Annotated in this window: 113 protein-coding genes and 1 tRNA gene (2 of these 114 running past the window's edge); 76 read left to right on the forward strand and 38 right to left on the reverse strand. The window is 38.8% G+C overall.

Annotated elements, in window-relative coordinates; all coding sequences use genetic code 11:
- The 10 genes from asnB to EWU23_RS04950 form a co-directional block, all read left to right on the forward strand.
- A protein-coding gene (gene asnB, locus EWU23_RS04905; protein ID WP_166229445.1) for an asparagine synthase (glutamine-hydrolyzing) crosses the window boundary here: on the forward strand, positions 1 to 1,597 show its 3' portion. The gene continues 290 nt to the left of window position 1, outside the view; only the last 1,597 of its 1,887 coding nucleotides appear in the window; the start codon falls outside the window, past its left edge; the stop codon is at positions 1,595 to 1,597.
- A gap of 10 nt (positions 1,598 to 1,607) precedes the next feature.
- Positions 1,608 to 2,747: an N-acetyl sugar amidotransferase gene (locus EWU23_RS04910; RefSeq protein ID WP_166229447.1), complete on the forward strand. Its 1,140-nt coding sequence runs from the start codon at positions 1,608 to 1,610 to the stop codon at positions 2,745 to 2,747.
- A 1-nt stretch (position 2,748) separates the two neighbouring features.
- The gene (gene hisH / locus EWU23_RS04915) at positions 2,749 to 3,384 is read left to right on the forward strand and encodes an imidazole glycerol phosphate synthase subunit HisH (RefSeq protein WP_166229449.1); all 636 of its coding nucleotides are present in this window, start codon (positions 2,749 to 2,751) and stop codon (positions 3,382 to 3,384) included.
- 2 nt (positions 3,385 to 3,386) lie between these two features.
- A complete protein-coding gene (locus EWU23_RS04920) occupies positions 3,387 to 4,163 on the forward strand; it encodes an AglZ/HisF2 family acetamidino modification protein (protein WP_166229451.1) in 777 nt (258 codons plus the stop codon).
- An 8-nt stretch (positions 4,164 to 4,171) separates the two neighbouring features.
- On the forward strand, positions 4,172 to 5,251 hold the full coding sequence (locus EWU23_RS04925; protein ID WP_166229453.1) for an acyltransferase family protein: 1,080 nt from the start codon (positions 4,172 to 4,174) through the stop codon (positions 5,249 to 5,251).
- A gap of 16 nt (positions 5,252 to 5,267) precedes the next feature.
- Positions 5,268 to 7,388 carry a bi-domain-containing oxidoreductase gene (locus tag EWU23_RS04930; protein WP_166229455.1) on the forward strand — a complete coding sequence of 707 codons (2,121 nt, stop codon included), beginning with the start codon at positions 5,268 to 5,270 and terminating at the stop codon, positions 7,386 to 7,388.
- 1 nt (position 7,389) lies between these two features.
- Positions 7,390 to 8,478, forward strand: coding sequence for a non-hydrolyzing UDP-N-acetylglucosamine 2-epimerase (gene wecB / locus EWU23_RS04935; protein WP_166229457.1), 1,089 nt, complete (start codon positions 7,390 to 7,392; stop codon positions 8,476 to 8,478).
- Positions 8,479 to 8,563: 85 nt separating this feature from the next.
- A complete protein-coding gene (locus tag EWU23_RS04940; protein ID WP_166229459.1) occupies positions 8,564 to 10,123 on the forward strand; it encodes a heparinase II/III family protein in 1,560 nt (519 codons plus the stop codon).
- A 4-nt stretch (positions 10,124 to 10,127) separates the two neighbouring features.
- Positions 10,128 to 11,309: a glycosyltransferase family 4 protein gene (locus EWU23_RS04945; RefSeq protein ID WP_166229461.1), complete on the forward strand. Its 1,182-nt coding sequence runs from the start codon at positions 10,128 to 10,130 to the stop codon at positions 11,307 to 11,309.
- Complete coding sequence (locus tag EWU23_RS04950; RefSeq protein ID WP_166229463.1) at positions 11,306 to 12,193, forward strand: NAD-dependent epimerase/dehydratase family protein; 888 nt, start codon at positions 11,306 to 11,308, stop codon at positions 12,191 to 12,193. Before EWU23_RS04945 ends, EWU23_RS04950 begins: the two co-directional genes overlap by 4 nt.
- Positions 12,194 to 12,329: 136 nt before the next feature.
- Here EWU23_RS04950 and EWU23_RS04955 read toward each other — a convergent pair whose 3' ends face one another.
- From EWU23_RS04955 to EWU23_RS04970, 4 genes are all read right to left on the reverse strand, one after another.
- Entirely contained in the window at positions 12,330 to 13,256 is a 927-nt protein-coding gene (locus EWU23_RS04955) for a HipA domain-containing protein (protein ID WP_317164293.1), read from the reverse strand.
- Positions 13,257 to 13,282: 26 nt separating this feature from the next.
- Positions 13,283 to 13,615 (reverse strand): HipA N-terminal domain-containing protein, encoded by a 333-nt coding sequence (locus EWU23_RS04960; RefSeq protein WP_166229467.1) that lies wholly within the window; start codon positions 13,613 to 13,615, stop codon positions 13,283 to 13,285.
- 1 nt (position 13,616) lies between these two features.
- Positions 13,617 to 13,829 carry a helix-turn-helix transcriptional regulator gene (locus tag EWU23_RS04965; RefSeq protein ID WP_166229469.1) on the reverse strand — a complete coding sequence of 71 codons (213 nt, stop codon included), beginning with the start codon at positions 13,827 to 13,829 and terminating at the stop codon, positions 13,617 to 13,619.
- Positions 13,830 to 14,588: 759 nt separating this feature from the next.
- Positions 14,589 to 15,968, reverse strand: coding sequence for a capsule assembly Wzi family protein (locus EWU23_RS04970; protein ID WP_166229471.1), 1,380 nt, complete (start codon positions 15,966 to 15,968; stop codon positions 14,589 to 14,591).
- 321 nt (positions 15,969 to 16,289) lie between these two features.
- On the opposite strand from EWU23_RS04970, the gene EWU23_RS04975 reads away from it, so the two are divergent.
- Genes EWU23_RS04975 through EWU23_RS04990 form a run of 4 tightly spaced genes read left to right on the forward strand, consistent with a single transcriptional unit; the run spans position 16,290 to position 20,001 of the window.
- Positions 16,290 to 16,520, forward strand: coding sequence for an acyl carrier protein (locus EWU23_RS04975; RefSeq protein ID WP_166229473.1), 231 nt, complete (start codon positions 16,290 to 16,292; stop codon positions 16,518 to 16,520).
- The gene (locus EWU23_RS04980; protein ID WP_166229475.1) at positions 16,499 to 17,686 is read left to right on the forward strand and encodes a cytochrome P450; all 1,188 of its coding nucleotides are present in this window, start codon (positions 16,499 to 16,501) and stop codon (positions 17,684 to 17,686) included. The genes EWU23_RS04975 and EWU23_RS04980 overlap by 22 nt, the downstream gene beginning before the upstream one ends.
- Before the next feature lies 1 nt (position 17,687).
- Positions 17,688 to 19,058: an MBOAT family O-acyltransferase gene (locus EWU23_RS04985; protein ID WP_166229477.1), complete on the forward strand. Its 1,371-nt coding sequence runs from the start codon at positions 17,688 to 17,690 to the stop codon at positions 19,056 to 19,058.
- A 1-nt stretch (position 19,059) separates the two neighbouring features.
- Positions 19,060 to 20,001, forward strand: a complete 942-nt coding sequence (locus EWU23_RS04990; RefSeq protein WP_166229479.1) for a hypothetical protein — start codon at positions 19,060 to 19,062, stop codon at positions 19,999 to 20,001.
- A gap of 6 nt (positions 20,002 to 20,007) precedes the next feature.
- Here the strand turns inward: EWU23_RS04990 and EWU23_RS04995 are convergent, their stop codons facing one another.
- The 3 genes from EWU23_RS04995 to lptB form a co-directional block, all read right to left on the reverse strand.
- The gene (locus EWU23_RS04995) at positions 20,008 to 21,417 is read right to left on the reverse strand and encodes a capsule assembly Wzi family protein (protein WP_166229481.1); all 1,410 of its coding nucleotides are present in this window, start codon (positions 21,415 to 21,417) and stop codon (positions 20,008 to 20,010) included.
- Positions 21,418 to 21,503: 86 nt separating this feature from the next.
- Positions 21,504 to 22,631, reverse strand: a complete 1,128-nt coding sequence (locus tag EWU23_RS05000; RefSeq protein WP_166229483.1) for a trans-sulfuration enzyme family protein — start codon at positions 22,629 to 22,631, stop codon at positions 21,504 to 21,506.
- 51 nt (positions 22,632 to 22,682) lie between these two features.
- Complete coding sequence (lptB, locus tag EWU23_RS05005; protein ID WP_166229485.1) at positions 22,683 to 23,414, reverse strand: LPS export ABC transporter ATP-binding protein; 732 nt, start codon at positions 23,412 to 23,414, stop codon at positions 22,683 to 22,685.
- Between the two features lie 139 nt (positions 23,415 to 23,553).
- On the opposite strand from lptB, the gene EWU23_RS05010 reads away from it, so the two are divergent.
- The 4 genes from EWU23_RS05010 (at position 23,554) to EWU23_RS05025 (ending at position 27,503) form a co-directional block, all read left to right on the forward strand.
- A tRNA-Phe gene (locus tag EWU23_RS05010) sits at positions 23,554 to 23,626 on the forward strand.
- 229 nt (positions 23,627 to 23,855) lie between these two features.
- The gene (locus tag EWU23_RS05015; RefSeq protein WP_235942150.1) at positions 23,856 to 24,803 is read left to right on the forward strand and encodes a TIM barrel protein; all 948 of its coding nucleotides are present in this window, start codon (positions 23,856 to 23,858) and stop codon (positions 24,801 to 24,803) included.
- Positions 24,804 to 24,810: 7 nt separating this feature from the next.
- Entirely contained in the window at positions 24,811 to 27,228 is a 2,418-nt protein-coding gene (locus EWU23_RS05020) for a glycoside hydrolase family 95 protein (protein ID WP_166229487.1), read from the forward strand.
- A gap of 83 nt (positions 27,229 to 27,311) precedes the next feature.
- Positions 27,312 to 27,503 carry a hypothetical protein gene (locus tag EWU23_RS05025; RefSeq protein WP_166229489.1) on the forward strand — a complete coding sequence of 64 codons (192 nt, stop codon included), beginning with the start codon at positions 27,312 to 27,314 and terminating at the stop codon, positions 27,501 to 27,503.
- Between the two features lie 449 nt (positions 27,504 to 27,952).
- Here the strand turns inward: EWU23_RS05025 and EWU23_RS05030 are convergent, their stop codons facing one another.
- Both EWU23_RS05030 and EWU23_RS05035 read right to left on the reverse strand, forming a co-directional pair.
- Positions 27,953 to 29,932 (reverse strand): TonB-dependent receptor plug domain-containing protein, encoded by a 1,980-nt coding sequence (locus EWU23_RS05030; RefSeq protein WP_205753083.1) that lies wholly within the window; start codon positions 29,930 to 29,932, stop codon positions 27,953 to 27,955.
- Positions 29,933 to 29,960: 28 nt separating this feature from the next.
- The gene (locus EWU23_RS05035) at positions 29,961 to 32,426 is read right to left on the reverse strand and encodes a bifunctional YncE family protein/alkaline phosphatase family protein (protein WP_166229493.1); all 2,466 of its coding nucleotides are present in this window, start codon (positions 32,424 to 32,426) and stop codon (positions 29,961 to 29,963) included.
- A gap of 130 nt (positions 32,427 to 32,556) precedes the next feature.
- On the opposite strand from EWU23_RS05035, the gene EWU23_RS05040 reads away from it, so the two are divergent.
- Complete coding sequence (locus EWU23_RS05040) at positions 32,557 to 32,967, forward strand: GNAT family N-acetyltransferase (protein ID WP_166229495.1); 411 nt, start codon at positions 32,557 to 32,559, stop codon at positions 32,965 to 32,967.
- A gap of 3 nt (positions 32,968 to 32,970) precedes the next feature.
- Here EWU23_RS05040 and EWU23_RS05045 read toward each other — a convergent pair whose 3' ends face one another.
- Positions 32,971 to 34,710 (reverse strand): T9SS type A sorting domain-containing protein, encoded by a 1,740-nt coding sequence (locus tag EWU23_RS05045; protein WP_166229497.1) that lies wholly within the window; start codon positions 34,708 to 34,710, stop codon positions 32,971 to 32,973.
- A gap of 244 nt (positions 34,711 to 34,954) precedes the next feature.
- Between EWU23_RS05045 and EWU23_RS05050 the strand changes: the two genes are divergently transcribed.
- The 5 genes from EWU23_RS05050 (at position 34,955) to EWU23_RS05070 (ending at position 41,810) form a co-directional block, all read left to right on the forward strand.
- Positions 34,955 to 36,343: a DUF6056 family protein gene (locus EWU23_RS05050; RefSeq protein WP_166229499.1), complete on the forward strand. Its 1,389-nt coding sequence runs from the start codon at positions 34,955 to 34,957 to the stop codon at positions 36,341 to 36,343.
- A gap of 64 nt (positions 36,344 to 36,407) precedes the next feature.
- Positions 36,408 to 39,413: an amidohydrolase family protein gene (locus EWU23_RS05055; RefSeq protein ID WP_166229501.1), complete on the forward strand. Its 3,006-nt coding sequence runs from the start codon at positions 36,408 to 36,410 to the stop codon at positions 39,411 to 39,413.
- A gap of 11 nt (positions 39,414 to 39,424) precedes the next feature.
- Entirely contained in the window at positions 39,425 to 40,723 is a 1,299-nt protein-coding gene (locus EWU23_RS05060) for an amidohydrolase family protein (protein WP_166229503.1), read from the forward strand.
- A gap of 204 nt (positions 40,724 to 40,927) precedes the next feature.
- Complete coding sequence (locus EWU23_RS05065; protein ID WP_109324460.1) at positions 40,928 to 41,134, forward strand: helix-turn-helix transcriptional regulator; 207 nt, start codon at positions 40,928 to 40,930, stop codon at positions 41,132 to 41,134.
- Positions 41,135 to 41,234: 100 nt separating this feature from the next.
- Complete coding sequence (locus EWU23_RS05070; RefSeq protein ID WP_166229506.1) at positions 41,235 to 41,810, forward strand: hypothetical protein; 576 nt, start codon at positions 41,235 to 41,237, stop codon at positions 41,808 to 41,810.
- On the opposite strand, the gene cysM is transcribed toward EWU23_RS05070, so the two are convergent.
- The 4 genes from cysM to bshC are packed head-to-tail and all read right to left on the reverse strand — an operon-like array spanning position 41,796 to position 46,074.
- Positions 41,796 to 42,671, reverse strand: a complete 876-nt coding sequence (cysM, locus tag EWU23_RS05075; protein WP_166229508.1) for a cysteine synthase CysM — start codon at positions 42,669 to 42,671, stop codon at positions 41,796 to 41,798. The genes EWU23_RS05070 and cysM overlap by 15 nt on opposite strands.
- 1 nt (position 42,672) lies before the next feature.
- Positions 42,673 to 43,479 (reverse strand): serine O-acetyltransferase, encoded by an 807-nt coding sequence (locus EWU23_RS05080; RefSeq protein WP_166229510.1) that lies wholly within the window; start codon positions 43,477 to 43,479, stop codon positions 42,673 to 42,675.
- 14 nt (positions 43,480 to 43,493) lie between these two features.
- Positions 43,494 to 44,519, reverse strand: coding sequence for a tRNA 2-selenouridine(34) synthase MnmH (gene mnmH / locus EWU23_RS05085; protein WP_166229512.1), 1,026 nt, complete (start codon positions 44,517 to 44,519; stop codon positions 43,494 to 43,496).
- Entirely contained in the window at positions 44,512 to 46,074 is a 1,563-nt protein-coding gene (bshC, locus tag EWU23_RS05090; RefSeq protein ID WP_166229514.1) for a bacillithiol biosynthesis cysteine-adding enzyme BshC, read from the reverse strand. The genes mnmH and bshC overlap by 8 nt, the downstream gene beginning before the upstream one ends.
- A gap of 107 nt (positions 46,075 to 46,181) precedes the next feature.
- Here bshC and EWU23_RS05095 point away from each other — a divergent pair, with 107 nt between their 5' ends.
- The gene (locus EWU23_RS05095; protein WP_166229516.1) at positions 46,182 to 47,318 is read left to right on the forward strand and encodes a PorP/SprF family type IX secretion system membrane protein; all 1,137 of its coding nucleotides are present in this window, start codon (positions 46,182 to 46,184) and stop codon (positions 47,316 to 47,318) included.
- 2 nt (positions 47,319 to 47,320) lie between these two features.
- Here EWU23_RS05095 and EWU23_RS05100 read toward each other — a convergent pair whose 3' ends face one another.
- Positions 47,321 to 47,785 (reverse strand): NADH-quinone oxidoreductase subunit A, encoded by a 465-nt coding sequence (locus tag EWU23_RS05100; protein WP_166229518.1) that lies wholly within the window; start codon positions 47,783 to 47,785, stop codon positions 47,321 to 47,323.
- Positions 47,785 to 48,402: a DedA family protein gene (locus EWU23_RS05105; protein ID WP_166229520.1), complete on the reverse strand. Its 618-nt coding sequence runs from the start codon at positions 48,400 to 48,402 to the stop codon at positions 47,785 to 47,787. The genes EWU23_RS05100 and EWU23_RS05105 overlap by 1 nt, the downstream gene beginning before the upstream one ends.
- A gap of 114 nt (positions 48,403 to 48,516) precedes the next feature.
- Between EWU23_RS05105 and EWU23_RS05110 the strand changes: the two genes are divergently transcribed.
- From EWU23_RS05110 to EWU23_RS05120, 3 genes are read left to right on the forward strand one after another with little or no spacing between them, the layout of a single operon-like run.
- Positions 48,517 to 48,900: a hypothetical protein gene (locus EWU23_RS05110; protein ID WP_166229522.1), complete on the forward strand. Its 384-nt coding sequence runs from the start codon at positions 48,517 to 48,519 to the stop codon at positions 48,898 to 48,900.
- Between the two features lie 44 nt (positions 48,901 to 48,944).
- Positions 48,945 to 53,273 carry a CusA/CzcA family heavy metal efflux RND transporter gene (locus EWU23_RS05115; protein WP_166229524.1) on the forward strand — a complete coding sequence of 1,443 codons (4,329 nt, stop codon included), beginning with the start codon at positions 48,945 to 48,947 and terminating at the stop codon, positions 53,271 to 53,273.
- Positions 53,266 to 54,396, forward strand: coding sequence for an efflux RND transporter periplasmic adaptor subunit (locus EWU23_RS05120; RefSeq protein ID WP_166229527.1), 1,131 nt, complete (start codon positions 53,266 to 53,268; stop codon positions 54,394 to 54,396). The genes EWU23_RS05115 and EWU23_RS05120 overlap by 8 nt, the downstream gene beginning before the upstream one ends.
- Here EWU23_RS05120 and ispE read toward each other — a convergent pair.
- The 4 genes from ispE to EWU23_RS05140 are packed head-to-tail and all read right to left on the reverse strand — an operon-like array spanning position 54,393 to position 57,925.
- Complete coding sequence (ispE, locus tag EWU23_RS05125) at positions 54,393 to 55,202, reverse strand: 4-(cytidine 5'-diphospho)-2-C-methyl-D-erythritol kinase (protein ID WP_166229529.1); 810 nt, start codon at positions 55,200 to 55,202, stop codon at positions 54,393 to 54,395. The genes EWU23_RS05120 and ispE overlap by 4 nt on opposite strands.
- A 1-nt stretch (position 55,203) precedes the next feature.
- Positions 55,204 to 56,196 carry a VWA domain-containing protein gene (locus EWU23_RS05130; protein WP_166229531.1) on the reverse strand — a complete coding sequence of 331 codons (993 nt, stop codon included), beginning with the start codon at positions 56,194 to 56,196 and terminating at the stop codon, positions 55,204 to 55,206.
- A complete protein-coding gene (locus tag EWU23_RS05135; RefSeq protein WP_166229533.1) occupies positions 56,193 to 57,053 on the reverse strand; it encodes a hypothetical protein in 861 nt (286 codons plus the stop codon). Before EWU23_RS05135 ends, EWU23_RS05130 begins: the two co-directional genes overlap by 4 nt.
- Positions 57,053 to 57,925, reverse strand: coding sequence for a DUF58 domain-containing protein (locus EWU23_RS05140; protein ID WP_205753084.1), 873 nt, complete (start codon positions 57,923 to 57,925; stop codon positions 57,053 to 57,055). The genes EWU23_RS05135 and EWU23_RS05140 overlap by 1 nt, the downstream gene beginning before the upstream one ends.
- Before the next feature lie 100 nt (positions 57,926 to 58,025).
- Between EWU23_RS05140 and EWU23_RS05145 the strand changes: the two genes are divergently transcribed.
- The 7 genes from EWU23_RS05145 to EWU23_RS05175 all read left to right on the forward strand — a co-directional run bounded on the left by EWU23_RS05145 (position 58,026) and on the right by EWU23_RS05175 (position 63,733).
- Positions 58,026 to 58,367, forward strand: coding sequence for a DUF4296 domain-containing protein (locus EWU23_RS05145; protein ID WP_166229535.1), 342 nt, complete (start codon positions 58,026 to 58,028; stop codon positions 58,365 to 58,367).
- 38 nt (positions 58,368 to 58,405) lie between these two features.
- Complete coding sequence (locus tag EWU23_RS05150) at positions 58,406 to 59,263, forward strand: glycerophosphodiester phosphodiesterase family protein (RefSeq protein ID WP_166229537.1); 858 nt, start codon at positions 58,406 to 58,408, stop codon at positions 59,261 to 59,263.
- Complete coding sequence (locus EWU23_RS05155) at positions 59,263 to 60,795, forward strand: GH3 auxin-responsive promoter family protein (protein WP_235942151.1); 1,533 nt, start codon at positions 59,263 to 59,265, stop codon at positions 60,793 to 60,795. The genes EWU23_RS05150 and EWU23_RS05155 overlap by 1 nt, the downstream gene beginning before the upstream one ends.
- Positions 60,796 to 60,799: 4 nt before the next feature.
- Positions 60,800 to 61,252, forward strand: a complete 453-nt coding sequence (locus EWU23_RS05160) for a GatB/YqeY domain-containing protein (RefSeq protein ID WP_166229539.1) — start codon at positions 60,800 to 60,802, stop codon at positions 61,250 to 61,252.
- 1 nt (position 61,253) lies between these two features.
- Entirely contained in the window at positions 61,254 to 62,315 is a 1,062-nt protein-coding gene (gene rlmN, locus EWU23_RS05165) for a 23S rRNA (adenine(2503)-C(2))-methyltransferase RlmN (protein ID WP_166229541.1), read from the forward strand.
- Between the two features lie 9 nt (positions 62,316 to 62,324).
- The gene (locus tag EWU23_RS05170) at positions 62,325 to 62,909 is read left to right on the forward strand and encodes a precorrin-2 dehydrogenase/sirohydrochlorin ferrochelatase family protein (RefSeq protein ID WP_166229543.1); all 585 of its coding nucleotides are present in this window, start codon (positions 62,325 to 62,327) and stop codon (positions 62,907 to 62,909) included.
- Between the two features lie 212 nt (positions 62,910 to 63,121).
- Entirely contained in the window at positions 63,122 to 63,733 is a 612-nt protein-coding gene (locus EWU23_RS05175; protein WP_166229545.1) for a hypothetical protein, read from the forward strand.
- Positions 63,734 to 63,937: 204 nt separating this feature from the next.
- Here EWU23_RS05175 and fbaA read toward each other — a convergent pair whose 3' ends face one another.
- Complete coding sequence (fbaA, locus tag EWU23_RS05180; protein WP_166229547.1) at positions 63,938 to 65,020, reverse strand: class II fructose-bisphosphate aldolase; 1,083 nt, start codon at positions 65,018 to 65,020, stop codon at positions 63,938 to 63,940.
- 530 nt (positions 65,021 to 65,550) lie between these two features.
- Between fbaA and rplC the strand changes: the two genes are divergently transcribed.
- From rplC to carA, 30 genes are all read left to right on the forward strand, one after another.
- Positions 65,551 to 66,168 carry a 50S ribosomal protein L3 gene (gene rplC, locus EWU23_RS05185; protein WP_166229549.1) on the forward strand — a complete coding sequence of 206 codons (618 nt, stop codon included), beginning with the start codon at positions 65,551 to 65,553 and terminating at the stop codon, positions 66,166 to 66,168.
- Positions 66,169 to 66,210: 42 nt separating this feature from the next.
- The gene (gene rplD, locus EWU23_RS05190) at positions 66,211 to 66,840 is read left to right on the forward strand and encodes a 50S ribosomal protein L4 (protein WP_109324431.1); all 630 of its coding nucleotides are present in this window, start codon (positions 66,211 to 66,213) and stop codon (positions 66,838 to 66,840) included.
- Between the two features lie 37 nt (positions 66,841 to 66,877).
- Positions 66,878 to 67,165, forward strand: a complete 288-nt coding sequence (gene rplW, locus EWU23_RS05195) for a 50S ribosomal protein L23 (protein ID WP_109324430.1) — start codon at positions 66,878 to 66,880, stop codon at positions 67,163 to 67,165.
- Between the two features lie 47 nt (positions 67,166 to 67,212).
- Positions 67,213 to 68,040, forward strand: a complete 828-nt coding sequence (gene rplB / locus EWU23_RS05200; RefSeq protein ID WP_166229551.1) for a 50S ribosomal protein L2 — start codon at positions 67,213 to 67,215, stop codon at positions 68,038 to 68,040.
- Positions 68,041 to 68,043: 3 nt separating this feature from the next.
- On the forward strand, positions 68,044 to 68,322 hold the full coding sequence (gene rpsS / locus EWU23_RS05205; protein WP_109324428.1) for a 30S ribosomal protein S19: 279 nt from the start codon (positions 68,044 to 68,046) through the stop codon (positions 68,320 to 68,322).
- 39 nt (positions 68,323 to 68,361) lie between these two features.
- Positions 68,362 to 68,739, forward strand: a complete 378-nt coding sequence (gene rplV / locus EWU23_RS05210) for a 50S ribosomal protein L22 (protein WP_109324427.1) — start codon at positions 68,362 to 68,364, stop codon at positions 68,737 to 68,739.
- Between the two features lie 23 nt (positions 68,740 to 68,762).
- The gene (gene rpsC / locus EWU23_RS05215; RefSeq protein ID WP_109324414.1) at positions 68,763 to 69,590 is read left to right on the forward strand and encodes a 30S ribosomal protein S3; all 828 of its coding nucleotides are present in this window, start codon (positions 68,763 to 68,765) and stop codon (positions 69,588 to 69,590) included.
- Positions 69,591 to 69,633: 43 nt separating this feature from the next.
- Positions 69,634 to 70,053 (forward strand): 50S ribosomal protein L16, encoded by a 420-nt coding sequence (rplP, locus tag EWU23_RS05220; protein WP_109324413.1) that lies wholly within the window; start codon positions 69,634 to 69,636, stop codon positions 70,051 to 70,053.
- Between the two features lie 39 nt (positions 70,054 to 70,092).
- Entirely contained in the window at positions 70,093 to 70,284 is a 192-nt protein-coding gene (gene rpmC / locus EWU23_RS05225) for a 50S ribosomal protein L29 (protein ID WP_109324412.1), read from the forward strand.
- A 69-nt stretch (positions 70,285 to 70,353) separates the two neighbouring features.
- Positions 70,354 to 70,611 carry a 30S ribosomal protein S17 gene (rpsQ, locus tag EWU23_RS05230; RefSeq protein ID WP_109325446.1) on the forward strand — a complete coding sequence of 86 codons (258 nt, stop codon included), beginning with the start codon at positions 70,354 to 70,356 and terminating at the stop codon, positions 70,609 to 70,611.
- Positions 70,612 to 70,657: 46 nt separating this feature from the next.
- The gene (gene rplN, locus EWU23_RS05235; RefSeq protein ID WP_109324411.1) at positions 70,658 to 71,026 is read left to right on the forward strand and encodes a 50S ribosomal protein L14; all 369 of its coding nucleotides are present in this window, start codon (positions 70,658 to 70,660) and stop codon (positions 71,024 to 71,026) included.
- A gap of 41 nt (positions 71,027 to 71,067) precedes the next feature.
- Positions 71,068 to 71,403, forward strand: a complete 336-nt coding sequence (gene rplX, locus EWU23_RS05240) for a 50S ribosomal protein L24 (RefSeq protein ID WP_166229553.1) — start codon at positions 71,068 to 71,070, stop codon at positions 71,401 to 71,403.
- Positions 71,404 to 71,447: 44 nt separating this feature from the next.
- Positions 71,448 to 72,002, forward strand: a complete 555-nt coding sequence (gene rplE / locus EWU23_RS05245) for a 50S ribosomal protein L5 (protein ID WP_166229555.1) — start codon at positions 71,448 to 71,450, stop codon at positions 72,000 to 72,002.
- Positions 72,003 to 72,041: 39 nt separating this feature from the next.
- Positions 72,042 to 72,311 carry a 30S ribosomal protein S14 gene (gene rpsN / locus EWU23_RS05250; protein ID WP_109324408.1) on the forward strand — a complete coding sequence of 90 codons (270 nt, stop codon included), beginning with the start codon at positions 72,042 to 72,044 and terminating at the stop codon, positions 72,309 to 72,311.
- Positions 72,312 to 72,387: 76 nt separating this feature from the next.
- On the forward strand, positions 72,388 to 72,783 hold the full coding sequence (rpsH, locus tag EWU23_RS05255) for a 30S ribosomal protein S8 (protein WP_109324407.1): 396 nt from the start codon (positions 72,388 to 72,390) through the stop codon (positions 72,781 to 72,783).
- 61 nt (positions 72,784 to 72,844) lie between these two features.
- A complete protein-coding gene (gene rplF, locus EWU23_RS05260; RefSeq protein ID WP_166229558.1) occupies positions 72,845 to 73,402 on the forward strand; it encodes a 50S ribosomal protein L6 in 558 nt (185 codons plus the stop codon).
- A 45-nt stretch (positions 73,403 to 73,447) separates the two neighbouring features.
- The gene (gene rplR, locus EWU23_RS05265; protein ID WP_109324405.1) at positions 73,448 to 73,795 is read left to right on the forward strand and encodes a 50S ribosomal protein L18; all 348 of its coding nucleotides are present in this window, start codon (positions 73,448 to 73,450) and stop codon (positions 73,793 to 73,795) included.
- Between the two features lie 8 nt (positions 73,796 to 73,803).
- Positions 73,804 to 74,322 (forward strand): 30S ribosomal protein S5, encoded by a 519-nt coding sequence (gene rpsE / locus EWU23_RS05270; protein ID WP_166229560.1) that lies wholly within the window; start codon positions 73,804 to 73,806, stop codon positions 74,320 to 74,322.
- Positions 74,323 to 74,357: 35 nt separating this feature from the next.
- Positions 74,358 to 74,537 carry a 50S ribosomal protein L30 gene (gene rpmD / locus EWU23_RS05275; RefSeq protein WP_205753085.1) on the forward strand — a complete coding sequence of 60 codons (180 nt, stop codon included), beginning with the start codon at positions 74,358 to 74,360 and terminating at the stop codon, positions 74,535 to 74,537.
- A gap of 45 nt (positions 74,538 to 74,582) precedes the next feature.
- Positions 74,583 to 75,029: a 50S ribosomal protein L15 gene (gene rplO / locus EWU23_RS05280; RefSeq protein WP_109324402.1), complete on the forward strand. Its 447-nt coding sequence runs from the start codon at positions 74,583 to 74,585 to the stop codon at positions 75,027 to 75,029.
- 17 nt (positions 75,030 to 75,046) lie between these two features.
- Complete coding sequence (gene secY / locus EWU23_RS05285; protein WP_166229562.1) at positions 75,047 to 76,366, forward strand: preprotein translocase subunit SecY; 1,320 nt, start codon at positions 75,047 to 75,049, stop codon at positions 76,364 to 76,366.
- Between the two features lies 1 nt (position 76,367).
- Positions 76,368 to 77,174 (forward strand): type I methionyl aminopeptidase, encoded by an 807-nt coding sequence (gene map, locus EWU23_RS05290; protein WP_166229564.1) that lies wholly within the window; start codon positions 76,368 to 76,370, stop codon positions 77,172 to 77,174.
- Positions 77,175 to 77,183: 9 nt separating this feature from the next.
- Positions 77,184 to 77,402: a translation initiation factor IF-1 gene (gene infA / locus EWU23_RS05295; protein ID WP_092013982.1), complete on the forward strand. Its 219-nt coding sequence runs from the start codon at positions 77,184 to 77,186 to the stop codon at positions 77,400 to 77,402.
- 28 nt (positions 77,403 to 77,430) lie between these two features.
- The gene (gene rpmJ, locus EWU23_RS05300; RefSeq protein ID WP_109324399.1) at positions 77,431 to 77,547 is read left to right on the forward strand and encodes a 50S ribosomal protein L36; all 117 of its coding nucleotides are present in this window, start codon (positions 77,431 to 77,433) and stop codon (positions 77,545 to 77,547) included.
- Positions 77,548 to 77,590: 43 nt separating this feature from the next.
- Complete coding sequence (rpsM, locus tag EWU23_RS05305) at positions 77,591 to 77,968, forward strand: 30S ribosomal protein S13 (protein ID WP_109324398.1); 378 nt, start codon at positions 77,591 to 77,593, stop codon at positions 77,966 to 77,968.
- Positions 77,969 to 78,013: 45 nt separating this feature from the next.
- Positions 78,014 to 78,409 carry a 30S ribosomal protein S11 gene (gene rpsK / locus EWU23_RS05310; protein WP_166229566.1) on the forward strand — a complete coding sequence of 132 codons (396 nt, stop codon included), beginning with the start codon at positions 78,014 to 78,016 and terminating at the stop codon, positions 78,407 to 78,409.
- A 103-nt stretch (positions 78,410 to 78,512) separates the two neighbouring features.
- Complete coding sequence (gene rpsD / locus EWU23_RS05315; protein WP_166229569.1) at positions 78,513 to 79,118, forward strand: 30S ribosomal protein S4; 606 nt, start codon at positions 78,513 to 78,515, stop codon at positions 79,116 to 79,118.
- A gap of 71 nt (positions 79,119 to 79,189) precedes the next feature.
- On the forward strand, positions 79,190 to 80,179 hold the full coding sequence (locus EWU23_RS05320; protein WP_166229571.1) for a DNA-directed RNA polymerase subunit alpha: 990 nt from the start codon (positions 79,190 to 79,192) through the stop codon (positions 80,177 to 80,179).
- A gap of 90 nt (positions 80,180 to 80,269) precedes the next feature.
- The gene (gene rplQ, locus EWU23_RS05325; RefSeq protein ID WP_166229573.1) at positions 80,270 to 80,875 is read left to right on the forward strand and encodes a 50S ribosomal protein L17; all 606 of its coding nucleotides are present in this window, start codon (positions 80,270 to 80,272) and stop codon (positions 80,873 to 80,875) included.
- Positions 80,876 to 80,964: 89 nt separating this feature from the next.
- Positions 80,965 to 82,065, forward strand: coding sequence for a glutamine-hydrolyzing carbamoyl-phosphate synthase small subunit (gene carA, locus EWU23_RS05330; protein ID WP_166229575.1), 1,101 nt, complete (start codon positions 80,965 to 80,967; stop codon positions 82,063 to 82,065).
- 56 nt (positions 82,066 to 82,121) lie between these two features.
- Here carA and EWU23_RS05335 read toward each other — a convergent pair whose 3' ends face one another.
- From EWU23_RS05335 to EWU23_RS05345, 3 genes are all read right to left on the reverse strand, one after another.
- Positions 82,122 to 83,543, reverse strand: coding sequence for a TonB-dependent receptor (locus EWU23_RS05335; protein ID WP_166229577.1), 1,422 nt, complete (start codon positions 83,541 to 83,543; stop codon positions 82,122 to 82,124).
- Between the two features lie 93 nt (positions 83,544 to 83,636).
- Positions 83,637 to 84,497 carry an N-acetylglucosamine kinase gene (locus tag EWU23_RS05340; RefSeq protein WP_166229579.1) on the reverse strand — a complete coding sequence of 287 codons (861 nt, stop codon included), beginning with the start codon at positions 84,495 to 84,497 and terminating at the stop codon, positions 83,637 to 83,639.
- Between the two features lie 4 nt (positions 84,498 to 84,501).
- A complete protein-coding gene (locus EWU23_RS05345) occupies positions 84,502 to 84,705 on the reverse strand; it encodes a cytochrome b5 domain-containing protein (RefSeq protein WP_394367301.1) in 204 nt (67 codons plus the stop codon).
- 134 nt (positions 84,706 to 84,839) lie between these two features.
- On the opposite strand from EWU23_RS05345, the gene EWU23_RS05350 reads away from it, so the two are divergent.
- The 4 genes from EWU23_RS05350 to EWU23_RS05365 all read left to right on the forward strand — a co-directional run bounded on the left by EWU23_RS05350 (position 84,840) and on the right by EWU23_RS05365 (position 89,130).
- The gene (locus tag EWU23_RS05350; protein ID WP_166229583.1) at positions 84,840 to 85,322 is read left to right on the forward strand and encodes a hypothetical protein; all 483 of its coding nucleotides are present in this window, start codon (positions 84,840 to 84,842) and stop codon (positions 85,320 to 85,322) included.
- 47 nt (positions 85,323 to 85,369) lie between these two features.
- Entirely contained in the window at positions 85,370 to 86,395 is a 1,026-nt protein-coding gene (thiL, locus tag EWU23_RS05355; RefSeq protein ID WP_166229585.1) for a thiamine-phosphate kinase, read from the forward strand.
- Between the two features lies 1 nt (position 86,396).
- Entirely contained in the window at positions 86,397 to 87,098 is a 702-nt protein-coding gene (locus EWU23_RS05360) for a WbqC family protein (protein ID WP_166229587.1), read from the forward strand.
- A 103-nt stretch (positions 87,099 to 87,201) separates the two neighbouring features.
- The gene (locus EWU23_RS05365; protein WP_166229589.1) at positions 87,202 to 89,130 is read left to right on the forward strand and encodes a polysaccharide biosynthesis protein; all 1,929 of its coding nucleotides are present in this window, start codon (positions 87,202 to 87,204) and stop codon (positions 89,128 to 89,130) included.
- On the opposite strand, the gene EWU23_RS05370 is transcribed toward EWU23_RS05365, so the two are convergent.
- The gene (locus EWU23_RS05370; RefSeq protein ID WP_166229591.1) at positions 89,127 to 89,765 is read right to left on the reverse strand and encodes a phosphatase PAP2-related protein; all 639 of its coding nucleotides are present in this window, start codon (positions 89,763 to 89,765) and stop codon (positions 89,127 to 89,129) included. The two genes, EWU23_RS05365 and EWU23_RS05370, sit on opposite strands and share 4 nt — an antisense overlap.
- A gap of 161 nt (positions 89,766 to 89,926) precedes the next feature.
- Between EWU23_RS05370 and msrA the strand changes: the two genes are divergently transcribed.
- Positions 89,927 to 90,484, forward strand: coding sequence for a peptide-methionine (S)-S-oxide reductase MsrA (msrA, locus tag EWU23_RS05375; RefSeq protein WP_235942152.1), 558 nt, complete (start codon positions 89,927 to 89,929; stop codon positions 90,482 to 90,484).
- Here msrA and EWU23_RS05380 read toward each other — a convergent pair.
- Positions 90,481 to 93,198, reverse strand: a complete 2,718-nt coding sequence (locus EWU23_RS05380) for a putative LPS assembly protein LptD (RefSeq protein ID WP_166229593.1) — start codon at positions 93,196 to 93,198, stop codon at positions 90,481 to 90,483. The genes msrA and EWU23_RS05380 overlap by 4 nt on opposite strands.
- A 162-nt stretch (positions 93,199 to 93,360) precedes the next feature.
- Between EWU23_RS05380 and EWU23_RS05385 the strand changes: the two genes are divergently transcribed.
- The 4 genes from EWU23_RS05385 to EWU23_RS05400 all read left to right on the forward strand — a co-directional run bounded on the left by EWU23_RS05385 (position 93,361) and on the right by EWU23_RS05400 (position 99,001).
- A complete protein-coding gene (locus tag EWU23_RS05385) occupies positions 93,361 to 94,161 on the forward strand; it encodes an N-acetylmuramoyl-L-alanine amidase family protein (protein WP_166229595.1) in 801 nt (266 codons plus the stop codon).
- A gap of 8 nt (positions 94,162 to 94,169) precedes the next feature.
- Positions 94,170 to 95,117 (forward strand): MlaD family protein, encoded by a 948-nt coding sequence (locus EWU23_RS05390; RefSeq protein WP_166229597.1) that lies wholly within the window; start codon positions 94,170 to 94,172, stop codon positions 95,115 to 95,117.
- Positions 95,118 to 95,124: 7 nt separating this feature from the next.
- Positions 95,125 to 95,952 (forward strand): 50S ribosomal protein L11 methyltransferase, encoded by an 828-nt coding sequence (gene prmA, locus EWU23_RS05395; RefSeq protein WP_166229599.1) that lies wholly within the window; start codon positions 95,125 to 95,127, stop codon positions 95,950 to 95,952.
- A 109-nt stretch (positions 95,953 to 96,061) separates the two neighbouring features.
- Positions 96,062 to 99,001 carry a DEAD/DEAH box helicase gene (locus tag EWU23_RS05400; protein WP_166229601.1) on the forward strand — a complete coding sequence of 980 codons (2,940 nt, stop codon included), beginning with the start codon at positions 96,062 to 96,064 and terminating at the stop codon, positions 98,999 to 99,001.
- 18 nt (positions 99,002 to 99,019) lie between these two features.
- Here the strand turns inward: EWU23_RS05400 and EWU23_RS05405 are convergent, their stop codons facing one another.
- Positions 99,020 to 99,682: a metal-dependent transcriptional regulator gene (locus EWU23_RS05405; RefSeq protein WP_166229603.1), complete on the reverse strand. Its 663-nt coding sequence runs from the start codon at positions 99,680 to 99,682 to the stop codon at positions 99,020 to 99,022.
- A 130-nt stretch (positions 99,683 to 99,812) separates the two neighbouring features.
- On the opposite strand from EWU23_RS05405, the gene EWU23_RS05410 reads away from it, so the two are divergent.
- Positions 99,813 to 101,135: an Nramp family divalent metal transporter gene (locus EWU23_RS05410; RefSeq protein WP_166229605.1), complete on the forward strand. Its 1,323-nt coding sequence runs from the start codon at positions 99,813 to 99,815 to the stop codon at positions 101,133 to 101,135.
- On the opposite strand, the gene ribD is transcribed toward EWU23_RS05410, so the two are convergent.
- The 9 genes from ribD to EWU23_RS05455 all read right to left on the reverse strand — a co-directional run bounded on the left by ribD (position 101,109) and on the right by EWU23_RS05455 (position 113,474).
- Positions 101,109 to 102,155, reverse strand: a complete 1,047-nt coding sequence (ribD, locus tag EWU23_RS05415; RefSeq protein WP_166229607.1) for a bifunctional diaminohydroxyphosphoribosylaminopyrimidine deaminase/5-amino-6-(5-phosphoribosylamino)uracil reductase RibD — start codon at positions 102,153 to 102,155, stop codon at positions 101,109 to 101,111. The two genes, EWU23_RS05410 and ribD, sit on opposite strands and share 27 nt — an antisense overlap.
- A complete protein-coding gene (locus EWU23_RS05420; protein ID WP_166229609.1) occupies positions 102,148 to 105,249 on the reverse strand; it encodes an efflux RND transporter permease subunit in 3,102 nt (1,033 codons plus the stop codon). Before EWU23_RS05420 ends, ribD begins: the two co-directional genes overlap by 8 nt.
- A gap of 8 nt (positions 105,250 to 105,257) precedes the next feature.
- Positions 105,258 to 106,304 (reverse strand): glycosyltransferase family 9 protein, encoded by a 1,047-nt coding sequence (locus EWU23_RS05425; protein WP_166229611.1) that lies wholly within the window; start codon positions 106,302 to 106,304, stop codon positions 105,258 to 105,260.
- A gap of 8 nt (positions 106,305 to 106,312) precedes the next feature.
- Complete coding sequence (locus EWU23_RS05430) at positions 106,313 to 107,410, reverse strand: efflux RND transporter periplasmic adaptor subunit (protein WP_166229614.1); 1,098 nt, start codon at positions 107,408 to 107,410, stop codon at positions 106,313 to 106,315.
- A 72-nt stretch (positions 107,411 to 107,482) separates the two neighbouring features.
- Positions 107,483 to 107,965 carry an Lrp/AsnC family transcriptional regulator gene (locus tag EWU23_RS05435; RefSeq protein WP_166229616.1) on the reverse strand — a complete coding sequence of 161 codons (483 nt, stop codon included), beginning with the start codon at positions 107,963 to 107,965 and terminating at the stop codon, positions 107,483 to 107,485.
- 4 nt (positions 107,966 to 107,969) lie between these two features.
- A complete protein-coding gene (locus EWU23_RS05440; RefSeq protein ID WP_166229618.1) occupies positions 107,970 to 108,455 on the reverse strand; it encodes a gliding motility lipoprotein GldH in 486 nt (161 codons plus the stop codon).
- The gene (locus EWU23_RS05445; protein WP_166229620.1) at positions 108,430 to 109,833 is read right to left on the reverse strand and encodes a PSP1 domain-containing protein; all 1,404 of its coding nucleotides are present in this window, start codon (positions 109,831 to 109,833) and stop codon (positions 108,430 to 108,432) included. The genes EWU23_RS05440 and EWU23_RS05445 overlap by 26 nt, the downstream gene beginning before the upstream one ends.
- A 24-nt stretch (positions 109,834 to 109,857) precedes the next feature.
- Positions 109,858 to 111,144: a phosphoribosylamine--glycine ligase gene (gene purD, locus EWU23_RS05450; RefSeq protein ID WP_166229622.1), complete on the reverse strand. Its 1,287-nt coding sequence runs from the start codon at positions 111,142 to 111,144 to the stop codon at positions 109,858 to 109,860.
- Positions 111,145 to 111,152: 8 nt separating this feature from the next.
- Positions 111,153 to 113,474, reverse strand: coding sequence for a RecQ family ATP-dependent DNA helicase (locus EWU23_RS05455; protein WP_166229624.1), 2,322 nt, complete (start codon positions 113,472 to 113,474; stop codon positions 111,153 to 111,155).
- Positions 113,475 to 113,562: 88 nt separating this feature from the next.
- On the opposite strand from EWU23_RS05455, the gene EWU23_RS05460 reads away from it, so the two are divergent.
- Entirely contained in the window at positions 113,563 to 114,531 is a 969-nt protein-coding gene (locus tag EWU23_RS05460) for a KpsF/GutQ family sugar-phosphate isomerase (RefSeq protein ID WP_166229626.1), read from the forward strand.
- Positions 114,532 to 114,533: 2 nt separating this feature from the next.
- Here EWU23_RS05460 and EWU23_RS05465 read toward each other — a convergent pair whose 3' ends face one another.
- Together EWU23_RS05465 and crtD are read right to left on the reverse strand one after the other, a co-directional pair.
- Positions 114,534 to 115,007 carry a DUF4293 domain-containing protein gene (locus EWU23_RS05465; protein WP_166229628.1) on the reverse strand — a complete coding sequence of 158 codons (474 nt, stop codon included), beginning with the start codon at positions 115,005 to 115,007 and terminating at the stop codon, positions 114,534 to 114,536.
- Positions 115,008 to 115,030: 23 nt separating this feature from the next.
- Positions 115,031 to 115,343: the 3' end of a 1-hydroxycarotenoid 3,4-desaturase CrtD gene (crtD, locus tag EWU23_RS05470; RefSeq protein WP_166229813.1), read on the reverse strand. Its footprint extends 1,157 nt past the window's final position; 313 of the gene's 1,470 nt are visible here — the last part of the coding sequence; its start codon lies beyond the right edge, outside the window; its stop codon occupies positions 115,031 to 115,033.

The following is a 115,343-nucleotide window of genomic DNA, read 5'->3' on the forward strand; positions in this document are numbered from 1 at the left end:
ATCAAGTTCTGATACCGAAGTGATTTTAGAGGGATTTGTTAGAGAGGGCTATTCCTTTTTATCTAAATTGAATGGGATTTTCGCTTTAGCCATTTATGATCAAGAAGCAAGAGAATTACACGTATTGCGTGATCCCATAGGGATTAAACCCTTGTATTTTTCTGTCCAAGGAGATGCTGTATTTTTTTCCTCTGAAGTGAAAGGCCTGCTCGCCTTTCAACATCTAAAAAGGACTGTCAGAAAGCAATCTTTGGTAGAACAACTGGCCTTTATGTATGTTCCTGAACCCTATACCATGTATGAGGAGTTTAAGAAAGTACCACCTGGAATATATCAACGGTATCAAGAGGGCAAATTAGTAGATTCTAAGTCACTTTTTGAGCATTTACATACCCCTATCAGTACAAAATCCGAAGAAGTTCTAACGGAGCAATTACATGCAACTTTAGAAAAAGCTGTAAGAAGACAGTTGATAGCTGATGTCCCGATTTCGCTATTTTTAAGTGGTGGGTTGGATTCTTCATCAATAGCTGTTGAATCCGTGAAGGCAAAAGCCAATATACATTCCGCTTATACGATTTCATTTTCCAAGGAAGACAATTCTTTAGACGGTCAAAGCTCAGATTTACATTATGCGTCCTTAATGGCCAAGAAATTGGGTTTAAATTTACATATCATTCAAGCAGAATCAGAGTTTTTAAGCTTGCTGCCAACCCTACTGGATTTTATGGAAGATGGTATTTCTGACCCTGCAGCCATCAACACATTTTTGATTTGCCAGAGTGCTAGAAAAGATGGAGTGAAAGTCATGCTAAGCGGACAAGGGGCAGATGAATATCTAGCAGGCTATCGTCGCTATCAGGCTGAAAAAATGATTTTAGGAATGTCAACTCTGACCAAGAGTACATTAGCTTCTTTGGGTCGTGTTTTGCCTTCAACAATTTCAGGGAGATTTAGTACTACTTACAGAAGGTTTAAAAAAATAGCCAAAGCAGCAGGTCAACATTCAAATGAGCGGATAGCCAGTTATTTCATGTGGGGAGAAGGCGAGCAGATTAAGTCCTTGTTTGTGGATCAGCAAATGAATCAACCAGGATTGGATTTAGTGGATTTTTTAGATCAACATACCCATTTGGATACCTTCTCATCCATGTTGCTGGCAGATCAACAATTTGATTTACGCTCATTAAATTTATCTTATACCGATAAAATGAGTATGGCGGTGGGGCTGGAGGTTCGCGTACCATTTTTAGATTTTGAAATGGTGCAATTGATGAACTCGGTTCCACGGGAACTCATGTTGAAAAATGGGCAGCAGAAGTATATTTTGAAGAAAGCGATGGAGCCCTATTTACCTAAAGAGGTAATTTATCGCGAAAAAGCTGGATTTGCATTGCCCATTCGATCATGGTTTTCCAAGAGAAGTGCTATCATCGATCATTATTTTGATCAACCTAGATTGGAGAGTCAAGGAATTTTTCGTCCACAGCTTATTCAACAACTGTTAGACGAACAATTTTCTGGGAAGGAAGATCATTCGTATTTATTATTTTCAATGCTTTGTCAGCAAATTTGGCTGGACAAGCAAGCCATTTAAACTTCATTTTATGAGTAATATGCATTATCAGATTTGTACGAATTGTGTCATGGATACCACTGACTCTCAAATCGTCTTTGATGAAAAAGGAGTTTGCGATCATTGTAACACCTATTATTCGCATACCTTGCCCCATTGGGATACAGGAGAAAAGGGAATGAAGGAACTACAAAAAGTAGTAGAAAAAATCAAAAAAGAAGGGGAGGGGAAAGACTTTGATTGTATCATTGGAATGAGTGGAGGGATAGATAGTTCTTATTTGGTCTATGTTGCCAAAGAGGTGTTGGGATTAAGACCACTGGTATTTCATGTGGATGCAGGTTGGAATTCACAAATTGCAGTTAATAATATTGAACGCATTGTGGATCATCTAAAGCTGGATTTATACACAGAAGTGATTGATTGGGAAGAAATGAAGGATCTGCAATTATCGTACTTTAAGGCAGGTGTTCCTCATATTGATACTCCCCAAGACCATGCTTTTTTTGCTACCATGTATAATTTTGCTTCCAAGTATAAGGTGAAATATATATTGACAGGAGCTAATTTTTCTACGGAGTGCATTCGTAATCCTATTGAATGGATGTATTATCAATCAGATGTTATCCAGTTAAATGATATTCATCAAAAATTTGGTAGAAAGCCTTTAAAAAAGTATCCATTGACAAGCATTCTATGGCATAAATTGTATTTACCTTATTTACGGGGAATTAAAGTGATTAAGCCTTTGAATTTTGTTCCTTATATTAAAACGGAAGCCATGCAATTATTGCAGGACAAGTTTGGTTGGCAACCTTATCCTCAAAAGCATTTTGAATCTAGGTTTACGAAATTTTATGAGAGCTATTGGTTACCGAAGAAGTTTGGATATGATGTTAGAAGGGTCCAATATTCTAGTTTGATCGTTACCGGGCAAATGAAAAGAGAAGATGCCCTTGAAAAATTGAAAGAAAGTCCATTTGATCCAGCTGTGATACAACATGATTTTGAATATATCGCGAATAAGCTAGGGGTAACTACGGAGGAACTACAAGGATACTTTGATGCACCGAATAAGACCTATAAAGATTATAAATCACAGGAAAGTATTTATAAAATAGGTGCCAAATTGTTTAAAATGATAGGGATAGAAAAAGCAGGGAAAAGATAAGATGGAGGGTATTAAAAAAGCGAGGATCGGTATTGTGAATTATGGATCTGGAAATATTTTTTCCATTTCTAATATTTATAAAAAGGGCAATATTGACTTTTTTATTTCTTCCGAACCCAAGGAATTGGCGAAAGCTAGTCATTTAATATTACCTGGTGTAGGGGCTTTTGATGAAACAATGAAGACATTGAATGATTCAGGCTTAAAGACATTTTTGGATGAAATGGTTTTAGGGGAGAAAAAACCAATCCTGGGGATATGTGTAGGGATGCAATTGTTAGCGGAAAATAGTGAGGAAGGGAATCTTCAAGGATTTGGTTGGATTAAAGGGAAAGTGAGGAAATTTGACGAAAGGGTATTTAAGCAAAAGCCCTATTTACCTCATTTAGGATGGAATACCGTCAATATTCAACAGGAGCATCCGATATTTAATCTGGTGGACCCTGAGGAGGGATTTTATTTTTTACATAGCTACTATTTTGATTGTCAGGACTCCCAAGATATCTTAAGCACGACCGATTACGGAATTTCATTTGCGTCTGCTGTGCACCATGAAAATGTGTATGGGATGCAATTTCATCCCGAAAAGAGTCACCAAAACGGCATCAATATTTTTTATAATTTTTCTCAAGTATAAATATGCTAAGACCTCGGATCATACCTTGTCTTTTAATTCGGAATAAAGGCTTAGTAAAAACGGAAAAGTTCAAAGATGGAAAATATGTAGGTGACCCATTAAATGCGGTTAAAATATTCAATGAGAAGGAGGTAGACGAACTCATGGTATTGGATATCGATGCCTCTGCTGAGCAAAGAGAGCCAGATTTTGAGTTGATTCGTATGTTGGCCATTGAGAGCAGGATGCCATTATGTTATGGAGGAGGCGTGAGGACCATCGAACAAGTAAAAAAGATCATTTCTTTAGGGATAGAAAAAGTAGCCATAAGTTCGGCTGCGGTTGAAAATCCTGAGATTATTCGATCAATGGCCGATGCGGTTGGTTCGCAGAGTATCGTTGTTGTTATTGATGTAAAGGCAAAGGGTCTGTTTGGCAAACAAGAGGTGGTAACATTAAATGGGAAAAAATCACATGGTCTTTCCCCGGTCGAATTTGCCAAAAAATGTCAAGATTTTGGAGCTGGTGAAATTGTGATCAATTCGGTGGATCGTGATGGGATGATGTCGGGGTATGATATCAAACTAATTAGAGAAATGCGGAAGCAATTGACCTTGCCTATGACGGTCATAGGGGGAGCTGCTACTTTAGAGGATTTATCTAATTTAATGAAAGAGTTTGGCGTAATAGGGGCAGCTGCTGGGAGTTTGTTTGTTTTTAAAGGAAAATACAAGGCGGTATTAATCAATTATCCGAATAAGTTAGAGAAGAGAGAAGTTTTAAAAACTGGGTTATTTTAAAAATTAACATGATAGATCAGAAAGAGACGACTTTCAGTTTAACAAATAACTTTAATTTGATCAGAATTTTTGCTGCATTCCAAGTAGCGTTGGCTCATTCAGGGTCACATTTAGGCATTAAATTTCCAGCAGGCTTTGAGATTATGTCATTATTCCCTGGTGTACCTATTTTTTTCACGGTATCGGGTTTCTTAATAGCTAATTCATTTTATCGTAACCCTCATTGGAAGGAATATTTCATAAACAGGATCGTTCGAATTTTTCCAGGACTTTGGTTTTGTTTCATTGTATTGCTCTTGGGTTTATTTGCTACCAGGGTTTTAACTGTTGAAACATTATTTTCAAGTTACTTTTGGCGTTGGGTGATTTGCCAAGTCAGTTTTTTTCAATTTTATACGCCAGATTTTTTAAGAACCTGGGGCGTTGGGACACCAAATGGTAGTTTGTGGACAATTCCTGTGGAAATTCAATTCTATGCCTTTTTACCAGGTATTTACTTTGTCCATAAAAGTTTATCTAAATGGAATTGGCAGATATTTTGTACATTTTTGATCGTAGCAGTTATTGGGCTGAATTATTTTTATCAGACATTAGATCCCAACCTGATTTTTGCCAAATTATATCATATTACACTTGCTCCATTTTTAGCCTACTTTTTATTTGGATATTTTAGCTTTATTTTTTGGGAGCATATTCGTTTATGGGTTGAAGGAAAATTTTTGATTTGGGCTGTCATTTATGGCGTTTATATAGGGATCGTTTATTTTAAATTGGACTTATATGACGGGTCTTATTATCCGAATGTTTTTGGTTGGATTTCCAGTATAATTTTATCCATGTTGGTTTTGTCAGCAGCCTTTTCAAATAGGGCTTTATCAGATAAAATTCTTAAAGGGAATGATCTCTCCTATGGGATTTATTTATATCACATGGTGGTAGTAAATTTTATTATTGACCTAAAAGTGACAAGCAATAGGTTATTTTTAGCCTTATCCATTACCTTTATTCTTGCCTTTATTTCATGGAAATTGGTGGAGAAGCCTTGCTTACGTTTAAAGTCAACATGGAAAAAAGTTTATCTCACTTAGTCGGGTAAAATACACTATGCTTCAAATAATTCAAGATTTAAAAAAGGGAGATACCCTATTAGAAGAGGTGCCTGCGCCGTTGGTCAGGAAAGGAACAGTTTTGATAAAAACGAGACGTTCATTAGTTTCCTTAGGAACGGAAAAGATGCTTGTGGAGTTTGGAAAAGGAAATCTCATTTCAAAAGCGAGACAACAGCCCGAGAAAGTCAAACAAGTGTTGGATAAGATTAAAACAGAAGGTTTAATCCCCACCATGGAAGCTGTTTTTAATAAGTTAGATGAACCTCTACCATTGGGTTATTGCCATGTTGGGGAAGTCGTAGCTGTTGGGGAAGGTGTACATGATTTTGCCATTGGAGATCGAGTAGCTAGTAATGGACATCATGCAGAGGTGGTTTGTATTCCACAAAATTTAGTGGCCAAAATCCCGGATAATGTCAGTGACGAAGAAGCTACGTTTACGGTAATAGGGTCAATTGGTTTACAAGGAATTCGATTAATCAATCCAGGCTTTGGAGAAACGGTAGTGGTTATTGGTCTGGGTTTAATAGGTCTTATTACTGCAGAATTACTGTTGGCTAATGGATGCCAAGTCATTGGTTTTGATTTTGACGCACAGAAAGTAGAATTAGCCCAAAAGAAAGGGGTTCATGCCTTTCAATCCAATCATACGGATGTGGTGAAAACGGTAGAATCTCTTACCAACCAAGTAGGAGCGGATGCGGTTATTATCACCGCTTCTACTAAAAGTGATGAAGTCATCAGCCAAGCAGCTCAAATGAGCCGAAAGCGAGGTAGAATAGTCCTAGTGGGCGTTATTGGATTGGATATACAACGTGCCGACTTTTTCAAGAAAGAACTAAGCTTTCAAGTTTCTTGCTCTTACGGACCAGGAAGATATGATGAAGATTATGAACAAAAGGGTGTAGACTATCCTATTGGCTATGTTAGATGGACAGAAAAAAGAAATTTTGAAGCCATATTGACCGCTTTATCCACGAAAAGATTACAAGTAGCTGATTTAATTACGGAAAGAGTCCCTTTAGCGGATTACTTACAGATTTATAATAAAATGGGTGGAGGCTCCATTGCTTCCATCTTAGAATATCCTGATACGACTGAATGGAATAAGACAGTTGTTGCAGGGAAAGCCTATTCTTCCCCAAAAACTTCAGGAACCATAGGTATTATAGGGGCAGGTAACTTTACTAAAATGACCATGATGCCCGCGTTGAAAAATAGTGGAGCACAATATAAATACATTTCAAGTGCGGGTGGCCTGACGGCTAAATCATTGGCCAATAAATATGGATTTGAATATAGTACCACAGACTATCGACAAATTTTACAGGATGAAGAAGTAGACTTGGTTTTAATTACGACTCGACATGATGCCCATGCCAACATGGTGATAGAATCACTGGAAGCTGGGAAACATGTTTTTGTTGAAAAGCCTTTGGCAATCAATGAAACGCAATTGGAGGAGATTAAGCGAGTATATCAGTCCAGAGAGGAGTCTCAAACCTTAACGGTCGGTTTTAATCGAAGGTTTTCCCCATTTATTACTCAAGCAAAAACGTTATTAGGAGGAAGCACGGATTCGCTTAATATGATTGCCACCATGAATGCAGGATTTATTCCTGCGGATGTATGGGTACAAGATTTACAAGTTGGAGGAGGAAGGATTGTGGGGGAGGCCTGCCATTTCATCGATTTGATGGTGTATTTAACGGGAAGTAAGGTCGCAGAAGTGACCATGAGTGCTTTAGGAAAGAATCCTTCAGAACAGACAGACAATGCAATTATTACCTTGAAATTTGAGAATGGCTCCCAAGGGGTCATCAATTATTTTGCCAATGGTAGTAAGGCATATTCAAAAGAAAGAATCGAAATTTACTCCCAGGGTAGAACACTTATTTTGGATAACTTCAGAAAATTAAGTGCCTATGGTTTTAAAGGATTTAGTTCCATGGGTGGTACTTTAGACAAAGGACATAAAGAACAATTCAAATTATTGATTGAGAGGGTAAAGCAGGGCAAAGGCCCCCTCATTCCGTTCGACGAAATTTATAACACCACCAAAGCTTCATTGGCAGCCTTACAGAGTTTGAGAGAAGGGACTTGGATCTCCATTTAATATGAAAATAGATTTAATAGCTGGGGCAAGGCCCAATTTCATTAAGATTGCGTCGATTATCAATGCCATCAAACAGGCGCAAGTCGATCAAAAGAATATTCAATTTCGATTGATTCATACCGGTCAGCATTTTGATCGGAATATGAGTGATTCATTTTTTGAGCAATTAAATTTGCCCGAACCAGATATTAATTTAGGAGCAGGTGGTGGAACTCAAGCAGAGCAAACCGCCAAAATTATGATGGGCTACGAAAAGCTTTTGCTGGAGGAAACCACGGATTTATGTTTGGTGGTAGGGGATGTGACTTCTTCCATGGCCTGTACTATAGTGGCCAAAAAACTTCAAATAAAGGTAGCTCATGTAGAAGCGGGAATTAGGTCCCATGATATGAGTATGCCCGAAGAGGTCAATCGTTTATTGACGGATAGTATCAGCGACTATTTTTTTACCACTTCTGAGGTAGCGAATGAAAACCTTCGCAATTCTGGGATTTCCGATGATCGGATCTTTTTTGTAGGTAATACGATGATTGACACTTTGCTATTGAACCAAGCTAGGTTTATAAAACCAGAAGTTTGGGATCAGTGCCAGTTAGAGAAAGGACAATACATGGTGATGACGTTACATCGCCCTGCTAATGTGGATGAAGAAGGTAAATTAAAAGAACTCATTCATGAAATAGTGCTTCATTCGCATCATTATCCTTTGATTTTTCCGGTTCATCCGCGGACTAAACAGATATTGAATAAGCTGGAAGTAAACTATGATACATTAATTCAGATAGATCCATTATCCTATTTAGAGTTTAATTTTTTAGTCAAACATGCCAAAGCGGTCATAACGGATTCTGGTGGTATCACCGAGGAGACGACCATGATGGGCATTCCTTGTATGACATTGAGGAATAATACAGAAAGACCAGAAACGATTAGCCTAGGAACGAATGAGCTGCTAGGTGTAAATCCAAAGGCGATTGCTCCTGCCTTAGAAAAGCTATTTAAGGGAGATTGGAAAAAGGGAGGAATACCTCCTCTATGGGATGGAAAAACAGGAGAGAGAATCATAGATATTTTAATCCATTTGAAGTAGGACAATGTGGCGTAAAATCGCGTTAATATTTCATACAATTAAATATTTAAAACCGACCCAACTGATAGGTCGGTTTATTCATTTTTTGCCTCGTAGTATTCGAGAAATTTCTGCTTATCCCAATATCCATAATGAAACGTCCTATCAAGGATTTATTGATAAAAAATCAAGTACAGAAGATTTAGATCGTTTTATCTTTTTATCGGAGACAAACTGTTTGTCTTCCATTGGCTGGGATCATCCTCAGGTGTCTAAATTATGGCGTTATAACCTGCATTATTTTGATTTTATCAATAGTTCTCTTCCGGCAGGTGCAGCTAGGGAGTTACAAGAACTTGATTTGATTCACAGATGGATTGATGAAAACCCTTTTGGGAAAGGTACAGCTTGGGAGCCCTATCCAACTTCCTTGAGAATCATCAATTGGATTAAATGGCATTGGCGAACAAAATCGTTGACAGATAAAGCGATTATCAGTCTTTGGAATCAAGTACGGTATTTAGGAGATAGACCCGAGTATCATCTTTTAGGAAATCACTTATTCATCAATGCCAAGGCATTGATATTTTCTGGGGTATTTTTTGAAGGCTCTGAGGCGCAGCAATATTTGAAACAAGGTTTAGGAATTATTAAAGATGAATTGAATGAGCAGTTTTTAGAAGACGGAGCCCATTTTGAATTAAGCCCCATGTATCATGCTCTGGGAATCGAGGATTTATTAGATCTTTATAAAATTTGTCAATCACACATTCCAACCTTCCCTAAGGAAGAGGTAGCTCAAAAAATCCAATTAGGTTTAGCTTGGTTAAAGCACATGTCCTATTCCAATGGAGAATTAGCCCATTTTAATGATTGTGCCAATGAAATAGCCCCAAGTTTACATCTACTAGATGAACTTGCCTTTGGTTTGGGATTGAGTAGCAGTGAAAATGGTCCCCACTCCAGTTCTGTGCTATTGAAGGATTCTGGCTTTTTTGTTTCAGAGCAAGATGGCTTCAAATTAATTGCCGACGTAGGAGAAATTGGGCCGAGTTATTTACCTGGACATGCACATGCCGATACTCTTTCTTTTGAATTAGCCCTTCAGGGGGAACGAGTTATTGTGAATTCTGGCACGTCTATGTACGGATTGAGTGCGGAAAGGCTAAGGCAAAGAAGTACCAGCGCTCATTCAACCGTAGAAATTAATGGAGAAAATTCCTCGGAAGTTTGGTCTGGCTTTCGAGTGGCAAGAAGAGCTCAACCTTTTGATTTGAGCTGGAGTCAAGAAGGAGCTGATTTTACCTTGTCTTGTTCACATACGGGATATCAAAGGCTTTCTGCTGATATCATTCATCGAAGAACTTGGACTAAGCAAAAACAAAGTTTGACGATTAAAGATCAGGTTTTTGGGGAAATTAAACGTGCGAAATCTAGGTATTTCCTTCATCCCGAAATTACGGTTAAGGAAGAAGGAGAAGTCCTTTATTTAGATAAACATGGAAAAATTTTGGCCACCTTATTTGCTTCAGATGGTCAAAAAGGAATACCCATCAAGCAGGTAAAATCAACATATCATCCTACATTTGGAATGTCTATTCCTAGCATTTGTCTTGAAATGGAAATGACAGAGACACAAGTATTAATTTTGAATATAGCCTTTTAAGCCCTTGAAAAGAATAATTTATTTAACGTTTTATTTTGAACCGGATCTATGTGCGGGCTCATTCAGGAATAGTCCTTTGGCAAAGGTATTGGCAGAAAAGGTAAAGGGTGATTGTATTGTGGAGGTTTATACCACGATGCCCAACCGATATGATACCTACCATGCAGAAGCCAGTGCTTATGAAGAGCGAGGTAATTTAATCATCCATCGAATAGCTTTACCAGCCCATGAAAGTGGCATGATGGATCAAATAAAATCATTTTATACCTATTTTAGGGAAGTTATCCGCTTGAATAAGGGGAAAAAGGCAGATTTGGTTTTTGCCTCCTCAAGTAGACTTTTTACGGCATTTTTAGGCTACATCTTATCTGTAAAATATAAAAAACCACTTTATCTGGATATTAGGGACATATTTGTGGACACGATTAGTGATGTCATCAAATCTCCCTTCATTAAATTTTTCATGTTACCTGTATTAAAGTTGATAGAACATCAAACCTTTTCGAAAGCGGTGCATATCAATTTAATTAGTGGAGGTTTTAAGTCTTATTTTCATCCATTTAAAGGCGTTCAATTTTCTGAATTCACCAATGGAATTGACGATGAATTTTTACAAGTGGTATCAAAACCCCAAAGGCTTCGTCATGAGACTAACACCGTGAAAACCATTGTTTATGCGGGGAATATAGGAGAAGGGCAAGGTTTGCATAAAATTATACCGCAAGCAGCTGAGAAATTGGGGATTGGGTATCAATTTATCCTCATTGGAGATGGAGGTGCAAAGGGCAAATTATTGTTGGAATTGGAAAAAAGGCAAGTGACCAATGTAGAAATAAGAAAGCCCATTCAAAGGAATCTATTAATTGAAGAATACCAAAAGGCTGATTATTTATTCCTTCATTTGAATGATTTAGAGGCCTTTAAAAAAGTATTACCTAGTAAAATATTTGAGTTGGCCACTTTCCCTAGTCCTATGATTGCAGGAGTTTCTGGATATGCTAAAGAGTTCATAGAGAGGGAAATAAGTCATTCATTTGTTTTCTCCCCCTGTGATGCTGAAGAAATGGTACAAGGGATTAAAGAATATCCTGTTGGGCAAGAAATTGACCGGAAGGAATTTTTCAATAAGTTTAAAAGAGATCATATCAATCACGCCATGGCGGATTCCATCATTCAATATTTGTGAGAATATTTATTACAGGCGCATTCGGATTTGTCGGAAAGAATGTCATGGAAAGCTTTAAGCTTACCTATGAGTTCAACATTTTTGACCGGGAGAATTTAGCTATTGAATCTGATGTTGTCCTTCATTTGGCAGGAAAGGCACATGATCTTAAAAATGTCAGTGACCCCAGTGAATACTATGCTATCAATACGGAATTGACGAAGCAGGTTTTTGATGCATTTTTAAAGTCAAGAGCATCAACTTTTATCTTCATAAGTTCGGTTAAAGCGTCTGCTGATCAAGTAAAGGGAAAATTAAAAGAAGATGATTTTCCGAATCCAATGACGCACTATGGAAAAAGTAAGCTTTTGGCGGAAGAATACATCCAAAGCCAGTCTATTCCTCTAGGGAAGAGAGTTTACATTTTACGACCATGTATGATACATGGGCCAGGTAATAAGGGTAATTTGAATTTGTTATATGAGGTAGTTCGTCGTGGAATTCCTTGGCCTTTAGGGGCATTTAGTAATCTCCGTTCTTTTTGCAGTATAGACAATCTATTATTTGTCATGAAAGAATTAATTAGCAGAACTGATATTCCATCAGGCGTATATCAAGTGGCAGATGATGAGGTACTTTCTACGAATGAATTGATACAATTAATGGCTCAATCTGTAGGGAAGAAGGCATCTATTTGGAATGTACCGAAGGGATTTATTATAGGAATTGCCCGTTTGGGAGATTGGGCTCATTTGCCTTTAAATACAGAAAGGTTGAGTAAATTAACGGAGAGTTATGTGGTGAGTAACGATAAAATAACCCAGGTGATGGGAAAAAAAATGCCACTGGGTTCTCGTGAGGGGATCTTAAAAACCCTATCCTCTTTTTTACAATCATCAAAGTAGCTTAGAATCAATGCCAATTCGACATGGTTAGGAAAAATGTTTGGCTGGAATATAGTTAATGGGATCGTGTCAGTATCCCCGAAACCAACATTGTTTTTCTCCTTATACACTTTTCTAGATGTGGCCTTAAATATTTTTAAGATGGTGCCAATTGTTTAAACCGATCTATTCTGTCACTAATTATTGCTTTGTATTGTTCTTTAAATTCATCACTTAAAAAGCTTTTATCAATCAGCTCAACCCATTTCGGCAATGCTTTAATCATTTTATTGAAAATGTTATGTTGTTGTTTTTCGTCTAAATATTGGGTTTTCATTGCAGCTACAAAATCTTGCTTCTTTATTTTCGTCTTTTTACCGTTGAGATTCAAAGCTAATTCTTCATTATCTGCAGGATTTACTAAAGTGGTATTTACCAAATCGTAGGCAGGGGAAAGTGTTATCCCCAAGCCTGCTTGTTCCAACAATGAGAAATTCTTTAAATGCATATCAGCATTACCCGTGATAAACGAAAAGAGGACCAATTCAAAAAAATTGACAACATCTAACCCTGGTGTACTAGAATATTTCAAAATTGTTTTAGCAATTTGCTCGTAACTACCATGGTATTTGTCTTCGGTCATTCGTTCTGTTAACTGACACAGATCTTCCATAGCTAGCTTTCTTTTATCTATTCGATCTATTCGCTTGGTTATATATGCTAAGTTGCCAGATTGTAATCGAATTAGGCTATGAGGAGCTGTTTTGATTTTAACAATACTGGCTAAGTGCATGGTTAAATCTTCTACTTCGGGAAGTTGTGGATATAAAGAAGTGGGAGGTTTTAATATATAACCTCCCCATAAACCGACTATGGTAAATCGCCTTTCTGTGCCTTCTTTTGAATTTCCAGTTATGTGTAAGGACAGTTTTGCTTGCACTCCAGTGATTGCTGTTTGACTTTGAATGACCTCTTCTGCTAGACGTTCTACATCGTCCTCCGAATATGCTAATATTGGTGGTGTTGTCTGTCCAAATATCTTTTTAGAACAAACTGCGTGAAAATCTTGTTCGTTGCTAGTCAAACTTTGGTAACAAAATAGACATTTTCTCATGACTTATTTTCCTCTTTAAATTCTTCTATACTAACCGATCCAATACAATCTTTACAGCATACTAGGAGTAAGCCCATTCTGTCTCTTGGATTTAACTTCCAGTTTTTTTTAGCAATATCCAGAAGCCAGCCTTCTGGTATTAGGCCATCAAAAAATGGGAACAAAACATTTGAGGTATATGTGCTTTCACTTAAAGGCAATGTTAAACTTACAGGTCGAGCATTAGGCTTTTTTGCATATGTTGAATCGTATGCAAAATGATATCCATTGTCGTCTTGTGTAAGCCAGCCAGCTACCTGATTCTCTATTTTTATGGTTGCTTTTCGCATTCTATTTAGTATTTTGTTTTAAAGTCCTAGGTACTGGACCTACCTCATAGCCAAAGAGTTGTAACACTTGGTTGACCTTGTCTAATCGTAAACTTTGTTTTCCTTGTTCTAACTCACGTACAAAGCGAAGTCCTACACCTGCCTTTTCTGCTAACTCTGGTTGGGTCAAGTTTGCCGATTTTCTCTTTTCTTTTACAAAACGTATTAAGTTCATTTTTTATACCCTTTATGGTGTAAATGTAATCATATTTTATTTATTATACCCTTTAGGGTGCATTCTATGTTTTATATTAATAATATACCCTAAAGGGTGTAATTGTAATTGTAATTTTAAATGTAATTATTATACCTGATAAGGTATAATAAATCAAGACAATAGTGTATTAATTATTTCTAAAAGATATAGAATACGTGTAAGAGAAGCCAGTTTGAAATTCAGTGACAAGAAAAATAGAAGTTATTGTATGAAACTGCATAAAATTACTAATTGTGTCGGGGAGGAAATAAATAAAGAGAATGGCTACACTTCAAAAATCAATTTATAATAAACAATATTCCAGAAGACTGTTGCAGAGGATGGTTATGGTTATTTGCGTTCAGCAATTAAGTTTTTTGTTGAGCACGAATTATTTTAGGGTACCGTTAAGTGGTATTAAAAGAATGTTGTATTAAGGAGTTTTATAAAAGCTGACGGTTCGTTTCTTGATACTCACACGGATAAATTAAAAGTAGTTTTTGAAAGGTGCTGCTCATTTATCAGAGGTCATAATAATCAAACTAAAATTCATAATGCACCAAACTTGAAGGCTTAAAATTGGACTTCTTAGAATTCAAAAATAGTACAAATCTATTTTAATCATAAATGGTGATTTTACTTCATTACTAGATATAAATTTGGAGCGAAATTTCGTGTGCATTCAACATTAACCACTTGATTACCATCACAAATATGCTGATATATTAGTGAGGTCTACTAGAATAGCCAATATTTTAGCCCTAAGCTTCCACCGAGTGTATTCTTCACTCGACTACCTTCATCATATCCGAATTGAAGGCTTAAACTACATTGTTCATTCACTATTTTTTGGAAGGAAATCATACCTGAAAATTGAGATATAAAATCGCTATCAATTAATCGTGGTGCTAGATGGTTTCTAGGACTTGCGTAGAAAGTTTGGGAAATTCTAGTTTTCCAGAAAAATGTATCACTTATTCGGCCTGAGATACCACAGTAATAAGATTTAACAGCATTTAAGGTAAATTCCAATCCTCCAGCACTTTGACTTTCTTTATCTATGATAATTAATGGAGTTCCGATTCCCTTACCCCCATATTGCCAAGCGCCTCTTCCATTATTAAAATAAGATTCAATTTCTGATTGATGAGGATCTTTGATTTTGAAAAATGTAGCCAATCCGGAGACATAATTGCCTTGGTTGGCTGTATACAGATATTCAAAGGTGATATTATCGATGATACCTCCCGTTTTGTTTTTAATAGAAAGGCCTGTTAATCCGTCATTAATTTGGGTTAGGGCAAAGCCCCTACCTGTTTCATAAGCGGATTGTTTATACAGCAATATTTCTCCCCATTCGGGTTGAATTTTGATGGCTAGATCGAATGAGCCTAAATGATTACCAAATTGATTACCTAAATCATCGTAAGTGGCAGTAGAATCAGTGGTCACTAGTTCACGATCTTTTAAAACAGTGACGACATAAAAATAGGTATTTAATTTGCTTGGGTAATAATCAGACTCCCCACCTGTTTTTACTTTTGCTTCTCCTCCCCACATGACTTGATGGTTGATACCTGCAAATACATTGATGAAGCTATCAGGTTTTCCAAATCGACCATAGAGGCTTTTTTGATGTAAAAACCCCTGTATGGTTGGGCCTTGATTATCCATCCATGCATGCGAAAATGTCATGTGCAAACCCAGCCAGCCTTTGGCAAGATTCATATAATCCCTAGTTCCAATTTGTATTTTAGGAATGGGAACAGCATTCCCAGACCAAGCATAGAAGCCCCCCGTTAAGGAGGAATCACCTAGTCCATACATTTCCTTTCTTCTACCAGCCCAAAGCTCCCATTTCCCTCTTCTTCCACTGACAAAGGCTTGTGTTAACCAAAAATCATTGAATTTGCCTCCCCAGCCTGTAGCTTCTACTTCATACTTCCAATCGTATTTCTTTTTTATTTGGTAGTTTTTCCCAGTCCAAGCTTTTAAAATGGCACCTGGATTTTCAATAGGCACTTGACCGTATTGTAAACTGCGCATCCAAAAAGGAGTTGTTCCAGAATCAGAAGTTAAAAATTGAACTTCGACTTTAGCATGTAAAGACGTATCCATTTGACCTATTATATGGGAATTGAGGAACAGCTGAATTCCAATAAACAGTAAAATGCTAACTAGAGAAAATGTTTTGTTTCTTGATTGGAACATGAGGTATTTTGTCCAAATTTGAGTTAAATTAAATCAATAATACCTTGAAAGACAAAGTTTAAAAGTTCTTCTTATTAAATGGTATAAATTATATAATGAAAAGCAAAAAGAATCAATTTTACATTAAATGAAGTATTGGTTTATAAATGAGATAACAGAATTATAGGCAACATGAATTTATTGCCTAGTATAACGTAAATTTGTCATTCATTTTCATGGGATATATTAATGAATTATAAGCATTGGTTGATTGCACAAATAGCCTCAGAGGCATCTATTTCGGAAAAGGAGGTTGATTGCGATGTCTCATTTGAGCATTTTAATCTAGATTCTTTAGCCATTGTATCTATTTCTTTTGAAATGGAAAGTGAATTCCAATTGGAAAATGTCGATCCTTCCTTATTTTCGGAGTATAATACAATAAACAAGCTCTGTGTATGGTTGGAGAGTCAACAGTAAAATGGAATCCATTTGCTCCTGATTATTTTCATGACCCTTATCCTATTTATGCTAAAAGTAGAGAGCATAATCCTATTCAAAGGGATAGTTATGGGAACATAATTATATTTAAATACCGAGATGTTGCTCCATTATTAGAGTCTGGGGACTTTGAAGTAAGTAATTTGGAGGCATATTTTGAGTCAAAGGAAAATTATATATTTAAAAATAGTCCCCAATGTCCATTTCTAGCTAAGACTACCAGTAAATGGCTCATGTATTTAAATGGCGACATTCATCGAAAGCTGAGGATTGCTTTGGGCAAGGTATTATTTAGCTATGATTTTGATCGTTTAATTCAAGAGGCAGTACAAGATAGTATAGCGCATTTTCAAGATTATCAGGAATTAGATTTAGTGGATTTTTCTAAATACTTCATCTTTCATATTCTCAAGCAATTTATTGGATTAAAGGATTTTGCTAGTTTTGAAAAGGTCGTTGAATTCTCCAATCTAGCAGCAAGAAGTCAGGATATATTTGTATCCAAACAAATGTATTTGAAAATCAATGACTGTTTTACATGGGGGAAAGGGCTTTTTGCTGAGACTGGTTTTAAAGACAGGTTGGTTAAAGAATTAGATGGATTCGAATTTGAAGAAGAGGATTACTACTCCATTTTAGCTGTGACTCTGATGGCATTTTTTGAGACTTCCAAGGATAATTTGTCATTTTCATTACATCATATTTTGTTAAAACGGAGCTTGATAGAATATATATTGGAAGCTGATGCCAAACAAATCAAGTGGATAACGGAGGAGCTTATACGTTATAATTCACCACTTCAATTTACCGTTAGAATTAGTAAAAAAGAAGTTGAGATTGATGGTCATCATTTTCCAACAGGTACTCGATTTGTCTTAGGAATTGCCAGTGCCAATCGAGATGAGGAAATATTTGAATCGCCGGAAGAAATTATTCCTAATAGACAGATTAATCCGCATTTGGCCTTCGGATCTGGCCCACATACTTGTCTTGGAGCCTTAATTGCTAGGAAAGAAATGGAATTTGGTCTTAAACCCATGATCCAGTTTCTTCAAAAATTCTCAATAATGACTGAGATCCCACTGGTTTGGGGCAACCAAATTTTTATGAGGACATTAGATAAAGCCATGGTTAATATTGACTAATATGGCTCAAATTGGACTATTTTCTAGTATTGCCTTCATACTAGTAACCATTAGCTTCAGTTTCATTTTTAGGAAACAGGCATGGAAAGCCCTTTTAATAGGCTCTGTTCTAACGCTTGGTTTTTTCATGCCGCTAACCTTGGTTCTTTTCTTGATAGGAAGTGGCATCACCTACTTAATTGGCAATAAAATTCAATCCTCTTTTCCTTGGATAGGTATGGGTATAGGCTTTTTAATCGGGGCTTTGATTGCGTATAAACTAAGAGAATCTTGGATTAACCACATCAGTTTACCCTTGGAGAATTTTTGGGAGAAGCCTGATATTTGGCAAGTAATGGGCCTAAGTTTTTTTGTTTTCAATGCCATAAGTTATTTGATGGATATTAAACGGGGGTTTGTGTCGCCTGCTGAATCATTTTTAAAATTGACCTTGTATTTAATCTATTTTCCCACCTTACATGCTGGCCCTTTACATCGATTTAAATATTTGAATAGCCAGTTTGAGCAAGCCAAAATCACAGAAAAATCATTTAATCATGGGATGAGGCTGATATTATGGGGTTTGTTCAAAAATTTTGTTTTGGCTCAGCGATTAAATCAACTTTTAATCTCTTTAAAAGGAAGTGAAATAGCAGGGTGGTGGACCTTGTTAATAGGGTTCGTATTCTTCTTCTACATTTACTTTAGTTTTAGTTCATTTATAGATTTTTTTCAAGGGGTATCTGAAATTTTCAATATTCGACTAAAAGATAATTTCCAGAAGAGAATTTATTTTTCCACGAATCGACATGAGTTCTGGAAAGGTTGGCATATCACCTTAAATGAATGGTTTCGAGACTATTTTTTTTATTGGCAAATCAAGTTCAAGTTCTGGCGAAATAAACCTTATCTTCTTTTATTATTGACCTATATGTTGATTGGCTTATGGCATGGAATTAGTTGGCAATACCTTTTATGGGGATTATTAAATGGAGCTTGGATTCTCTTGGAGAAAGTTTGGAGTGTACATAAAATTAGACAGGATGGGATATTGAAGCAATGCTTGGGCATATTTTATCAGATCTTTGGATGCTCATTCATAGCACTTGTATTTATTTATCCTTCTCTTGGGGATTTATGGGATAAAATTCATGTAACATCTTACTTTCCACATGAAATATGGTTAATTCAACGACGGAATATATTCGTTGTTTTTATGATGTTCTTACTGGTTGATTTTTATCATCTCTGGTCTAAAGAAGAACGAATCGATGTATTTTTAGAAAGAATTTCTCCTTGGAAAAGACGCTTAATTTATGTTCAACTAGTGCTAAGTCTTTTTATTTTTGGGGACTTTAGTGGGGGTCTTAATAATTATTATTTAGCCTTTTGAGATGAGATTAGCACTGAAACTTCTTTTTTGGTTAATCTTATTGAGTGCTTTTGTGACCGCCGTTGATTGGCATGAAAAGGTATCTGGAACGAATAAATGGGAAGACTTGAAATCTCAATTGGCCGCTCAAAAAGATACATCTAATTCCATGTTCTTTTTAGGGTCTAGTAGGATTCAAAGAAGCGTTAATCCACAAGTGTTAGCGCAAGCTTTACCCAATTGGAGGATGTATAATTTAGGTTTAATTGGAAACAGTTTAGCCCAGAATCTTTTTATAGCAGAGTATTTAAAAACTTTGCCGGGTAACAAGGTGGTTTTTATTGAGTTGACTTCTTTTATTCCAAATTTTCCAGACTCATTTAAGCAAGCGGGAGAACAGTTAAAAATCCCCCATTTCCCTAGTGCATATTTTTCATTTGTAGGGAAGGAAGAACATCAGAATAAGGATATTACTTATTTAGAGAATATGGAGGTCCAATTCTGGGAAAGATTAATTCAATGTCAAAATTTATTAAAGAGCGTTATTTATCAAAATGATTTTAATGGATATGAGGAAATAGGTTTTTCATCCACGAATAGACATGATGTGTTTTCTACCAATTCTTTTTTAACAACAGAGGATTTACATTATTTAGCCCACGGTCCTGTGGATAAAATCATGCATGATAGGGTAAATCAAGCCTTGAAAAAACAAGTGCCCCAAGCTTTCAAAATAGTATTTTTACTTCCGGTAACTTCCCCAGAAAAACTTGATTTCAAACGAAAAATTCCAACCTTCAATAAGATTGCTGGAGATTCAAAGTGGGTATACGATGAGCAATTTTTGCGAGAAATGGCTAATTCAGCTAATTTGGAAAATAGAAATCACATGAACAGTCGAGGTGCTTATATTTATTCTCAAGGTTTAATAAAATACATTAAAGCCAACGAAAAGAACTGGTAATAGACTTTATTGTAAACGATACTTCATTCCTATCATTCCTCCCACTGTATTTTTGATTCGATCGCCTTGGTCTACCGCAATTTGAACACTAAGTCCTAGTTTTTTATTGACTTGTTTTTGTAGATTCAGCGAAGCCGAAAATTGCTTTAAATAATTTTCAGGATTATTGGCTGGGATCACGGGATAATCATACAAGGTGGAAGAGAGCCTAGCCATCCAATGAATTTGCTGGGGCATTGTACCTCGAATACCCAAATACATGGACCTTACCGCGTTATAGGCAAAGGATAGACCACCGCCTTGTTGGCTTTCCTTGTCCATGATAATCATAGGAGTTCCTAATCCTCGACCTTGGTAAATCCAACCATCACGCCCACGCACATTCAAATAATTCACGATATTGGGATAATCATGGTCCTGTTTATTCAATAAGCTACCTAAAAATGTTTGGTTTGTTCCTTGGTTTCCCGTGTACAGGTATTCCAAACTTATTCCTTCTATGATGTTAGTCTCTTTAAAAGTAAAGGAAAGGCCCGTCAATCCATCATTTATAGTGTTTAGAGACCAAATACGATCAGATTCATAGGGGTTTTGTCGGTAAAGAAGGATAGCCACTTGGTCGTTTTGGTAACGAAGACCCATGTCCAAACTCCCCAAGTGATTGCCGTATTTATTATTCTCGTCGTCATCGGGTAAGATACCTTCTCCGGCTCCTAGGAGAACTTTAGTAAAGGCGTTGAAATCAGAGGGGTACACATCATAATAACCTCCTTTAGAGTCTCGTCTGCTTCCTCCCCACTGTACTTGGTGGTTAAATCCTAAGAATAGATTGAAGCTCGAAATAGGTTGACCTAAACGGAGATAGAGGGATTTTTGGTGTAAATAGGAGTTTGCGATGGCGCCTTGATTATCGAACCAGCCATGGGCCAATTGGAAATTAATCCCTAGCCAATCATGTAGTACATTCACATAATTCCGAGTACCTACATGAACTTTAGGCAAGGGTAGGGCATTTCCTGACCAAATAAAAAATCCTGCCGTCATGGTGGTGTCTCCTAAGCCAATGACCTCTCTTTTGGCACCTCCCCATATTTCAAAGGCCCCCTTTTTTAGTCCAAGGTACACTTCTGATAATAAAAATTTGGAATCTTTCCCTAGCCATCCTGTTCCTTCAACCTGGTACGTCCAATCAACATCTTTTTTAGGATTGTACCATTTACCTGTTTTTACACGGATTATTCCCGTTGGATTTTCTACGGGAACAGTACCATATTGTAAACTTCTGGTCCAGAAGGGATTGGTGCCATTGGAAGAGCCAACTGCCATGACATCCACTGATGTATGCCTTAAGGTATCTTTGGCTAAAGGAGGACTAGAAAGGCCAATAAAAGAACTAAGTAGTAAAGAAAGAAGCATGTATAGAACTGATTTGTATAGATTGAAATTAGGAGAATCTATACGGTTAATTTACTAATATGCTCGAATAAACGAACATCTTCCTTTTATAATTTATTTAACGCAGCGTTTAAGTCGTCCCATAAATCGTCGACATGCTCTAGTCCAACGGACAGGCGCAATAAATTTCCAGGAGTATTACTTTGGGGGCCTTCGATGGATTTACGGTGTTCAATTAAACTTTCCACCCCACCTAAACTAGTGGCCTGTTGGAATAAAGTTAAGGTAGAAGCGAACTTTTGGGTGGCATTTTCTGAAGCTTTTAGTTGAATGGCAATCATGCCACTTTGTCCGAATGGCATTTGCTTCAAGGCTAAGTCGTGTTGAGGGTGACTGGGAAGTCCCGGGTAATGAACTTTTTCCACAGCAGGATGACTCTCTAGTTTTTCTGCCAAAATGGCGGCATTCTTGCTATGTTCTTTCATCCTCAAAGGTAGTGTTTTTAGACCACGAGCAAGCAGGTAACAATCCAGTGGATTGGGCGTAGCACCCATTAAAATCTGAACTCGCTGGATTCTTTGTGCCCATTCATCATTTTCTTTGAGAATGACTGCACCACCTAATATGTCAGAATGTCCGCCAATGTACTTGGTGGTCGCATGCATTACGATATCGGCTCCAAGGGCAATTGGGTTCTGTAAAATGGGGCTAGCCAAGGTATTGTCAACTCCTACTTTAATACCTGAATTTCGGGCAATTTGGCAGATTCCGGCTATATCGCTTACACTTAGCATCGGATTCGCAGGAGACTCTATCCAAATCAATTTAGTGTTGGGTTGAATAGCGTTTTTTACCGCATCTACATCCGTCATATCCACTTGGGACACTTGTAAACCCCAAGGACCTAATATTTCTTCAGCTAATTTATAACTAGCATAGTATCCAACAGAGGGCATGAGTAGATGATCTCCTGATTTTAGGCATTGAAAAACAGCATTGACTGCAGCTAAACCAGATCCCAAGGCAAATGCCTTAGCACCACCTTCTAAAGCGGCCAGAGCTTTTTCTAATACATCTCTATTGGGGCTTGAATTTCTAGCATACATGTGCCCTTTAGGGTAGGAGCCGTCTTCTGAACGCTCAAAAGTGGTACTTAGAAAGATGGGAGCAGCAATAGACGCTGCAGTTTCATCTTTTAGGTTCGTACTATGTATGGCTAGTGTTTCTTTTTTCATGTCAAGACAACTGAAATTCTACATTCTTCATTCAAAATCCCTACTAACTACTTAGTGTTTCTTTCTTAATTCGAAATTCTTACCTAAATACAATCGACGAACCTGTTCATCATCGGCTAATTCTTGGGGAGTGCCTGCTTTAAGGATTTTACCCTCAAACAATAAATAGGCGCGATCCGTAATGGAAAGAGTTTCATCTACATTATGATCCGTAATTAGGATACCTATGTTGCGGTATTTTAATTTGGCCACGATACTTTGAATTTCTTCCACGGCAATCGGGTCAACACCCGCAAAAGGTTCATCTAACAAGATAAACTTGGGGTCTACAGCCAAGGCCCTAGCTATTTCAGTTCGCCTGCGTTCTCCACCTGATAGTACTTGACCTAAGCTTTTTCGAACATGAGTTAAAGAAAATTCTTCCAAGAGTAATTCTGTTTTCTCTTTTTGTTCTGCTTTGGTCAATGTTGTCATTTCTAGCACGGCCAAAATATTTTCTTCTACAGTAAGCGTTCTGAATACAGATGCTTCTTGGGCTAAATACCCTATTCCTAATCTAGCCCGCTTGTACATGGGGAGGTGTGTGACATCTAGATCATCTAACCAAACCTTTCCCTCATTAGGCTTTACTAGGCCTGTAGCAATGTAAAAAGAGGTTGTTTTTCCTGCACCATTAGGTCCGAGAAGTCCAACAATTTCTCCTTGGGCAACCTGATAGCTAATGTGGTCATTGACCAAACGTTGGCCATACTTTTTTACCAGATTTTCTGTTCTTAGGATCATATTTCAAAAATAGGGAAAAGAGTTGGGGTCAGCAAGTAGAATGCTCATTCCAAGCTTTTTCCATTTTTTTTATTTGCTGGATTGCCATTTTTAAAAAATATTCCTACTTTTGCATTCCCGAAAGCATTCGGGCAATTGAGGTGGAGTAGCTCAGTTGGTAGAGCATCGGACTGAAAATCCGTGTGTCCCCGGTTCGAGTCCGGGCTCTACCACTTCAATTTTAGAAAGACCCTGACGAAAGTTAGGGTCTTTTTTTTTATCCAATATTAGGCTAGATTTGTTAATCTTTGTCAAGATTTGCGGCAGGACTTTTGTCTGGATTTTTGTCTAGATTTGTCAACTTTTCAAAAGTTGACAAATCTAAGCCAAATCTAAGTCAAATGAATCAATTTTGACCACAATTGATATAAGTAAACTGATTTTAACCTAGCTTAATAACCTATGAAAATGAGTCGTCGGGATTTATTGAAAGCATCGGGCACTACTGCCGGTATGGCGCTTGTTCCTCAGCTTTCTCCAGCCCAAAATACCCCATCCAAAAACACGTTCCGATTGAGTTTGAACCTGAGTACCATCATGGGGCAAAACTTAGGGTTTATAAAAGAATTAGAAGTGGCATCTCAAGCCGGTTTCAGATCTGTTGAAATTTGGATGCCAACCTTAGAAAAATATATAGCTTCAGGAGGGACCATAGCCGATGCCAAGAAACGCATCGCGGATTTAGGTTTAACGATTGAAAATGCCATTGGCTTTGCTCAATGGATTGTGGATGATAATACAACGCGTAGTAAGGGTATCGAGCAATTAAAACGTGAAATGGGTTTATTGGCGGAACTAGGCTGTAAGCGTACTGCTGCTCCTCCCATGGGGGCCACGACTGAGCCAGGTTTGAATTTAAAAGCTGCCGCAGAGCGCTACAGAACGATTTTGGAATTAGGAGAACAAATGAATGTTATTCCTCAATTGGAGATGTGGGGCCATTCTAAAAATTTGCATCGTGTGGCTGACGTGCTTTTTGTTGCGGCCGAAAGTGGACATGCCAAGGCACGTTTATTACTCGATGTATTCCATATTTATAAGGGTGGTTCTAGCCACGAAAGTCTTCATTTGGTAGGAGAAAATTCCATCGATATTTTTCATATCAACGATTATGTTACTAGTATCAAGCCGGATCAAATAAAAGACGCTGATCGAATTTATGCTGGTGATGGAGAAGCTCCCATTGATAAAATCGTGCATGCTTTAAAACCTAGTGCTCAACCCGTCGTGCTTTCCTTAGAATTATTCAATAAGCAATTGTATGCTCAAGACCCTTTGGTCGTAGCTAAAACAGGCTTAGAAAAGATGAAAGCTGTGGTTAAACGAGTAAATGCCCAATATAAAGTATAGTCAATTCATGAAAAAATTCAGTTTACTGATAGCTCTTTTTAGTGGGATCTCATTTGTCCAATTGGCCGCAGAGCCAGCCACAAAATCTGCTTCTAAAAAATTAAAACTTTGGTATAATAAGCCCGCCCAATACTTTGAGGAAGCATTGGTATTAGGGAATGGCCGGATTGGAGCCACTGTCTATGGCGGAACAGATACTGATAAAATTCATTTAAACGATATCACGCTTTGGTCTGGGGAGCCTATGGATCCCTACATGAATCCCCAAGCTTATAAACATCTACCGGCAGTTCGGGAAACTCTCAAACAAGAAAATTATAAACTGGCAGATTCTTTAGTCCGTAAACTTCAAGGTAAATTTTCGGAATCCTATGCGCCACTGGGTGACTTATACATCGATTTTAAAGCGAGCCAGGTAAAAAATTATTACCGAGAACTAGATTTGGAAAAGGCCATTGCCTCCGTAAAATACGATGCGGATAATCAAACCATTTCTAAAGAATACTTTGTGTCTTATCCAGACAAAATCTTAGTGATTCATCTGAAAAGTTCTCAAGCCCAAGGCCTCAATTTTAGCGTTCGATTCGGTTCTCAATTGAAATATAAATCGAAATCAACCATCAATCACCTCCATTTTCAAGGGGTAGCTCCTGTGCGAGCAGAGCCCAATTATGTCAGGAAAAAAGGGAATTCTATCATTTTTAAAGAAAACCAAGGGACTCGTTTTTCGGCAGATGTATTATTACAATCTACGGATGGACAAGTAGCCAGAACGGATAGTACGGTAAGTCTTTCCAATGCCACCGAAGCAACTATATTAGTTTCATTGGCCACCAGTTTTAATGGTTTTGATAAAAACCCACAAAGCCAAGGCCTAAATGATGATGCCATTGCTCAAGAACAATTACAAGTGGCTAGTCGTAAAACGGTAGTCGAAATGCGGGCTAGACATATTCAGGATTATCAACAGTTTTTTAAACGGGTAAATCTTCGTTTAGGAGGAGAGCAGGCTCCTGAGCTACCTACCGATGACCGACTGAGAAGATATGCCAAAGGGGGGAAAGACCCTTATTTGGAAACATTATATTTCCAATTTGGTCGCTACTTATTGATTTCAAGTTCTAGAACTTTAGGTGTTCCAGCCAATTTACAAGGATTATGGAACCCGCATATTCAACCGCCATGGAGCAGTAATTATACCATGAACATCAATGCCGAAGAGAACTATTGGCTGGCGGAGAACACCAATTTGTCGGAAATGCATGCTCCCTTTTTAAGCTTCATTGAAAATTTAGAGAAAACAGGAAAAATAACAGCCAAGACCTTTTATGATGCACCAGGCTGGACCGTACATCATAATTCAGACATTTGGGCCATGACGAATCCCGTAGGGGACTTTGGAAATGGCTCGCCAAGTTGGGCTAACTGGTACATGGGAGGGGCATGGGCAGCAACCCATTTATGGGAACATTATAGTTTTACCAAAGACGATAAATTCTTGAAAGATAAGGCTTATCCATTAATGAAAGGGGCGGCAGAATTTTGTTTGGCGATGTTAATTCCCGACAAAAAAGGAAATTTGATTACTTCTCCATCTACTTCTCCAGAAAATAGATTTATAACACCTACCGGCTACCAAGGAGAAACAGCTTATGGTGGAGCGGCTGATTTGGCCATGATTCGTGAGTTATTTCAGGATCTCATTGAAGCAGATAAAATACTAAAACAAGATGCGTCCTTTAGTCAGCAGCTACAAGAAGCATTAAAAAAGTTATATCCATATCAAGTTGGCAAAAAAGGAAATTTACAAGAATGGTATTTTGACTGGGAAGATGTAGAACCTACCCACCGGCACCAAAGTCATTTATTTGGTTTGTTTCCAGGAACACATTTGACGGTGGAAAATACACCTACCTTGACGGATGCTGCCAAAAGGACATTGGAAATTAAAGGGGATGAAACCACTGGATGGTCTAAAGGCTGGAGAATCAATTTATGGGCAAGATTAAAGGATGGGAATCATGCCTATAAAATGTATCGAGAATTGTTGAAATATGTGGAGCCCGATGGCGTAAAGATTGAATACCGACGTGGCGGAGGGACATATCCCAATTTATTTGATGCACATCCTCCTTTCCAAATCGATGGGAATTTTGGTGGGGCCGCTGCTGTAGCTGAGATGTTGGTACAATCTGACATGAGTAAAATATATTTATTACCCGCTATTTCAGATGATTGGAAAGAGGAAGGAGAAGTAAAAGGTCTGAAGGCCAGAGGTGGATTTGAAATTGATATGGCTTGGAAAAATGGGAAGGTGGTTAAGTTACACATCAAAGGTGTACCGGGCGGTAAAACTACTTTATTTGTCAATGGTGCTTCCAGAGAAATACAGATTGCAAAGGGGAAGAAAGTGAGAATAATTTAGTTATTAGAATGAAGAATGTAAAATGGCTCACAACCATTTATAATTCATAATATACAAATTTCGACCAGCTCCAGCGAAATGTGATGAACGCAGCGGTAGACGGGGTTTTGACCTCAGCATGGGCGATGCGCGTTGGCGTCAAAAATATAGGCGATAGCGGAGAGAATCACGGTTCCGCAAAGCGGAATTCGCCTTTGCTGGACGACAAAAAAAGAAGTTTTTTTGTTTCTTTTTTTTCAAAAAAAGAAAATCCTAGTGAAATGATGAAACAATAAAGGTTTGGCTTATTTTGTTTCCTTTTATCAGTAACATTGTTAGAATAATGCTTTTCATGGTATTTCTTTTTTTTCATAAAAAAAGAAACAAAAAAAAACAGAAGGGAATACGGTTAATCTAAGACGAATTCCGCTTTGCAGAACCGATTGTCACTCCGCTTACGGCTTTAATCTTTGACGATTACGCACATGGCCTATGCGCAGGGTCAAATATCCGCCTTCCGCTTCGCTCAAGCTTCGCTCCAATCTTTCGTTGGGATTAACCTTTCAATGTAAAATGTAGAATTGTTTTGAAAGTAAATCCCGTCGTTCAGCTCCTGCCCAACATGATGAACGCAGCATCAAAATAATTTATAGGGATTAGTTATTAGGAATTAGTGAGTAAATGAATGAGTACTAAATTTAGCTTGTAGGGAATGTGTGCTCATAATAATTCTACATTCTTCATTCTACATTAAAATAAGAAACTGCCCCCAAACACTTCTCCCTACGCCATTAATGCCTGATCCGTGCATGCGGTAATCCACATCACCTAGATTTTGAAGTTGAAGACTTAATTGCCAATGTTTACGTGCATAAGTAGTTTGTAAGTTCATGACTCCCCAGCCAGCTGTACCCAATGGATTCATCCGGTTATCTGATTTATCTCCAGCACTCAAGCGCTCTTGACTAAAAGCAAAAACATGCTCAATTTGAGAAGTAAAACGTCCTGTTTGAATAAGGTATTGAATAGAACCATGCAAAGGAGGAATACGACGCATGGGCTCATTTTGTGTCAAATTTTGGCCAAATACATAAGATAATTGCCCTTGAAGAGCACTTCTTGAAGTGATTTTGTAAAGCCCTGACCATTCTCCTCCAGCCAAATAACTTTCTTCTACATTCCTTTTTTCATACACAGGATAGCCTTGAATCACCGTGTTAGTTTTCACTCGGGTAATTAAATTATTCAGGCCAGTTCTAAAAACGGAAATTTGCTGACGGAAACGATAATTTTCAAATTTATAACCTAGTTCCAAGTTCAAAGAATATTCAGGCTTTAATTCATAAGCCGGTTTTTCATACCTAAAATCGACAATGCCCAAGCTTCCTAAATCATCCAAATTAGGAGAGCGGAATCCTGAACTACTGGAAAGATAGACCGAAGAGTTCGATCCTATAAATCGGCTTATGCCTGCTGTATAGACCAATGCCTGATTTTGAACGATACTTAATCCTAGGGTCGTATCCGGTAAAGTGGCTTTCACTTGATGCCAGCGCAAGCCTAATTCAACCTGGTACTGGCTTAAACGGATATGATGTAAAGAAAAAAGTGAACTTTGCTCGTACTTGGATTGGTCGGGATATAGCCCTCTCAAAGGGGTGATTTTTTGTGAGGATTGGTTTATATCCGAACGTGAACTAGCAACTCCATCGTGATACATTTCAAAGCCTGAGGTCGACGACCAATGTTGGGTCCATTGGCTTTCTATATCGATACTGAGACTTCGTGTATTGACTTGATCAGACTCTACACGTAGGGTGGGGCTAGCATTTTTCTGGGCCCTTCTATTCTCTAAACTTGATTGAAAGGCTACAATTCCAGTAATTTTTTGTGCCCAAGCATACTGTGTGCTAGCTGTACCTTTCCAATACACTCTCTCATATTGTTGTTTTTCCATCTCGTTGATGGCAAAGTTCTCTAATACGACCTTGTGATAAACAGGAACATTTTTTTGAACCATTTGCTGGTAGCCTGCTTCCCATTCAAAATACTTACTAGCTTGATGCCTAAATTTAAACATGGATGAGCCTTCATTATAAGCACTTGGACTTTGAGCGCCTAATTGGTTACCCCGGATTAAATCACCAAACTTTTTGCTAGACCCAGAGACTAACAAACCCCAGTTTTTCTGGCTGTACATGATTTTTCCTTGGTAAGAGTTTTCCATGTCGTTACTAGCCCACCTTTTCTGAAGTCCTACTTGCAAGAATGGTCTTGAACTAAATTGTGGTTTTTGGCTATACAGATGAACTACACCCGTTAAAGCATCAGATCCATATTGCACAGCACCTGAACCCATGACACTTTCTACTCTTTCTAAGGTAAAGGGGTCTAGGGTATTTAAATATTGATTTGGGCCATATCGAAATGTGGAATTATTGAACCTAATTCCATCCAACATCAATAAGGTTTGATTGCCCGTAAGCCCTCTTACAAATAAGGAACCTCCCCCTTGATTGGTTTTTTGAAGGAAGATTCCTGGCATATTCATCAACAGTTCGGGACTCGTTCTCGCACTTTTTTGTTGGATACTAGAGTCTGTCCAAACTTGAGAAGAATAGGGGCTTTGTAGAATAGTTTGTGCTTTTCTGCTAGCACTAACCACAATATTTTGTAAGGTGTCGCTCGCGTTTTTTTGGGCTAAAAGCGACACCCTTTGACTCATTAAAATCAGTAAAATAAAAAGTGTAAACTTAATCCTCATCTTCCTCGTCTTCTTTCGTATTTAAAATAGCTGCTCTGCGTGGTGCTGGCATTTCAGAATGTTCTCCTCGAACCGACTTCCAGATTATCTGGTTTAGCACTAAATCAGGGATGGCATCTTCCATGGAGAAATCCAGTTTTTCACTTAGACGTGCACTTGCATTATCTGCTACATTCTTTTCAAAAATATCTACTTGTGGAGCGATGTGTTGGAAAGGTCTAACATCGGCTTTCGAGGTAAAGCATTTGTACATCGGAGTAGCGGCAGCGTCATATTGACTCATGGGAGGAATTCCTAAAATCAACTCCATGGTTCTTAGCATGGAAGAAGTAGAATATGGCGTGTGATCTACAAAACCACGTTTTACAAATCCGCCAGCCACATATGCTGTGGTGCGGTGTGCATCTACGTGGTCAGATCCATTTTGGGCATCATCTTCCACAATAAATATAGCCGTTTCTTTCCAAATTTTGGATTTGGATAAATGCTCTACAAATAAACCAATGGCATAATCATTTTCCGCAACAAAAGCTGTGGGTGTGTAAGAACCCAGTTTTTGACCCTCCGTATGGTCATTAGGAAATCTCAAGGAATTGAATTGTGGAACCTGGTTTTTTGCTAATAAAGCATCAAATTCCTTTTTCCAGCGATTGAAACGCAAGGTATCCATAATTTTTTGGTCAAATGACGGAAAATCTGGGCAAAAATGACCTTCAATGGAAGGGATATTAGGTTTGAAATCATCGGCAAATTCTCCATAAGTACGGTAGGAGACGCCTGCTCTTTTACAAAAATCCCATATAAAACCATTTTTGGGATTAGCAATGGTTCGATTTCCTTCTCCGTCATATTTACCCCCTCTGCCGCCATATCCTGTCGGCCATGTTTTTTCCAAATAATCCGTGGCATGAGCGGATGTAGACCAGTTATGGCCATCAGAACTTACTTCTCCATCCACATAAAAATTATCTAGCAAAACAAAGTCTTTAACTAATTTATGCTGATTAGGTGTTACTTTTTCGCCAAATAAAAGCAAAGACAAATCTCCATTTCCTCCCTTCACATCCGCTAATACTTGGTCATAAGTACGATTTTCCTTCAATATATAGAACACATATTTGATAGGAGATTTTCCACCTACTTTGGTTGGGATAGGATTCCCTTTTTCACCTTTGGCTTGAAGCTCTATCTGCTTGTTATATGGGGTATTGGTATAGACAGCTTTGGATAAAATAGCTAATTCAGCGTCAGAAGGCTCTTGGAATAAAGACATGGTTCCTTTCATTAAACCACCTATGTATTCTACTTTAGCTTTTTTCTCATTATCTGCTTGCTGATAAGTGACTTTTTGAATTTTAGCTAACGGGTTTGGTCCTTTTGGATTGGCAAATGAAGAAAAGCCTTTTCCATTAGCTACATAAACAGTTTTGCCAATCACTTTTACGGCAGTAGGATACCAACCTACTGGAATGAAGCCTAACGATTTCGATTTTCCTGGTTTTTCAACCTCAAATACGGCTAAGCAGTTATTGTCAGCATTGGATATATACAATCGTTCCTCATCTTCAGAAAGGGCCAATCCATTCGTGGAAGAGCCCTCCAAGGCATTGGGAAATAAGGCTGCATTTAATACTTCTATCACTTGGTTGGTACGAGTATTTAGGACTGATACCGAATTATCATTAGCATTGGCAACAAATAAGGTGTTACCGTCTTTAGTTAGTAAAATTTCATTGGGATGATCTCCTACTGCGATGCCTTTGTCAAAGCTTTTTGTTTGGCAATTGAAGGGTAAAATTTGTGCACCTCCCCAAATAGAGATGTACAATTTATCTCGCTTAGGACTTAGCAAACAAGTAAAACCTTCTGCCGGCAAGGGAAAAGTGTCACTCACTTTATTCTGGCGAACATCCACTAAATAGAGCTTGTTATTGTCTTTGGAAACCACATATAAAATCCCACGCTCATCGTCCAAGGCCATCCCAGTAGGAGAGATGATGTCTTTTACTTTGTCTGTTAATGAAATAGAACCTTTCGCAATGAGTTGCTTATTACTGATTTCAAACTTTAGCACCTTATTGTCATTTCCACCAGATGCATAAACGGTTTTATTATCTGAGGCAATGGCTACTCCATACCAAGATTTTGCTACCTCGATACTATGAACCACTTCATTCGACCTGGTATCAATTAATTGCAAACTTTGAATGCTTTGTCCATTGTTCGTGGCTACCATCCATTGCTTGTTAGCAGATACCGCTAAATTTAAAGGTAAATCACCTAGAGAAAGGGATTTTCCATGAGGAGATAATTTCCAGCCATTGGGAAGCCTTACCCTTTTTTTCTGTAAATCTTGTTGTAATTTGCTAGGGACTTGAGCTATTGCTTCATGACCTATAATTAGTGCACAGAAAAAGCCTAATAAGCACAGGCTTTTGGAGAAATGGATTTTCATAGTGAAAGGTTTTGAAGGCTCAATTTACTAGCATTTTTATATAAATGATTCGCTGATTCATTTTTTAATGATTTGGTAAAATAGTCTCACGTATTGAAAAGTAGATTTGGAGAATATAAATGTTGATAAAATGGTAATTAGCTATAAAGAAATTCCTTCATTGACAGTAGAAACTTTCATGGAGATTTTGGATAAATCTACTTTAGGTCAAAGGAGACCCCTGCATGATGTGGCAGCGATGCAATTGATGCTAGATAATGCCAATGTATATGTGGGAGCCTATGATGGGGAGAAATTAGTAGGTTTAGCCAGAGGTATGACAGATTTTGTGTTTACTACTTATCTAGCAGATTTGGCAGTAGATGAGGCATATCAACATCAGGGAATTGGGAAGCAATTATTGAAAAAGGTTAAAAATATGCATCCTAGAGCCAAACTGATCCTATTAGCCGCCCCAGCTGCCAGAGGCTATTATCCTAAAATTGGGATGCAAAAACATGATTATTGCTTTTTCATCGACGATGTCCATGAAATTCAATAAGTTCTATTTAATCACGGCTAAACGTTTCGTGATGGTGGAACCATCAAGCCCAGTAGTACTTAAAAAGTAATTGGCAGCAGGTAATTTGGACAAATCTACATCTTTAAAAAATACAGCTAGGTAATTGTCTTCAAAGACGATATTACCTTTCATGTCGTAAATTTTCAACGCGCCTGTTGACATATTTTGCCAACGAATGGTGATTTTATCTACCGCAGGATTTGGGCCAATACTGAATTCGAAGTTTTGGTCTAAGCGAACAATGGGAATAGAAGAAAAAGCAAATGCTCGCATTCCAGCTTTATTTCTAATAAATGGCCCAGGGAAAGGAGATTTATTGAAGGCAAAAAACTCTCTAAAATAGTCTGGTAAATAACTGATGATTTCGCTGGGATACTCTTGATTTAAATGGAGGATGACCCTGTTCCCTTCTACTTCAATATTGTCTATGAATTTAGCAGCACTTACTGCATTAATACCATCATAAAAGAAATTATCTTTCATGTTGCGCTTCTGGCTCTTACCCGTCGGGTCAATAAAGGTAGTATCACTTGGAACCACCATATTTTGTCCTTGCTCAAATTCCAAATACAGTTTTCTCGTTTCTGTCTTTGACTTAAAGTAAGCTTTGACAATGTTGGGACTATATACTTGCTTGTCCCAAGGGCGTTTGTAAATTTCGGCTGAAATGATTCGGAATAATTCGAATCCACTTTGACGATACCCCTCATTTCCATAATGGAGGCCATCAAACTGCTTGGTCCCCACCGTAGCGAAAGACTTGATATATAGATCATTGGTGTATTGGGCTCGTTGGTTTTCGCGCACCAAAGCAGCTGGAGAATATTGAAATTCGTAGACGTTGGTCTGTGGACAAAAGACATATTTCGCACTAGGAAAGAACTTCTTGTACTTCGTTTTTAACTGGTCAAATTTCCACCACCAATCAAATGGACTACCTACTGGAAGTGTCGATTCCGCCTCACCTTGTCGGTAAATAATGGCCTGTACCTTATCAATAACCCCCGCTTTCATCGCTTTGTACAGCATGATATTGCCACCATAAGGGGCTTTCAAATCGCCATCCAAATTTAAATGGAAGTCGATAGCCGAACCTCCTGCCGCTGAATTAATAAAGCAAAAAGGGACTTTTTCTGATTCAATTAAGTATTTGGCTATTTCGGAAACCCATGGACCCACCCTAGCTCTGTCCGTGGCTAGCGACCAAAGTGTATCCGCTACATTATAGGGGCCGTAATTGTCGGGAGCCTGAACTGCACCAAATGAACGGAGGTATTCTCCTTGAAAAACTTTGTCGTCGATGGGACCAATCCAAGCATTAGACTGACCACTGACTAAAAAGGCATCACCCGCTACGATGTTTTTCCTTTGGACAACTAGACTAGAATCAAGGCCAATAAACTGGTAGATTTCTACATCATATTCTGCTAGTTCCGCATTGATGGTAAGGTCGTTTTTAAAGGGATTATTGGCAGTTAAGGCACTTTTGGCATACTTAAATAAGCTTCCATTTCGTAAAACCTTAACAGATACTGCGGTAATGGATTTATTGGTTATATCGGCCGCAATGACGATATCAGCTTTGTTTTTATCATCTCTAGGATAAAAGTGGTAGTTCTGGGGTAATTTATTGAATACAAAATCGCCAATTTTCTGTGCACTCAATTCTGTTTTGATACATAAACTTAAGAGGCAACAAAAAATTAAAATTCGATGAATCATGGATATGCTTTTTCTTTCCCTAGCTGAAAATTTCTGACAAATATATTTAGGAAACCATGTACAAGGTATCAATATTTTTAAATTTATTCATTTCTTTGATTTCAATACCTCATTAAATTATTTGCAAATCAGCATAGTATGTAGGCATTCCAACTCGTGATTCCTGCTACTGTTGGGCTATTTTTTCTGTTTTTTATGTGTATTTTTACCCCATACCTTCCCAGAATAGGGTTCTATATACAAGATGATGCCAAATACGTTAGCTCCCAAAACCGATGTGAAACCATTCGTCCTTCTTTTGTTGGGCTTACTATTTTGGGGTATGATGGCCTATTTAATGGGAAGTATGGCAATAGCCAATGGCCCTAATATCACCGATGATTTTTGTTTTGCCTGGGTAGGAAAGGAGTATGGAATCTTAGGTGGGGCCTACCAATATTACATCGGGTGGAGTGGACGTTATTTTGGTAATGTGATATTGCACTTAAATCCATTAATCTTTAGTCCTGATTTTGATTATTTTACTTGGGGAACCTGGTCTGTCATGGCTTTGGGTTTAGCTAATGCCATTTATTTAAGTAAAAATATCTATCAAAAGCCATGGTGGAATCCTACAGTACTATGGAGTGCTCTCATTTTTCAAGCTATTGGCTGGTACACAATTCCAGGTTTTTATGAATGGTATTTTTGGTTTTCAGGCCTTTTTTATGCCCTATCATTTCAATTAGTCATCTTGTTTTTTAATCTCTATTATTTTGAAAAAGCCAAGTGGATCCGCTTTTTCATCTTACCCCTCGTGTTATTTTTTCTGATTGGGAGTAGTGAAATCACCATGATATTCTTTTCGGCTGTATTTGGCTGCTTGCAACTCTATCGAGTCATTAAAAATAAACGGATTGAACCCGAACTTTGGGTCTTAGGATTTGTCTGGTTGATTGGTTTAGCCTTGGTTATTTTGGCACCAGGAAATGCCATTCGTGCTACCAAACATATTGCTTTGGTCGATGGCTTAGTGGAAGCCGCTAAAAATGCTGTTCATCAGTTTTATTTATTTTTAAAAGAGCCTTTATTTTGGCTCATGAATGTTTGGATTATCTTGTTTGGCACAGGTAAAAAACAGGAATATCCCCTGTCTTGGCCCCTTTTCTTCGGACTTTTCGGCATTTTGATCCTAGGCTATTATCTGAGTTTTTTACCGATATCCTTAGCGTTAGACGAAACGGGAATCCCTAATCGTACCTTGAGTCTTTTGTTTATGTATTTATTGTTAGGATCAAGTTATTTGAGTTTTGTCTTGCACCAAAAATTACCTTGGTCTCTATCGAGTAAAGCCCAATTTCCCATTCAGCTCATCATCATGTTATTGATTTTGCCTATGATGCATTTTAGTAAAAGTGCTTATTTGATGGCAACAGAAATAAGTTCTGGAACAGCTTTTCAATTTGCCAAGGAGCAAAGAGCCAGATTTGTGGCACTTCAACAAAATAAGGCTGAATCTGTTGAGATAGCTGCCATTCAGACAAAATCGGCCTTTCTATTTAATGAGGAAATTTCTACAGATTCCAGTCATTTGTGGTGTAAATGTATTGCCAAGTACTATGGCAAGAAACAAGTTCGACTAAAAAACAATTAAATGGCAAATCAGGTTAAGAAAAGCCAATCAATGATTATCTTTAAAATTCATTAACAAACTTACTATGAAACACCTTTTTACTTTGGGGGCAGTGGCCTTCTTATGGGTTATCAGTAGTCCTTTGGTGGCCCAAATAACCTATCCCGTAAATGATGTCGCTAATCCCCGCCAGGGATATTATGCTTTCACACATGCGACTATCGTGAAGGATTCAAAAACGACGATTTCAGATGCTACTTTGATTATTCGTCAGGGAAAAATTGAACAAGTAGGAAGCAATATTCCCATTCCCAAAGATGCAGTAGTACTCGACTGTCAAGGAAAGTATATTTATCCTTCTTTCATTGATATGTATAGCGACTATGGAACCCCGGCAATTGCAGGTGGTGGGGCGAACTTCCGCAGTCCAGCTCAGATGCTATCCAATACCAAAGGCCCATATTCTTGGAATCAAGCCTTGAAGTCAGAACTTACTCATGTGAAACTGTTCAATGTGAATGAAGTCAAAGCTAAGGAATTAAGACAATCAGGATTTGGAGTTGTTTTAACTCACCAAATGGATGGGATTTCGAGAGGAGCAGGTGCTATTGTGACTTTGGCTAATCAAAAAGAGAATTTAGTCATATTAAAAGAAAAAGCATCAGCACATTATTCATTTAGCAAAGGATCATCTACCCAAGATTATCCAACTTCCTTAATGGGAAGTGTGGCTTTATTGAGACAGAATTTTTTGGATGCCCAATGGTATAAATCTAAACCAGCGAAGGAAGGGTTGAATCTGAGTTTATCTTCTTTCAATGAGAATCTAACTTTACCTCAGATTTTTGAGGTGAGCGATAAATGGTCAGCATTACGTGCAGATAAAATTGGGGATGAATTTGGTATACAATACATCATTAAAGCTGCTGGAGATGAATACCAGCGCATCGATGACATAAAAGCGACTAAAGCGAGCTTCATTTTGCCATTGGCTTTTCCACAAGCGATGGATTTAGAAGACCCTACGGATGCTCGTTTCGTCAATGTAGCAGAATTAAAGCATTGGGAATTAGCTCCTACAAACCCAGCCGCTTTTGAAAAGGCAGGCATTCCATTTGCCTTAACTGCTCATGGATTGAAAGAAACTTCCGCTTTTTTATCGAACCTGAAAAAAGCTATTCAGCTAGGACTTTCCGAGCAAAAAGCCATGGACGCATTAACTACGAGTCCAGCGCAGCTCTTAGGTATAGCTGATCAAGTGGGAACTTTGGAAGTAGGTAAATTGGCCAATTTTCTGATTACGACAGGACCTGTTTTTCAAGAGAAAACTCAAATTGTGGAAAACTGGGTTCAAGGAAATGGCTATGGTGTACAGGTAGATGCTTGGTCCAATTTAATGGGGAAATACGCATTCCAACTGGGTGCAGAGAAATATACTTTATTAGTAAAATCGGACTTAAAAGCGACTTTACAAGGCACTGATACCATTCAGGTGGAGTTGAGTCAAAAAGATCAATTAGTCAATTTAGTATTCACTAAAAAAGGAGAAGCAGGTAAACGTATTCGTTTAACAGGTACTCAACAAGGAGCCAATTGGTTAGGAACAGGTCAGTTAGCTTCAGGTGATTGGGTAAGTTGGAAAGCTACACGAGAAGGAGCTTTGGAAGAGAGTAAATCAGATAAGAAGGAAAAGAAAGCAGATGAGGAATCCTTAGGAGCCTTGGTGTATCCCTTCAATGGATTTGGGCAAAAAAGTATGCCGAAGCAAGAGACTATTTTGATTAAAAATACGACGGTTTGGACCAATGAAAAACAAGGAGTTTTGAAAGAAACGGATGTTTTGGTCAAGAACGGTAAAATCGTTTCAGTGGGGAAAAACCTTAAAGATGCTTCAGCTAAAGTAATCGATGGAACCAATAAGCATGTCACCGCAGGTATCATCGATGAGCATTCTCATGTGGCAGCTACTGGAGGAATTAACGAATGTTCGCAGTCAGTAACGGCTGAGGTGCGAGTGGCGGATGTCATTGACCCAGAAGATGTGGACATTTACAGACAATTGAGTGGAGGTGTAACAAGCAGTCATATTTTACATGGGAGCTGTAATACCATTGGCGGTCAAACGCAATTAGTCAAATTTCGTTGGGGTCAAAATGCAGAACAAATGAAGTTTGCCAATTGGGACCCATTCATCAAATTCGCCTTGGGAGAGAACGTGAAGCGTTCTTATAATACGGCCAATAATCGTTTTCCAGATACCCGAATGGGGGTGGAGCAAGTGTTGGTAGATGCCTTTACCCGGGCTAGAGAATATGAAAAACTAGGACCAGGTAAGCGCATTGATTTAGAATTAGAAACCCTATTGGAAATCTTACACAAGAAGCGATTTATTACTTGTCACTCCTATGTACAAAGCGAAATTAATTCCATCATGAAGGTGGCAGATAGCTTTAATTTTACGATTAACACATTTACGCACATTTTAGAAGGCTATAAAGTGGCCGATAAAATGAAACAGCATGGCGCCAATGCCTCTACTTTCAGTGATTGGTGGAATTATAAAATGGAAGTTCTCGATGCGATTCCACAAAATGCGTATTTAATGCAGAAAAACGGCATTAATGTAGCCATCAATTCAGATGATGCCGAAATGGCTCGTCGATTGAATCAGGAAGCCGCTAAATCAGTGAAATATGCAGGAATGAGCGAAGAGGAGGCCTTGAAAATGGTGACATTGAATCCAGCCAAAATGTTGCATGTGGCGGATCGTGTAGGAAGTATTAAGGAAGGGAAAGATGCCGACTTAGTTCTTTGGTCTGCGCATCCTTTAAGTATTTATGCCAAATCAGAAAAGACCATTGTGGATGGAATGATTGTTTTTGACCGCGACTTGGATGCTACTTTGCAGGCTAATTTGAAAGCTGAAAAACAGCGTTTGGTTCAAAAAATGGCTAATGCCAAAAAAGGAGGGGCTAGCACACGTCCTGCAGCACCTACTTTCAAGGAAATGAATAATTGCGAAGAAGATCACCAACACGACAAAAGTCTTTGGGAGCGCATCCAATCACGCATGGTATTGACAGAAAATTAATCGACATCAACATGAAAAAAATATTCATAGCTATACTTAGTATGATTTCCTTAGGGCTACAAGCTCAGGAGACCATGCATCCTTCTTCTGCTCAGACAAAGAAAATCGTAATTACAGGAGCTATCATTCACGTGGGAAATGGCCAAGTGATTTCAACAGCCAATTTGATCATAGAGAAGGGGAAATTGAAAATAGAAAATTCAAACCCTAGCTTAGGGGCAGATGTAGAACACATTGATGCCACTGGCAAGCATATTTATCCTGGAATCATTGCTCCCAATACCAATTTAGGTTTAGTGGAGGTAAGCTCCACACGTGCCACGGTAGACTATGTAGAATTGGGGGATATACATCCTAATGTACGATCATTAGTGGCTTACAATACCGACAGTAAAGTGATCAATACCTTACGAACCAATGGTGTTTTATTAGCTCAGATTGTCCCACAAGGAGGATTGATTACCGGAAGCTCCAGTGTCGTACAATTAGATGCGTGGAACTGGGAAGATGCCGCTTATTTGGTTGACGAAGGAATTCATATGACTATGCCTGCTTTGATCAATCGTCCTAATAACATGCGTCGTGGTAATGCGCCTGCAGGAGATCCTGTAAGAGCTGGCTTAGCTAGAATTGAACAGGCCAAGGGATTTTTCAGAGAAGCGAAAGCTTATTTAAATGAAAAATCACATGCGGAAGTAAATTTGAAATTTGAAGCGGTGAAAGGATTATTTGATCGGAGCCAATCCCTCTACATTCATTGTGATTTAGTGAAGGAAATGTTAGCGGCCATTGAATTGAACAAAGAGTTTAACTTTAAATTGGTCATTGCTGGTGGAGCAGATAGTTGGATGATTGCGGATATTTTGAAAGAAAACCAAGTGAGTGTGATACTTTCAGAGCCACATAGTTTACCTGCCACAGAGGATGATGCTGTAGATCAACCCTATAAGACAGGAGCTATGTTGTATAAAGCTGGAGTATTGGTCAGTATAAGTCAAGATTCAGGTGATGGCTATACTCAACAAAGAAATTTGCCTTTCATGGCGGGTACTTTAGCGGCTTATGGCTTGACCAAAGAGGAAGCATTGCAGGTTATTACGCTCAATCCGGCTAAGATTTTAGGGATTGAAAAGAGAACGGGAACCATTGAAAATGGGAAAGATGCCAACATCCTGATTTGTCAAGGAGATTTGTTGGATATGAAGTCAAGTGTTTTGAGTCATGCCTTTATCCAAGGTCGGGCTGTTGATTTACAAAACAAACATACTCAGTTGTTTGAGCGGTATAAATATAAATATCAAATTAAGTAATGAAAGGACTGTGCTCTTGGGCATAGTCCTTTTTTTGATTTTACTACTAAGCCTGAAATTCTCATTTCAGGCTATTTTTTTGCATATAATGTAGGGGCAATATCAAAAAAATCATAAAATTGGATATTTTTTTAAGTGGCATTTGTTATTTATACATCAATTCGAAACATTTGATTAAGTATTAACACCTAACCAATTAATAGTATGAAAACCAAACATTTATTCTCTGTTGCTTTGATCAAATCAAGGCAATCATTGCAACTCACCCAACAACAAGTAGCCAGTGCCGTAGGAGTAAGTCAAAGCGCTTATAATTATTGGGAATCTGGTAAACATTATCCTAACGCAACTAAGATTTTTCAGTTGACTAAAGTGCTCAAAATTCCTTTGGAAGAAGTTATGGCTAGTTGAACAATATTCAGATTAAGCCGGTTTTTCAAAAGCCGGCTTTTCTATTTCTTATTTAGGGATTATCCGTACCTTTATATTAACATCAAACAATGATCTTGTTTTGAGAAATTCTAATCTATATACCCGTCAATTTGTCCCATTTTTCTGTTTATTGACAGGATTGCTATTTATTTCATGTGCTGAGACAGCTAAGACGAGTCCTAAAAACACGTATTTTGCTTGGGCAGATTTACTTAATTCCCACATCAAATCGTTTGAGGTAACGAAACCCAAAGTGCATAAAACGGTATTTCTAGACGGGGCTAAAGAAGTAAAAGTGGTGTCTGATATCGATTGGACCAAAGAATGGGCCTTATTTTTGGAGGCCGATTTGAATAAACCAGCTTTTGAAAAAAGCTATGATAATTTATCCGAACCAGACTTGATTTGGTATTCTTTGAAATTGGGAGAAAGCTTACCCGTAAAGAAATTCATGGTGCATATTGATGAGCTCAATAGACCAACACGTGTGGAGATTGAAGTTTCTCAAAAGAATTTTCTTTTTGAAACCAGTAAAAATATGCAGATGACATTTTCAGATGGCCATGTTCAAACGTATTTTATCGAAGGAAGTCAGAAATTACGCTGGGGTAAACCTACGCATTACAAGCTTTTAGGCGTTTTACTCTCCAAATAGATTACTGGATAAATATCGGTCGCCACGATCGCAAATAATACAAACAATCACGCCTTCTTGTAGCTCTTCAGCTAAACGAATACTGGCGGCTACTGCTCCTCCACTGCTCATTCCTCCAAAAACCCCTTCTATTTTGGCTAGTTTCCTTGTCATAGCTACCGCTTCTTCTTCGGAAATGTCCATGATACGGTCCACGCGCTCGGGTTGGTATATTTTGGGACGATAGGCTTCTGGCCAGCGACGAATCCCTGGTATGGAAGAACCTTCGGTGGGTTGGCAGCCAACTATTTGAATGTTTGGATTTTGTTCTTTTAAATACATGGAGGTTCCCATGATGGTTCCAGTTGTCCCCATGGAACTCACAAAGTGCGTAATTTCCCCTTGAGTATCCCGGTAAATCTCTGGACCTGTACTTTTATAATGGGCCAGGTAATTGTCTGGATTTTCGAATTGATTCAATAATATATATTCACCCGTTGCCGCTTTTTCCACGGCATAATCTCTCGCTTCTTCGATACTCTTCGTTAAAGTAACTTTGGCGCCAAATGCTTCCATAGTCAGTACACGCTCGCGTGTGGAATTAGCGGGCATGGCTAATTCGATTTCTAAATTGTATAAGCAAGCAATCATGGCTAAGGCTATGCCTGTATTGCCAGAAGTGGCCTCAATGAGTTTCATGCCTGGTTGAATATCTCCCCGTTTTAGAGCAGATTCAATCATGTTTTTTGCCGCCCGATCTTTTACTGAACCCCCTGGATTGTTACCTTCAAGTTTGCCATAAATGCGCACATTTTTATTGCTGTGCAATTGTTTCAATTCTACCAATGGAGTATTTCCTACTAAGTCTAATAATGTGCTCATTTTAGTCTAAGATAACTTTTGTATTTTCTTGATGGTAAATTTTTGTATTGGGAGCGACACTTCTAGTGAGCCAAACATTTCCTCCGATTATTGAATTTTTACCCACGGTAGTATCTCCTCCTAAAATAGTGGCACCTGAATAAATAACCACATCATCTTCTATGGTAGGATGTCTTTTGGTAGAAGCCATGCTTTTGTCGACAGATAATGCACCTAAGGTTACACCTTGGTAAATTTTAACCCGTTCACCAATAATACAGGTTTCCCCAATGACGATTCCTGTTCCATGATCCATAAAAAAGAATTTGCCTATGCGGGCACCAGGATGAATATCGATACCTGTTTTCGAATGGGCATATTCTGTCAATATACGAGGTATCAATGGAACTCCTAATGCACAAAGTTCATGGGCCAATCGATAAAATGCCATGGCATAAAAGCCAGGATAAGTTCTAATTACCTCAAAATCGGTATTGGCAGCAGGGTCACCATTGACCATCGCTTCTACGTCGGTGAGTAAGGTATCATACACCTTAGGAATGCGAGCCATATACGCTTGCGTTAAGCTATGTGGGTCTGTAGGCAATTCGTTTTTCATCGAGTGCAACATGGATTCTAATCCATTCTCTATGCTTTCCCAAACAGCGATCAATTCTTCTTTTTGAGAGAAATGTTTACGAGTTTGCTCTGGAAATAAGGTCAGAATAATCTTCGTAAATAGTTTTTTTATATCTGAAGTAGCAGGAAAATCACGTGTTTGCTCGTGTTTTGCAAGTATAGTATCTAAAAAATCGGAAGGTAACATCATCTTCGGTTTAGGTTTTAGGCATTCAAAATATGTGGAAGAATTGCCTCCACTTGTTTTTGGGTATCTAAAGAATGGATCTCTAATCGTTGGATTTTTTGCAGGTCTCTTTGTTCCAATCCATGTAAGTAAGCTTTGTCATAATACTGTAATGTGATAGCCGCCACGTCCTCAAATTCTCCCATTTCCAAGCAAGCTAGGGCTTTTTGATAGTGTTGGCCACCCAGGCGCTTTTTGATTTTTTCAATGGCTTCTGCCAACATTTCTTTGGGATATTGAGCGTACACCTCTACTAAATAAGGTAAACGGTATTGGGCATCTATATCCAAAAATAATACAGGGGCATCCCGAAGTTGGTTATAAAATTCCAAATTCATGAATACCTTACCAATGTGCCTACTTTCATCTTCCACCCAAATGGTTTTTTGTAAATCCAATTGGCGTAATTCATGAAAAAGCACATTTTCAAAATGTTCACTACTAGGCTGAGGTGCTAATCCCAAATGACCAAAAGCAGAACCTCGGTGATGAGCGATTCCTTCCAAATCAATGACTTGAAATCCTCGCTTTTTCATTTCCAATAATATTTCCGTCTTTCCACTGCCCGTCTTCCCACCTAAAACCCGTAATGGAATGGGATTTTCCAATGTCTTTAGGACCAAATGACGATAAGCTTTATATCCTCCAATCAATAACTTCACTTGTAAGCCAGCTGTTTCAAGTAACCAGGCCATACTTCCACTGCGCATACCTCCTCGCCAACAGTGTATCAACAAAGGTTTCCCTTGCGCTAATTTTTTAGCTGATTTTACCCAAGGGGCTAATTTAGGCCCTACGATGGATAGCCCTAATTCTACGGCTTTATCCTTACCCTCTTTTTTATAACAAGTGCCCACGGCAGCCCTTTCCTCATTACTGAACATGGGAAAAGAAATGGCACCAAGTATGTGAGCTTTTTCATATTCCCCAGGCGAACGCACATCTAACATCACCCCTTCAGCAGAAGCGGAAATAAAATCCAAGGGGCTCAGTTTTTCAGGCATTGGGAGACTGTAAAGGAATCACGTAAAGTTCAAAATGTAATGGATCAAAACTATCTAATAAGTCCTGAATTAGACTAGGCTTATCTAAGTAAAAATCTAATAGGTTATCGTATCGTTCTTGCCAGTTACCATGTGGGAATAAACGGGCTTTCACTTGTTGGATTTGACGAATGGCTGTCTCATGATTTCTTTCTTCTGCACGTTTTAGCTTTTTCGCCATTCGTTCCAAACCATTGATCCAGCGTTGTCTTTCTGCCAATATACTACCTTCTAAAGTAGGATCTACTTGTTTGGCTTTCCATACCATTTGTTCTAAAATAGGGTCGACAGCCTCCATCTCTTGTTGAAAGTCTAAACTATACAGGGTATTTTCAAGCACATACTTTCGAATCAATGATGACTCTGGAAGAAATAAATCAGAGATTTTAATGCCTAATTTTTCTATTCTCTTCTGTTCCACAGATGGCAGAAGTAAAGCGAAATTTCTCGGTAAAACAATCGGGTAAGGAACTCGATGGTGATCAAAAATACCTTTCAATTGTAACCAATATGCCACTTCGGCTGGTCCTCCCAAATAGGCAAGATTAGGTAATATGCATTCTTGATAAAGAGGTCTTAAAACAACATTAGGACTAAATCTCTCGGGATGAAGCTGGAGTTCATTTTTCAGCTCTTCAAGACTAAACTGAATGGATTGATTCAATACGTGGTAATATTCCCCTTGTTTTTCAATTCGCTCTCTGATGCCATCTTGTAAATAAAACAAATTGATTCCTCGGGCATTGATTTGTGTTTTATAACCCAAATCATTTAAGTGTTGATTTTGGCTTTCGACTAAAGATTCATGCACATGCTCTAACAAATCAGCTTCCATTATCGGATGGAATAAAGATTTTAATCGAGCATCATCGGCATCCAAGCAAATCAATCCTTCCGCACCAAAAAGCTCATGCATATAACATCGAACGGCTTCGGTTAAGGTCTTACTTTGGCTATAGGCTTTTTGAAAAATGGGCAATGAATAGGGTAATGAATGTAGAAAATCAGATATCCCTTCTAAGGTAAATCTCCCCACGGCTCCTTGTTGTTGGGTATTCCAAGAGTAGGTCTTTTGGTTAAGGTGCACATGATTTATTTCATCCCAATCGTGGTCCTCAGTGGCCATCCAGTAAACGGGAATAAAGTGATATGCTGGATATTCCGCTTTTAATTGCTTAGCCAAATTGATGGTGGAGACAATTTTGTAAATGACATACAATGGGCCAGTCATTAGATTGAGCTGGTGACCTGTGGTTACGGTAAATGTAGTTGAATCGAGTAATTTTTCAAATGCTGGAGCGTTTTCCAGACCTTGGTATTGATCTTGAAGTACTTCTACCAAAGCTTTTCGATGGCCTATAGGGAAAGACTTTTTATCAGCTAATTGATTTTTAAAGCCAGCGATGTTCGGGCTATTTTGGTATAAGTTTTTTAAATTAGGTTTCTCGTCTAAATAGTCCAGCAGTAAAGGGCTGAATGCAGAAAGATGAGATAGCGGGTAGCTTTGGATAGGCATATGGTTGAATGGAAAGGGCCGTTAATATATAAAAACCCAACTGTTTTCCAGAAAGTTCGAGCGAAATTAAATATATTTAACAGATTTTTGAGGTACTATATTTTCAAATGAGATTTTTCACCGTTCTTTTTTTATTTTTAGTTGCGCATTTGGGCTTTGCTCAACAAACACCTCAAGTTACTCAATTCATGATGAATCGTTATCTGTATAATCCAGCATTTGCTGGATTTGAGGATTTTACAGACATTAAATTGGGTTATCGCCAGCAGTGGGTCGGTTTATCAGAGGGGATGAAAACCTTCAATGCCACAGCCAATTGGGCCATTGATAAGTCGGATAGAACCTCCACAGGGCCTACTCCTTACATGTCTAAAACCATCCGAAGGTCTTTTAATCCGACAAAACGGAGAAAGAAAGACTATCGCTGGGAATTTCATCAGGGTTTAGGGTTACAGATTCAAGCGGACCAATTTGGGCCCATGTCTACTTTTTCTGTAGCAGGATCTTATGCTTACCATGTATCCTTAGGTGGGGAAAATAAGTTGTCAGTGGGAGCAACAGGTGGATATTATTCCAGGGGTTTAAACATGAATAATTTTGATGTAAAAGATGGAGGAGATCCATTAATTTTATACTTAGATCCACCAGCTGGAACAGCCATCACATCGGCACCCACTCCTTATGGCTCCCTCACTGCAGGTCAATTATTGGCTAATGTAGGTGTGCTTTATTACAATCGAGAATTTTTCTTAGGCCTTTCGGCAAATCAGCTGATATTTGAGAATTTCACCTATGAGCGCTCAGACCCTGCGGCCTTGGATACGCTTAGTAGGAGGTATTATTGGCCAAACAATTCGGATTTTGACAATGATAAGGTCATGACGCGTGCCTTATATTCGGGAACCATGAAGCCTAATTTATTTGCTATGTTTGGTTATCACATCCGAACCTCTAAATATTTTACAGTTTCACCTGCAGCCATGGTGAAGTTTTATAAAGCAGGAACCATATCCATTGAAGCGAATGTAAAAGCCGATTTCAATCAACAGTTTTGGATGGGTTTTGGATACCGACATAAGGAATCTTATTCTGCCATGTTTGGGGTTCAACTGCGGCATAATATGCATATGTCTTATTCGTATGACTTGAATGTCAATGGATTAGCCTATCAATCCATGGGTTCACACGAACTAGTATTGGGGATCACAATTAATAATAAGATTGGAGTTCCTACTCCACATTAATCTTATTTCGATCCGTATTTGTCTCGAATTTTTTGGTAAGCTTGATCTGGAATCGGACTGTCGTTTGGTAGGATTGGTGCTACGGGTTTTTCCCAATTTAAATAACCTTTCACCCATGCTAAAGCAAGGCCTAAGGCTAATATTCCAATGAAAATAAACATTTCAACTAAGGCGTAGCTCGACCAAACAGGACTTGCATTTTCTAAGTCTGGATGATGAAAAACGGAGGCCCATGGAAAGAGAAAAATAAGTTCAATTTCAAACAAGACAAACATCAGTGCAATCAAATAAAAACGAGGATTAAAGCGAATATTGGCATTGCCAATAGGGGCTTCGCCCGACTCATAAGTACTGAGTTTTTCTACATTAGGGCGATTCGGCCTGATCCATTTGGCAAGGGTTAAAATAATAGCTAAGAATAGAATTCCAGCTATCAAAAAGGCTGCGACATATGCGAAAGCTTCCATTATTGCCTCATTTTCAAATAACCTTTAATCACGGTAAAGGTGGTTATCCCTAAGAAAAACAAAATAATGTAGTGTACATAATTAATGATCCAAGGGAAATGCTGTCCCAAGTAATAGCCCGATGTCACTAATATCCCCACCCAAAGGCCACCACCTACGACATTTAATAATAAATAACTATACCAAGGCATTCTACTGATGCCTGCCAAGATGGGCGTGAAAGTTCTAACTACAGGTAAAAAACGACTGATAACCAAGGCCATAAAGCCATATTTGTCAAAAAATTCTCGGGTAGAATCCAAATGTTTTTTCTTGAAAAAGAGACTATCCGGTCTATTTTCTAGGGATTTGCCAAAGAATCGCCCAGATAAATAACCGACGAGAGAACCTACCACTGCGGCTAAGAATATGCTGGCTAATAAACCCGAAAGAGGTTCTTTTAAGACACCTGTTCCCCCAAATACCCCAGTTAAAAAAAGCAAATAATCGCCAGGAAGGAAAAATGCAAAGAACAGCCCATTTTCAGCAAAAACAATCAGCGTAATAACAAGTAAGCCAGAGCGAATGATGGTTTCAGAATCAGTTAACTGATGCCACAAAATATTTATTTCATCCATAATAGGGGCTATACAAGCTTATTAATCGTTGGTTTTTAGGCTTTTGTCTCAAAAAATTGTACATTGAGAGTATAAATATCCATTAAAATTTCCATTTTTTCCTACATTTGAGCTATGAAAACTTGGCTAGCCTCCATCCTTTTTGTGATTATCTTTTCGGGATCCTGGATTCCGAAGGTAGGAATGGAACAAAGTTTCAAGGCGAATGAATTACTAAAACATTTTCAAGACCATAAGCGCCAGGCACCCGCAGGATTCAGTTTTATGGATTTTCTTTGGATGCATTATGCTGCTGATTCTAAGCATGCCAAAACGACTAAACATCCAAGTTTACCTAGTTTTGATTTTAGTGGTGTTAGTGGATATGTCCTTCCACCCATTTATCTAGTCTTTATATTGCCCCTTCTATTTGTGTTACCTCGTCGCCAATTAATCAATTGGCAAAATCTATATCGTTTTTCATTAGCTAGAGTGCTAATAGCACCTCCTCGGTACTAAGGATTTGTCATTCATTTCCTTACGTTCACCATTTCCATTGAAAAATGATTAATTCGATAATATATTTTAGTATTCGAAATAAACTCATTGTAGGTTTATTCGTATTAGGTCTTGTGGCATGGGGAGGCTATTCTCTCACCCGTTTGCCCATTGATGCCTTGCCTGACATTACCTCTAATCAGGTACAAGTCATGACACAATCACCCGCTTTAGCTGCGTCAGAAGTAGAGAAGTTTGTTACATTTCCATTAGAGATATCTTTGAGAACCATCCCTAATGTGAAAGATATTCGTTCTATTTCCCGCATGGGCTTATCCATTATTACCGTCGTCTTTGAAGATGAAGTAGCGATGGAAGTAGCGCGACAGCAGGTTTCGGAAAAATTAAAAGCTGCCGAACCTTATTTATTACGCGGGGCGGGCATTCCTGAAATGGCTCCCATTACCACGGGTTTAGGAGAGTTCTATCAATATACTTTGGACGTAGATCCCGAATTCCGAGATCAATATTCCTTGGCTGATTTACGTACCTACCAAGATTGGATAGTCAAGCGTCAATTGCTTGGGATCAAGGGTGTTGTAGAAGTCAGTTCTTTTGGAGGTTATGTCAAACAATATGAAGTAGCCATAAATCCTGAGCGAATCCGAGCGATGAACATCAGTATCGATGAGCTTTTTACAGCCTTAGAAAATAACAATTCTAATTCTGGGGGTAGTTATCTGGAAAAAGGAACTGATGCCTATTTCATTCGTTCCGAAGGGATGATACAGTCCTTAGCAGATATCGAAAATACGGTTGTTAAACAGCGTGGTTCAGGTGGATTGCCTGTATTTGTCAAAGATGTAGCCAAAGTCCAATTTGGGAAAGCGGTACGCTATGGAGCTATGACTAAAAATGGTCGTGGTGAAGCTGTGGGTGCGGTAATGCTTTTATTGAAAGGAGCGAATGCCAATACCGTGGTGAAGGATGTGAAAGATCGAATGGAATTGATTCAAAAAACACTCCCTCAGGGAATTCACATTAATGCTTACCTAGATCGAAGTATATTAATAGGGAAGGCCATTAATACCGTCGAGAAAAATTTAATCGAAGGGGGATTAATTGTGGTCTTTATTCTTGTCTTGTTATTGGGAAATTGGCGGGCTGGACTTATTGTGGCATCCATGATTCCTCTCTGTTTGCTGTTTGCCTTTGCCATGATGAATATCTTTGGCGTTTCAGCGAATCTAATGTCATTAGGGGCAATAGACTTTGGTTTGATTGTGGATGGAGCCGTGATCATTGTAGAATCCATCATTCATCGACTCCATTCAAGGAGGAAAGGAGAAGTCCTAAGTCAACATGAAATGGATGAAGAGGTAAATATCTCAGCTCAAGCCATTTTTAAATCGGCAGCCTTTGGAGTTATCATTATTCTGATTGTGTATTTACCCATCATGGCTTTAGGAGGAATTGAAGGTAAGATGTTTAGACCAATGGCCCAAACAGTGTCATTTGCCATTTTTGGAGCCTTGTTGCTTTCTTTAACCTATGTGCCCATGATGTCTTCCTTATTTTTAAGTAAGAAAGTAAGTCATAAGGTCACTTGGGCAGATAGAATCATGAATTTTATGTATGGGAAATACAGTCCTATGGTCAATTGGGCATTAAGCAATCGCAAGAAAGTGGTAGTAGCATCACTTGTCCTATTAACAGGAAGTATTGGTTTATTTACCACCTTGGGAGGGGAATTTATTCCAGAATTGAATGAAGGAGATTTTGCGGTAGAAACTATCTTGCCGACAAATGCCTCCCTTTCTCAGAGCATAGCAGTCAATAATAATGCTCAAGCCTTATTGCTCAAAAAATTCCCAGATGAAATCAAGCAAGTGGTGTCTCGTATTGGAGCATCGGAAATCCCAACGGATCCTATGGGAATCAATGCCTGCGATTTAATCATCATATTAAATGAACCAAGCGTGTGGAAAAAAGCTAAAACCATGGAGGAATTGGAGGAAAAAATGGATCGTGAATTGGATGCTTTTCCTGAAGTAAACTTTGAATTCACTCAGCCTATTCAAATGCGCTTTAATGAGTTGATTGCAGGAGTTAAATCTGATGTGGCTATTAAAATTTTTGGAGAGGATCTAGAAATTTTGTTTGAAAAAGCGACAGAGGCAGCTCGCTATATTCGGAAAATCGAGGGGGTAGGGGATATCAAAGTTCAGCAAATAGATGGGGTTCCGCAGTTAGTCGTGCATTATAATCGGGCTAAGATGGCACAATATGGTTTACGTATTCAAGATGTGAACCGTCGAGTGAAAATGACATTTGCTGGCGAAACGGCTGGCTTGGTGATGGAAGGGGAGAAACGTTATGACTTAGTTGTTCGTATGGACTCCGCTCATCGGGCAGATATTCAAAATTTGAAGGAGCTATATTTAGATTTGCCCAATGGTTCACAAATTCCTTTGGAAGAAGTAGCCACGGTAGATTATCAAAATGCACCTGTTGAAATTTCACGTGATAATACCAACCGACGAATTACCATTGGCATCAATGTCAGAAATCGTGACGTTCAAAGTGTGGTGACAGACATTGAAAAAGTGATGAAGAATAAAATCACATTGCCAGCAGGTTATTATGTCAAGTATGGAGGCACTTTTGAAAATCTTCAAGCGGCAAAATCTAGATTGTCATTGGTTGTTCCTTTGGCATTAGCGCTGATTTTTGCACTCTTGTTTTTTACCTTCAATTCCATGCTAGAAGCGGCCATCATTTATTTGGCTATTCCGCTTTCTGCCATTGGAGGTATCTGGGCCTTGTACATCAGAGGAATGCCTTTTTCTGTTTCCGCAGGAATCGGCTTTATTGCTCTATTTGGAGTGGCTGTATTAAACGGAATTGTGCTTTTATCCTTCTTTAAGCAATTAGCTACAGAAGGCGACTCGGTAGCAGAACGACTAAGGAAAGGTCTCGAGTTACGTTTCCGTCCAGTCATCATGACAGCATCAGTGGCTTCTTTGGGCTTCTTGCCTATGGCATTGAGTCATTCACCAGGCGCCGAAGTGCAGCGGCCTTTAGCCACGGTTGTTATTGGGGGTTTAATTACTGCTACTTTTCTTACTTTGGTGGTTATTCCAGTAGTATATTCTTTAGTTATGACTAGAAAAGAAAAGAAGATGAAGTCGCAGCCCATGATCGTTTTAGTGATTTTAGCGGGCCTAATGATGAGTTTTTCAAGTTTGGGTCAAGGGGCTAAACCAGTTATGAGCTTGTCGAACTGCATGCAAGAAGCACTTCAGCATAATGCATTATTGAATACAGGAAATTTGGAAATTCAAAGTGCAGAGGCCTTGATTAATTCAGGTAAGGAGTTGCCCAAAGGAAGTATTGACTTTCAATATGGGAAAACACAAACCTATTTTAGTCAGGATTATACCATTATCGCTTCTCAAAGTATTCCTTGGCCCACCTTGTTAAGGGCTCAAGTTAAAGCCTTGACATCTCAAAAAATGTTGGCAGAGAAAAGGCAAAAGATTACCCAGAATCTGGTATTGTCCAGTGTCAAATGGTTCTATTATCAATTGCTCATTCAGCAAAAACATGTGGAATATTTACTTCAACAAGATAGTATCTATTCCCAGATGTTGAAAGCAGCCAGTATACGTTTTAAACAAGGGGAAACGAATCGTTTGGAGGTGGTTGCAGCAGAAGCTCGCTGGAGGGAATTCCAACAGAAACAGCTTTCCTTGCAAGCGGATATCCAGGCTAATTATCAAAATTTGGCCTATTGGATGAATCGAAAAGAGCCTTTTGAGATTCAGAAAGTGAATGCTTTGACCATGCAAGTCCCTCCTATTCCTGTTGATTTAGCGAAAAATCCCACCTTACAATTATTGGAGGAGCAAGTAGTTCATGCCAAATTTCAAACAGAAGTGGAGAAGAATAAATTGAAACCGGATATTCGTCTAGGAGCCACCACACAGAGTATTGAGAATTTTGGAGGTCAGAACTTCGTACAGGCAGGTTTAGCCTTACCTATTTTTGCCAAAGGACAAAAAGCCCGTATTTCTGCCGCACAAAAGCAAGAACAAGTGTTTGCTAGTCAAAAAGATCAGGTGTACAGCCAAATAAGTACGGATTTGCAAAATGCTCAGATATCCTTGGGCAAATTTGGGAATTCATTGAAGTACTACCAGCAAACAGCCTTACCTCAAGCAGAATGGCTGGTTCAAACGGCTTTAAAAAGCTACCAGCAAGGGGAAATTGAGTATGTAGAAATGCTTCAAAACACTCAACAAGCTTGGCAGATTAGAGAACAATATTTACAAGAAGTTTTGGCATATAATCAAAACATCATTCAAATTGAAACTATTTTAGGAAATGAATAAGCACATCATATATCAATGGATTACCCTAATTTTCATCGGCGGTATGTCTGCCTGTGGAGGTAAAGAAACGGAAACAGCAGTAGCTGAAACAACGGTTTCAAGTATCAAGTTAAGTGCAGAGCAAAAACAAAATGCTGGAATCGTATTAGGAGAATTGGAAGAAAAAGAAATGGCATCGGAAGTGTCTTGCACCGGTTTGGTGGATGTTCCACCTATTTCAATGGCTTCTGTTTCACTGCCTATAGCTGGATATGTCAAATCGACTTTTGAATTATTGCCAGGAAAACAAGTGCACAAAGGTCAGGTTTTGGCCACGATTACAAGTTTGGATTATATTCAAATGCAACAAGAATATATTCAGGCATTGAGTCAGCAAACCTATTTGACATCAGAGAAATCTCGTCAACAGGTCTTGAATTCAGAAGAAGTCGGGTCTAAAAAGAAACTCCAATTGGCGGAGGCTGATTTTTCTAATGTACAGGCACAGGTGAAATCGCTAGGCTTGAAATTGGAAATATTAGGTTGTGATTTAAAATCTCTCTCTAAAGGAAATATCTCCTCCTATTTACAATTGAAAGCACCCATTGACGGCTATATCGTGGATGTATTTATGTCCATCGGAAAGTATGTCCAGCCCACAGATGAATTAGTGAAACTGGTAGGGATAGCCCATAAACACGTGGAATTGAAAGTGTTTGAAAGAGATTTAAGCGGTTTAAAGTTGGGTCAAACGATACAATTTGAAGCGGAAGGATTAGAAGGTAAAGGAAAAGTGTTTTTAATTGGTAAGCAAGTTGATTTAAGTACTCGTACCACTTCCGTTCACGGTCATTTTAACAATGAATCGGATGAGTTACGTTTTACGGTGGGGCAATTTATCAATGCTAAGATTTTGGTGGGAAATCAAAAAATGAAAACGATACCTCAGGCAGGCTTAGCTAGAGTAGGAAAAGGAGGTTTTATTTATGTGGAAAACCCACAAGGAGTTATGGAACAGGTTCCTGTAAAAGTGATTAGTTCCAATGAAGCATATGTGGGAATTCAACCTATCAAAGCATTGCCAGCAGGGAAAGTGGTCATTAGTGGAGCTTCAGCCTTAGAAGCTATTTTTGCCAAGGATTAAGCAATTACACCTTGAAAACAGGTGAAGTCGGCCCAGCGCTCAGCTAGGTCGACTTCTTTTTTAAATATCCCAAAGATCGTAGATCCAGAGCCGCTCATAGCAGCATACACGGCACCTTGATCATATAAATCTTGCTTAATTTGAGCAAGGATGGGGTATTTTGGGAATAAGCTTAATTCGAAATCATTGGAAATCAGATCTTTCCACCGTTCCATCGATTCTGCGATGGATTGGGCCAAATCATATGTAGTCGCCTGAGGTTTTACTTGAGCGTAGGCTTCTTGGGTGGAAATACCCAAATTCGGATAAATGAGTACCACTTGACATCCTTGTAAGGAACAAGAAATAGGACTTAATTCATCGCCTTTGCCTTTTCCTAATTGGGCATGTTGGAACAGAAAAAATGCACAATCGCTACCTAATTGCTGTGTATATGGGATTAATTGTTTGTTGCTTAAGGGTAAATCAAATAAATCTCGCAAGCCCATTAAAGTAAAAGCGGCATCGGCAGATCCGCCACCTAAGCCGGCACCCATGGGAATGATTTTGTGCAAATGAATGTGCACGGGTGGGATTTTAAAATCCTTGGCCAAGGCGTGATAAGCTCTTAGACATAAATTGTTTTGAACTTCACCTGAAATGGGTAGACCAGAGGATGAAAACTTCACTTGTTGGCTTGGACTAATTTCTAGAATATCTGTCCATGGTACATGAAAGAAACAGGTTTCCAATTCATGAAAACCATCCAGTCTTTTGGAAGTAATGTACAGCCCGATATTTATTTTGGCATTAGGGAATAGGAGCATATTAATCTTCTAAAATATTACTGATGGGGCTAAGTTTCAGAAATAGGCCTAAAAAGAATAGAACGAATGCAAAATCAAAGAAGATTTTACTCTGATCTTGATGTTCTTCCCAATAGATTTCTTTCACTTTGGAGGATTCCATTCGATTGATTTCTTCAAAGATGGCATTTAGGCTTTTTTGGTCGGTAGCTCGGTAAAACTTTCCTTTACTTTTTTCTGCGATAACACGCAAGGTGCTTTCATCCACGGGATCCATGGAGGGTTTTAAACTACCTACAGCTATGGTATAGACTTTGATGCCAAAGGTCTTAGCCAGTTCGGTGGAGGTCAATGGGTCTAGATTACCCGCTGTATTGTTTCCATCACTGATTAAAATACTGATTTTTTTAGGGTTGGGGGAATCCCTTACTTGATTGATGCACATCCCTAGTGCATCACCTAAAGCTGTACCTTCCTCCTTGATTAATTTAGAATCTAGTCCTAGTAAGGCCTGTTGCAAGTAGCTAGAATCGTTGGTAATTGGACTGGCTAAATACGGAGCTCCTGCAAAAGCTACGACGGCGATGAAGTCATTTTTTCTTTGTTTGATAAAAGAAGTTGCTACTTGTTTGGCAATCACAAGGCGAGAAGGACTCACATCTCGATTGAGCATGGAGGATGAAATATCAATCGCTAAGGCCATGTCAATTCCATCAGGCTGAATTTTTCTTTTGGGATTGATTTTGTAAGGACTGGCTAAGGCTAAAATGATGCTTGTGAGGAGCATGATTTGAACAATATCGGGGATGAAGCTTATGAATCGGATTAATCGGTTTTGGATTAATGGTTTCGTAAATGAAAGGGTAATTCGAGCTTGATTTTTTCTATTTAATAAATAACGGATTAAAAATATAATCAAGGGAAGGGGTAGAAGAAATAGAAATACCTCATGTTCCCAATGGTAGGAAAAAAGGGATACAAATTGTTGCCAGGAAAAGTATAGCTGGTATTTCATGACTTTCTATTTTCCTGAGAAATGATTTTTCTTTCTTCTTGATAAATAGAATTGGCTATTTCCAAAAGCATGTTGACAGATTCGGTGGTTTTACTAGAAAAATTTCCGCCATAAATTGCGGAATCTAACTCATGAAGGGCTTTAGCCAATTGTTTATTTTCTAAGGTATCCACCATTTCTTTGGTGGTAAATGTCGTAAATGGTTTTAAGGTTAAGCTTTCTATGTATTTTTTCCAAAGAGAAAAGGCCCGCTCTAAATTTTGTAATCCCATTTGGTTGTTTTCAATATTTCGAATAAACCTTTGATAGGAGCGACGGAATTCAGCATTTTTTCGCCACAAAACATATAGTTTAAACCATCTTTTTAGGCTATTGCCTAAAAACCAGTAAATTAACCCCGTTAAAACCAATAGGCCTAGTCCCCAAATAATTACATTTTTTAGGTCAGTTTTTGGCTGCAAAGGAGCAATGGGGACATGTTGATAGAGAGAATCCAAATTGATTTTCTCTGGATGGGGCACTAAGCGCTTCAGAATTATATAATCTTTGGTAGGGTAGATTTTAGTGCAATCCGCCTCTTGCATGAGGTAAACAGGTATAGCTAAACTGTGCTGATTTTCTATTCGGAAAAGTTTGAAAGTATAGACCGCAGAATCGATACTTCCACTGGCATCAGTTCTAGTGGGAAAATAGGTTCTTTCTACTGCCTGAAATGCCCCAAAGTTTTGATTCACAGTAGGGAAAAATATTTCTTGATTTTTACCATGTCGAACCGAAAGGCTATAGTGAATCTGCTGTCCGATTTTGACAGAATCTTCTAAAAATTGGCCTTTGATTTGAATGGGCTTTTGCTGCATTATTTTCTAACGGTAAACAATTTCACTAAGGTGGGTACAAAATCTTCTCCTGCCCGTATGCTGATATAATCAGCTTGCCATTGTTTACATAATTTTTTGAGTTCCTCGGCACGTTGGGAGCCTTGTTCTTTTTGTAAATTTTTGAAGAATTTAGAACTGGTATTTACCCAGGTAGTTCTTTTTCTTTCTGGGTCGAAAATTGGGATAATACCTAATGAAGGAAGTTTTATTTCTTGTTTATCCAAAATTTGAATGACTACTAAATCATGCATTTGAGACATGGCTCTCAACAAATCGTGGTAATTCTCATCGATAAAATCAGACAATACAAAAATTAAGCTTCGCCTTTTTAATACTTGTAAAGTAAAGCCCAAGGCCGCTTTAAGATCAGTCCCAGTACTTTCTGGATTCATTTTAAAAAGCTCTGTAATGACTCGGTAGGCATGTTTTTTGCCAATGGCCGGAGGCATGAATTTTTCGTTTTTGTCTGAAAAGCCACAAAATCCTAAATGACTAGCTTCTTGCATAGCAGAGAAGGAAAGTACACCTGCCACTTCTTTCAGGGTCTTGAGTTTGGATTGAGAATTTCTACCTACTTGTTGAGAGGCACTCACATCCATTAGAAAAAAGACTGTTTGTTCCTTTTCTTCTTTGAATAACTTAACAAAAGTACCGTGACCTTTGGCCGTGGTGTTCCAGTCAATATGACGCACATCATCTCCATAGTGGTATTGACGGAGGTCACTAAATTCCAATCCTGAACCTTTGAAAATGGACGAAAAATTTCCGTGCATTTGGGTATTTATCGCTTTTCTGATGCGAATCTCCAATTGAACAACATGGGAAAGAAAGGAATGAATGTCCGAATCCATGGAATGAATGAGGGCTTAGAATCGTGCTAAATTACCTATTTTTTGAGCAAGTCGAATGAAAAGCCATAAAAGCTTTCTAAATTAAGGGGAAATTTGAACCATGAGAAAAATTTATTTCCTACTATGTTTGGGATTCTTAGCATGCGGGGAATCGTCGACTTCCAAACTCATTGAAGAGGATAAATTAGCCGAGATATTGGTCGATATACACATCGAGGAATCCAAGGTTTCCAATATGCACTTTGGTAGCATAGATTCATCTATATTGGCATACAATTACCAAGAAAAGCGCATTTTCAAAAAGTATGGAGTGGATTCTTTGCAGTTTGCGAACAATTTTGATCGCTATGTGCAGGAGCCGAAGGATTTTCTGCGCTTGTATGATAAGGTAAATCGAATCATGGAAAAACGATTTAAAAAGCCTGAAACTTCGCACCGATGAGACTAGTTGGATTATGTTTTTTATGTCTGTTAAACTTTATGGCGATGGCACAAATGCCCTTTATTCAAGGACATAGAGGTTTTAGGGGACTTTACCCAGAAAATACCATTCCAGCATTTGAACATGCTCTTCAGGCAGGAGTTCAAGTGTTAGAGATGGATGTGTGCATTTCAGCAGATGGTCAGGTCGTTGTTTCGCACGAACCCTACATGAATTCATTATATAGTTCTAAACCAGATGGACAGCCTGTAACTAAGGAAGAAGAGAAGAAATTCAATCTGTTTCAGATGACTTATGAAAATATCAAGCAGTTTGACACAGGAAAAAGGGGGAATGCTTCATTCCCAGAGCAGCATGCTATGGCTGCGCACAAACCATTGTTGTCGGAGGTTTTAGCACTAGGAGAGGCTTTCAGGAAAAAATATAAGCAGAATATCTATTACAATATTGAAATCAAATCTGTGGAAGCGGAATATGGTGTTTCTCAACCTAAAACGGTAGAAGAGTTTTCTGAAAAAGTCTGGGCTATCATTTCCAAGCAGGTAAAACCTGAGTTTATCATATTACAAAGTTTTGATTTCCAAGTGTTGAAATACTGGAACAAAGCTATGTTGGAAGGAAAATTCCCGTCACAAATTATGCTGTCGGCTTTAGTTTCTAGAAAAAGTCCAGAGAATACCATCAAAGATTTGGGATTCACACCGGCCATTTATAGTCCAAATTATCAGGCACTTAGTTCGGAATTTGTGGTGTATAGCCATAAAAATGGCATGAAAGTAGTGCCATGGACAGCCAATGAAGCGGAGGCAATAGCCCATTTAGCGGAGATGGGTGTCGATGCCGTAATTACTGATTATCCCAACCGTGTTCCTCAATATTTAAAACCTGTGCATTGATGGCGAACGGAATTTCCTTATTCAATGAAACGCTTTTATGGTTCATGAAACGACGCATGTCGCGGATTGAGTCCATCTATACACGTCCATTGGATTTGCAGGAAATTTGTTTGAAAGATTTGGTACAAGCAGGCCGACAAACTGAATGGGGGAAGCAATTTGGATACGGTCAAATTAACAATTATGCAGCATTTAAATCACAAGTACCCATTTCTACCTATGAGGAAATTTTTCCTTACATAGATCGGGTGATGCAAGGAGAGCAGCAAATTCTTTGGAATAGTCCGGTGACCTGGTTTTCTAAATCATCAGGGACCACAAATGCGCGCAGTAAGTTTATTCCTGTTTCCAAAGAATCCTTGGAATCATGTCACATGATGGGAGGGAAGGATATGATTACTTTATTGATTCATAATCGACCAGAAACGAGGGTTTTTGAGGGGAAGGGATTATCTATTGGAGGAAGTTTATCGTATTGTTCCACCAATCCTAATGTACTCGTAGGAGATGTGTCGGCAGTTATTATGAAGAATTTACCTGTTTGGGCTCAAATGATTCGTACACCATCCTTGGAAGTGGCCTTGTTGGATGATTGGGATCAGAAGATTGAGCGCATGGCATTGGAGACTTCTAAAGAGAATGTGACAAGTATTTTAGGGGTGCCAACATGGACCTTGGTATTGATTGAAAAAATCTTAGAAATCACGGGGAAGAATTCCATTTTGGAAGTTTGGGAAAATTTTGAATTTATGATTCATGGTGCGGTGGCTTTTGGCCCTTATCGGGAATTATTCCAAAAACAAGTTTTTCGTGATCAAGGCGTGGGTTTTCTGGAAATTTATAATGCTTCAGAAGGGTTCTTTGGAATTCAAGACGACTTGACTTTGAATGATGAATTGCTGCTGATGTTGGATTATGGGATTTTTTATGAATTTATTCCCATTAGTGATGAAGGAGAAGAGCAAGATACGATCGTTGATTTAAGTCAAGTGGAATTAGGCGTCAATTATGCCTTGGTGATTAGCACCAATGCTGGTTTATGGCGGTATAAAATTGGAGATACGGTCCGTTTTACTTCTTTGGACCCTTTTAGAATAAAAATTTCTGGTAGAACCAAACATTTTATCAATGCTTTTGGAGAAGAGGTAATTATGGAAAATGCAGAAATAGCCATATCTAAAGCCTGTTTGATAACGAATTCCATCATCAAAGAATATACGGCAGCGCCTAACTACATGAATGGTGGACAGCGGGGTAGCCATGAATGGATTATAGAATTTTCAAAAGCACCAAAAGAAATGCGTACCTTTGGGGAGGTATTAGATCAAACCCTCCGCGAGATTAATTCAGATTATGACGCTAAGCGGTCTTATGATTTGGTATTAGGCCCACCCATTATTCATCAGGCTCCTCAGGGAACTTTTTACGCATGGATGCGGGAAAGAGGAAAGTTAGGAGGTCAGCATAAAGTCCCTAGATTGAGTAATAATCGGGAGTTTTTGGAGGGAGTCAAAGCTCATTTTAAAGAATAAAAACATGTCATTAAAAGTAACCATTGAGAACGGGATCAAAGACGCGATGCGTGCCAAAGATGCCGATAGACTACGTGCATTACGCGCCATCAAGTCACTAATCTTATTAGAAGAAACTTCTGGATCCAATGCCGGGGAATTATCTGCCGACATAGAAATGAAGATTTTGATGAAGGCTGCCAAGCAGCGGAAAGATTCATTGGAAATATATGTGGCTCAAAACCGCCCTGATTTAGCAGAAAAGGAGCAAGCTGAATTGAGCATCATTGAGGAGTTCTTGCCAAAACAATTGAGCGAATCTGAATTGACGGAAAAGATTCAAGCGATTATCATTCAAGTAGGAGCGAGTAGCCCAGCAGATATGGGTAAAGTAATGGGAGTGGCAAGTAAGCAATTGGCAGGATTAGCTGATGGGAAAGCCATTTCTACCAAAGTAGGCGAACTTTTAAAGAAATAAAGTGTCAGAAATAGCGAAGAAAGAGGAATTGGGAGCCATCAGAAAGCTCAGTTTGGACGAGTTGAAGCAGCTTATGATTCAGCATGGAGATCCTGCGTTTCGTGCTAAACAGGTTCATGAGTGGATTTGGAAGAAATCAGCCCGCAGTTTTGATGCGATGGGTAATATTCCGAAAACTACGCGAGAGTGGTTAAATCAACATTTTTCCTTGCAATGTGTGCAAACGGCCGATATGCAAATAAGCACGGACCGGACGATCAAATCCAGCTTTAAGTTGCATGACGGACATTTAGTAGAAGGAGTATTAATTCCTACTAGAGAAAGAATGACCGCATGTGTTTCATCGCAAGTAGGTTGTTCTTTGACTTGTAGTTTTTGTGCTACGGGTTATATGGAAAGGAAACGGAATTTGGAGTCCTTTGAGATTTATGATCAGGTTGTGTTGATTCGAGATCAGGCCCAAGAGAAATATGGAATCCCTTTGACCAATATCGTTTATATGGGAATGGGGGAGCCATTATTAAATTATGCCAATGTGCTGAAGTCGATTGAGGAAATTACTTCGCCAGATGGCTTAGGCATGTCTCCTAAGCGGATTACGGTTTCCACAGCTGGTATTGCCAAAATGATTAAGAAACTGGGAGATGATCAAGTCAAATTTAATTTGGCGCTTTCTCTTCATGCCGCCAATGATACCAAAAGAAATCAGATCATGCCGATTAATGAAAGCAATACCTTGGTTGCATTAGCAGAGGCATTGCGTTATTTTTACGATAAGACGGAGAATGAGATTACTTTGGAGTACATCATGTTCAATAAGTTCAATGACTCGGTAGAGGATGCCAAAGAGTTGTGGGAATTTGCTAGAAAGTTGCCATGCAAGATTAACATCATTGAGTATAACCCGATTGCACAAGCCTCTTTTGTGAATGCGGAAGCAGATGCTTTAGCGAAGTTTACCGCATTTTTAGAAAGCAAAAAGATGATTGTCAATGTTCGTCGATCTAGGGGAAAGGATATTGATGCGGCCTGTGGACAATTGGCCGGGAAGAAAACAGCTTAATTTTATCGGATGGAAGCGCAGAATAGGCTATTTCCTGTTTTTCTGAAATTGGAACAATTAGATGTCTTGGTTGTGGGAGGGGGAAATGTTGCCTTGGAAAAGGTCTCGGCCATGTTGAGGAATGCCCCAGATACCAAGATAAGCTTAGTGGCTCCATTTTATAGAGAAGCGATATTGGCTTATTTGAAGAATTTCCCTCAGGTTCAATTGATACATAGACCATTTGAAGTGCAGGATTTGGAGGGTAGGGATTTGGTGATTTGTACGACAGATCAATATTCTTTACATGAGGAGATTAGAGAATTAGCGAAGCAAAGGCATTTGTTATGCAATGTGGCGGATACCCCTGCATTATGTGATTTTTATTTGGGCTCTATTGTGCAAAAGGGCGATTTGAAAATCGCGATTTCTACCAATGGCAAGTCGCCTACTTTAGCTAAACGGATTCGAGCATTTTTAGAAGAAGTCATTCCTGATGACATTCAAACCTCCTTAGATTCATTGGAGGCATTGCGGAAAGAACTTAAGGGTGATTTTGAATCCAAGATTAAAGCATTGAATGAATTAACCAAGGGTTTGATTTTTAAGAAATAGATTCAAGGTTTTAAAGATTTGACAACTTTTCAAAAGTTGTCAAATCTAAGTACTCAGTAGACAAATCTATTTAAAGGAATTTCTTTTCCAAATGTAATATCAAAATCCCCCATTTTTCATAATCGCGTAATTTTATCAACATGTTGATAATCTGACAAATTAGAAGTTAACAGTAAGGCATATTGGTTAGATTCGTTTTTAACCACCTTTTTATGGCCTTCGTAGAACATTACTATACGCAATTTAATTCTGGAGAGTTTTATCACCTTTACAATAGAGGTATTGATAAGAAAGCCATTTTTAAATCTCGCTCGAACTATTCCTATTTTTTAAGACAATGGGTGAAATATTTAGAAGGGTATTTAGATGTAATTGCATTTAGTCTAAATGAAAATCATTTTCATTTTTTAGTGCAGGTCAATCATTTTAATGAAAGTGATTTAGCAGGAAGAACAGTACATCAACTAATAGTAAGTAGGCTTAAAAAGTTTTTTCAATCCTATACCATGGCCTTTAATAAACAACATGGGCGAGTGGGGACTTTGTTTCAGACTCCCTTCAAGCGGGTATTAGTGGCGAAAGCGGAGGATTTATCCACGCTCATTTGTTACATCCATGTTAATCCTCAGAAGCATGGATTAATTCATGATTTTAGACAATGGGAATGGAGTTCTTATGGAAAGGTATTGCAATTCAAAAAGAGTGTAGTGAATAGGGAATTTGTGTTAGAATGGTTTGGAGGGAAAAAACAGTTTGTTGATTTTCACTCAATAGAACTCAAGGAAACTGATATTCTCGCTTTAACGGATGAAAAAATGGAATAAGAAGATGGTAGATTTGTAGGCGCATTTATTTCTCCTAGATTTGACAAATTTTCAAAATTTGTCAAATCTTAAGATTAAAATCAAGCAAACCTGAACCATAAATCTAGCCCAACCGCTCACCATGTAATATTATCCCATAAAAAAAGAGGACTCATTGGGAGTCCTCTTTTTACATTAAGTAGTATGAATAAAAAAGTCTATCTACTATAAGTATTGATTCGCATTATTAGCATTTAAATCTTCAAAAGCAGATTTTAAACGGGTAACAAAGGTGTCTTCACCTTTACGTAACCAAACACGTGGGTCATAGAATTTCTTATTTGGGGCATCTTCACCAGTAGGATTACCAATTTGACCTTGTAAATAGGCTTCTTTTTCTTTGTAGAAATTAAGAATACCTTCCCAGAAAGCCCATTGTAAATCAGTATCAATGTTCATTTTGATAGCTCCATAGGAGATAGCTTCGCGAATTTCTTCACGAGAAGAACCTGAACCACCGTGGAATACGAAGTTGATAGGTTTCTCAGCGGCTAATGCATATTTGTTACGAATGAAATCCTGTGAGTTTTTCAAGATAACGGGTTGTAATTTAACGTTTCCTGGCTTGTATACACCGTGAACGTTTCCAAATGCAGCAGCAATCGTGAAGCGATGAGAAATAGCATTTAATACTTCATACGCATAAGCTACTTCTTCTGGTTGAGTATACAATTTAGAAGAATCAACATCTGAATTATCCACACCATCTTCTTCTCCACCTGTTACCCCTAATTCAATTTCAAGTGTCATGCCAATCTTAGCCATACGAGTTAAGTATTTAGCGCAGATTTCTAAGTTTTCTTCTAAAGGCTCCTCAGATAAATCGATCATATGAGAAGAGAACAAAGGTTGTCCTGTTTCGGCATAGAATTTTTCACCTGCATCCAAAAGGCCGTCTAACCAAGGAAGTAATTTTTTAGCACAGTGGTCGGTATGAAGAATTACTTGCACGCCATAAACTTTAGCTAATTGGTGTACATGATAAGCACCTGAGATAGCTCCAGCGATGGATGCTTCTTGGTTTCCATTAGGAAGGGATTTTCCAGCATAAAATTGAGCACCGCCATTCGAGAATTGAATGATAACAGGAGAATTAACGGCTTTAGCAGCTTCTAATACGCCATTAACAGTGTCAGTACCAGTAACGTTTACCGCAGGTAGAGCAAATTGATGTTTTTTAGCAATTTCAAATAATTCCTGAACGGCATCTCCGTGCAAAACACCTTTTTGGTTGGTTAAACTTGACATAATGATTTTTTTTCTTGGGAAATAAATAAAAACTACCTGATTAATAGGTGAGTAGGGCACAAATTTAGTAAAAATGCACAAATTCTAAGGCTTAATTCCGAATAATACACAGACTCAAGGGATTAGCTAAAAAATATTTTTAATAGTGCTATTGGATGTGTTAATATTTTTCCTACCTTTGCACTCCCGTTCGACAAACGCAGTTTTTTATTCAGAAAGAGGTTGGCAGAACTTCTCGAATTTATTTAAAACATCAAAAATGCGGGTCGAAATGGTTTTAAATTGAGGTAAGCTCGATTTTTGTGTTAGAACTGGTATTGATTAATGAATGTTGAATGCCCAACCCATTGATTGAATATTAAGCTACACAAGGTGTTTTTCGCTGTTATCCACAGCGCCTCCATCTTGTCGCTTTCGCCAATCTGCATTTTTTATTGATTCTTCGTCATTGTTCGCAATGATTTATGAATAAAAGTCTCACAACAAGCCGTAGTTAGCCTTGTGAGCATAATTTTTAAACAAAATATTATATGTCTGGAATTATTGGTAAAAAAATCGGAATGACCAGCCTATACATGGAAGACGGTAGATCCGTTGCATGTACGCTGATTGAGGCCGGCCCTTGTGTTGTTACGCAAGTGAAAACTGTTGAGAACGAAGGCTACAACGCTGTTCAAATCGGTTTCGGTGAAAAGAAAGAGAAGCACACAACAAAATCTTTGTTGGGTCACTTTAAGAAAGCTAACACAACTCCAAAGAAAAAATTGGTAGAGTTTCGCACGTTCGAGCAACCATTGAACTTAGGAGATGTATTAACAGTAGAGATGTTAGAAGTAGGAACCTTCATTGATGCGGTTGGAACTTCTAAGGGTAAAGGTTTTCAAGGTGTTGTTAAGCGTCACGGATTTAGTGGTGTGGGTGGTCAAACTCACGGTCAGCATAACCGCGGTCGTCACCCAGGTTCTATTGGAGCTTGTTCATTCCCATCACGTGTATTCAAAGGCTTACGTATGGCTGGACGCACAGGAGGAAATCGTGTTAAGGTTCAAAACTTAGAGGTTTTGAGAATTTATCCAGACAAAAACCTTTTGGTGGTATCAGGATCAATTCCTGGAGCGAAGAACTCATACGTAATTATTGAAAATTAAAACCCATAAAGGCGCGAGCCTTTAACAATAGACATTCTGATTATGGAATTAGCAGTATATAACATAGCAGGTAAAGATACCGGAAAGAAAGTAACCCTTTCTGACGAGATCTTTGGCATTGTTCCAAACGAGCATGTGGTTTACTTGGATGTGAAGCAATATTTGGCGAACCAACGTCAAGGAACACACAAGGCGAAAGAGCGTGCAGAAGTTTCACGTTCAACGCGTAAGATTAAAAAACAAAAAGGTACAGGTGGTGCGCGTGCAGGTTCGATGAAATCTCCTTTGATGAAAGGTGGTGGTCGTATCTTCGGTCCACGTCCACGTGACTACCATTTTAAATTAAACAAAAAGGTGAAGTCATTGGCTCGCCAGTCAGCTCTAGCTGCGAAAGCACAGAGTGGAGATATCGCAATCTTGGATTCAGTGGCATTTGACACTCCAAAGACAAAAGCGTATTTGACTATGTTGAAAGCTTTCTCTTTAGACAATACAAAAACATTATTGATCACTCCAGAAGTAGATAAGAATGTCGTGTTGTCAGGACGTAACGTTCCAAAAGCAAAAGTTTCGACAGCATCTGATGTGAATACATATGATTTAGTGAATGCTACTAAATTGTTGATCACAGAAGCAGCGATCCAAAAAATTGAATCATCTTTTAGTAAATAATTTTCAGAACTGAGTTCTGTTATAAACGAAATATACCATGGGCATTATTAAACGTCCGGCCTTGACTGAAAAGTCGCAAGCCATGCAAGAAAAAGGCAAGTATGTATTTGTGGTTGAATTAACTGCAAACAAGATTGAGATTGCCAAGGAGGTTAAGAAAATGTACGGAGTAGAGGTATTGGATGTAAAAACCATGCGTCAGATTGGAAAGAAAAAATCCAAGAGCACTCGTACTAAGATTACTTCTGGACGTACTTCTACGATTAAGAAGGCAATCGTTACAGTAGGAACTGGAGAAGTGATTGACTTCTACCAAGGAATTTAATTAGAATGTATTAAGGGGGTTCATCCCGATAATTTGAACTAAAATAAATGGCAGCTATTAAAAAATTAAAACCAACAACTCCAGGCCAACGTCAGCGCATTGCGCCAACGTTTGAGGAGATTACTACGGACAAGCCGTATAAGCCCCTTTTGGAGCCTATCAAGCGTACAGGTGGTAGAAATGCAGATGGTCGTCGTTCGATGCGTTACATCGGAGGAGGTCACAAGCGTCGTTACCGTGTGATTGATTTTACGCGCTCTAAATTTGATGTATCTGCTACTGTTTTGACAGTAGAATATGATCCAAACCGTACTTCTCGTATTGCTCTAGTAGAGTATACAGATGGGGAAAAGGCTTATATCTTGGCTCCGCAAGGAATTCAAGTAGGTCAAACAGTTATCTCTGGTGAGTCTGTGGCTCCCGAGATTGGAAATACATTGCCTTTGGCAAACATCCCATTGGGTACTTTGGTACACGCAATTGAATTGCAACCAGGTCGTGGAGCTGAAATGGCTCGTTCGGCAGGAACTTACGCTCAATTGTTAGCACGTGATGGTAAATACGCCACGCTTAAGTTGCCTTCAGGTGAGATGCGTATGGTATTGGCTCGTTGTTTAGCAACAATCGGTACGGTATCGAATGCAGATCACATGAACGTGAACTTGGGTAAAGCAGGTCGTCATCGTTGGTTAGGTCGCCGTCCACGTGTTCGTGGTGTGGTGATGAACCCAGTAGATCACCCGATGGGTGGTGGTGAGGGCCGCTCTTCAGGAGGTCACCCACGTTCTCGTACCGGTTTATTGGCTAAGGGTAAGAAAACTCGTAATCCAAAGAAACACACTAATCGTCTTATCATCAGTAGAAGAAAAAAATAGTAGATGGCACGTTCACTAAAAAAAGGTCCTTACATTGATTACCGCCTTGACAACAAGGTACAGGTGATGAACGAATCCGGCAAAAAGTCGGTGATCAAAACATGGTCAAGACGTTCAATGATTTCTCCAGATTTCGTAGGCCACACGTTTGCGGTACACAATGGGAATAAATTTATTCCAGTTTATGTAACTGAAAACATGGTAGGTCACAAATTAGGTGAGTTCTCGCCGACCCGTAACTTCCGTGGTCACATAGCGAAAAAAGACAAGGGTAAAAAGTAAAGATATTGACCTACGGGTCTTATAATCAGAAATTGAAAAATGGAAGCTATTGCTAAATTAAGAAATGTTCCTACTTCGCCTCAAAAGATGCGTTTGGTAGCGGATATGGTACGCGGACAAAAAGTATCTAAGGCTTTAGGTATTTTAAAGTTTGAGCCTAAAGTGGGTGCTAAAGCAATTGAAAAATTGTTGTTATCAGCAGTCTCTAACTGGCAGAACAAACATGAAGACGCTAAAATCGAAGAAGCTGATTTATACATCAAGACTATCTTCGTAGATGGAGGATCATCTATCAAGCGTTTACGTCCTGCTCCTCAGGGAAGAGGTCACCGGATTTTGAAAAGATCCAATCACATCACTTTAGTAGTGGCTTCTTCGGCAGCACCTGCTTTAGAGGAAACAAATTCAGCTGAATAATTAACTATTAGATATAACAAGAAATGGGACAAAAAATTAACCCCGTTGGATTAAGATTAGGTATCGTAAGAGGTTGGGATTCTAACTGGTACGGTGGTAAGACTTTCGCGGATAAATTGGTTGAGGACGAGAAGATCAGAAAGTATGTGGCTGCTCGTATTCCAAAGGGATCTATCTCTAAAGTTATTATTGAACGTACTTTAAAGCGTATCACATTGACGATCAATACAGCTCGTGCTGGTGTCGTTATTGGTAAGCAAGGTGCCGAGGTAGATAAGGTAAAAGAGGAGTTGAAAAAGATCACTGGAAAAGACGTTCAAATCAACATTTTTGAAATTAAACGCCCAGAAATCGATGCTAAATTAATTGGAGAAGCAATTGCTCAACAATTACAAGCTCGTATCTCTTTCCGTCGTGCGATGAAACAAGCGATTGCTTCAGCGATGCGTGTAGGAGCTCAGGGTATTAAATTGAAATTATCAGGTCGTTTGGGTGGTGCTGAAATGGCACGTTCTGAAGGATACAAGGAGGGACGTATCCCATTGCACACATTGCGTGCTGATGTGGATTATGCGATCTCTGAAGCATTAACTGTTTACGGTAAAATCGGTATCAAAGTATGGGTATTCCGTGGAGAGGTTTTTGGAAAGCGTGATTTATCTCCAAATGCGAACATGGGCTTGCAATCTACTTCGGCAGATTCTCGTCCTGGTGATCGTGGCCCACGTGGCCGTGACGATGACCGTCGCGGAGGAGGACGTTCTCGTCGTCCAGAAGGAGCAGATCAAGGTGGTGATCGTAATAAACCAGGAGCAGGTGGTGCAAACCGTGGCCGTGGTGGAAAGCGCTAAGCATCCATAATAATTTTGTATTAGATATTAGACTTATAAGAAGATGTTACAACCAAAAAGAACGAAATTTCGTAAGCAGCAAAAAGGTCGCGTAAGAGGGGTTGCTACCCGTGGCCACGAAATTGATTTTGGATCATTCGCTATTAAATCTTTGGAGCCAGGTCGTATTACAGCTCGTCAAATTGAGGCAGCTCGTATTTCGGTAACTCGTGCCATGAAACGTGAAGGTCAAGTTTGGATCCGTATTTTCCCTGACAAACCTATTACTAAGAAGCCTGCAGAGGTTCGTATGGGTAAAGGAAAGGGAGCTCCTGAGTATTGGGTAGCCAATGTTCGTCCAGGTACTATTTTGTTCGAATCAGCGGGTGTTCCTTTAGCTTTAGCGCAAGAAGCATTGCGTTTAGCCGCTCAGAAATTACCGATGCGTACAAAATTTGTGGTACGTAGAGATTATTCAGAATAGAGTTTTAGACCTCAGGTTTAAAATTTAAATAGCATCGTTATGAAAAACGCAGAAATAAACAAATTAGGAGTAGCGGAATTGACACAGCAAATCGTTGTGGAGCAAGAGAACTTATCTCGTTTGAAATTGGCTCATGCCATTTCACCGATAGAGAACCCAATGCGTATCCGTGAAACTCGTAAATTGATTGCCCGCTTAGAGACAGCTTTATCGGCGCAAGCAAAAGCTTAATTAATTATTAATTTTTAATAGACCATTTCGGAATTGCTAATGGTCAATTGTTTAACAAGTCCAACAACCATGGAAGAAAGAAACCTAAGAAAAGTAAGGATTGGGAAAGTGGTTAGTGATAAGATGGATAAATCAATCACTATTACAGTAGACCGTAAGGTTAAGCACCCCTTGTACGGAAAGTTCGTACAGAAGACCACTAAATTGATGGCTCATGATGAGAATAATGAGTGCGGAATTGGTGATACAGTGAAAGTGATGGAAACCCGTCCTCTTTCTAAAAATAAGCGTTGGAGATTAGTAGAAGTAATCGCAAAAGCGAAATAATTCTGTCTCTTGTTATTCAAAATTTAAAATTTAAAGATCAAAGATAATGTTACAGCAAGAATCAAGATTGGGTGTAGCGGATAATTCTGGAGCGAAAGAAGTTTTAGTGATTCGCGTTTTGGGAGGTACTGGAAAAAGATATGCTTCTGTAGGCGATAAAATTGTAGTTTCAGTTAAGTCGGCTCTTTCCTCTTCAAGCATGAAGAAAGGAACAGTTTCAAGAGCAGTAGTTGTTCGTACGAAAAAAGAAATTCGTCGCAAAGATGGTACGTATATTCGTTTTGAAGATAACGCGGCCGTTTTATTAAATGCCAACGATGAGCCAAGAGGAACGCGTATTTTTGGACCTGTGGCACGTGAATTGCGTGAGGCTGGTTTTATGAAGATTGTTTCTTTAGCCCCAGAAGTTTTATAAATAGATAGATATATTGGTTATCCAATAGAAAAAATCATACCATGGAAAATAATACAAGCAAGCAAACAAAATTGCACGTAAAAAAAGGAGATACTGTGATGGTGATTGCAGGTAATGCCAAAGGTAAAACAGGCGTTATCAAGCAAGTGATCGTTGAGAAATCTCGTGCAATTGTAGAAGGAGCTAATTTGCAAACGAAGCACGTTAAGCCTTCAGCAAGCAATCCTCAAGGAGGTATTGAAAAGCGTGAGGGTTCAATCCACATCTCTAACTTGATGGTGGTTGAAAACGGAAAGCCTGTACGTACCGGTCGTAAAGTAAACGAACAAGGAAAGTTACAGCGCTACTCCAAAGTAACAGGAAAATTTATTGCATAAATAGAATTTAACGCGTGGGTCGGAAATCCACAACATATACAAAAATGGCAGTACCTAGATTAAAAAAACGTTTTGTAGAAGAGGTTGTACCTAGCTTGAAAGAAAAGTTTCAGTACAAGTCTGTGATGCAAGTGCCTAAGATTACTAAAATCGTAATCAACAAAGGTGTAGGAGCCGCTGTAGCGGACAAAAAGCTAGTAGATGTAGCTGTAGAAGAAATTACTCAAATTGCTGGTCAAAAGGCAGTGGCAACCATTTCTAAAAAGGCGATCTCTAACTTTAAATTGCGTGAAAACATGCCGATTGGTGTGAAAGTAACCTTGCGTGGAGATCGTATGTATGAGTTTTTAGATCGTTTAACTACGGTTTCTTTAGCTCGTGTACGTGACTTTAAAGGAATCTCAGAAAAGGGATTTGACGGACGTGGAAATTATACTTTGGGGGTGAAAGAGCAAATTATCTTCCCTGAAATTTCCATCGATAAAGTAGCTAAAATTTCCGGTATGGACATCACTTTTGTGACTACAGCTAACACGGATGAAGAAGCTTACGCTTTATTGGCTGCTGTAGGAATGCCTTTTTCCAATATTAAAAAATAATTAGCCACCGGCTACTAACACATTTAAAATTTTTACATCATGGCTAAAGAGTCAGTAAAAGCTAGAGAAAGAAAACGCGAAGCAGCTGTTGCTAAATATGCAGTGAAAAGAGCGGCATTGAAAGCAGCAGGTGATTACCTAGGATTGGATAAGTTACCTAAAAATGCTTCTCCAGTACGTCTTCATAACCGTTGTAAGTTGACTGGTCGTCCACGTGGTTATATGCGTAAATTCGGCATTAGCCGTGTTACTTTCCGCGAAATGGCTTCCAATGGTTTGATTCCAGGAGTGACCAAATCAAGCTGGTAATATAAAATTTGATTAATTAAATTCATTTTTGTAATTTTGCAGGCCTTTTTAATGGCTTGCGGCAAATTTAAAAACAATGACAGATCCTATAGCAGACTATTTAACCCGATTGAGAAATGCCTTGAAGGCACGCCATAGGGTAGTTGAAATTCCTGCTTCCAACATTAAAAAGGAAATCACGAAGGTGCTTTTTGATAAGGGGTATATTTCAAATTATAAATTTGATGATACTACAGTTCAAGGAACCATCAAGATTGCTTTGAAATATAATGCAGTGACTAAGCAACCTGCAATCATTAATTTGACTCGTATTTCTAAGCCAGGTTTACGTAAGTACAACGGAGCTGAAGAGTTACCACGCGTATTGAACGGTTTGGGTATCGCTATTTTGTCTACTTCGAAAGGAGTAATTACAGACAAAGAAGCTCGTACACTACACGTTGGCGGTGAGGTTCTTTGCTACGTATATTAATAATTAATTGTTTAACGCTGAAAGGAGCTAAGCTCGAAATCTAAGCAAAAACTACATTTTCATGTCAAGAATAGGAAATAAAATTATCAACCTACCTGCTGGTGTAACAGTCGATGTTAATACAGGTAATTTGGTAACGGTAAAAGGCCCTAAGGGAACTTTATCTCAACAAGTAGACCAAGATATCATCATTGAAATCGAAGGAAATGTGTTGACCGTAAAACGTCCAACAGAGCAGAAACGTCACAAAGCAATGCACGGTCTTTACCGTTCATTGATTAACAACATGGTTGTTGGTGTAAGTGAAGGTTTCGTGAAAAATTTAGAAATCATTGGTGTGGGTTACAAAGCAGCAAACCAAGGTAATATCTTGGAGCTGAGCTTAGGTTACTCTCACGCTATTTTTATGGCTATACCTGAAGAAGTCAAAATCACTACGGCGATGGAGAAAGGTAAAAACCCAATGGTTAATTTAGAAAGTATCGACAAGCAATTAATCGGTCAGGTGGCAGCTAAAATCAAATCACTTCGTCCAGTGGAGCCTTACAAAGGTAAAGGTGTTCGTTTTGTGGGTGAGCAAGTTCGTCGCAAGGCAGGTAAAGCAGGTGGTAAGAAATAAATAGAAAGCGTGGGCCGGAAATCCACACAAACAAGTTAAATCAATATGGCAACAACAAAAGATTTACGTAGACTTCGCATCAAACGTGCGATACGTGCGAAAATAAAAGGAACAGCTGAACGTCCTCGTTTAACTGTTTTCCGTTCCAACACAGCGATGTACGCTCAGTTGGTAGATGATTTGAGTGGAAAGACGATTATGTCTGCTACTTCATACAAGAAAGGTAAAGTGAACAACAATGTAGAGGCTGCCAAATTAGTAGGAACAGCTATCGCAGATAAGGCCAAAGCTGCTGGAATCACCAAAGTGGTTTTTGATCGTAACGGTTATTTGTATCACGGAAGAATTAAATCATTAGCTGAAGGCGCTCGCGAGGGTGGCTTACAATTTTAATAAAAGATATGTCGCATTTACAAGCAAAACCAATTAAGGTTAATGAGGGTGAGTTGAAGGAGAAAGTAGTAGCCATCAACCGTGTTGCCAAAGTGGTAAAAGGAGGTCGTCGTTTCAGTTTTTCTGCTATCGTTGTAGTAGGTGATGGTCACGGAATCGTAGGATTCGGATTAGGAAAAGCAAACGAAGTAACTGATGCTATCACCAAAGGTATCGAAGACGCTAAGAAAAATTTGTTCCAAATTCCTTTGTTGAAGAACACTGTTCCTCATGAGCAATTAGGTAAATTCTCTGGTGGTTTCGTATTAATTAAGCCAGCGGCTCCAGGTACAGGATTGATCGCCGGTGGTGCGATGCGTGCTGTCTTAGAATCAGCAGGTGTTCACGATGTATTAGCGAAGTCTAAAGGTTCTTCTAATCCTCACAACGTAGTTAAAGCAACAATTGATGCTTTAGTGAAAATGAGAGCTCCTCACACAGTAGCTTTCCAAAGAGGAATTTCTGTAGCTAAAGTATTTAATGGATAATCGAGTGCCTTAGTGCCTCTAAAATAGAACATACGATGTCTAAAGTTAAAATTACCCAAGTAAAAAGTGCCATCAAACGTCCTGAAGTTCAGAAACGTACGATTCAAGCACTAGGATTAGGTAAGATCCGTAAAAGTGTTGAAGTAGAATTAAACCCAGCTATTGCCGGAATGATTCGTGCAGTCAATCACTTAATTGTAGTAGAGAATATATAATTTAATTGCGAGTTGCCCGAAAGGGTAGCGTTAAGCCCAATACACATGAAATTATCTTCATTAAAGCCTGCAGAAGGCTCGGTAAAAACAAGAAAAAGAGTAGGTCGTGGTCAAGGTTCAGGTCTTGGTGGAACTTCCGCTCGTGGTCACAAAGGAGCTCAGTCTCGTTCAGGTTATTCACGTAAGCGTGGATTTGAAGGAGGTCAGATGCCGATTCAACGTCGTGTACCTAAGTTCGGTTTCAAAAACATCAATCGTGTAGAATACAAAGCAATCAATTTGGATACCTTACAAGCTTTAGCGGATGCTACTGGCTTGAAGCAAATCAATTTTGAGACACTTTACAGCCACGGATTAGTATCTAAGTCAGACTTAGTGAAAATCTTAAGTCGTGGAAGTGTTACTTCTGCTTTAGAAGTTACAGTTAAAGGTTTCTCTGGTGCTGCTAAAGCTGCTATCGAAGCAGCAGGCGGTCAAGCAATTGTTGGTTAATCCTCTATTCTAAACGAATGAACAAGCTAATAACAACGTTTAAGCATATCTTCGCAATTGAGGAATTAAGAGGTCGTATTTTTAATACGCTACTTTTTATCACTTTTTTCCGTCTGGGTTCTTATATCGTTCTACCAGGTGTAGATGCGACTAAATTAACACAAGCCGGTGATGGTGGACTCTTTGGTTTGTTGAATATGTTCTCAGGTGGTGCTTTGAGTAATGCTTCGGTATTTGCCCTTGGTATCATGCCTTACATTTCAGCATCCATCGCTATTCAGTTGTTGACCATTGCTCTTCCTTACTTCCAAAAGATGCAAAAGGATGGAGAATCTGGTCGTAAGAAATTAAACCAAATCACACGTATCTTAACGATTTTCGTTACAGCGGCGCAAGGGTTTACCTATTTACAAGTAACTATTCCTGCAGAAGCCATCTTGGTTGATCCTTGGTTCTTCCGCCTTTATGGAGTAGCTATCTTGATTGGTGGAACCATGTTTTGTATGTGGTTGGGTGAGAAAATTACCGACAAAGGTATTGGTAATGGTATTTCTATGTTGATTATGATTGGTATTGTCTCTCGTTTTCCTGCTTCCATATTACAAGAGGCTGGATCACGTGGTATGGCAGGGGCCTTGTTATTCATCATCGAAGTAATTGCCTTATTCTTTGTCGTAATGGGTGCTGTGATGGTCACTCAAGCGGTTCGTCGTATTCCTGTACAATATGCTAAGCAAGTGGTAGGAAGTAAGATGTCCGTGGGTGGTGAGCGTCAATACATTCCATTAAAGTTGAATGCCTCAGGTGTTATGCCGATCATTTTTGCTCAGGCTTTAATGTTTATCCCTGGTTTGGTAGCTCAGTCTTTTGCAGAGAAAAGCGAATTTGCACAATCGGTAGCTCAGGCTTTCGGTGATTTCACAACTTGGCAGTACAATGCATTATTTGCATTATTGATTGTGGTATTTACCTTTTTCTACACAGCGATTTCCATTAACCCGACGCAAATTTCGGATGATATGAAGCGTGGTGGAGGATTTGTTCCAGGTGTTAAACCAGGAGAAGAAACATCTAATTTCATTGCTAGTATTTTAGATCGCATTACATTGCCAGGTGCATTGATGTTGTCTATCATTGCTATTTTGCCTGCCATTGCCAATTTATTTGGTGTAACTAGAGGTTTTGCATCCTTCTTTGGAGGAACATCCTTGTTAATTTTGGTGGGTGTAGTTCTAGATACATTACAACAAATAGAAAGTTATTTGTTGATGCGTAAATATGAAGGTTTGATGCAATCAGGACGTGTGAAAGGACGTTCCGAAATGATTAGCCGATAAGATGATTTATTTAAAGACACCCCAAGAGTTAGCCATCATTCAAGCGAATGGTGAAATTTTAGGAAAGTGTCATGCTGAAGTTGCCAAAGCCATTCAACCCGGCGTAAGCACCTTAGCTTTAGATAAAATTGCCTACCAATTTATTAAGGATCATGAAGCTCATCCTTCCTTTTTAAATTACCAAGTAGGGGATAAAAAATATGCTTATTCGCTTTGCATCTCAGTGAATGATGTGGTAGTTCACGGATTACCAGGGAGTTTAGAGCTGAAAGAAGGAGATATTATCTCCATTGATGCAGGAGTGTATAAACATGGTTTTCACGCCGATAGCGCTTATACCTATGCGATAGGTCAAGTAGGAAAGGATGTGGAGAGTTTATTGACAAGGACAAAAGAGTCTTTGTACCTAGGAATAAAGCAAGCAGTAGCAGGAAAACGTATCGGTGATATTGGATCCGCTGTGCAGACTTATACCGAAGGATTTGGTTACGGAGTAGTGCGGGAATTAGTTGGACACGGAGTAGGTAAGAATCTACATGAAAGTCCAGAAGTTCCCAATTATGGTCGCCGAGGAGATGGCCCTAAATTAAAAGAAGGAATGGTTATTGCCATTGAACCTATGGTTAATTTAGGAAAACGTCAAATCACCGTAGACAAGGATGGTTGGACTATCCGAACGGCAGATCGTAAAGCATCTGCTCATTTTGAACATACCGTAGCGGTAGGTAAAAATGAAGCTTTACAGCTGACTACCTTTAGCTACATTGAAGAAGTATTAAAAACCTCAACAATATTGTTGAATATTTAACAGAAAATTATGGCCAAACAATCCTCGATCGAAGTAGACGGCATCATATTGGAAGCCCTTTCGAACGCGATGTTTCGGGTGGAATTAGAGAATACGCATCAAGTAATTGCGCATATCTCAGGTAAAATGCGAATGAATTACATCAAGATTTTACCTGGTGATAAAGTGAAGTTAGAAATGTCGCCTTATGATTTGAGTAAGGCAAGAATAGTTTATCGTTATAAATAATAAGGTTTGACCCATAAATTAAACAAATATGAAAGTTAAAGCATCGATTAAAAAGCGTAGTGCAGAATGCAAAGTCATTCGTCGTCACGGAAAGCTTTATGTCATCAACAAGAAGAATCCTAAGTTCAAGCAACGTCAAGGATAATTCGAAAGTATTAAATGATTAATAACAACAATTAATTACCTATATGGCTCGTATTGCAGGGGTTGATATTCCCGACAAAAAAAGAGGAGAAATTGCGTTGACTTATATCTTCGGTATTGGTCGTAGCACTGCTCAAAAGATTTTGACGAAAGCAGAAATTTCGTTTGACAAGAAAGCTGGTGAGTGGAATGATACGGAGGCTAGCGCCATCCGTGCTATTATTGCTGCCGAATTCAAAACGGAGGGACAGCTTAAGTCTGAGGTTCAATTGAACATCAAGCGTTTGATGGATATTGGATGCTACCGTGGTTTGCGTCACCGTAAAGGACTTCCTGTACGTGGCCAAAGAACTAAGAACAATTCTCGTACGAGAAAAGGTCGTAGAAAGACAGTTGCTAACAAGAAGAAAGTAACTAAATAATAACAGGGGATAATTCCTCGACACAATTTTTATTGATTTTATCCAATGGCACAAGCAAAAAGAAAAGATAAAGCGAAGAAAAGAGTGGTGGTAGTTGAGTCAGTAGGCCAAATACACATCAAAGCTTCCTTTAACAACATCATTATTTCAATTACCAATTCAGCAGGACAGGTAATTTCTTGGGCATCTGCAGGAAAGATGGGTTTCCGTGGGTCTAAGAAAAACACTCCTTATGCAGCTCAGATGGCAGCGTCTAACTGTGCAGCAGTAGCTGTTGAAGCGGGAATGAAAAAAGCAGAGGTTTTTGTAAAAGGACCGGGAGCTGGACGTGAGTCGGCTATCCGTACTATCCAAAACTCAGGTATCGAAGTTTCCTTAATTAAGGATATTACTCCAATGCCTCACAATGGATGTCGTCCTCCAAAACGTCGTCGCGTTTAATTTTAACCATGTTGGGTAATTAGTAATTATTTTCTCCAACATCATTTATTCACTTAATTAATTACTTCATTGCCCATAAGAGGGGCATTGACTTTTAAAAAAAATGGCAAGATACACTGGTCCAAAATCCAAAATTGCTCGTCGTTTCGGCGAAGCGATCTTAGGTCCGAGTAAAGCATTAGCTCGTAAAAATTATGCTCCTGGTATGCATGGTAAAGGGAAACGTTCAAAAGTTTCTGAATATGCCATCCAATTAAAGGAAAAACAAAAGGTAAAATATACCTATGGTATTTTAGAACGTCAGTTCGAAAATTTGTTTCACAAAGCCGCTGTTAAAGAAGGTATTACAGGTGAGAACTTGTTAAAAATGTGTGAAGCAAGATTGGACAACACAGTATATCGTTTAGGAATTGCTCCTACTCGTCGTGCTGCTCGTCAATTGGTTATCCACAAACATATCATTGTGGATGGTGATGTAGTAAATGTGCCCTCTTACTCATTACGCCCAGGCCAATTGGTAGGTGTACGTGAAAAATCTAAATCTCTTGAGGTTGTTTCTGATTCGCTTGCGAGCCGTTCACCAAAGCGTTTCAACTGGTTAGAGTGGGATGGAGTGGAATTAGTAGGTAAGTTTTCCGCTTATCCAGAAAGAGATCAGATCCCTGAAAACTTTAATGAGCAGGCTATCGTCGAATTGTATTCGAAGTAATAATCTGGTTAATAATACAATTTTAAAGAGTATCAATAACGTTTTTTCAAGATCATTTTAAGCTACGAAATATGTCAATATTAGCATTCCAAATGCCCGAGAAAGTTGTGATGGAGAAAGCCGATGACTTCCACGGGACATTTGAGTTCAAGCCACTCGAAAAAGGCTACGGTGTTACCATTGGTAACGCACTTCGTAGAATTTTACTTTCCTCTTTGGAAGGTTATGCGATTACAAGCGTTAAGATTTCTGGTGTTTTACACGAGTTTTCAGCAATTGAAGGTGTTCATGAAGATGTTTCTGAAATGATCCTAAACTTGAAGAAGATCCGTTTTAAAAAGGCGCAAGAGATTTTGGAAAATAAAGTAAATATCAAAGTGAAAGGTCAAACGGCCTTTACAGCGGGTGATATTGCTAAGTTTACGCCTTATTTTACTGTTTTAAATCCTGATTTAGTGATTTGCAACTTAGATTCTTCTAAAGAATTAGAAGTTGAGTTAATCATCGAAAAAGGTCGTGGATATGTACCTGCTGATGAGCCTCGCGCCAATGAGTTAGCTTTTGGTCACATTGCCATTGATGCCATCTACACACCGATTAAAAATGTTAAATTTAGCATTGAAAATACCCGTGTAGAGCAAAAAACTGACTACGAAAAATTAGTGTTAGATATTGAAACAGATGGTTCTATCCATCCAGAAGACGCATTGAAAGGTGCAGCTTACATTTTGATTCAGCACTTCATGTTATTCTCTGATCAAACCATGACTTTCGAAACGCCAAAAGCGGAGGAAGACAATGTAGTAGATGAAGAGATGTTGCACATGCGTAAATTATTGAAGACTTCTTTAGCCGATCTAGATTTATCTGTACGTGCTTACAACTGCCTTAAATCAGCTGATGTTCGTACTTTAGGCGAATTAGTGAAATTAGAGATTTCAGATATGATGAAGTTCCGTAACTTTGGTAAAAAGTCATTAACTGAGCTAGAGCAACTAGTAGAAGAAAAAGGCTTAACCTTCGGAATGGATGTTGCAAAATATCGTTTAGACGAAGATTAATTATTCAATTTTTAAATAAGTAATAGGTGGTGGTCATGTAAAACCCACTAACCGCAGTCCGAAAGGGCTTTTAACTTACGAATTAACACAATGAGACACGGAAAAAAATTCAATCACTTAGGAAGAACAGCTTCCCACAGAGCAGCCTTATTATCCAATATGGCATCCTCTTTAATTCTACACAAGCGTATCGAAACAACGGTTGCGAAAGCAAAAGAATTGCGTAAATATGTTGAGCCTTTAATTACTAAGTCTAAGACAGATAGCACAAACAATCGTCGTGTTGTTTTCGCTTACCTTCAAAATAAAGATTCTGTTAAAGAATTATTTGGAATCGTTTCTGAAAAAGTTGCTAGTCGTCCAGGTGGTTATACACGTATTATCAAATTAGGAAATCGTCTCGGTGACAATGCTGAGATTTGTTTCATCGAATTAGTCGATTTTAACGAAACTATGCTAGCAGCTTCTGCTGAAAAAGCTGGTAAAACTCGTAGAAGTCGTCGTTCTGGAGCAAAGAAAGAAGGCGTTGATGCGGCTGCTCCAGTAGCAGAAGCTCCATCGGCTGAGGTTGTTGAGGAAGTAGCTGCAGCAGAAGCTCCAGCAGCTGAGGCAGTTGAAGAAGTAGCCGCGGCTGAAGAGCCAGCAGCTGAAGAATCAACAGAAGAGCCTAAAGAAGAAAAAGGAGAAGATGCATAATTTTTTTCTCTTTTAATTTTGAAGGGCTTTAACTTTAATTAGTTGAAGCCCTTTTTTTAGATAAAAATTTATTCAAACATAGATACATTATGAAAATTACAGAATCGACTCCGGCGGTTTTATTATTGCAAGATGGTACACTCTTTCATGGGAAAGCATTGGGTAAAATAGGCACACACGGTGGTGAGATTTGTTTTAATACAGGTATGACGGGTTACCAAGAAATATATACAGACCCTTCCTACGCTGGACAAGTGATTATTAATACCACAGCTCATATTGGTAATTATGGCGTAATGGATGCGCAAGAAGCAGAATCCAATCAAGTACAAATTGCCGGAATGGTTTGCAATGAATTTTCAAGTGTTAATTCCCGATTTACTGCCACTGGATCTTTACAAGATTATTTAGAAAAAGCAGGGATTGTAGGAATATCAGGTATTGATACTCGTGCTTTGGTTCGTCATATTCGTACCAAAGGGGTTATGAACTGCTTAATTTCTTCCGAAATTTTTGATGTAGCATCATTACAAATAGAGTTAGCAAAAGTACCTAACATGGAAGGACTCGAACTTTCTTCTCAAGTATGTACTCAGGAAACATACTTCCTAGGTGATGTTAACGCTGATTTTAAAGTGGCTGTATTGGATTTAGGAGTTAAGAAAAGTATTTTAAGTAATCTGACAGATCGTGGCTGTTACTTGAAAGTATTTCCAGCTAAAACATCCTTTGATGAAATTGCCGCTTGGCAGCCAGATGGCTATTTTGTCTCGAATGGCCCAGGTGATCCAGCTGTGATGCCTTATGCCGTGGAAACAGTGAGCCGATTTTTAGCCAGCGATAAACCCGTATTTGGTATTTGTTTAGGTCACCAAATTCTAGCTCAGGTATGTGGTTTGGAAACGTATAAAATGCACAATGGACACCGCGGTTTAAATCACCCAGTTAAAAATTTAGAAACAGGATTGTCTGAGATTACTTCTCAAAACCATGGATTTGCTGTGCGTATGGAGGAACTTAGCGCTAGTTCTCAAGCTACCCTCACTCATATTAATTTAAATGATCAAACAGTAGAAGGATTACGTGTCAATGGAAAAAAAGCATTCTCGGTACAACATCACCCAGAGGCTAGTCCTGGACCACATGATTCCCGATATTTATTTGATCAGTTTATTGATTTAATGCGATAGGAAATAAAAAAGGCAACTGTGAAGTTGCCTTTTTTATTAACCCAAATTTGAAGAACTTAAGCCATGGTTTTTTCTGGAAAACCAAATAATGCTTTTTCCTTTATGAGCTTAACCACCGAGCTTGGAACCAAATTTTCCCATTCACCCGAACCTTGTTGAATTAAATCTAAAACACGATCTGTTCGAATCTTCATCAAATTCTCATCATAAGAATGTATGTCAGCTAGCTTTTCATTGTCCAATAAGTATTGGAATAAACCAGTTAAATGAGCTTCCGGTTGAAAGGTTTTCAAATTGATTAATTGACCATTTTCATCCAAGGTAGGATATAAATAGAGCTTAATTTTTAAACCAAATAAACTAGCAAAAGCGGTTAATATACCCCCAGGATATTGGGTATAATGCTTCTCTTCAAAGATATAATCCAAGTTAGGCATACCCATAATTAAAGCCATTTTTAAGCGGCTAAATTTGCTTAGGTAAGCGACTAATTTAAAGTACTCGTGGAAATTAGAAATCAATACCGTTTGACCCAAAGAACATAAAATGTCTACCCGGTCTAAAAAGTCTTTTTCGTTGATATGATTCCCTTCATTTTCTAGATTCCGAAGGGTTAATTCAGAAACCACACAAATTTTATCATCATCGATATCGGCTTCATTTTCAAACTGTTTAATCCCTTTTCTGACCATGTCAGAAAAGATATTTGTCACAGGTCTAAAACGTCCTCGAATGGCTACAATGTGTTTCTTAGAAAGCGCATCATAAGGTTGCATGACATTTCCATCTGGCCCAAATAGTGCTGCTTGCGTGAAACCGTGTTTCACCAAGTACAAAGACATCAATCGATTGTCTACTTCTTTAAAATCAGGCCCCTCAAAACGAATCATGTCGATCTCAATTCGATCAGGAGATAGGTCGTCCAATAAAGAAACAAGTATTTTTTCTGGATCAGCATGGTAATGGTAGCAACCATAAATCAAATTCACACCAATGATACCCAATGCCTGTTGTTGAAGTATATTATCATTATCCAACATGTTGATGTGGATAACGACATCATTGACTGGTCCATTAGGGCTTAACTGAAAGCGTAGTCCCACCCATCCATGGGCGTCATTGTCTTTCTGGTAATTTAAGGCAGAAACGGTATCAGCAAAGGAGAAGAAACGTTTTTCATCAGCGGATTCTGTCAATCGTACTTTCAATAATTTGAATTCACGATTGAGCATTTTCATCAAGCGAGGCTCACAGACATATTTTCCAGATTCTTCTTCCCCATAAATAGCGTCAGAAAAGGCCATATCATAAGCAGAAATGGTTTTGGCTATGGTTCCTGATGCTCCACCTGCTTTGAAAAAATTAGCAGCAACATCCTGTCCTGCTCCTATTTCTGCAAATGAACCATATATACTGCGATCTAAATTGATCTGAAGGGCTTTTTGTTTCGTCCCAATGGATTTTAATTTGGCAGTCATAGACGAATGAGTTTATTGATTACGAAGGCTACTACTTAGCAAAGTTATATAATTATCCTGCTATTTATATGATTTTCTTGAAAACATCCTAACCTATTCAGGCCATCTTTTCGATTTATGATATAAGGTTAAACCCGCCATAGGAGTCTCACTGATGTTTCCCAAGTGATAACGATTTTTCCGAAGTACTTGTTTCAAAATATCCGAATAATAAAAGGCTATAGAGCCAGTAAAATGGATTTTTTGAGTTTCTACCTCGGAATATTTACTTACATATAGTCGGATAAACTCTTGAAAAGCATGTTCAATCATTTGATAGCAAAAAGGATGCTTGCGGTGATCAAACAAGAATTTAGAAAATCCAGCAAACCATCTGTTGGGGTATTCCCCCTGATATGCTTTGGCTAAAATATCTAGACGATTTAACTCCCCATAGCGCTTCACGAATAAATCACGTAGGTCCTGGGGCAATTCCTGATGTAAATAGGCTAAAATCAACAGCTTGCCTAAGTGGCCACCACTGCCCTCATCTCCTAACCAAAATCCTAAAGGGGGGATCTGTTCCGAAATGGATTCCCCATTAAAAAACCCAGAATTAGAGCCTGTCCCTAAGATGCAGGCAATCCCAGAATTGTCACCACACAGCGATCTGGCCGCTGCAATCAAATCATTTTCTACTTGAATGGTCTTTAAATCTGAAAAATACGGGATTAGCCAATTTCGTATAATCTCTCTTTTGGACTCATCCGTAATGCCAGTGCCATAATAGTAGACCTCTTCTATGGGAAGTTTACGTAGTTGAGCAATAACTTCCTTCTGGGAGGCTTCTATTTCTTCAGGTGTTTGATAATAGGGGTTGATTCCCAAGGAATGAAAACGCTGGTATGCTTCATGAGGGGAAGAAATATACCTCCATTCTGTTTTACTGGAACCGCTTTCTATTAGTAGAATCATGGAATTAGGTTAATATGCCAATGGCTTGAAATTTTTCAAATACTTGTGCTGTATGGGGAGCATCTTTTAATTCATCGCTCAAATCTTGGCCAGCCCAATGCTCATAATGTTTGCCATTTTTCCAAAGTCGGGAATGGCTCATATCATAAATTTTTCCCTGAAAAGCCACCCAGATTTCAGGGCGATCTTGTCCGTTTCTTAAGGCCAATTGTGCCCGAGAATAGTGTGGAAGTGTTGAGTCCAATGCGATTATAATTAGTACGAAACTAAATAAAAAGCATGAAAAGCCGTTTTATAAGCAAAGATTTTTAATTTTACTTGATATTTAATTTTTTAGGGTTTATGAAAAATACAATACGCGTATTTATCTCCGTGTTATGTTTGAGCTTGATTGCCGCATGTAGTAAGGATGATCCTACCCCAACCCCACCCCCCACACCTTTGGTCTCGGATCTAATCAAGAAAGTTTGGTCAGCATCCAACATTCAATGGGATGGGAATGTGCAATATGATAAAACAGCCAGCTCGAATTTAATTGCGGGCTATGCCCAGTTTAAATTGGATTTAGCGAGTTCTTCTTCGGCTTCTTTGACAGAGTATGATGGAAACAAGTTTACAGGTACTTATAGCTTATCATTGGATAATAAAACGTTGACTTTGTCTAGCCTAAAAACGAGTGATGGAACAGAGCCAACGGGTACAGGAGGAACATTGGCATTCACTATTTCAGGGGTACCCACAGCCAGTAGCTTGGTAATAGAATCTACTACGGCATACGTAAAAGCAAGTAATAAAAAGATTAGGTTGAGCTTAGTCAATCCTTAATCGCAAATTAATCATGAGGCCGCCTCATTGGGCGGCTTTTCTAGTTTATGGAGAAAAGAACAGAAATTGGATCTTTAGGGGAATTTGGACTCATTCAACGTTTGGCAGAAGGGTTTACGTCGCATCAACCTTGGACATCCATTGGAATAGGAGATGATGCAGCCGGCTTAGAAGCCAACGGCTTTAAGGTTGTATCTACCACAGAATTAATGATTGAAGGGGTTCATTTTGATTTATCTTATACCCCATTAAAACATTTAGGTTTTAAAGTAGCTAGTATCGCCCTTTCTGATATCGCGGCGATGAATGCTATTCCAGCTCAGCTTTCAGTAGGCCTAGGCCTCAGTAATCGTTTTTCTGTAGAAGCGGTAGAGGAGTTGTATGAAGGAATAAAACTAGCTTGTGAAGAATATAAAATTGATTTAGTGGGTGGCGATACCACTTCTTCTCCTCAAGGTTTGATTATTTCAGTGAGTGCTTTGGGCTTGGTGGCAGAAGATCAACTAGTGAAGCGAAGTGGAGCAAAACCCAATGATGTGATTTGTGTGACGGGAGATTTAGGAGGGGCTTTGATGGGCTTACAGTCTTTGGAAAGAGAAAAACAAGTGTATTTGGCAAATCCGGACATGCAACCGGAATTGAATGAAAAGAATTATGTGGTCATGCGTCAACTCAAACCGATGGCTCGTTTTGATATCATCCATGATTTGAAAGAATTAGGTGTCGTACCCACTTCAATGATCGATTGTTCAGATGGTTTGTCTTCTGAGATTTTGCATTTATGTAATGCCTCAGGAACAGGAGCTCGGATTTTTGAGAAAAACATTCCTATTGATGATGAGACCTATTTAGTAGCTACGGAATTCAGTATAAGTCCATTAACAGCCGCCTTGAATGGTGGAGAGGATTATGAATTAGTATTTACCATTGCTCAATCGGATTTTGATAAAGTAAGTAAAATTACGGACGTTACGGCCATTGGATACATGACCGACATTCCTAAAGAACGAGTGTTGGTGATGAAATCCGAACAAATAGTCGCTTTGACAGCCCCTGGATTTGGCCCTCAATAATATGTCAGTAGCCATCATGCAGCCGTATTTTTTTCCTTATTTGGGCTATTTTCAATTAGTTCAATCGGTGGATGATTTTGTCTTTTATGACGATGTCATGTTCATCAAAAAAGGTTGGATAAATCGAAATCAAATATTAATGCAGCAAAATGCTTTTTTATTTACCATCCCCCTAGAAAAACAGAGTCAGAATAAGAGTATTCGGGAATCCAACATAGCTTGGGGCCCTGAGTTTCCCAATAAATGGTTACAACAATTGCAGTCTGCTTATAAAAAAGCTCCACAGTTTATACTCGTGATGGACTTGATCGAGTCTGTTTTACAAAAAAAGCCTATGAGTATTGCCGATTTAGCGGCCTCTAGCGTAATGGCAACTTGGCAATATTTAAACTTAGAAAAAAGATTTCACTTTAGTTCTGAATTAGGCGTTTCCAAAGATCTTGATCGCGCAGAAAGGCTCATGGCCATAACAGATAATTTGGGAAGTAAACAGTATATAAATGCCAAAAATGGTCAAGAATTATATCAAAAAGAGTATTTTGCCGACCAAGGATTTCAATTGCATTTTTTAAATCAATCTTTACCTCCTTATTCACAAGGGAGTAAACATGATTTTATTCCAGGCTTATCCATGATTGATGTACTGATGTGGAATTCTAAACAGGATATTGTATCGATGCTTTCGTCTTATTCTTTGATTTAATAAGCTAAATTCCGTTAAATAAATTTACATATTATTTGATTGCATAATTGTTAACTTTACAGGAATTCTCTTCTACAGGGAATTGCGAAAGTAAATGGGTTCTATGTCACAATCTTTACTCCTTAGTAAATATTCTAATACCTTCTTGTCAAGGTGGTTAGTATTTGCTTTTGATTTGGGGATTGTCATTTTTTCCTTTTCAGCTGCGACCTTGCTTCGCATGAATTTTCGCTTGACAGATATTGATTTCAATGTTTTTAAATACCATTTCTTATTCCTATTTATCTTTAGGGCACTTTCATTTCTCTATTTCCAATCCTATACAGGGATAATCCGCCATACCAGTATAGAGGATGCCGTTATTATTTTGAAAGCCGTTTTTACTGGGACTTTCTTAGCCACCATGCTCTCCTTGGTTGTTAGGTATTATTTCAATTTGGATACCTTGTTTTATGTTCCATTATCCATTTTATTAATTGATTTCTTTATCTGTTTATTCTTAATGGTATCATTAAGGTTTTGGGTAAAATCATTCTATGAGTCTTTTGTTAGAGAGTTTAGGCCATCAGTTGGGATATTGATTTATGGAGCTGGATATTCAGGGATGTTAACTAAAAATGTCATACATAATGATCGAAGCATCAATTATACCATATTAGGATTTATCGACGATAATGAATCAAAAATCGGAAAAACTATCGAGGGGATTCGTGTGTATAGTTTGACTGAAGCTATGGATAAGTTTGTGGATAAAACGGATGGTCTTGAGGTCATAATGGCCATAAATAATATCTCTCTAAAAGTTAAAAAGAGGATTACTGATGTCTTTCTGGACCGAGGAGTCGTGGTTAAAATTCTTCCTCCTGTGGAAAAGTGGGTTGGGGGAGAATTTGCTGTAAATCAAATCCATAATGTGAAAATTGAAGATTTGTTAGGCCGGGATGTTATTCAAATGAATAATAAGCAAGTTGGAGAGCAACTGTTCAGCAAAACCATTCTAGTCACAGGAGCTGCTGGGTCTATTGGAAGTGAAATAGTTCGACAGTTAGTAGCCTATTTGCCTGCCTCCATTATATTGGTTGACCAGGCCGAATCTGGATTGTTTGACCTAGAATTTGAAATCTCCTCGAGTATTCCCATTAATACCAAGTTGTCTGTGTATGTGGCCGATGTGACGGACCAAAAACGCATGGCTCGGATTATTTCAGCCCATAAACCTAACTTTATTTTTCATGCGGCTGCTTATAAGCATGTACCATTAATGGAAAGTAATCCCTACGAGGCCGTTCGAATCAATGTTTTGGGGACTAAAATACTTTCTGAATTGGCTGCGGAATTCCAAGTGGAGCGTTTTGTGATGGTATCTACCGATAAGGCGGTTAATCCAACGAATGTAATGGGAGCAACGAAGCGGTTAGCTGAAATGTATACCCAATCGATGAATAATTTAGAAGGGGTATCCACCAAATTCATTGCCACTCGTTTTGGGAATGTATTAGGTTCTAGTGGATCCGTGATTCCATTATTCAAGAAACAAATTGAGCGAGGTGGACCGGTTACCGTTACACATCCAGATATCACACGCTATTTTATGACTATTCCTGAAGCCTGTGAGCTCGTTTTAGAGGCGGCTACCATGGGAAATGGGGGAGAAGTATTTGTTTTTGACATGGGAGATTCCGTAAAAATCATCGACTTAGCTAAGAAGATGATTACCTTAAGCGGCTTACGGGTTGATCGTGATATTGAAATTAAATTTACAGGTCTTCGTCCAGGTGAGAAGCTTTATGAGGAGTTATTGAATAACAATGAAAACACATTGCCTACCCATCATCCTAAGATTTTAATTGCTAAAGTCAATACACCAAGTTATTCCTATATGGAAATTCAATCCAATGAATTAGAACATATTTTGGACCATGGAACGAGTAATCAATTAGTATCCAAAATCAAGGATATTATTCCAGAGTATAAATCAAATAACTCTGTTTTTGAACAATTGGACAAAGCTTTCATCCGTTCTAAGGGTTAGATTTTCAACCATCTTTTTACTAAGTAGATTGCCCCTATGGTCACTATGGGAGCTGCTATGATATCCATGGTATAATGCACATGTTGGATAAGTAATAGGATCATGAGTATCACGGTTAATACATAAGCCCATTTTTTCTCTCCGGTTTTTGGAAGAAAGAAACACACAAAAACCATGGTGGCGGTATGTCCCGAAAAAAATAGGTCTTTGGTTATGGCCAAATTCTCTCCATAAATAAATATTTCTGCTAGCGGGTCGTGCAAATCCACTAAATTTAGGGGTGGATTTAAAGGAATAAGGTAAATACAGCTGAGTCGAATTAGGGTTTCTAAATTGAATGCCCAGGCAAACCATAAAAAGGTATTTGGACTGGGAATTAATCGAATTAAAAGGTAAATAACACTGCAATAAATGATGCCAAAAATAGGGTAGGAGACATTGAAAGCTGGAATATGGGCTAATAGAATGTCTTGAATTAACATTCCTTCGCGCAGCTGAATCCATTGAAAATAGTCATCTGCTTTCCAGGGGAATAGCATAAATATGAGCAAGGAACCCACGAATTTCCATCGAAAAGCACTTTCCTCCCAAGCCTTTGACCAGTTTACTCGAACTGATTGGATATAACTTTTCATGCTTATCTTTGGTTCTATCTATAATTTAAGTCCGCAAAACTACGTTAAAAATTAAAATAATGGAGAAATTGATGAAAAATGCCTGGGTAATTCTCGGAATAGTAATAAGCTTTTCTCATTTTTCATGTGGAAACGCTACAAAAGATAAAATAAATACAAAAATGGCAAATACAGAATCAAGTCATGCACAACTGGAAACAATCACCTTTGGAGCCGGATGCTTTTGGTGCGTGGAGGCCGTATATCAGCGTGTCAAGGGAGTGCATTCCGTGGTTTCAGGATATATGGGTGGCAAAATGAAAAACCCAAGCTATCGCGATGTGTGCACAGGACTTACAGGTCATGCCGAAGTTTGTCAGTTGACATATGATCCTAAGCAGGTGTCCTTTGAAACCTTATTAGAAATCTTTTGGCAAACGCATGATCCTACTACCTTGAACCGACAAGGGGCAGATGTGGGAACGCAATATCGTTCTGCGATTTTTTATCATACTCAAGCGCAAAAAGCTGCAGCCGATCAGTGGAAGCAAAATTTGAATACTAAGAAGGTCTTTCCTAATCCTATCGTAACAGAAATTGTAGCTGAAAGCACTTTTTATCCTGCGGAAGATTACCATCAAGACTATTTTAATCAAAATGGAGAAGAGCCTTATTGTAAAATAGTCATCAAACCTAAGATGGATAAATTTCTAAAAGCGTTTAAGGATAAATTAAATTAGAACCCCCCTTTATCGTAAAAACTTCTTCTTCTTGAAATTTTCAGCTCTTGTAATAAGCTTGATTTAACACGTAAATCGAAGGAATAGTTACTGGCTCTTCCATAAAACGGGCTGGCAATAGGGGTCCAGTTGAAATTAAGTTCCCAGCAGTGTAGATCTCGATGTACCGAAATATTGGTATAGGTAAGTCCACTGTATTTGAAATCATATCCAGAACTAAATGAAAATTTCCATTTCTCACTAAGGCTCAAATCCCCCTGAAAGGTTAAGCCACTAATATTTTGAGATGGTGCTAAGCCTGCTCGGTTCATGCTAAATTGATAGCTGAATGAAAAGGACCAAGGTATATTCCAGTCGACATAATCATCCCGATTTCTATTAATTTGTTTTAATTGAGCTTCTGAAGCATTTTTGCTTACTTTTTCTCCTTGGCCTTTGGCTGGAGCAAATCTCTTCCCAATGGATAAATTAAAGGATTGCAAACGGGCTAAACCTTCCCCTTTGGTTGCCATTAAATCGGGTGTTCTTCTTCCCACCACAGCAAAAGATTGATCAGGAACGTACAAATAAGGATCTAAGTTTCCTCCAATATTGATATCAAATTGTTTGATTCTTGAATTGGCATTAAATGACAAATTGGACAAATTGTATTCCTTGGCTAATAAATTATAGCTTCCATTAATGCCAAAGTTGTCAAGAATATTGATTTTTTCTGATTCTTTGGTAGCCGTGTCGGACTTGGTTTTCAATTTAGCCTCCAAAGTATTTTGTATCCCAAAACTAATACTTCCAGATGCTCCTCCATAACTGAGTTGGCGAGGGTCAAATGTGCTAATCCTTCGAATATCCCCTACTTGTTCTTCCCCATTATTATTGATGAATTTTCTATTATTGATACGAACATCTTGGTAATATCCATACGTTGGATCAGAATAATCAGGGGTATAACTTAAACTTACACTAGGTGCCATGGTATGACGTATAGCTTGCAGTCGACCTTTGCTAAAGCGCATAGTCCCATACACACGGGTGTTCATACTAGCCGAAAAGGAAATCTGCGAGCTGAATTTGGGCAACCCTCCTACCGTATCTATTCTGACGGTAGAATCGGAAGGCATGTAGGTGTATTTATAGGAACGGGTATACATATTCCCTGACCAAGAAATTCCTGGGGTCAGGTTAATGTAGGGATTGATTTTAATATTGGGTAAGGATAATGGAATGCTATAATTGAATTTGGTTTGTGCTTTTTCCAATAACATGGGAAGGGTGCTTCCATTCAACGGAATCACCCCGGGAGGTAAATCGTCAGCATTTTTTGGAATAAATGGCTTTTGAATGATTCCTCGTTGACTATTCGATTCACGAGGATAAACATCAAATTCATAACGAGTGTACAAATCGGACACTTGGTTCGTCAAACTGACTGTTCCTGAAAAGTCCATTCCAATTCTAAACTGATCGATGAAGCGATCGGCAATAGCATTCTTTTTCTTAAAAGGCTGGAATTGGTTTAGACCAAGGTTGAAATCGGTACCTGCATCAAAAACCCGAGTGGTGGTATTTTGATTGATACGTAAACTAATACCACTTCTAAAATTTTGTCCGATGGCTTTGGTATATTGAACGGAAGAACCAATGGTATTGGAAAGGTATTGTTGCGTATTAAACGTGTTGAATTGATTGTAAGAGTTCGAGGCAATGTTAACGGAGGCGGAGAAACTAGAATTACCTAAGCTTCTAGGGCTATGCGACCATTGTAAGGAAAAATCTGTACGAGTCGAAGGACTGAATTCGGAACCTGAATTATTGCGATTTAGGGCTAAGTTAAAGGAGCCAGTATATCGGTAACGCTTATTGTATTGGGAATTAGCCCCTAAACCCCAGCCCCCTTTGGAGTAAATTTGTCCCGTGAATCGAACACCAATGTTTTCACTCGCCGCCCAATAGTACCCCCCATCACGTAAGTAAAACCCTCTCCCTGAAGGTTCTTCTCCATAAGTAGGGATTAGAATACCGGACTTACCCGCTTCTTTGGGTTGAGAATAGGGGAAAAAACCAAAAGGCAAACCAATGGGTAGGGGAATGTCATTCAGTTCAAAATGGAATGGCCCCGAAATGATTTCTTTTTTACCGACTACTTTAATTTTACTAGCTCGAATATTAAAATGTGGGTGACTTAAATTACAGGTGGTATAAATGGCATTTCGGATGTAGAGATTTTCCTCTTCATCTTTTTTGACATTTTTTCCTTGAACAAAACCCTCTCCTTGTTGGGTGACAATACCCTTGATAATAGCTCTTTTCGATTTGAAATTATAGCGTATTTCATCCGAGTCATATTTGTCACTTCCCTGGGTAAATACGGGAAGACCTACCATCTTTTTACTGGTAGAATCATAGGTGCCTTTGGCGTATACTTCGTTTTTTGCCCAATCTAAGCGAATATATTCAGCCTCTAAACTGATGTTGCCATATTTCACTTTGGCCCCTCCATATAAATTGACAATTTGCTGATCTGCATCTAACACAGTGGAATCCACCGCAGAATAGAAAACAGTAGTTTGTAAATCTTGACTTTTACTAGCGGTATCTTTAGGGATACTTTTCTGGATAGTATCGGCGCGAACAATTCGTTGAGCATGGACGCTGGGTAGGCCAATGCAGGTTAAAATTAAAACAACGAAAAGAGAATAGATGCAATTCTTTATCAAATCAGCGCTAGTTCAACGTTCAAAATGTGTATATCATCAACGGATTGCTGATAAATTCGCATGTTAATGAACGAAGGATGGAATTTAAAAATTATATTTGTCTTTGTATAAGCATACAAAATTACATTATTGCGCCTTACCTACGTCTAATTCATTAAAATAATGTTTACAGTTCTTAGAGCTTTTGTTGGATTTGCCTTAACATGTCTGTTAATTGCTGCCATACCAAGTCCTCCTGAGCCTACTCGTTCTGCTAAGCGTAACTTGGTAAAAACAATTTGTCTGGATGCTGGTCATGGGGGAAAAGACCCTGGATGTTTAGGCCCTAAAGGAGCCCAAGAGGGGAAAGTGACTTTGAAAATTATCCTAGAAGTAGGAAAGCGTTTAAAAAGTGAATTTCCTGACTTGAAGGTGGTTTATACTCGAGATACGGATGATTTTATTGAATTGAATGAGCGGGCTAACATTGCTAATCGCAGCCGTTCTGACCTATTTATCTCCGTGCACTGTAATGCAGCCACCAATAAGGCGGCTTATGGAACGGAAACATACACGATGGGTTTACATAAAACGGATGGTAATTTAAACGTAGCCAAGCGAGAAAACTCCGTTATTTTGCAAGAGAAAGATTATCAGACCACCTATAATGGATTTGATCCTAGTTCTCCTTTGGCCCATATCATGATGGCAAATTACCAAAGTGCTTTTATGGCCAGTTCGGTGAAATTTGCCTCTAAAGTAGAGGAGCAGTTTGCGAAAGTATATAATAGAAAAAGCTTTGGCGTTAAGCAAGCTGGATTTTTAGTTATTTGGCGAACAGCCATGCCCAGTGTATTGATTGAAACAGGTTTTTTAACAAACCCAGAAGAAGAGGGTTATTTAAATTCGGAAAAAGGTCAATCAGAAGTAGCTGATGCTATCATAGGGGCATTTAAAAAGTATAAGGAAGAAATCGAAAAATAGTTTCTGACATGTTTCAAAGTAATGAATTAAAAGTTGGGTTTTTGGCCTTAATCGCCTTTTTAATCCTATATTTTGGCTTTAATTTTCTGAAGGGGAACGATGTATTTTCCTCTTCTAGAATCTATTATGTCGAATATGACAATGTGGATGGCTTAATGGTTTCCAATCAGGTCATGGTAAACGGTATTGAAGTAGGGAAGGTTAAATCAGTCACTTTACAGCCAGAAAAAGGGAATAAAATATTAGTGACCCTTCGCTTGGCTAAAGGTTTAGTTATTCCAGATAAAACAGAAGCTATTTTGATGGATGGAGCCCTGTTGGGAGGTAAAATTATCCGTTTAGAATTTGGTGGAAAAGGAACTCTGCCAGAAGAATCGTTCATCCCTGGTTCCATGGAAAAAGGAGTTACTTCCTTATTAAAAGAAAGAGCCATTCCCGTAATTGAAAATGCCGATTCTTTATTGATTTCTTTTCGTCAAATCAGTAAAAAGTTTGAACATACAGGATCCTATTTGAATGAGTTAATCAAAAGCTCCAATAGTACCGTCAATGGGATTAATGGTTCAGTGAATGGTATGGTGGAAGAAAATCGGAATAATATAGCACAGATTTCTGCCAATATGAAAACATTGTCACAGAGCTTGATTGAAACCGAAAAACAATTGAAGCCTATTCTAGTCAAATTCAACACGGTGGCGGATTCGATGCAAGCCTTGCAAGTAGGGAGAACATTGCATGAAGCTAATCTGGCTGTGGCGTCTATCCAACGTATTGTTTCAGGTTTGGAAAAAGGCCAAGGTTCCGCAGGTAAGTTCTTGAAGAACGACAGCTTATATGTTGGCTTAAACAAGACCTTGTTGGATTTAGATAAATTATTGATCGACTTCCGCTTGAAACCTAAGCGATACGTGAATATTTCAGTATTTGGGAAGAAGGATACACCTCCTAGTAATTAATTAAAATATGGCAACTATTCAAGCACGTATTTCAGCTTCAGCTGAATTGTCGGATATTTTATTGGCAGAACTAGGCGAAATAGGCTTTGATATTTTTGAAGATACAGAAGAAGGATTTTTTGCTTATTGCCCAGAAGCCTTATTTAATCAGGAGGCTTTTCAAGAAATTATTGATCGATATCAAGCTCTTGGTCGTATTGAAATAGAAATGGGGCGTATTGAAAAGCAGAATTGGAATCATGTTTGGGAAAGTAATTATGATCCGATTCGTATTTCTAATTTATTATTTATCCGAGCTAGCTTTCATGAATCCGAGCCAGGCTATCAGATGGAATTAGTCATTAATCCCAAGATGTCTTTTGGTACAGGCCATCATGAAACTACCAGTTTAATGGTAGAAACGCTGTTTACCTTGGATTTAGAAGGGAAATCGGTCTTAGATGCAGGTACTGGTACTGGCATTTTGGCCTTTGTGGCTAAAAAATTGGGGGCTACCCCTGTGATTGGATTTGATGTGGATGAATGGTCTGTCGAAAATTCCATGGAGAATGCAGGATTAAATGATTTAACGTCTGTACGATTTGATTTAGGAACCATTCGGGATCAATCTACGGATGAATATGATGTATTGTTGGCCAATATCAATCGTAATATTTTATTAGACGAAATGGCGGAATATGCTCGTCGGATTAAACCAGGAGGGCATTTATTATTAAGTGGATTCTACCAAGAAGATGTCCCTTTATTATTGCAAGAAGCTTCAGAGGCAGGCCTTTCCTTTATCTCAGAAAGGGAGAAGAACCGATGGACCTGTTTACACTTGAGAAAGCTTTAATTTTGTAGTTTTCTAATATTAGCCTATATTTTTTCGGTATTTCGTTTAAAAACCTTATTTTTGAAGGTTTTACTCTAAGAACTCGTGCATTCGAGTGCTTTACTAGTACATGAAGATCTCACCCAGTAAGCCTTTTCAGGTAATGTATTCCTTATTATCCCATGAATGTCTCGGCTATTTGTTCGAGGTCTTTGTGGTACAGTTAAATGAAAAATCTCAATTAACTTGGGAATATCAGACTTTAACTACGCGAAATTTTCATGAATTTGCTCATGGCTTGGATGAGCGTGATGAACAAGCGGCGAAGTTAATCGAAGGAATGAAGCCTGCTGCCATTTTTGAGAAGTTCAATACTTCCAAACGTAAAACGATGGAAGAGTTCTTTCTAAAGACTTTTGATGCAGAAAAGGGCGAAAAGGAAATTCAAGAAGCCGTATTGAGTGTAGTCGAAAAAAAGCGAGGTCAAGTTTTTGAGTTGATTTGTCCAGATAAGACTTTATTCATCATGGGAAATGATGGAAACCCTATGCGCCAGCATGTTCAGATACAACCTGAGCCAGTAGAGGTGTTATTCCATTTTATGCGAAATGAGGAAAACACCCATTATTTCCCCACATTGAAATACGCAGGAAACAAATTGGAGTTTCAATACAAAGATGCCATGGTATTGTGTGATGAACCTGCCTGGATGTTGTTGAATCAAAAACTATATCATTTTAAGCCAGCGCTGGAAGGGAAAAAATTACGGCCATTCTTGAATAAGAAATTTGTGGTAATCCCCAAAAATATGGAGGAAGATTACTTCCGTAAGTTTGTGAAAGCCATGGTTGCCAGGTATCCCGTGCATGCCAAAGGCTTTGAGATATTTAATACGGAAAAGAATTGCCAGTATTTACTTTCTTACGGACCTATTGTCAATAAATTAGAAGAAGAGAAAGTCCCTAGCAAAAAATCAGTTGCCTTAGAAGCCGCAGACCGATGGAATTTTGTGCTGTCGTTTCAATATGGGAATAATCGTTTCCCATGGGATGGATTAGGTTCCGAAGCGAATGTCTTGTTTGAGAAAAAAGGCGACAGCTACGCTTTCCAAAAAATCATGCGTTCTTTGACCAAGGAAAAAAGAGCCTATCAACAATTGAAATCTTTGGGCCTGCAAATTGAGGTAGACGGGAAAGCTGTTTTGTCGCGAGGTGAGGCTGTTCAATGGTTGACTTTAAATAAGGCGGCATTAGATCTGGCGGGATTTAGTGTTCAGTTTAAAGGCGACGGACAAGCTCCGAGGTATTTCCTAGGGAAACCTGAAATTAAAATCCGAATTGGGGAAAAGCTAGATTGGTTTGATATTCAGGCGATTATTTCATTTGGGGAATTCCAAATACCCTTTTTGAAGATTCGGCAATTGATCTTACAAAAAAAGAAAGAGTTTCATTTACCAGACGGCTCTATTGCCATCATTCCTGATAATTGGTTTCACGATTACCAAGATCTGTTTTATTTTTCAGAGACAAGACCAGGCGAAGATGGGGTTTATTTGAAGCGACAACATTTTCAGTTGGTTCAAGAATGGGAAAATCAGGATTTGGTCAAAACTGCCCTGCGTAGTAAAACCATGAATGATTTAGCTTTAGAGACCAAAGAATTCCCCGTACCTAAGCAATTTAAGGGAACCTTGAGGCCTTACCAAATGGAGGGCTACCGTTGGATGCGGACACGCCAAGCAGCGGGCCTAGGTGCCTGCCTAGCCGACGATATGGGTTTGGGTAAGACAGTACAAACTTTATGTTTATTGCAGAGCTTAAAGGAGCAAGGAGAAACCTTACCTAGTTTATTAGTGATGCCCACTTCCTTGTTGTATAACTGGGAAATGGAAGCCAAGAAATTTACTCCTCAGTTGAGAGTGCTGGTCTATAGCGGCCCTCAAAGAGAAAAATTGCAAGCCCAATTGGGCAAAGTTGACTTAATTCTTTGTTCCTTTGGAATGGTGCGATCAGACATTGATTGGTTTGAAAAACAATCTTTCAGTTATGTGATTTTGGATGAATCTCAAGCCATTAAAAACCCCATGGCGAATATCACCAAAGCCGTTCAAAAGCTTACTGCCAAATACCGATTGGTTATGACAGGTACGCCATTAGAAAATTCTACGATGGACCTTTGGTCGCAAATGAATTTTGTGAATCCAGGCTTATTGGGTTCTCAGCGTTATTTCAAAGATTTGTTTCAAGTACCTATCGAAAAGAAAGCTGATGCTGAAAAGAAGAAGCGTTTGTATTTTCTGATTAAGCCCTATTTATTACGTAGAGAAAAACGCCAAGTAGCTGCGGATTTACCTGCTAAAATGGAATCCGTGACCTATTGCGTGATGTCTGAAGAGCAGGAAAGATTGTACGATAAAACGAAATCCTTTTATCGAGATGTATTGTTGAAACAAATCAAAGATGAAGGATTGCAAAAATCGAGATTCTCTGTTTTACAAGGTTTAACCAAATTACGTCAATTGGCCAATCATCCATCTTTATGTGAAGAAGGATATGAAGGGGAATCGGGTAAAATGGAAGCAGTGTTAGAAAAATTAGAAACAGTATTAGAACAACACCATAAAGTGTTGATTTTTAGTCAGTTTGTGCAGCATTTGTCATTGATTAGAAAAGCGCTGGATGAAAGAAACATTGCCTATGCTTACTTGGATGGAAGTACCTCAGACAGAAAAGGGCAGGTGGAGAGCTTCCAAAAAGCAGATGGTCAGTCGGTATTTTTGATTTCCTTGAAAGCCGGTGGGGTTGGTTTAAATTTGACGGCGGCTGATTATGTCTTTTTATTGGATCCATGGTGGAATCCAGCAGCGGAGGCTCAAGCAATTGACCGAGCTCACCGAATTGGACAGGTCAAGACCGTATTTACCTATAAGTTTATTTCTAAACAGACGGTGGAGGAGAAGATTTTAGCTTTGCAACAAAGGAAATTGGATTTAGCCAATGATTTGGTCACTTCAGATGAAAGCATATTAAGAAACCTGAGTGAAGACGAGGTATTGGATTTGTTGAGTTAAGCTTTTCGCCAACTCAAACTAGCCTAATTTTATCAAAATATTTTTAGCCACTTCATGGCTAATGAATATAGATTCCGAGTCATTGATGGACACGGAAATGGAACGATCAAATGGGTTGATTTCTTTCACCATGAGTTTTGCTCCCAAGCTTAAATTTAGTCGAGTTAGCAATTGAAGAAAAACGGCGGAATCCTTGGCGACCCCCATCAATACACAAGCTTTGTTTTCCTTTAAATCCGATAGATGCACGTAGCTTAGTTCTGGAAGTATCCCTTCTTTATTGGGAATAGGGTCACCGTGAGGATCTATTTTGGGAAAATTCAGAAACTCATCTAATTTATTGATGAGTGCTTCCGATTCAATATGTTCCAATTGTTCCGCAATTTCATGGACTTCATCCCAATTGAAACCCATTTTATCTACTAAAAAAACTTCCCACAAGCGATGTTTTCTAACCACAGACAAGGCTATTTTTTCACCTTCTTCTGTCAGTCGTACCCCTTGGTATTTTTGATAATTAACCCAGCCTTTTTCTGCTAATTTTCGAAGCATATCCGTGACAGAGGCGGCTTTCGTTTGAGTTAATTCGGCTACAGCATTGGTAGAAATATCCTCTAAAGTTGATTCGGATAAGCGATATATAATTTTTAAATAATTTTCCTCCGCAAATGATGTTGCCATTTTCTTTAGTTAAGCTAGTATAAAAGTAAGAAAAATGGAACACAAAATAAATTTTTTAGTCTCGGCTAAAAAATTTATTTGCTTAATCGCAATTCTTATCTATATTTGTTCGCAATAAAACCATGTATCCATGTCAAATGCTTGGCGATCAGAAGGTAAGACTCATTCTTTAAGTGAGGTGTACGGAAGTATCCCCATTCATTCAGGGCCGGGTTTCTGGAAAAATCTACGCGCATTCATTGGTCCGGGATTTATGGTGGCGGTGGGGTACATGGATCCAGGAAACTGGGCTACTGATTTAGCGGGAGGTTCACAATTCGGTTATACTTTATTGTCGGTTATATTTATTTCTAGTCTTTTTGCTATTGTATTACAGCATTTAGCTTTAAAATTGGGGGTTTCTACTGGCCGTGATTTAGCTCAGGCTTGTGGGGAAGCATTTTCAAAACCAGTAGCCATCTTTCTTTGGATACTCTGTGAATTAGCTATTGTGGCTTGTGATTTAGCTGAAGTAATTGGTTCAGCTCTTGCGTTGAATCTGCTTTTTGACATTCCAATTCTGTACGGTATTCTGATTACCATATTGGATGTGTTCTTAATTTTATACTTCCAACATCGTGGCTTCAGGGTGCTGGAGTCCATTGTTATGTCTTTATTGGCAGTAATTTCCCTTTGTTTTGGCTATGAACTATTGTTGTCTCAACCTGATATTTCTAGTGTGATGAAAGGGCTTGTTCCACAAGCATCTATTTTCCAAGATTCTAGTCAATTGTACGTAGCCATTGGTATTTTGGGTGCTACGGTCATGCCTCATAATCTGTATTTACATTCGAGTATCGTTCAAACAAGGGCATTTGCTCATACGGAATCAGACAAAACCAAAGCGATCAAGTTTGCTACGATTGATTCAACGCTTTCTTTAGGACTAGCCTTTTTTATCAATGCTGGTATTTTGATTTTAGCTGCTTCAGCTTTTCATATCAATGGAATGCCTCACGTGGCTGATATACGTGATGCCTATCAATTGCTTGATCCCGTTTTGGGAAGCCAATGGGCCTCCGCCTTATTTGCTATCGCTTTATTGGCTTCGGGTCAAAACGCCACACTTACTGGTACATTAGCCGGTCAAATCGTCATGGAAGGTTTTATGGATTTAAAATTAGCACCCTGGTTACGCCGTTTAATTACTCGAATGTTGGCTATTTTACCTGCATTTTTTATTACCTGGATTTGGGGAGATAGTAAAGTAGGTGAATTATTGGTCTTTTCACAAGTAGTGCTTTCCATGCAATTGAGCTTTGCGGTAATCCCTTTAGTCTGGTTTACTAGCGATAAAGCCAAGATGGGTAAATTTGTGAATCCGGCTTGGCTGACCACACTTTCTTGGTTGATTAGTGCGGTGATTTTATGCCTGAATGCCTATTTATTATTGCAGATTTTTGGGTTGGCTTAAATCAGCCTGATACCAAACATTATCTTCACCTACCTGCACTTCTTTTTTCCAGTTAAGGGAATGTTTTGGTTCAGCTATTCCTTTTCCAAGTAAGGTACTTTTCTCTTGTTTCCAAACTTCATCCACCAATTTAGATTGTAGAAATGCCTCTAAGGTTTTAGCCCCACCTTCTACTAGGATGGAAATTAAGCCTTTTTCGTAAGCTAATTGTAGGATATCTTCGATGCGGAAATTTTCACCTATGGCCAGCCATTGGCAGGCGCCATTTTCAGCTACGCCATTTTTAGTGATGATCCATGTGGTTTGACCATCCTGTAGTACCTGACTGCTTTTGGGGATACGGTGATGAGGATCTAAAACGATCCGAATGGGATTATTTCCTGGCCATAATCGGACATTTAAGCGGGGATTGTCTTGGATAATGGTATTGGCTCCTACCAATATCCCTTGGTGTTGTGTCCGCATTTGATGGACCAAAGCCTGACTGGTTGGATTGGAAAATGTAACAGGTTTACCGTCTTCTTGGGAAATAAAACCGTCTTGAGAAGCGGCCCATTTTAAGGTGATGTAAGGACGTTTCTTCGTGTGAAAAGTAAAAAATTGACGGTTGATTTCGGCACCTTTATTTTCTAAAATTCCCTGACTTACCTGAATTCCTGCTGCTTTTAATTTCTCTATTCCCTTGCCAGCTACGAGTGGATTAGGATCTAAGTTGCAAATGATGACTTCCTTGACTTTTGATTTAATCAATAAATCCGCACAAGGAGGAGTTTTTCCTACATGAGAGCAAGGTTCTAAGCTTACATAAACGGAGGAACCTATGCTTTCTTCTGGATTAGCTAAGGAGTTGATTGCCATCACTTCCGCATGTGCTTGGCCATAAGCTTGGTGCCACCCTTCACCGATGATTTGATCATTTTTTATAATGACACAACCTACTAAGGGATTAGGAGCAACACGTCCTGATCCCAGAAGGGATAAATCCAGGGCACGTTGCATCCAAATCTCTTCTTTATTCATGGCCTACCAAAGAAGGACTTTCTTCTTTTTCTCCTTGGTGCTTCAGGTTACTAGACATGTAGCTGTAAATAGCTGGAATAATGTACAAGGTTAAGGTAGTAGAAAATAACATACCGCCAACTACCGCAATACCCATAGACACACGACTTTGAGAACCAGAACCTAAGGCAAGTGCAATCGGTAAAATACCCAAAATGGTACAAAGTGAAGTCATTAAGATAGGACGGAATCGAGCTGTAGCGGCTTCTTGTACCGCTAACATTTTATTGGATCCTGCTTCTTTTCGTTGGTTGGCAAATTCCACAATCAAAATACCATTTTTCGTTACTAAACCGATGAGCACGATGATACCAATTTGAGAGAAGATATTCAAGGTTTGACTGAAATCCCACAAGGTTAATAAGGCACCAGCTACCGCTAGAGGCACAGTGAATAGGATAATTAATGGATCTATAAAGCTTTCAAACTGGGCAGAAAGGATTAAGTAAATCAATAAAATAGCTAAAGCAAAAGCAAATAATAAGGAAGAACTAGATTCTTTAAATTCCTTACTTTGTCCATCGTAAGCTGTAGAGAAGGAAACATCTAGCGTTTCTTTAGCAATTTTGTCCATCTCAGTCAAGGCTTCACCCAATGTAACTCCCTTGGCCATTTGAGCTTGTACCGTGGCCGCTACATATCGGTTATATCGGTAAAGCTGCGGAGGCGTACTTTGTTCCGTAATTTTTACCAAGTTGTCTAATTGGATTAAATCACCTCGGTTATTTTTTACGTACAGAGATTTCAAATCACTTACGTCATTTCGCATGGGTCTATCGATTTGACCAATTACCTGATACTGCTTTCCATCCATGATAAAATATCCGAATCTACGACCTGATAGACCTAGTTGGAGGGTTTGTGCAATGTCTTGGATGGCAATACCTAAATTTTGAGCTTTGGCACGATCAATTTCAATGCGTAATTCAGGCTTAGTGAATTTCAAATTGACATCGGAAGTTTCGAATTTAGGATTATCACGCACTTTAGCTAAGAACAGAGGCATGACTTTTTTCAAACTTTCAAAGTTTGGTGCTTGAACCACAAAGGCAATCGGCATACCTCCACCACCACGACCCGTAGAAAGAGTAGGATCTTGAATTAAGTTCGATCTCGCTCCTGTAAACTTTTTGATCTTAGGAGATAGTTCATCTGCAATTTCCTGTTGGGTTCTCCTCTTTTCTGGATCACCTAATAAAATACGGAAACTACCCGTATTGGCGGCACCGTTTCCAAAAGGGGGGGAAGTAATGGCATAAATGGCATAGCGTTCTTTCGCAGGAATAGCTTCCATCAAAAACTTGGCCATTTTATCGGTATAATTCAACATATAATCAAAAGTGGCTCCTTCTGGCGCAGTAGAACTAATCCGTAAGGCACCACGATCTTCTAATGGAGCTAATTCAGATGGGATAGCATCGTATTTAAATAGAGTATAAATGATGCCAATCAAAGAGACCATAATAACCCAAGCCATCCAACGGATTTTCAAGAATGATTCCAATGAACCCTGATACGCTGCAGTTAACCAAATAAAGAAGGGTTCAGTAACTCGGTAAAACCACGGTTTATGGTGTCCTCCTTTCAATAATTTGGAACTTAGCATGGGAGTTAATGTCAGGGAAACAAAAGCCGAAATGATAACAGATCCCGCTACCACAATACCAAATTCACGGAATAAACGACCAGTAATACCTTGTAAGAAAATAACAGGAAGGAATACCGCAGCTAACGTGATGGTAGTGGAGATAACGGCGAAATAAATCTCCTTAGAACCTTCTAAGGCAGCTTTCCATGGAGTCATGCCATCTTCAATTTTGGAATAAATGTTTTCCAAAACCACAATGGCATCATCCACTACAAGTCCAATCGAAAGTACAATACCCAATAACGTCAGGACATTGACCGAGAAGCCGACCAGGTACATGAAGAAAAATACGCCAATTAAGCTGACAGGGATAGCTGTTAATGGAATCAGTGTCGATCTCCAGTCGCGCAAGAATAAAAAGATAATGATGGTTACCAATAGAATAGCCGTAAGAATGGTTTCTTCTACCTCTACCAAGGATTTACGCACATATTTAGTATTATCAAATCCTTCTTTTAACTCTACGTCAGCAGGTAAAGTCTGACGAATTTGAGGGAGTTTTCTATTGATGGCATCCACGATTTCGATTTGATTGGATCCTGGTTGAGGAATAACCGCAATAGAAATCATCGGAGTCATGTCGCGCTTAAAGAACGTCTTGTCGTTTTCAGGGGATAATTCAGCAAATCCCACATCGGAAAACTTCACTGAGCGCCCATCTTGTTCCTTGATGATTAGGTTATTAAAGTCTTCCACAGTAGTCATTCTACCTTGTGTACGAACCGTTAATTCCGTATTTGCACCCTCAATACTACCTGATGGCAACTCAATATTTTGCTTACTCAAAGCCGAAACGATATCTGGGGCAGTCAAACGGAATGAGGCCAAACGCTCAGGGTCAATGTGCATACGCATGGCATATTTCTTCTCCCCCCACATTTGTACGGAACTTACTCCTGGAATAGTTTGGAATTTTTCCTTCACATTTCTGGTGGCTAATTCATTCAACTCCAATAGACCACGTGTTTTGGAGAAGATATTGATATTGTAGATTGGGCTGGCATCCGCATCGGCCTTCGCTACTACAGGGGGATCCACATCTTTTGGTAATAAAGCCATGGCTCTAGAAACGCGGTCACGCACGTCATTGGCGGCATCTTCGATATTGACAGCTAAATCAAATTCCACCGTGATGCTGGAACGACCATCTCGACTGGAACTTGCCAAGGTTCTTACCCCAGCAATACCATTGATGGATTCTTCCAAGGGCTCGGTAATTTGAGATTCAATAATGTCCGCATTGGCTCCTGTGTAGGAGGTTTGAACCGTTACAACAGGAGGGTCCACGGAAGGAAACTCTCGAACACCCAAATAGGTATATCCAATAATACCAAACACGATAATGGTGATGGACATAACGATGGATAATACGGGTCGGTTAATACTGATTTCAGATAGAGAGGCCATAATGAGTATTATTTATGATTTGGTATTTCTTGAATGATATGATTGACTTCTATACCGTGTTGGAGTTTAGTCCAAACGTTTTCAAAGCTTAATTCTTTTGCTGGGCCATTTTCATGATAAACCAAGCAGGCAATTTGACTTAGTTGATATGCCCCTGAATAGGACATGTATTTTTTAAAGTCGGCAAATTCTCCCAACATAATCAATGCTGGAATTTGAAAGGCATTGGCACAATGCGTTGGTCCTGAATCAATTCCAATAAAAAAACTGGCCGATTTGATGAGGAATAAACTATCCTCCACGCTTGTTTTACCTACCAAAGAAAGAAATTTAGGGTGTTGAAATTCGAGGCCTTGACTCGTGCCTATTTCCACTATATTAACATCCCATTCTTGAATGGCAGCTTGAATTAATTTCAACCAATTTTCGTCGGTCCATTCTCGACAAGGGTCATTGGAAATTCGGTGAATAAGCCAATAATTTCCATCGAAAGGAAGAGGGAAGTTTTTATTGGGTAAATAAAGTGTCGGCTGTCCTGCAACTAATCCCAAGCCAGCTAATTGAGAAAAATTCTCCAATAAATTGTGCTGGTCATAGTAATTATGAATATTGATATTCAGCTCTTTTGCTTTCTCATTTTCTAAAGGAATATGGAAATAGGGGTCTTTTCTCAATTCATTTAAATGAAGATTAAAAAAATGCGTAAAGGGATTCCACCTCGTTAAAAAGTAACTAAGCAGCATGTTTTCTTCTGTGACCAAACGGTAGATTCCCGGATGGTGTTCTAAAAGCGGTCTAAAATGGCCTTGAATAATCCAAACAATTTTAGCCTTAGGGTATTTGGCTTGTAAGGCAGGGATGATGGGCTCAGCAGCGACAATGTCGCCTAAATGTTGGGCCAATAATACTCCTACCAGAGGTTGCGAGGGTTGAAATAAACGCTGAAAAATAACCCAAGTACAGAGCTGCATATAGGCTTTTAAACCTGCAAATAAATAACCTAATTTGCGGAATTTAAATTGCCAAAGGGCTGTACTTAGGTAAATGCTGGGCATCTTTTGACTTATTGAACAACTTCTTTTATATCCACTTCTCCGTCTGGTTTAACTTGGATGATACCGTTGGTAATTAAGGTGTCACCAATAGAAAGTCCCGATAAAATCTCTACGTTTTTCTCTCCACGTGTTCCTAATTCTACTTTGGTATAAACGGCCTTGCCATTCTTTACGATAAATACTTTACTTCCTTTGGATTCAGGAATGACTGCTTCTGTTGGAACCAAAATAGCTGATCCTTTCGTTTTCAGAATCAAATTAACTTTAGCGAATGCTCCTGGGACCAATACCCCACCTGGATTGGGGGATAATGCTCTTATTTGAAGTGTACGAGTCAAAGGATCAATCTTAGGATCAATGGCATATACTTTACCCGAATAGGTTTTGGTTTCATTTTCTGTCACAAACTCAATGGTATTGCCTTTGCGAATTTGAGAAGCGTATTTGGCAGGAATAGAAAATTCTATTTTAGCAGGATTCGTATTAGTCAGTGTAGCAATTTTTGTAGTAGGAGAAATATAACTTCCCATACTTACGTAGCGGAAACCAATGATTCCAGAAAAAGGAGCACGCAATGTTGTTTTCAAGATTTGTGCTTTCAAATCTTCGATATCCGCAGAAATGGTATTAACCGAGTTCACGGCTATATCATATTCTCTTTGAGAGATGGCCTCTTTTTGAAGTAACACCTTTTGTCGAGCTTCGTTATCTTCCGCTAATTTTTTGTTATAGCCTAATTTTTTTAAACGAGCCTGCAAATCATCGTCGTTGATGTGTAATAAAATAGTTCCTTTCTGGACTACATCACCTTCTTTGATATTTAACTGATTAATTCTTCCCGCAATTTCAGAACGAATTTCAACTTCTTCATTAGGTAAAATACTTCCTGTAGAACTGATCATATCGTCTAGTCGAGTTGCCTTAATTACCATGACCACGACCGTGGTTTTGCCACCTTTTCCACCACCAGGACCACCCTTACTTTTCTCTTTACCTTCTTCCTTTTTCTCCTCGAAAAAAGCCTTTTTTACCTTGGGGTAAAAGGCGATGCTTACTATCAAAACGATTACTAATAGGCTGACGATTGTTTTTGTAATCTTGTTCATAAGGTCAATTCAAACGATGTTAATTATTCAAGTTAGGTAATTTTATTGGCGCATCTACCCCAATTTATAGGTTTAGCTAGTTTTTTCTTGATTTAACCAAGGTAAAATGCTTTCATTTTGTATTTGATTCATCACAAAGTGACTTTGCGCATTGCCAATATTCTTGATACTCGCCAGTTTATGTAGGATAAAATCTCGATATTCATCCATATCTGCCACCACAATTTTAAGCAAGAAATCACTATGTCCAGATACGCAGTAACATTCTTGGACTTCCAATAAATTCATCACATCCTCTTCAAACTGTTTGAGGTATTCGGCTGCATGTTCTTTTAAAGAGATATCACAAAATACGGTGAGGGATTTACCTAATTTATTGGGATTGATGGTGGCTTTATAACCTGTAATTACTCCATCCTTTTCCATACGCTTAATACGTTCATGGATAGGAGTGGGGCTCATGCCTAAGCGCTGAGCCATGTCTTTATTGGACATGTAGGCATCTTCATGTAAAAAGGCTAGGATTTGTTTATCAATATCATCAATCTTGGACATGAGATTAGGGATTAGGGACTAAGGAGGCTCCAACAGAAATTATACCAGCTAGGGTATCCGTTCGCATGTCATGCGATAGTAGTAAACTATATTTTCCTTTTCTGGGGAATTTTAATTGCTTAAAAATCAAGAATTTGTGGCTGTAAATATCACCTAAACCTTCTCCTTTGGCTTTGCCTGACTTGGGGTCATATAAAATAGCTTCTGCTAAGGCTTGTTTAATTAATTTCCCATCTGCTCCCAGCACTTTGGGGATGAAATAAAAATTATTAAAGGGATAATCGTTGGATTGACGTAATGCTACGTACAAGCTATATGATTTATCCAGGTCTTTGATTTCAAAAGGGTAGCTAATCTGATTTTTTTGCGGCCAGCCCTGTTTCCCCATTTTGCTTGTTTGATCAAATACCTGATCACCTTGACAAGCCATCAAAAAGCCCAAGGAAAAAAATAACAGAAAGAATTTAGGCAGTGGGTGTCTCAGGGCCATTTCTAGGTGGTCTGGGTTTAAATTTCTTTTTGAATTTCTTTTTAAATGGTTTTGGGGTTGTTTCTCCAGCATTTTCAGCGCCTTCTGGGGCATTGACCACAGGAGGTTTAATGCTGTTTTCTGGACCATCTGAGCTGCCTTCTGGCTTGTTTTGTGGCTTATTGGGATTATTTCCTGGGCCCCTATTCCCTTTTTGGAAATTACCACGCGCTTTCTGATCTCCATTATTTCTTCTTGGATTATCAGAGCGTTGACCACTAGGTTTCCCTTTGCCATATTTTTTGTCCATCCTTTCCAAGTCTGAATTTAATTCAGACAATTTAGGCTTTTCAACCTCTGGTACGTCTGGATTCAGATTTTCGAAGGAATCAGGAATGATACCTTTTTTATTTAAGTCAATGATTTCTTTAACACGGTCACAGGTTACGGGAATCCAAATGGACTCTTCGCCAGCATAACCAAACCACATCATGCGTTTAAAGATGTCAGTTTTTTGCAAAATAGCATCTCCTCGCTTGGTTTTTAAACGGCCCTCGATGGTCGGGATTTCTTTCAGGGCATCCATGTAAGTCTCCAATTCATAATTGAGACAACATTTTAAGCGCCCACACTGACCACTTAATTTGACAGGATTTAAGGATAGATTTTGATATCGAGCAGCCGAGGTAGTGACATTTTTGAAGTCGGTAAGCCAAGTAGAACAACATAATTCTCGTCCGCATACGCCAATTCCACCCAATCTTCCAGCTTCTTGTCGCAGGGAAATCTGCTTCATTTCCACCCGAATTTTAAATTCTGTTGCCAGCAGTTTGATTAACTCTCGGAAATCTACACGATCATCTGACGAATAATAAAATACAGCCTTCGTTCCATCTGAAAGGAACTCCACATCGGAAAGCTTCATGTTCAACTTTAAATCTCCAATGATCTGGCGGGTACGATAAAGCGTGGGTAAATCTCTTTCTAAGGAATTACGATGCTTTTCTTCATCTTTATCCGTAGCAATGCGTAAGATATCTTTGAGCGTATCATCGTCTTTGATGCCTTTTTTTAATAATTGTAAACGCACCAACTCCCCTTGAAGTGAAACAACGCCCAGCTGTACACCAGAAGAAGAATCCACCATGACGGAGTCACCAGTGTGTAAAGCTAATTGGTTGGGATTGCGGAAATATTCTTTTCTTCCTGCTTTGAATTTTACTTCAACCACATGAAAACGCTGAAATAGAGGGACATCCAAGTCGGATAACCAATCAAAAACGTTCATTTTGTTGCAAGCGCCTGTACCACAACTTCCATTGCTTTGGCAGCCTGAAACTGCACTATCTGCTGATGCCTTGGATCCACATGATCCAGTTGAACACGATTTACATGCCATAAGTATATGTGTCAATCGGTCTCATTACGACTTATATCGTAATACATCGAGACCAATATCTCGTCTAAAGTTTTTACCTTCAAATTGAATGGTTTGAGCCGCCTTTTGAGACTTTTGAATGGCTTTTTCCAAGGTATTCGAAGTGCCTGTTAGGGCCATTACTCGGCCTCCCGAGGTAACAATTTGTCCGTCTTGCTCACGGGTCCCAGCATGAAATACTAGGGCTTCTTCTACTTTTTCAATGCCTGACATGATATCACCTTTTCGGTAATCTTCAGGATAACCTCCTGCCACGACCATAGTCGTAACGGCATATTGGTTAGAAATCTGTAAACTTTCGGTTTTTAATTTCCCTTGAGCCGCCGCAAGAAGCAAAGATAAGAAATCTGATTCGATTCTTGGCAATACCACCTCTGTTTCGGGATCTCCCATGCGGGCATTGTATTCAATCACGTAAGGTTCTCCCTCGTGGTTCATTAAACCAATGAAGATGAAACCCTGATAAGGGATGTTATCGGATTTTAGTCCTTGGATGGTCGGTTCAATCACTTTTTGTTTGACCAATTCCATGAATCTTTCTGTAGCAAAAGGTACTGGAGAAACGGCCCCCATACCCCCTGTATTTAAGCCCTCGTCGTTTTCGCCAATACGTTTATAATCTTTGGCTTCTGGTAAAACCACATAGTTTTCGCCGTCTGTCAAAACAAAAACGGAAAGCTCGATTCCACGTAGAAATTGCTCAACGACTACCTTTGAACTGGCTTCGCCAAATTTGGCATCATAAATCATTTCTTTGAAAGCTTTTTCAGCTTCTGCATGGCTTTGTGCAATGATCACTCCCTTACCAGCCGCAAGTCCATCTGCCTTTAAAACGATGGGCAGAGACTGTGTAGCCAAATAGGCTAGACCCTCTTCTCCATTATCTTTTGTAAATGTTTTGGAGGCAGCGGTAGGAACGCCATGTGCGTGCATGAAGTTTTTAGAAAAATCTTTACTACCCTCTAATTGAGCTCCTAGGGCACCAGGTCCTACGATACCAACATGTTGTAAATCATCTTGTGATTCGATAAAATCACGAACTCCTTTGACTAAAGGTTCTTCTGGGCCAACAATCACTAATTCAATATGATGGGTTCTAATGGCCTCCACGATGGCCGAGAAATCAGAATAACCAAAGGGTAAATTAATACCTAATTGGGCTGTTCCCGGATTTCCAGGAGCTACGTATAATTGACTTAATAATGGACTTTGGGATATCTTCCAGGCAAATGCATGTTCTCGTCCTCCGGATCCCAAAAGTAATACATTCATAATATGTGTTAATTGGCTAGTTCACTTAAAAATTTAATGCGCATTAATCGCAACTCTTCTTCACTTACGTCGTCTATATTGCAATTGTCTAAGGCTTCCGTAATATTATCGGTATCTGAACTCAAGAAGTAATCAAAAATTTCTTCTTGCTTGTCAGGTTCAATGACTTGATTGATGTAATAATCTAAATTCAGTTTAGTCCCTGAATAACAAATGGCTTCAATCTCTTCAATTAGTTCAGCCATGCTTAACTCTTTTTGATAAGCAATGTCATCTAAATCAATTTTACGGTCTACTTGCTGGATGATGTAAATCTTGATTTTGGACTTATTAACCGTTGACTTTACTACTACCTCACGGGCCGTTTCAATTTCATTTTCATCAACGTAGCGATTGATAACATCCAAGAAAGGTTTACCAAATTTGATCACTTTCCCCATGCCTACCCCATTGATTTGGGCCATTTCTTCTTGGGTACTTGGATACGTAGTGGCCATCTCTTCTAAAGATGGATCTTGGAAAATTACATAAGGAGGAAGATTTTTCTCCTTGGCTAATTTCTTGCGAAGGTTTTTTAATAATTCAAATAACGCATCGTCATAGGCTTTTGCACCTACTCCAGCATTCATTTCGTCGTTTTCATCGGGCTCCGCTTCTTTCTCATAATCATGATCTCTGGAGAAAGTAACGGGATATGAATCTTGAATGAAGTTGAGTCCTTTTTCGCTTAATTTTAAGACACCATAGTTTTCAATATCCTTAACTAAATAACCGTGAATGGTAATTTGTTTGATGAATGAAATCCATGGCGACTTCTCATCGTCTGCATGATGCTCCTTCTGAGACTTCTTTTTGAGCTTAGGTTTTTTAGGTGTTGGATTGTCCTCGTCTTCATCATCATTGTCCTCGTCATCATCGTCGTCCTCTGCCGCTTGCGCATTCCATGAAACAGTTTTCCCAGCACCAAAGACAGGCAATTTATCGTGATCGTAACTTTGAACATATTGATTTACTTTGCCTTCCAACACATCAGCAATGTGTTCTGCATCAAATTTCTCTTCTGTTTCTTGGATAGCTTGTAAAACTAAAACGACTTCTCGTTCTGCTTTGAAAGTCGGTGTGGGATGTAGGCAGTTGTCGCAAAAGCCACAATTTTCCGCCATATATTCCCCAAAATAATTGAGTAATTGCTTTCTACGACAGACTCCTAAATTGGCATAATACACCATCTCGGCCAATAATAATTTGGCATTCTCTTTTTCAGATACGGCTTTATCCTTATTGAACTTATCTAGTTTTAATATATCATCGTAAGTATAAAATAAGATACAGGTTCCATCCAATCCATCTCTACCAGCCCTCCCTGTTTCCTGATAATAACCTTCTAGGGATTTAGGGGCATCATAATGTATGACAAAACGAACGTCGGGTTTATCAATCCCCATGCCAAAGGCGATGGTCGCTACCATCACTTCCACCTCTTCATTCAGGAAAGATTCTTGGTTAGCCATTCGGATGGCAGGATCTAAGCCAGCATGGTATGGTAGGGCCTTAATGCCGTTGACGTGTAATAAATCAGCAATTTCTTCTACCCGTTTTCTACTTAAGCAGTAAATAATACCAGCCTTACCAGAATGGCTTTTGATATAACGAATAAGTTGTTTGTCAATATCCTTTTTGGAGCGAATTTCGTAGTAGAGATTTTTCCGGTTAAATGAAGTTTTAAAGACCTGGGCATCCTCTAAATTCAACGTCTTTTGAATATCCAATTGCACTTTTGGAGTAGCGGTAGCCGTCAAAGCAATGATGGGTAATTTCTCATCAACTGACTCAATGATGGCACGAATTTTTCTATATTCAGGGCGGAAATCATGTCCCCATTCTGAAATACAATGTGCTTCATCAATGGCTACAAAGGAGATGTTGGCTTGTTGTAAAAAGTTGAGGTTCTCCTGCTTATTCAAAGATTCAGGAGCAATGTACAATAGCTTTACTTCGCCACTTAAAACTTCATTTTTTACCCGATTCATTTCGGCACGGGTCAGAGAAGAGTTTAAAAATTGAGCATTGACACCAAAAGCGACCATTTGATCAACTTGGTTTTTCATCAAGGCGATTAAAGGAGAAATAACAATGGCTGTACCTGGCATCACAATAGCCGGAAGTTGGTAGCAAAGGGACTTGCCTGCTCCAGTAGGCATGAGTACAAAGCTATTATTCCCTTGAAGCGTATTTTGGATGATAGCTTCCTGTTCTCCACGAAATTGGCTAAATCCAAAGGTCTTTTTGAGATGCTCCTTTAACGTTTCGTTGGAAATTTGAATGGGCATAATTTTAGGAACTACTGGTATGTTTCACAATGTAGAAGAATTATTCGTACATAGTTAATTAACTTTGTGTACTCAAATTCTACTAAAATTGAAATTAAACAAAAATATTCAATCCACAGCAAAAAAAGTTTTAACCCAAGAAGCAGAAGCTATTTTACAAGTTAGCGCTGCTATAAATTCTGAATTTGAAGCTTGTGTGGAACATTTATTGGCTAATCCAGGGAGAATAGTCTTTACTGGAATAGGTAAATCAGCTTTAATTGCTCAGAAAATTGTGGCTACCCTTAATTCCACAGGAAGTCCTGCATTGTTCATGCACGCAGCAGATGCCATCCACGGGGATTTGGGAATGATACAACGTGGAGATTCGGTGATTTGTATATCCAAGTCAGGAGATACACCAGAAATCAAAGTTTTAGTGCCATTAATCAAACGATTGGGGGTTTCTTTGATTGCGATGGTTTCCAATAAACAATCCTATTTAGCGCAGCAATCCGACTTTGTTCTTCATGCTCAGGCTGATTCAGAAGCGGATTTGTTGAATTTAGCTCCTACCACTTCCACCACCGTAGCTCTAGCCTTAGGAGATGCCTTGGCCGTATGTCTGTTGGAATGTAAGGGTTTCACCTCCCAAGATTTTGCCAAATATCATCCTGGCGGAGCTTTGGGTAAGCGCTTGTATTTAAAAGTGGAGGATATATATCCCCAGCATGATTTTCCTCGAATTTTACCTCAAGCCACTATTCAGGAGGCTATTCATGAAATTAGTTCCAAGCGATTAGGAGCGACCACCGTAATGAATGAAAAAGAGGAATTATTGGGAATTATTACGGATGGAGATGTTCGTCGAATGCTAGAAAAACAACAAGATTGGGCAAATATTCAGATTGTTCACATGATGAATACCCAACCTAAAACGATATCATCTGAAGCCTTTGCCACCGAGGCTTTAGCCTTAATGCAAGCAAAAAATATCACGCAATTGGTCGTTCTCGAAAATGAAAAGGCCGTGGGATTTATACATCTCCACGACCTTTTACGGGAAGGAATCGTGTAATATTACCGCATACGATTCGACGATTGTACCAGCATTTCATCTTTCCGGATCAAGCGATTCGCAATCATATTGGCTAATAATGCCACGATTAAGGCATAAAACCCTAAGTCATAGGCGCCTTGCATTTCTGGATTAAATAGGGGAATCGTTTTTTTATAAATGGTATAAAAACTATATCCCATGGTGGCTGCAATTAACATGGAATTGACTAATCCCAAGGCCATTTGGCGCATTCTGTTCTTAAATTGGAACAATATGAAGGCTGTTAAGGCAACTGAAATCAAAAGTAATATCAGTGGAATGTAATTCGCTTCTATTTGCGTTTTTCCTTGTATTTGAGAAGTCCATTCAGAAATAAATACGTGTGCAGTTTCACCTGACATGCCAGTTTTGGTCCATAATGGCCAGCCAGCTACCACTAAGATCTCAGCAATAATGACAATAAGTAAAAAAATAGATTGGGGTCTTTGAATCATGATATTTCATATTTTCTGCGAAATTACGCATTTTCTTGAAAAAGCTTGGAAGCAATTTTGGCAGATGACAAGCAAAGGGGAATTCCTCCTCCTGGATGCACACTTCCTCCAATCCAATACAAGTTTTTAATGGCACTACGGTAATTGGGATGCCGTAAAAATGCGGCAAATCGATTATTGGAAGCATTTCCGTAGAGTGCTCCACCCGAAGAAGATGTGCGCTCTTCAATCCTTCTTGGATCTAAATAGTCTTCCGCTACTAGGCACAAGCTGATGTCTTCTCCCAAAGCCCGGCTGATTTTTTGAATCACTCTTTCTCGGGTTAGTTGCACTAAT

The organism is Aquirufa beregesia (genome assembly GCF_011090385.1).
GTDB lineage: Bacteria > Bacteroidota > Bacteroidia > Cytophagales > Spirosomataceae > Aquirufa > Aquirufa beregesia.

Excerpts from the sequence above, each read along its gene's own strand:
- EWU23_RS04910 (WP_166229447.1), top strand. The coding sequence starts at position 1,608 with ATGAGTAATATGCATTATCAGATTTGTACGAATTGTGTCATGGATACC.
- hisH (WP_166229449.1), top strand. The coding sequence starts at position 2,749 with ATGGAGGGTATTAAAAAAGCGAGGATCGGTATTGTGAATTATGGATCT.
- EWU23_RS04920 (WP_166229451.1), top strand. The coding sequence starts at position 3,387 with ATGCTAAGACCTCGGATCATACCTTGTCTTTTAATTCGGAATAAAGGC.
- EWU23_RS04925 (WP_166229453.1), top strand. The coding sequence starts at position 4,172 with ATGATAGATCAGAAAGAGACGACTTTCAGTTTAACAAATAACTTTAAT.
- EWU23_RS04930 (WP_166229455.1), top strand. The coding sequence starts at position 5,268 with ATGCTTCAAATAATTCAAGATTTAAAAAAGGGAGATACCCTATTAGAA.
- wecB (WP_166229457.1), top strand. The coding sequence starts at position 7,390 with ATGAAAATAGATTTAATAGCTGGGGCAAGGCCCAATTTCATTAAGATT.
- EWU23_RS04960 (WP_166229467.1), bottom strand. The coding sequence starts at position 13,615 with ATGCGAAAAGCAACCATAAAAATAGAGAATCAGGTAGCTGGCTGGCTT.
- EWU23_RS04965 (WP_166229469.1), bottom strand. The coding sequence starts at position 13,829 with ATGAACTTAATACGTTTTGTAAAAGAAAAGAGAAAATCGGCAAACTTG.
- EWU23_RS04970 (WP_166229471.1), bottom strand. The coding sequence starts at position 15,968 with ATGGATACGTCTTTACATGCTAAAGTCGAAGTTCAATTTTTAACTTCT.
- EWU23_RS04975 (WP_166229473.1), top strand. The coding sequence starts at position 16,290 with ATGAATTATAAGCATTGGTTGATTGCACAAATAGCCTCAGAGGCATCT.
- EWU23_RS04980 (WP_166229475.1), top strand. The coding sequence starts at position 16,499 with ATGGTTGGAGAGTCAACAGTAAAATGGAATCCATTTGCTCCTGATTAT.
- EWU23_RS04985 (WP_166229477.1), top strand. The coding sequence starts at position 17,688 with ATGGCTCAAATTGGACTATTTTCTAGTATTGCCTTCATACTAGTAACC.
- EWU23_RS04990 (WP_166229479.1), top strand. The coding sequence starts at position 19,060 with ATGAGATTAGCACTGAAACTTCTTTTTTGGTTAATCTTATTGAGTGCT.
- EWU23_RS04995 (WP_166229481.1), bottom strand. The coding sequence starts at position 21,417 with ATGCTTCTTTCTTTACTACTTAGTTCTTTTATTGGCCTTTCTAGTCCT.
- EWU23_RS05000 (WP_166229483.1), bottom strand. The coding sequence starts at position 22,631 with ATGAAAAAAGAAACACTAGCCATACATAGTACGAACCTAAAAGATGAA.
- lptB (WP_166229485.1), bottom strand. The coding sequence starts at position 23,414 with ATGATCCTAAGAACAGAAAATCTGGTAAAAAAGTATGGCCAACGTTTG.
- EWU23_RS05015 (WP_235942150.1), top strand. The coding sequence starts at position 23,856 with ATGAAAATGAGTCGTCGGGATTTATTGAAAGCATCGGGCACTACTGCC.
- EWU23_RS05020 (WP_166229487.1), top strand. The coding sequence starts at position 24,811 with ATGAAAAAATTCAGTTTACTGATAGCTCTTTTTAGTGGGATCTCATTT.
- EWU23_RS05025 (WP_166229489.1), top strand. The coding sequence starts at position 27,312 with ATGAACGCAGCGGTAGACGGGGTTTTGACCTCAGCATGGGCGATGCGC.
- EWU23_RS05030 (WP_205753083.1), bottom strand. The coding sequence starts at position 29,932 with ATGAGTCAAAGGGTGTCGCTTTTAGCCCAAAAAAACGCGAGCGACACC.
- EWU23_RS05035 (WP_166229493.1), bottom strand. The coding sequence starts at position 32,426 with ATGAAAATCCATTTCTCCAAAAGCCTGTGCTTATTAGGCTTTTTCTGT.
- EWU23_RS05040 (WP_166229495.1), top strand. The coding sequence starts at position 32,557 with ATGGTAATTAGCTATAAAGAAATTCCTTCATTGACAGTAGAAACTTTC.
- EWU23_RS05045 (WP_166229497.1), bottom strand. The coding sequence starts at position 34,710 with ATGATTCATCGAATTTTAATTTTTTGTTGCCTCTTAAGTTTATGTATC.
- EWU23_RS05050 (WP_166229499.1), top strand. The coding sequence starts at position 34,955 with ATGATGCCAAATACGTTAGCTCCCAAAACCGATGTGAAACCATTCGTC.
- EWU23_RS05055 (WP_166229501.1), top strand. The coding sequence starts at position 36,408 with ATGAAACACCTTTTTACTTTGGGGGCAGTGGCCTTCTTATGGGTTATC.
- EWU23_RS05060 (WP_166229503.1), top strand. The coding sequence starts at position 39,425 with ATGAAAAAAATATTCATAGCTATACTTAGTATGATTTCCTTAGGGCTA.
- EWU23_RS05065 (WP_109324460.1), top strand. The coding sequence starts at position 40,928 with ATGAAAACCAAACATTTATTCTCTGTTGCTTTGATCAAATCAAGGCAA.
- cysM (WP_166229508.1), bottom strand. The coding sequence starts at position 42,671 with ATGAGCACATTATTAGACTTAGTAGGAAATACTCCATTGGTAGAATTG.
- EWU23_RS05080 (WP_166229510.1), bottom strand. The coding sequence starts at position 43,479 with ATGATGTTACCTTCCGATTTTTTAGATACTATACTTGCAAAACACGAG.
- mnmH (WP_166229512.1), bottom strand. The coding sequence starts at position 44,519 with ATGCCTGAAAAACTGAGCCCCTTGGATTTTATTTCCGCTTCTGCTGAA.
- bshC (WP_166229514.1), bottom strand. The coding sequence starts at position 46,074 with ATGCCTATCCAAAGCTACCCGCTATCTCATCTTTCTGCATTCAGCCCT.
- EWU23_RS05095 (WP_166229516.1), top strand. The coding sequence starts at position 46,182 with ATGAGATTTTTCACCGTTCTTTTTTTATTTTTAGTTGCGCATTTGGGC.
- EWU23_RS05100 (WP_166229518.1), bottom strand. The coding sequence starts at position 47,785 with ATGGAAGCTTTCGCATATGTCGCAGCCTTTTTGATAGCTGGAATTCTA.
- EWU23_RS05105 (WP_166229520.1), bottom strand. The coding sequence starts at position 48,402 with ATGGATGAAATAAATATTTTGTGGCATCAGTTAACTGATTCTGAAACC.
- EWU23_RS05110 (WP_166229522.1), top strand. The coding sequence starts at position 48,517 with ATGAAAACTTGGCTAGCCTCCATCCTTTTTGTGATTATCTTTTCGGGA.
- EWU23_RS05115 (WP_166229524.1), top strand. The coding sequence starts at position 48,945 with ATGATTAATTCGATAATATATTTTAGTATTCGAAATAAACTCATTGTA.
- EWU23_RS05120 (WP_166229527.1), top strand. The coding sequence starts at position 53,266 with ATGAATAAGCACATCATATATCAATGGATTACCCTAATTTTCATCGGC.
- ispE (WP_166229529.1), bottom strand. The coding sequence starts at position 55,202 with ATGCTCCTATTCCCTAATGCCAAAATAAATATCGGGCTGTACATTACT.
- EWU23_RS05130 (WP_166229531.1), bottom strand. The coding sequence starts at position 56,196 with ATGAAATACCAGCTATACTTTTCCTGGCAACAATTTGTATCCCTTTTT.
- EWU23_RS05135 (WP_166229533.1), bottom strand. The coding sequence starts at position 57,053 with ATGCAGCAAAAGCCCATTCAAATCAAAGGCCAATTTTTAGAAGATTCT.
- EWU23_RS05140 (WP_205753084.1), bottom strand. The coding sequence starts at position 57,925 with ATGGATTCGGACATTCATTCCTTTCTTTCCCATGTTGTTCAATTGGAG.
- EWU23_RS05145 (WP_166229535.1), top strand. The coding sequence starts at position 58,026 with ATGAGAAAAATTTATTTCCTACTATGTTTGGGATTCTTAGCATGCGGG.
- EWU23_RS05150 (WP_166229537.1), top strand. The coding sequence starts at position 58,406 with ATGGCGATGGCACAAATGCCCTTTATTCAAGGACATAGAGGTTTTAGG.
- EWU23_RS05155 (WP_235942151.1), top strand. The coding sequence starts at position 59,263 with ATGGCGAACGGAATTTCCTTATTCAATGAAACGCTTTTATGGTTCATG.
- EWU23_RS05160 (WP_166229539.1), top strand. The coding sequence starts at position 60,800 with ATGTCATTAAAAGTAACCATTGAGAACGGGATCAAAGACGCGATGCGT.
- EWU23_RS05170 (WP_166229543.1), top strand. The coding sequence starts at position 62,325 with ATGGAAGCGCAGAATAGGCTATTTCCTGTTTTTCTGAAATTGGAACAA.
- EWU23_RS05175 (WP_166229545.1), top strand. The coding sequence starts at position 63,122 with ATGGCCTTCGTAGAACATTACTATACGCAATTTAATTCTGGAGAGTTT.
- fbaA (WP_166229547.1), bottom strand. The coding sequence starts at position 65,020 with ATGTCAAGTTTAACCAACCAAAAAGGTGTTTTGCACGGAGATGCCGTT.
- rplC (WP_166229549.1), top strand. The coding sequence starts at position 65,551 with ATGTCTGGAATTATTGGTAAAAAAATCGGAATGACCAGCCTATACATG.
- rplD (WP_109324431.1), top strand. The coding sequence starts at position 66,211 with ATGGAATTAGCAGTATATAACATAGCAGGTAAAGATACCGGAAAGAAA.
- rplW (WP_109324430.1), top strand. The coding sequence starts at position 66,878 with ATGGGCATTATTAAACGTCCGGCCTTGACTGAAAAGTCGCAAGCCATG.
- rplB (WP_166229551.1), top strand. The coding sequence starts at position 67,213 with ATGGCAGCTATTAAAAAATTAAAACCAACAACTCCAGGCCAACGTCAG.
- rpsS (WP_109324428.1), top strand. The coding sequence starts at position 68,044 with ATGGCACGTTCACTAAAAAAAGGTCCTTACATTGATTACCGCCTTGAC.
- rplV (WP_109324427.1), top strand. The coding sequence starts at position 68,362 with ATGGAAGCTATTGCTAAATTAAGAAATGTTCCTACTTCGCCTCAAAAG.
- rpsC (WP_109324414.1), top strand. The coding sequence starts at position 68,763 with ATGGGACAAAAAATTAACCCCGTTGGATTAAGATTAGGTATCGTAAGA.
- rplP (WP_109324413.1), top strand. The coding sequence starts at position 69,634 with ATGTTACAACCAAAAAGAACGAAATTTCGTAAGCAGCAAAAAGGTCGC.
- rpmC (WP_109324412.1), top strand. The coding sequence starts at position 70,093 with ATGAAAAACGCAGAAATAAACAAATTAGGAGTAGCGGAATTGACACAG.
- rpsQ (WP_109325446.1), top strand. The coding sequence starts at position 70,354 with ATGGAAGAAAGAAACCTAAGAAAAGTAAGGATTGGGAAAGTGGTTAGT.
- rplN (WP_109324411.1), top strand. The coding sequence starts at position 70,658 with ATGTTACAGCAAGAATCAAGATTGGGTGTAGCGGATAATTCTGGAGCG.
- rplX (WP_166229553.1), top strand. The coding sequence starts at position 71,068 with ATGGAAAATAATACAAGCAAGCAAACAAAATTGCACGTAAAAAAAGGA.
- rplE (WP_166229555.1), top strand. The coding sequence starts at position 71,448 with ATGGCAGTACCTAGATTAAAAAAACGTTTTGTAGAAGAGGTTGTACCT.
- rpsN (WP_109324408.1), top strand. The coding sequence starts at position 72,042 with ATGGCTAAAGAGTCAGTAAAAGCTAGAGAAAGAAAACGCGAAGCAGCT.
- rpsH (WP_109324407.1), top strand. The coding sequence starts at position 72,388 with ATGACAGATCCTATAGCAGACTATTTAACCCGATTGAGAAATGCCTTG.
- rplF (WP_166229558.1), top strand. The coding sequence starts at position 72,845 with ATGTCAAGAATAGGAAATAAAATTATCAACCTACCTGCTGGTGTAACA.
- rplR (WP_109324405.1), top strand. The coding sequence starts at position 73,448 with ATGGCAACAACAAAAGATTTACGTAGACTTCGCATCAAACGTGCGATA.
- rpsE (WP_166229560.1), top strand. The coding sequence starts at position 73,804 with ATGTCGCATTTACAAGCAAAACCAATTAAGGTTAATGAGGGTGAGTTG.
- rpmD (WP_205753085.1), top strand. The coding sequence starts at position 74,358 with ATGTCTAAAGTTAAAATTACCCAAGTAAAAAGTGCCATCAAACGTCCT.
- rplO (WP_109324402.1), top strand. The coding sequence starts at position 74,583 with ATGAAATTATCTTCATTAAAGCCTGCAGAAGGCTCGGTAAAAACAAGA.
- secY (WP_166229562.1), top strand. The coding sequence starts at position 75,047 with ATGAACAAGCTAATAACAACGTTTAAGCATATCTTCGCAATTGAGGAA.
- map (WP_166229564.1), top strand. The coding sequence starts at position 76,368 with ATGATTTATTTAAAGACACCCCAAGAGTTAGCCATCATTCAAGCGAAT.
- infA (WP_092013982.1), top strand. The coding sequence starts at position 77,184 with ATGGCCAAACAATCCTCGATCGAAGTAGACGGCATCATATTGGAAGCC.
- rpmJ (WP_109324399.1), top strand. The coding sequence starts at position 77,431 with ATGAAAGTTAAAGCATCGATTAAAAAGCGTAGTGCAGAATGCAAAGTC.
- rpsM (WP_109324398.1), top strand. The coding sequence starts at position 77,591 with ATGGCTCGTATTGCAGGGGTTGATATTCCCGACAAAAAAAGAGGAGAA.
- rpsK (WP_166229566.1), top strand. The coding sequence starts at position 78,014 with ATGGCACAAGCAAAAAGAAAAGATAAAGCGAAGAAAAGAGTGGTGGTA.
- rpsD (WP_166229569.1), top strand. The coding sequence starts at position 78,513 with ATGGCAAGATACACTGGTCCAAAATCCAAAATTGCTCGTCGTTTCGGC.
- EWU23_RS05320 (WP_166229571.1), top strand. The coding sequence starts at position 79,190 with ATGTCAATATTAGCATTCCAAATGCCCGAGAAAGTTGTGATGGAGAAA.
- rplQ (WP_166229573.1), top strand. The coding sequence starts at position 80,270 with ATGAGACACGGAAAAAAATTCAATCACTTAGGAAGAACAGCTTCCCAC.
- carA (WP_166229575.1), top strand. The coding sequence starts at position 80,965 with ATGAAAATTACAGAATCGACTCCGGCGGTTTTATTATTGCAAGATGGT.
- EWU23_RS05335 (WP_166229577.1), bottom strand. The coding sequence starts at position 83,543 with ATGACTGCCAAATTAAAATCCATTGGGACGAAACAAAAAGCCCTTCAG.
- EWU23_RS05340 (WP_166229579.1), bottom strand. The coding sequence starts at position 84,497 with ATGATTCTACTAATAGAAAGCGGTTCCAGTAAAACAGAATGGAGGTAT.
- EWU23_RS05350 (WP_166229583.1), top strand. The coding sequence starts at position 84,840 with ATGAAAAATACAATACGCGTATTTATCTCCGTGTTATGTTTGAGCTTG.
- thiL (WP_166229585.1), top strand. The coding sequence starts at position 85,370 with ATGGAGAAAAGAACAGAAATTGGATCTTTAGGGGAATTTGGACTCATT.
- EWU23_RS05360 (WP_166229587.1), top strand. The coding sequence starts at position 86,397 with ATGTCAGTAGCCATCATGCAGCCGTATTTTTTTCCTTATTTGGGCTAT.
- EWU23_RS05365 (WP_166229589.1), top strand. The coding sequence starts at position 87,202 with ATGTCACAATCTTTACTCCTTAGTAAATATTCTAATACCTTCTTGTCA.
- EWU23_RS05370 (WP_166229591.1), bottom strand. The coding sequence starts at position 89,765 with ATGAAAAGTTATATCCAATCAGTTCGAGTAAACTGGTCAAAGGCTTGG.
- msrA (WP_235942152.1), top strand. The coding sequence starts at position 89,927 with ATGGCAAATACAGAATCAAGTCATGCACAACTGGAAACAATCACCTTT.
- EWU23_RS05385 (WP_166229595.1), top strand. The coding sequence starts at position 93,361 with ATGTTTACAGTTCTTAGAGCTTTTGTTGGATTTGCCTTAACATGTCTG.
- EWU23_RS05390 (WP_166229597.1), top strand. The coding sequence starts at position 94,170 with ATGTTTCAAAGTAATGAATTAAAAGTTGGGTTTTTGGCCTTAATCGCC.
- prmA (WP_166229599.1), top strand. The coding sequence starts at position 95,125 with ATGGCAACTATTCAAGCACGTATTTCAGCTTCAGCTGAATTGTCGGAT.
- EWU23_RS05400 (WP_166229601.1), top strand. The coding sequence starts at position 96,062 with ATGAAGATCTCACCCAGTAAGCCTTTTCAGGTAATGTATTCCTTATTA.
- EWU23_RS05405 (WP_166229603.1), bottom strand. The coding sequence starts at position 99,682 with ATGGCAACATCATTTGCGGAGGAAAATTATTTAAAAATTATATATCGC.
- EWU23_RS05410 (WP_166229605.1), top strand. The coding sequence starts at position 99,813 with ATGTCAAATGCTTGGCGATCAGAAGGTAAGACTCATTCTTTAAGTGAG.
- ribD (WP_166229607.1), bottom strand. The coding sequence starts at position 102,155 with ATGAATAAAGAAGAGATTTGGATGCAACGTGCCCTGGATTTATCCCTT.
- EWU23_RS05420 (WP_166229609.1), bottom strand. The coding sequence starts at position 105,249 with ATGGCCTCTCTATCTGAAATCAGTATTAACCGACCCGTATTATCCATC.
- EWU23_RS05425 (WP_166229611.1), bottom strand. The coding sequence starts at position 106,304 with ATGCCCAGCATTTACCTAAGTACAGCCCTTTGGCAATTTAAATTCCGC.
- EWU23_RS05430 (WP_166229614.1), bottom strand. The coding sequence starts at position 107,410 with ATGAACAAGATTACAAAAACAATCGTCAGCCTATTAGTAATCGTTTTG.
- EWU23_RS05435 (WP_166229616.1), bottom strand. The coding sequence starts at position 107,965 with ATGTCCAAGATTGATGATATTGATAAACAAATCCTAGCCTTTTTACAT.
- EWU23_RS05440 (WP_166229618.1), bottom strand. The coding sequence starts at position 108,455 with ATGGCCCTGAGACACCCACTGCCTAAATTCTTTCTGTTATTTTTTTCC.
- EWU23_RS05445 (WP_166229620.1), bottom strand. The coding sequence starts at position 109,833 with ATGGCATGTAAATCGTGTTCAACTGGATCATGTGGATCCAAGGCATCA.
- purD (WP_166229622.1), bottom strand. The coding sequence starts at position 111,144 with ATGAATGTATTACTTTTGGGATCCGGAGGACGAGAACATGCATTTGCC.
- EWU23_RS05455 (WP_166229624.1), bottom strand. The coding sequence starts at position 113,474 with ATGCCCATTCAAATTTCCAACGAAACGTTAAAGGAGCATCTCAAAAAG.
- EWU23_RS05465 (WP_166229628.1), bottom strand. The coding sequence starts at position 115,007 with ATGATTCAAAGACCCCAATCTATTTTTTTACTTATTGTCATTATTGCT.